Source organism: Pseudomonas sp. CH235 (assembly GCF_004368175.1).
GTDB classification, from domain to species: Bacteria; Pseudomonadota; Gammaproteobacteria; order Pseudomonadales; family Pseudomonadaceae; genus Aquipseudomonas; species Aquipseudomonas paraglycinae.
In genome coordinates, this window is record NZ_RRZJ01000013.1 from 1 (window position 1) to 115,343 (window position 115,343).

105 protein-coding genes (1 of these 105 running past the window's edge) are annotated in these 115,343 nt (G+C 61.3%); 82 read left to right on the forward strand and 23 right to left on the reverse strand.

Going from position 1 to position 115,343, the window contains the following annotated elements; translation table 11 throughout:
- Nucleotides 1-6,272 (forward strand): Ig-like domain-containing protein (locus tag EIY71_RS15440; RefSeq protein WP_256661093.1); only part of this gene is annotated, 6,272 nt, incomplete at its 5' end.
- A gap of 182 nt (nucleotides 6,273-6,454) precedes the next feature.
- Here EIY71_RS15440 and EIY71_RS15445 read toward each other — a convergent pair.
- From EIY71_RS15445 to EIY71_RS15460, 4 genes are all read right to left on the reverse strand, one after another.
- Nucleotides 6,455-6,832, reverse strand: coding sequence for a DUF6124 family protein (locus EIY71_RS15445; protein ID WP_134022216.1), 378 nt, complete (start codon nucleotides 6,830-6,832; stop codon nucleotides 6,455-6,457).
- Between the two features lie 448 nt (nucleotides 6,833-7,280).
- Nucleotides 7,281-10,274, reverse strand: a complete 2,994-nt coding sequence (locus EIY71_RS15450; protein ID WP_134022218.1) for a hypothetical protein — start codon at nucleotides 10,272-10,274, stop codon at nucleotides 7,281-7,283.
- Between the two features lie 149 nt (nucleotides 10,275-10,423).
- A complete protein-coding gene (locus EIY71_RS15455) occupies nucleotides 10,424-10,819 on the reverse strand; it encodes a YbaN family protein (protein ID WP_085747160.1) in 396 nt (131 codons plus the stop codon).
- A gap of 10 nt (nucleotides 10,820-10,829) precedes the next feature.
- Nucleotides 10,830-11,417 carry a YecA family protein gene (locus EIY71_RS15460; RefSeq protein ID WP_007958400.1) on the reverse strand — a complete coding sequence of 196 codons (588 nt, stop codon included), beginning with the start codon at nucleotides 11,415-11,417 and terminating at the stop codon, nucleotides 10,830-10,832.
- A gap of 277 nt (nucleotides 11,418-11,694) precedes the next feature.
- On the opposite strand from EIY71_RS15460, the gene recQ reads away from it, so the two are divergent.
- The 3 genes from recQ to EIY71_RS15475 all read left to right on the forward strand — a co-directional run bounded on the left by recQ (nucleotide 11,695) and on the right by EIY71_RS15475 (nucleotide 16,476).
- The gene (gene recQ, locus EIY71_RS15465) at nucleotides 11,695-13,824 is read left to right on the forward strand and encodes a DNA helicase RecQ (RefSeq protein WP_007958398.1); all 2,130 of its coding nucleotides are present in this window, start codon (nucleotides 11,695-11,697) and stop codon (nucleotides 13,822-13,824) included.
- 302 nt (nucleotides 13,825-14,126) lie between these two features.
- A complete protein-coding gene (locus EIY71_RS15470; protein WP_007958397.1) occupies nucleotides 14,127-14,561 on the forward strand; it encodes a MarR family transcriptional regulator in 435 nt (144 codons plus the stop codon).
- Nucleotides 14,562-14,688: 127 nt separating this feature from the next.
- Nucleotides 14,689-16,476, forward strand: a complete 1,788-nt coding sequence (locus EIY71_RS15475; RefSeq protein WP_134022220.1) for a FimV/HubP family polar landmark protein — start codon at nucleotides 14,689-14,691, stop codon at nucleotides 16,474-16,476.
- 6 nt (nucleotides 16,477-16,482) lie between these two features.
- Here EIY71_RS15475 and EIY71_RS15480 read toward each other — a convergent pair whose 3' ends face one another.
- On the reverse strand, nucleotides 16,483-18,672 hold the full coding sequence (locus EIY71_RS15480; protein WP_134022222.1) for a patatin-like phospholipase family protein: 2,190 nt from the start codon (nucleotides 18,670-18,672) through the stop codon (nucleotides 16,483-16,485).
- 71 nt (nucleotides 18,673-18,743) lie between these two features.
- Here EIY71_RS15480 and EIY71_RS15485 point away from each other — a divergent pair, with 71 nt between their 5' ends.
- Nucleotides 18,744-19,031 carry a SelT/SelW/SelH family protein gene (locus tag EIY71_RS15485; protein WP_085747156.1) on the forward strand — a complete coding sequence of 96 codons (288 nt, stop codon included), beginning with the start codon at nucleotides 18,744-18,746 and terminating at the stop codon, nucleotides 19,029-19,031.
- On the opposite strand, the gene EIY71_RS15490 is transcribed toward EIY71_RS15485, so the two are convergent.
- Both EIY71_RS15490 and EIY71_RS15495 read right to left on the reverse strand, forming a co-directional pair.
- Nucleotides 19,025-19,918: a DMT family transporter gene (locus EIY71_RS15490; RefSeq protein ID WP_134022224.1), complete on the reverse strand. Its 894-nt coding sequence runs from the start codon at nucleotides 19,916-19,918 to the stop codon at nucleotides 19,025-19,027. The genes EIY71_RS15485 and EIY71_RS15490 overlap by 7 nt on opposite strands.
- Before the next feature lie 72 nt (nucleotides 19,919-19,990).
- The gene (locus tag EIY71_RS15495; RefSeq protein WP_134022226.1) at nucleotides 19,991-20,755 is read right to left on the reverse strand and encodes an AraC family transcriptional regulator; all 765 of its coding nucleotides are present in this window, start codon (nucleotides 20,753-20,755) and stop codon (nucleotides 19,991-19,993) included.
- 132 nt (nucleotides 20,756-20,887) lie between these two features.
- Here EIY71_RS15495 and EIY71_RS15500 point away from each other — a divergent pair, with 132 nt between their 5' ends.
- Nucleotides 20,888-21,703: a UDP-2,3-diacylglucosamine diphosphatase gene (locus EIY71_RS15500; RefSeq protein WP_007958385.1), complete on the forward strand. Its 816-nt coding sequence runs from the start codon at nucleotides 20,888-20,890 to the stop codon at nucleotides 21,701-21,703.
- 14 nt (nucleotides 21,704-21,717) lie between these two features.
- On the opposite strand, the gene EIY71_RS15505 is transcribed toward EIY71_RS15500, so the two are convergent.
- Together EIY71_RS15505 and EIY71_RS15510 are read right to left on the reverse strand one after the other, a co-directional pair.
- On the reverse strand, nucleotides 21,718-22,308 hold the full coding sequence (locus EIY71_RS15505) for an HD domain-containing protein (RefSeq protein WP_085605701.1): 591 nt from the start codon (nucleotides 22,306-22,308) through the stop codon (nucleotides 21,718-21,720).
- Between the two features lie 23 nt (nucleotides 22,309-22,331).
- Nucleotides 22,332-22,643: a DUF962 domain-containing protein gene (locus EIY71_RS15510; RefSeq protein ID WP_085747153.1), complete on the reverse strand. Its 312-nt coding sequence runs from the start codon at nucleotides 22,641-22,643 to the stop codon at nucleotides 22,332-22,334.
- Between the two features lie 167 nt (nucleotides 22,644-22,810).
- Between EIY71_RS15510 and EIY71_RS15515 the strand changes: the two genes are divergently transcribed.
- Nucleotides 22,811-23,872, forward strand: coding sequence for an AraC family transcriptional regulator (locus EIY71_RS15515; protein ID WP_207252641.1), 1,062 nt, complete (start codon nucleotides 22,811-22,813; stop codon nucleotides 23,870-23,872).
- Here EIY71_RS15515 and EIY71_RS15520 read toward each other — a convergent pair.
- Nucleotides 23,829-25,283 carry a TrkH family potassium uptake protein gene (locus EIY71_RS15520; protein WP_064378585.1) on the reverse strand — a complete coding sequence of 485 codons (1,455 nt, stop codon included), beginning with the start codon at nucleotides 25,281-25,283 and terminating at the stop codon, nucleotides 23,829-23,831. The genes EIY71_RS15515 and EIY71_RS15520 overlap by 44 nt on opposite strands.
- A 121-nt stretch (nucleotides 25,284-25,404) precedes the next feature.
- Here EIY71_RS15520 and EIY71_RS15525 point away from each other — a divergent pair, with 121 nt between their 5' ends.
- The gene (locus tag EIY71_RS15525; protein WP_134022228.1) at nucleotides 25,405-25,971 is read left to right on the forward strand and encodes a nitroreductase family protein; all 567 of its coding nucleotides are present in this window, start codon (nucleotides 25,405-25,407) and stop codon (nucleotides 25,969-25,971) included.
- Nucleotides 25,972-26,259: 288 nt separating this feature from the next.
- Here EIY71_RS15525 and EIY71_RS15530 read toward each other — a convergent pair whose 3' ends face one another.
- From EIY71_RS15530 to EIY71_RS15555, 6 genes are all read right to left on the reverse strand, one after another.
- Nucleotides 26,260-27,600 (reverse strand): HAMP domain-containing sensor histidine kinase, encoded by a 1,341-nt coding sequence (locus EIY71_RS15530; RefSeq protein WP_134022230.1) that lies wholly within the window; start codon nucleotides 27,598-27,600, stop codon nucleotides 26,260-26,262.
- A gap of 67 nt (nucleotides 27,601-27,667) precedes the next feature.
- On the reverse strand, nucleotides 27,668-28,117 hold the full coding sequence (locus EIY71_RS15535; protein WP_085605711.1) for a Spy/CpxP family protein refolding chaperone: 450 nt from the start codon (nucleotides 28,115-28,117) through the stop codon (nucleotides 27,668-27,670).
- A gap of 136 nt (nucleotides 28,118-28,253) precedes the next feature.
- Entirely contained in the window at nucleotides 28,254-28,931 is a 678-nt protein-coding gene (locus EIY71_RS15540; RefSeq protein WP_007958370.1) for a response regulator transcription factor, read from the reverse strand.
- Nucleotides 28,932-28,938: 7 nt separating this feature from the next.
- Nucleotides 28,939-29,349: a translation initiation factor 2 gene (locus EIY71_RS15545; protein WP_085747147.1), complete on the reverse strand. Its 411-nt coding sequence runs from the start codon at nucleotides 29,347-29,349 to the stop codon at nucleotides 28,939-28,941.
- 120 nt (nucleotides 29,350-29,469) lie between these two features.
- The gene (locus tag EIY71_RS15550; RefSeq protein ID WP_134022232.1) at nucleotides 29,470-29,769 is read right to left on the reverse strand and encodes a YciI family protein; all 300 of its coding nucleotides are present in this window, start codon (nucleotides 29,767-29,769) and stop codon (nucleotides 29,470-29,472) included.
- 1 nt (nucleotide 29,770) lies between these two features.
- The gene (locus EIY71_RS15555) at nucleotides 29,771-30,367 is read right to left on the reverse strand and encodes a septation protein A (protein WP_007958367.1); all 597 of its coding nucleotides are present in this window, start codon (nucleotides 30,365-30,367) and stop codon (nucleotides 29,771-29,773) included.
- 87 nt (nucleotides 30,368-30,454) lie between these two features.
- Between EIY71_RS15555 and EIY71_RS15560 the strand changes: the two genes are divergently transcribed.
- From EIY71_RS15560 to arfB, 9 genes are all read left to right on the forward strand, one after another.
- Nucleotides 30,455-31,318: a PHP domain-containing protein gene (locus EIY71_RS15560; RefSeq protein ID WP_085747145.1), complete on the forward strand. Its 864-nt coding sequence runs from the start codon at nucleotides 30,455-30,457 to the stop codon at nucleotides 31,316-31,318.
- Nucleotides 31,319-31,331: 13 nt separating this feature from the next.
- The gene (locus EIY71_RS15565; RefSeq protein WP_102686021.1) at nucleotides 31,332-31,961 is read left to right on the forward strand and encodes an L-threonylcarbamoyladenylate synthase; all 630 of its coding nucleotides are present in this window, start codon (nucleotides 31,332-31,334) and stop codon (nucleotides 31,959-31,961) included.
- Nucleotides 31,962-32,081: 120 nt separating this feature from the next.
- Nucleotides 32,082-32,780 (forward strand): ScpA family protein, encoded by a 699-nt coding sequence (locus EIY71_RS15570; RefSeq protein WP_170844946.1) that lies wholly within the window; start codon nucleotides 32,082-32,084, stop codon nucleotides 32,778-32,780.
- Nucleotides 32,781-32,791: 11 nt separating this feature from the next.
- Entirely contained in the window at nucleotides 32,792-33,799 is a 1,008-nt protein-coding gene (gene scpB / locus EIY71_RS15575; RefSeq protein ID WP_134022234.1) for an SMC-Scp complex subunit ScpB, read from the forward strand.
- Between the two features lie 2 nt (nucleotides 33,800-33,801).
- Nucleotides 33,802-33,993: a DUF1289 domain-containing protein gene (locus tag EIY71_RS15580; protein WP_007958358.1), complete on the forward strand. Its 192-nt coding sequence runs from the start codon at nucleotides 33,802-33,804 to the stop codon at nucleotides 33,991-33,993.
- Nucleotides 33,994-34,146: 153 nt separating this feature from the next.
- On the forward strand, nucleotides 34,147-35,364 hold the full coding sequence (gene rluB, locus EIY71_RS15585) for a 23S rRNA pseudouridine(2605) synthase RluB (RefSeq protein ID WP_085747142.1): 1,218 nt from the start codon (nucleotides 34,147-34,149) through the stop codon (nucleotides 35,362-35,364).
- Between the two features lie 847 nt (nucleotides 35,365-36,211).
- Entirely contained in the window at nucleotides 36,212-37,627 is a 1,416-nt protein-coding gene (locus tag EIY71_RS15590; protein WP_129973378.1) for an amino acid permease, read from the forward strand.
- Nucleotides 37,628-37,735: 108 nt separating this feature from the next.
- Nucleotides 37,736-38,431 carry a pentapeptide repeat-containing protein gene (locus EIY71_RS15595; RefSeq protein ID WP_134022236.1) on the forward strand — a complete coding sequence of 232 codons (696 nt, stop codon included), beginning with the start codon at nucleotides 37,736-37,738 and terminating at the stop codon, nucleotides 38,429-38,431.
- Between the two features lie 21 nt (nucleotides 38,432-38,452).
- Nucleotides 38,453-38,866: an alternative ribosome rescue aminoacyl-tRNA hydrolase ArfB gene (arfB, locus tag EIY71_RS15600; RefSeq protein WP_085747139.1), complete on the forward strand. Its 414-nt coding sequence runs from the start codon at nucleotides 38,453-38,455 to the stop codon at nucleotides 38,864-38,866.
- On the opposite strand, the gene EIY71_RS15605 is transcribed toward arfB, so the two are convergent.
- From EIY71_RS15605 to phhA, 6 genes are all read right to left on the reverse strand, one after another.
- Complete coding sequence (locus tag EIY71_RS15605; protein ID WP_176240490.1) at nucleotides 38,863-40,050, reverse strand: MFS transporter; 1,188 nt, start codon at nucleotides 40,048-40,050, stop codon at nucleotides 38,863-38,865. The two genes, arfB and EIY71_RS15605, sit on opposite strands and share 4 nt — an antisense overlap.
- A 95-nt stretch (nucleotides 40,051-40,145) precedes the next feature.
- Nucleotides 40,146-40,325 carry a hypothetical protein gene (locus EIY71_RS15610; RefSeq protein ID WP_007958348.1) on the reverse strand — a complete coding sequence of 60 codons (180 nt, stop codon included), beginning with the start codon at nucleotides 40,323-40,325 and terminating at the stop codon, nucleotides 40,146-40,148.
- 73 nt (nucleotides 40,326-40,398) lie between these two features.
- Entirely contained in the window at nucleotides 40,399-40,530 is a 132-nt protein-coding gene (locus EIY71_RS28745) for a hypothetical protein (RefSeq protein WP_007958347.1), read from the reverse strand.
- Between the two features lie 240 nt (nucleotides 40,531-40,770).
- Nucleotides 40,771-41,964 (reverse strand): amino acid aminotransferase, encoded by a 1,194-nt coding sequence (locus EIY71_RS15615; protein WP_085683027.1) that lies wholly within the window; start codon nucleotides 41,962-41,964, stop codon nucleotides 40,771-40,773.
- Nucleotides 41,964-42,320 carry a 4a-hydroxytetrahydrobiopterin dehydratase gene (locus tag EIY71_RS15620; RefSeq protein ID WP_003222798.1) on the reverse strand — a complete coding sequence of 119 codons (357 nt, stop codon included), beginning with the start codon at nucleotides 42,318-42,320 and terminating at the stop codon, nucleotides 41,964-41,966. The genes EIY71_RS15615 and EIY71_RS15620 overlap by 1 nt, the downstream gene beginning before the upstream one ends.
- 110 nt (nucleotides 42,321-42,430) lie before the next feature.
- Nucleotides 42,431-43,222 (reverse strand): phenylalanine 4-monooxygenase, encoded by a 792-nt coding sequence (gene phhA / locus EIY71_RS15625; RefSeq protein WP_011333014.1) that lies wholly within the window; start codon nucleotides 43,220-43,222, stop codon nucleotides 42,431-42,433.
- Between the two features lie 280 nt (nucleotides 43,223-43,502).
- Between phhA and EIY71_RS15630 the strand changes: the two genes are divergently transcribed.
- The 53 genes from EIY71_RS15630 to flhB all read left to right on the forward strand — a co-directional run bounded on the left by EIY71_RS15630 (nucleotide 43,503) and on the right by flhB (nucleotide 101,543).
- A complete protein-coding gene (locus EIY71_RS15630; RefSeq protein ID WP_011333015.1) occupies nucleotides 43,503-45,065 on the forward strand; it encodes a sigma-54-dependent phenylalanine hydroxylase transcriptional regulator PhhR in 1,563 nt (520 codons plus the stop codon).
- 204 nt (nucleotides 45,066-45,269) lie between these two features.
- Nucleotides 45,270-46,010, forward strand: coding sequence for a flagellar basal body rod protein FlgF (locus EIY71_RS15635; RefSeq protein ID WP_007958343.1), 741 nt, complete (start codon nucleotides 45,270-45,272; stop codon nucleotides 46,008-46,010).
- A gap of 45 nt (nucleotides 46,011-46,055) precedes the next feature.
- Complete coding sequence (gene flgG / locus EIY71_RS15640; RefSeq protein ID WP_007958342.1) at nucleotides 46,056-46,841, forward strand: flagellar basal-body rod protein FlgG; 786 nt, start codon at nucleotides 46,056-46,058, stop codon at nucleotides 46,839-46,841.
- Between the two features lie 53 nt (nucleotides 46,842-46,894).
- Complete coding sequence (flgH, locus tag EIY71_RS15645; RefSeq protein ID WP_085605729.1) at nucleotides 46,895-47,590, forward strand: flagellar basal body L-ring protein FlgH; 696 nt, start codon at nucleotides 46,895-46,897, stop codon at nucleotides 47,588-47,590.
- 27 nt (nucleotides 47,591-47,617) lie between these two features.
- Nucleotides 47,618-48,706: a flagellar basal body P-ring protein FlgI gene (locus tag EIY71_RS15650; protein ID WP_039765528.1), complete on the forward strand. Its 1,089-nt coding sequence runs from the start codon at nucleotides 47,618-47,620 to the stop codon at nucleotides 48,704-48,706.
- An 11-nt stretch (nucleotides 48,707-48,717) separates the two neighbouring features.
- A complete protein-coding gene (flgJ, locus tag EIY71_RS15655) occupies nucleotides 48,718-50,010 on the forward strand; it encodes a flagellar assembly peptidoglycan hydrolase FlgJ (RefSeq protein WP_134022238.1) in 1,293 nt (430 codons plus the stop codon).
- A 21-nt stretch (nucleotides 50,011-50,031) separates the two neighbouring features.
- Nucleotides 50,032-52,077: a flagellar hook-associated protein FlgK gene (flgK, locus tag EIY71_RS15660; RefSeq protein ID WP_085747132.1), complete on the forward strand. Its 2,046-nt coding sequence runs from the start codon at nucleotides 50,032-50,034 to the stop codon at nucleotides 52,075-52,077.
- A gap of 13 nt (nucleotides 52,078-52,090) precedes the next feature.
- Complete coding sequence (locus tag EIY71_RS15665) at nucleotides 52,091-53,662, forward strand: flagellar hook-associated protein 3 (RefSeq protein ID WP_102717454.1); 1,572 nt, start codon at nucleotides 52,091-52,093, stop codon at nucleotides 53,660-53,662.
- 117 nt (nucleotides 53,663-53,779) lie between these two features.
- Nucleotides 53,780-57,373 carry a glycosyltransferase gene (locus EIY71_RS15670; RefSeq protein WP_134022240.1) on the forward strand — a complete coding sequence of 1,198 codons (3,594 nt, stop codon included), beginning with the start codon at nucleotides 53,780-53,782 and terminating at the stop codon, nucleotides 57,371-57,373.
- 218 nt (nucleotides 57,374-57,591) lie between these two features.
- Nucleotides 57,592-59,349, forward strand: coding sequence for a calcium-binding protein (locus EIY71_RS15675; RefSeq protein WP_134022242.1), 1,758 nt, complete (start codon nucleotides 57,592-57,594; stop codon nucleotides 59,347-59,349).
- Between the two features lie 244 nt (nucleotides 59,350-59,593).
- Nucleotides 59,594-60,367 carry a glucose-1-phosphate cytidylyltransferase gene (rfbF, locus tag EIY71_RS15680; protein ID WP_007958332.1) on the forward strand — a complete coding sequence of 258 codons (774 nt, stop codon included), beginning with the start codon at nucleotides 59,594-59,596 and terminating at the stop codon, nucleotides 60,365-60,367.
- Entirely contained in the window at nucleotides 60,349-61,431 is a 1,083-nt protein-coding gene (gene rfbG, locus EIY71_RS15685) for a CDP-glucose 4,6-dehydratase (RefSeq protein WP_134022244.1), read from the forward strand. The genes rfbF and rfbG overlap by 19 nt, the downstream gene beginning before the upstream one ends.
- Entirely contained in the window at nucleotides 61,428-61,988 is a 561-nt protein-coding gene (rfbC, locus tag EIY71_RS15690) for a dTDP-4-dehydrorhamnose 3,5-epimerase (protein WP_007958330.1), read from the forward strand. Before rfbG ends, rfbC begins: the two co-directional genes overlap by 4 nt.
- Nucleotides 61,985-63,211, forward strand: a complete 1,227-nt coding sequence (locus tag EIY71_RS15695; RefSeq protein WP_127797282.1) for a class I SAM-dependent methyltransferase — start codon at nucleotides 61,985-61,987, stop codon at nucleotides 63,209-63,211. Before rfbC ends, EIY71_RS15695 begins: the two co-directional genes overlap by 4 nt.
- Nucleotides 63,208-64,059, forward strand: coding sequence for an NAD(P)-dependent oxidoreductase (locus EIY71_RS15700; RefSeq protein ID WP_134022246.1), 852 nt, complete (start codon nucleotides 63,208-63,210; stop codon nucleotides 64,057-64,059). Before EIY71_RS15695 ends, EIY71_RS15700 begins: the two co-directional genes overlap by 4 nt.
- The gene (locus tag EIY71_RS15705; RefSeq protein ID WP_085747125.1) at nucleotides 64,056-65,129 is read left to right on the forward strand and encodes a class I SAM-dependent methyltransferase; all 1,074 of its coding nucleotides are present in this window, start codon (nucleotides 64,056-64,058) and stop codon (nucleotides 65,127-65,129) included. Before EIY71_RS15700 ends, EIY71_RS15705 begins: the two co-directional genes overlap by 4 nt.
- Nucleotides 65,130-65,146: 17 nt before the next feature.
- Entirely contained in the window at nucleotides 65,147-65,884 is a 738-nt protein-coding gene (locus EIY71_RS15710; protein ID WP_007958324.1) for a cephalosporin hydroxylase family protein, read from the forward strand.
- A gap of 55 nt (nucleotides 65,885-65,939) precedes the next feature.
- A complete protein-coding gene (locus tag EIY71_RS15715; RefSeq protein WP_134022248.1) occupies nucleotides 65,940-68,855 on the forward strand; it encodes a TIGR00180 family glycosyltransferase in 2,916 nt (971 codons plus the stop codon).
- Nucleotides 68,856-68,885: 30 nt separating this feature from the next.
- Nucleotides 68,886-69,887: a UDP-N-acetylglucosamine 4,6-dehydratase (inverting) gene (pseB, locus tag EIY71_RS15720; RefSeq protein WP_007958320.1), complete on the forward strand. Its 1,002-nt coding sequence runs from the start codon at nucleotides 68,886-68,888 to the stop codon at nucleotides 69,885-69,887.
- A complete protein-coding gene (gene pseC / locus EIY71_RS15725; protein ID WP_134022250.1) occupies nucleotides 69,884-71,041 on the forward strand; it encodes a UDP-4-amino-4,6-dideoxy-N-acetyl-beta-L-altrosamine transaminase in 1,158 nt (385 codons plus the stop codon). The genes pseB and pseC overlap by 4 nt, the downstream gene beginning before the upstream one ends.
- A 30-nt stretch (nucleotides 71,042-71,071) precedes the next feature.
- Nucleotides 71,072-71,692, forward strand: coding sequence for a pseudaminic acid biosynthesis-associated methylase (locus EIY71_RS15730; protein ID WP_102686037.1), 621 nt, complete (start codon nucleotides 71,072-71,074; stop codon nucleotides 71,690-71,692).
- On the forward strand, nucleotides 71,689-72,384 hold the full coding sequence (gene pseF, locus EIY71_RS15735; protein WP_134022251.1) for a pseudaminic acid cytidylyltransferase: 696 nt from the start codon (nucleotides 71,689-71,691) through the stop codon (nucleotides 72,382-72,384). Before EIY71_RS15730 ends, pseF begins: the two co-directional genes overlap by 4 nt.
- Nucleotides 72,381-73,883 (forward strand): UDP-2,4-diacetamido-2,4,6-trideoxy-beta-L-altropyranose hydrolase, encoded by a 1,503-nt coding sequence (pseG, locus tag EIY71_RS15740; RefSeq protein ID WP_134022253.1) that lies wholly within the window; start codon nucleotides 72,381-72,383, stop codon nucleotides 73,881-73,883. Before pseF ends, pseG begins: the two co-directional genes overlap by 4 nt.
- Nucleotides 73,880-74,932: a pseudaminic acid synthase gene (pseI, locus tag EIY71_RS15745; protein ID WP_134022255.1), complete on the forward strand. Its 1,053-nt coding sequence runs from the start codon at nucleotides 73,880-73,882 to the stop codon at nucleotides 74,930-74,932. Before pseG ends, pseI begins: the two co-directional genes overlap by 4 nt.
- Nucleotides 74,933-75,158: 226 nt before the next feature.
- Complete coding sequence (locus tag EIY71_RS15750) at nucleotides 75,159-76,085, forward strand: ketoacyl-ACP synthase III (RefSeq protein WP_085611535.1); 927 nt, start codon at nucleotides 75,159-75,161, stop codon at nucleotides 76,083-76,085.
- Nucleotides 76,086-76,171: 86 nt separating this feature from the next.
- On the forward strand, nucleotides 76,172-77,464 hold the full coding sequence (locus EIY71_RS15755; protein ID WP_134022257.1) for a motility associated factor glycosyltransferase family protein: 1,293 nt from the start codon (nucleotides 76,172-76,174) through the stop codon (nucleotides 77,462-77,464).
- Nucleotides 77,461-77,727 carry a hypothetical protein gene (locus tag EIY71_RS15760; RefSeq protein WP_085747116.1) on the forward strand — a complete coding sequence of 89 codons (267 nt, stop codon included), beginning with the start codon at nucleotides 77,461-77,463 and terminating at the stop codon, nucleotides 77,725-77,727. Before EIY71_RS15755 ends, EIY71_RS15760 begins: the two co-directional genes overlap by 4 nt.
- Before the next feature lie 243 nt (nucleotides 77,728-77,970).
- The gene (locus tag EIY71_RS15765) at nucleotides 77,971-78,822 is read left to right on the forward strand and encodes a flagellin domain-containing protein (protein ID WP_007920059.1); all 852 of its coding nucleotides are present in this window, start codon (nucleotides 77,971-77,973) and stop codon (nucleotides 78,820-78,822) included.
- Between the two features lie 71 nt (nucleotides 78,823-78,893).
- On the forward strand, nucleotides 78,894-79,250 hold the full coding sequence (locus EIY71_RS15770; protein WP_085605774.1) for a flagellar protein FlaG: 357 nt from the start codon (nucleotides 78,894-78,896) through the stop codon (nucleotides 79,248-79,250).
- An 80-nt stretch (nucleotides 79,251-79,330) separates the two neighbouring features.
- Nucleotides 79,331-80,773, forward strand: coding sequence for a flagellar filament capping protein FliD (gene fliD, locus EIY71_RS15775; RefSeq protein ID WP_085747114.1), 1,443 nt, complete (start codon nucleotides 79,331-79,333; stop codon nucleotides 80,771-80,773).
- A 129-nt stretch (nucleotides 80,774-80,902) separates the two neighbouring features.
- Nucleotides 80,903-81,301, forward strand: a complete 399-nt coding sequence (gene fliS, locus EIY71_RS15780; RefSeq protein ID WP_007958302.1) for a flagellar export chaperone FliS — start codon at nucleotides 80,903-80,905, stop codon at nucleotides 81,299-81,301.
- Between the two features lie 10 nt (nucleotides 81,302-81,311).
- A complete protein-coding gene (locus EIY71_RS15785; RefSeq protein ID WP_007958300.1) occupies nucleotides 81,312-81,608 on the forward strand; it encodes a hypothetical protein in 297 nt (98 codons plus the stop codon).
- Nucleotides 81,609-81,780: 172 nt separating this feature from the next.
- The gene (locus tag EIY71_RS15790) at nucleotides 81,781-83,256 is read left to right on the forward strand and encodes a sigma-54 dependent transcriptional regulator (RefSeq protein WP_003222863.1); all 1,476 of its coding nucleotides are present in this window, start codon (nucleotides 81,781-81,783) and stop codon (nucleotides 83,254-83,256) included.
- Between the two features lie 110 nt (nucleotides 83,257-83,366).
- Nucleotides 83,367-84,578 (forward strand): PAS domain-containing sensor histidine kinase, encoded by a 1,212-nt coding sequence (locus EIY71_RS15795; protein ID WP_085747113.1) that lies wholly within the window; start codon nucleotides 83,367-83,369, stop codon nucleotides 84,576-84,578.
- Between the two features lie 5 nt (nucleotides 84,579-84,583).
- Nucleotides 84,584-85,975 carry a sigma-54 dependent transcriptional regulator gene (locus EIY71_RS15800; protein ID WP_134022259.1) on the forward strand — a complete coding sequence of 464 codons (1,392 nt, stop codon included), beginning with the start codon at nucleotides 84,584-84,586 and terminating at the stop codon, nucleotides 85,973-85,975.
- 128 nt (nucleotides 85,976-86,103) lie between these two features.
- Nucleotides 86,104-86,433, forward strand: coding sequence for a flagellar hook-basal body complex protein FliE (fliE, locus tag EIY71_RS15805; protein WP_007958292.1), 330 nt, complete (start codon nucleotides 86,104-86,106; stop codon nucleotides 86,431-86,433).
- 15 nt (nucleotides 86,434-86,448) lie between these two features.
- Entirely contained in the window at nucleotides 86,449-88,236 is a 1,788-nt protein-coding gene (fliF, locus tag EIY71_RS15810; RefSeq protein ID WP_007958290.1) for a flagellar basal-body MS-ring/collar protein FliF, read from the forward strand.
- Complete coding sequence (fliG, locus tag EIY71_RS15815; RefSeq protein ID WP_007958288.1) at nucleotides 88,229-89,248, forward strand: flagellar motor switch protein FliG; 1,020 nt, start codon at nucleotides 88,229-88,231, stop codon at nucleotides 89,246-89,248. The genes fliF and fliG overlap by 8 nt, the downstream gene beginning before the upstream one ends.
- A gap of 4 nt (nucleotides 89,249-89,252) precedes the next feature.
- The gene (fliH, locus tag EIY71_RS15820; protein WP_102717468.1) at nucleotides 89,253-90,059 is read left to right on the forward strand and encodes a flagellar assembly protein FliH; all 807 of its coding nucleotides are present in this window, start codon (nucleotides 89,253-89,255) and stop codon (nucleotides 90,057-90,059) included.
- Nucleotides 90,049-91,407, forward strand: a complete 1,359-nt coding sequence (gene fliI / locus EIY71_RS15825) for a flagellar protein export ATPase FliI (RefSeq protein ID WP_085605786.1) — start codon at nucleotides 90,049-90,051, stop codon at nucleotides 91,405-91,407. The genes fliH and fliI overlap by 11 nt, the downstream gene beginning before the upstream one ends.
- Nucleotides 91,408-91,413: 6 nt before the next feature.
- Complete coding sequence (gene fliJ, locus EIY71_RS15830; RefSeq protein ID WP_007951935.1) at nucleotides 91,414-91,863, forward strand: flagellar export protein FliJ; 450 nt, start codon at nucleotides 91,414-91,416, stop codon at nucleotides 91,861-91,863.
- Between the two features lie 101 nt (nucleotides 91,864-91,964).
- Nucleotides 91,965-92,264: an STAS domain-containing protein gene (locus EIY71_RS15835; RefSeq protein WP_011333053.1), complete on the forward strand. Its 300-nt coding sequence runs from the start codon at nucleotides 91,965-91,967 to the stop codon at nucleotides 92,262-92,264.
- Between the two features lie 5 nt (nucleotides 92,265-92,269).
- Nucleotides 92,270-93,973, forward strand: coding sequence for a fused response regulator/phosphatase (locus EIY71_RS15840; protein ID WP_129974231.1), 1,704 nt, complete (start codon nucleotides 92,270-92,272; stop codon nucleotides 93,971-93,973).
- A gap of 30 nt (nucleotides 93,974-94,003) precedes the next feature.
- Nucleotides 94,004-94,351 (forward strand): Hpt domain-containing protein, encoded by a 348-nt coding sequence (locus EIY71_RS15845; RefSeq protein ID WP_085747108.1) that lies wholly within the window; start codon nucleotides 94,004-94,006, stop codon nucleotides 94,349-94,351.
- A gap of 105 nt (nucleotides 94,352-94,456) precedes the next feature.
- The gene (locus EIY71_RS15850; RefSeq protein ID WP_085747107.1) at nucleotides 94,457-95,818 is read left to right on the forward strand and encodes a flagellar hook-length control protein FliK; all 1,362 of its coding nucleotides are present in this window, start codon (nucleotides 94,457-94,459) and stop codon (nucleotides 95,816-95,818) included.
- Between the two features lie 312 nt (nucleotides 95,819-96,130).
- Nucleotides 96,131-96,634 (forward strand): flagellar basal body-associated protein FliL, encoded by a 504-nt coding sequence (fliL, locus tag EIY71_RS15855; protein WP_007951946.1) that lies wholly within the window; start codon nucleotides 96,131-96,133, stop codon nucleotides 96,632-96,634.
- Between the two features lie 9 nt (nucleotides 96,635-96,643).
- Nucleotides 96,644-97,612 carry a flagellar motor switch protein FliM gene (fliM, locus tag EIY71_RS15860; RefSeq protein WP_003222890.1) on the forward strand — a complete coding sequence of 323 codons (969 nt, stop codon included), beginning with the start codon at nucleotides 96,644-96,646 and terminating at the stop codon, nucleotides 97,610-97,612.
- A 57-nt stretch (nucleotides 97,613-97,669) separates the two neighbouring features.
- Nucleotides 97,670-98,128: a flagellar motor switch protein FliN gene (fliN, locus tag EIY71_RS15865; RefSeq protein ID WP_007951948.1), complete on the forward strand. Its 459-nt coding sequence runs from the start codon at nucleotides 97,670-97,672 to the stop codon at nucleotides 98,126-98,128.
- Nucleotides 98,129-98,587 carry a flagellar biosynthetic protein FliO gene (fliO, locus tag EIY71_RS15870; RefSeq protein WP_134022261.1) on the forward strand — a complete coding sequence of 153 codons (459 nt, stop codon included), beginning with the start codon at nucleotides 98,129-98,131 and terminating at the stop codon, nucleotides 98,585-98,587. It abuts the gene before it with no gap.
- A complete protein-coding gene (gene fliP, locus EIY71_RS15875; protein ID WP_039765605.1) occupies nucleotides 98,587-99,345 on the forward strand; it encodes a flagellar type III secretion system pore protein FliP in 759 nt (252 codons plus the stop codon). The genes fliO and fliP overlap by 1 nt, the downstream gene beginning before the upstream one ends.
- A complete protein-coding gene (gene fliQ / locus EIY71_RS15880) occupies nucleotides 99,342-99,611 on the forward strand; it encodes a flagellar biosynthesis protein FliQ (RefSeq protein WP_007951951.1) in 270 nt (89 codons plus the stop codon). Before fliP ends, fliQ begins: the two co-directional genes overlap by 4 nt.
- A gap of 3 nt (nucleotides 99,612-99,614) precedes the next feature.
- Nucleotides 99,615-100,400: a flagellar biosynthetic protein FliR gene (gene fliR, locus EIY71_RS15885; RefSeq protein ID WP_102717471.1), complete on the forward strand. Its 786-nt coding sequence runs from the start codon at nucleotides 99,615-99,617 to the stop codon at nucleotides 100,398-100,400.
- Between the two features lie 3 nt (nucleotides 100,401-100,403).
- Nucleotides 100,404-101,543 (forward strand): flagellar biosynthesis protein FlhB, encoded by a 1,140-nt coding sequence (gene flhB / locus EIY71_RS15890; RefSeq protein ID WP_134022263.1) that lies wholly within the window; start codon nucleotides 100,404-100,406, stop codon nucleotides 101,541-101,543.
- A 118-nt stretch (nucleotides 101,544-101,661) separates the two neighbouring features.
- On the opposite strand, the gene EIY71_RS15895 is transcribed toward flhB, so the two are convergent.
- Nucleotides 101,662-102,036, reverse strand: a complete 375-nt coding sequence (locus EIY71_RS15895; RefSeq protein ID WP_134022265.1) for a DUF6124 family protein — start codon at nucleotides 102,034-102,036, stop codon at nucleotides 101,662-101,664.
- 527 nt (nucleotides 102,037-102,563) lie between these two features.
- On the opposite strand from EIY71_RS15895, the gene flhA reads away from it, so the two are divergent.
- The 12 genes from flhA to EIY71_RS15955 form a co-directional block, all read left to right on the forward strand.
- Nucleotides 102,564-104,693 carry a flagellar biosynthesis protein FlhA gene (gene flhA, locus EIY71_RS15900; RefSeq protein WP_102686052.1) on the forward strand — a complete coding sequence of 710 codons (2,130 nt, stop codon included), beginning with the start codon at nucleotides 102,564-102,566 and terminating at the stop codon, nucleotides 104,691-104,693.
- Between the two features lie 11 nt (nucleotides 104,694-104,704).
- Entirely contained in the window at nucleotides 104,705-106,045 is a 1,341-nt protein-coding gene (gene flhF / locus EIY71_RS15905; protein WP_064594406.1) for a flagellar biosynthesis protein FlhF, read from the forward strand.
- Between the two features lie 113 nt (nucleotides 106,046-106,158).
- Complete coding sequence (gene fleN, locus EIY71_RS15910) at nucleotides 106,159-106,989, forward strand: flagellar synthesis regulator FleN (RefSeq protein WP_003222917.1); 831 nt, start codon at nucleotides 106,159-106,161, stop codon at nucleotides 106,987-106,989.
- Nucleotides 106,986-107,726 carry an RNA polymerase sigma factor FliA gene (gene fliA / locus EIY71_RS15915; RefSeq protein WP_011333070.1) on the forward strand — a complete coding sequence of 247 codons (741 nt, stop codon included), beginning with the start codon at nucleotides 106,986-106,988 and terminating at the stop codon, nucleotides 107,724-107,726. Before fleN ends, fliA begins: the two co-directional genes overlap by 4 nt.
- A 167-nt stretch (nucleotides 107,727-107,893) precedes the next feature.
- On the forward strand, nucleotides 107,894-108,265 hold the full coding sequence (locus tag EIY71_RS15920) for a chemotaxis response regulator CheY (protein ID WP_003183998.1): 372 nt from the start codon (nucleotides 107,894-107,896) through the stop codon (nucleotides 108,263-108,265).
- An 18-nt stretch (nucleotides 108,266-108,283) separates the two neighbouring features.
- Nucleotides 108,284-109,072 carry a protein phosphatase CheZ gene (locus EIY71_RS15925; protein WP_011333071.1) on the forward strand — a complete coding sequence of 263 codons (789 nt, stop codon included), beginning with the start codon at nucleotides 108,284-108,286 and terminating at the stop codon, nucleotides 109,070-109,072.
- A gap of 39 nt (nucleotides 109,073-109,111) precedes the next feature.
- Complete coding sequence (locus tag EIY71_RS15930) at nucleotides 109,112-111,382, forward strand: chemotaxis protein CheA (protein ID WP_134022267.1); 2,271 nt, start codon at nucleotides 109,112-109,114, stop codon at nucleotides 111,380-111,382.
- Nucleotides 111,383-111,431: 49 nt separating this feature from the next.
- Nucleotides 111,432-112,568, forward strand: a complete 1,137-nt coding sequence (locus tag EIY71_RS15935) for a chemotaxis response regulator protein-glutamate methylesterase (protein ID WP_085747100.1) — start codon at nucleotides 111,432-111,434, stop codon at nucleotides 112,566-112,568.
- Nucleotides 112,568-113,308, forward strand: coding sequence for a flagellar motor protein (locus EIY71_RS15940; RefSeq protein WP_064600715.1), 741 nt, complete (start codon nucleotides 112,568-112,570; stop codon nucleotides 113,306-113,308). Before EIY71_RS15935 ends, EIY71_RS15940 begins: the two co-directional genes overlap by 1 nt.
- Nucleotides 113,309-113,320: 12 nt before the next feature.
- Nucleotides 113,321-114,211: a flagellar motor protein MotD gene (gene motD / locus EIY71_RS15945; RefSeq protein WP_129973903.1), complete on the forward strand. Its 891-nt coding sequence runs from the start codon at nucleotides 113,321-113,323 to the stop codon at nucleotides 114,209-114,211.
- A 43-nt stretch (nucleotides 114,212-114,254) separates the two neighbouring features.
- Nucleotides 114,255-115,043: a ParA family protein gene (locus EIY71_RS15950; RefSeq protein WP_007959220.1), complete on the forward strand. Its 789-nt coding sequence runs from the start codon at nucleotides 114,255-114,257 to the stop codon at nucleotides 115,041-115,043.
- Between the two features lie 2 nt (nucleotides 115,044-115,045).
- Nucleotides 115,046-115,343 carry the 5' end (the start) of a CheW domain-containing protein gene (locus EIY71_RS15955; RefSeq protein ID WP_085747098.1) on the forward strand. 656 nt of this gene lie beyond the right edge of the window, so 298 of the gene's 954 nt are visible here — the first part of the coding sequence; it begins with the start codon at nucleotides 115,046-115,048; the stop codon falls past the right edge of the window.

Consider the following 115,343-nt stretch of genomic DNA (forward strand, 5'->3'; position numbering starts at 1 on the left):
CCAACGTGCTCAACGAGCAGTTCGCCGTGACCGTGGTCGATGACAACGGCACCACCGCCAATGCGACGCTGGACGTGAACATCGTCGACGACCTGCCAAAAGGCGTGGACGACAGCAACGCCGGCACTGCTTCGGAAACCAACCTCACATTGAGCGGCAACGTCCTGACCAACGACGTGCAAGGCGCCGACCGCGTACCAACCGGCCCGAATGCCGGCCCGATCACGGCGGGCACTTTCACCGGGACTTACGGCACCCTGGTGCTGAACGCCAACGGCACTTACACCTACACGCTCAATACCAGCGACGCCGATTTCAAAGCGCTGCACGGCGGCGGCAACGGCACTGAAACCTTCACCTACACCATCACCGATGCCGACGGCGATACCAGCACCGCGAACCTCGTGCTGCAGATTCATAACAACGACGACCCTGTGATCATCAACGGCCTCGACGTGAATGGCGGAGAACTCACCGTCTACGAGAAAAACCTCGGCGACGGCAGCAGCCCCGATGCGCCAGCCCTGACCCAAAGCGGCACCTTCACCATCACCGCGCTGGACGGCGTCACCACACTGACCATCGGCGGCATCGCTGTAGTCACCAATGGCGTGGCAGCAGGTTTCCCGCAATCTACCGTCACTCCCTTGGGCAGCACACTGACTATCACCGGCTTCAACGCTGCAACCGGCGTCGTCAGCTACAGCTACACCCTGGTCGACAACGAAGCGCACCCGACTGCCAATGGTGCCAACGTGCTCAACGAGCAATTCGCCGTGACCGTAGTCGACGACAACGGCACCACCGCCAACGCGACGCTGGACGTAAACATCGTCGACGACCTGCCAAAAGGCGTGGACGACAGCAACGCCGGCACCGCCTCGGAATCCAACCTCACCTTGAGTGGCAACGTCCTGACCAACGACGTGCAAGGCGCCGACCGCGTACCGACCGGCCCCAACGCCGGCCCGATCACCGCAGGCACCTTCACCGGGACTTACGGCACCCTGGCATTGAACGCCAACGGCACGTACACCTACACCCTCAACACCAACGATGCAGACTTCAAAAACCTGCACGGCGGCGGCAACGGCACTGAAACCTTCACCTACACCATCACCGATGCCGACGGCGATACCAGCACCGCCAACCTCGTGTTGAACATCCACAACAACGACGATCAGGTGTACCTCAACGGCCTCGACGTCAACGGTGGCGAACTCACCGTCTACGAGAAAAACCTCAGCGACGGCACCAGCCCCAACACCCCGGCACTGAGCCAGAGCGGCACCTTCACCGTCACCGCCCTCGACGGTCTGCAAACCCTGACCGTGGGCGGCATTGCCGTGATCACCAATGGTGTGGCAGCAGGCTTCCCGCAATCGACCGTCACCCCGCTGGGCAGCACGCTGACCATCACCGGTTACGACCCGGCCACGGGCGTGGTCAGCTACAGCTACACCCTGGTGGATAACGAAACCCATCCGACCGCCAACGGCGCCAACAGCATCACCGAGAACTTCAACGTGGTGGCGACCGACACCGATGGCAGCTCCGCCACCGGGCAGATCAACGTCAACATCATCGACGACCTGCCGACCGCCAAACCCGACGCGACGTCGGTGCAGGAGGGCGGCACCGTCAGCGGCAACGTGCTGGACAACGATATCGGCGGCGCCGACGGCCCGGCTGCCAGTGGCGCGGTAGTGGGCGTGCGCGCCGGTTCCGACACCTCGACCTCGGCCATCGGCGGCCTCAACAGCAACATCAACGGCACCTACGGCTACCTGACCCTCGACGCCAACGGCAACGCGGTCTATCACAGCAACCCGAATGCCGTGAGTGGCCCGGGTGCGGTGGATGTGTTCGTGTACACCGTGCGCGATTCCGACGGCGATGAAAGCACCACCACCATCACCATCGACGTCTACAACAGCAAACTGTGCGCGGTCAGCGACACCGATGTCACCGTCTACGAAAAAGCCCTCGATCTGACCAAGGACGGCCAGGATCTGGCTCCTGGCACGGTCACCGGCAGCGATCCGACCAGCACCGGGGAAACCGCGTCCGGCACGCTGGTCGGCTCGGTCACCGGCGCGGTCGGTGCGATCAGCTACGCGCTGGTCGGCAGTGCCACCGGCAACTACGGGCAGATCGTGCTCAACCCCAACGGCACGTACACCTACACCCTGACCTCACCGGCCAGTACCACCCCGCACGCCGACGACGGCGCCAACACCCTGACCGAAACCTTCACCTACCAGGCCACCGATTCGCTGGGCAACGTCGTCACCAGCACCCTCGTGGTCAGCATCGTCGATGACGTGCCGAAGGCGATCAACGACAGCAACGCCGGCACCGCGTCGGAAACCCAGTTGACCCTCAACGGCAACGTGCTGACCAACGACGTGCAAGGCGCCGACGTGGTGGCGACCGGGCCGAATGCCGGCCCGATCACTCCCGGCACCTTCACCGGCACTTACGGCACCCTGGTGCTGAACGCCAACGGCACGTACACCTACACGCTGAACACCAACGATGCAGACTTCAAAAACCTGCACGGCGGTGGCAACGGCACCGAGACCTTCACCTACACCCTGACCGATGCCGACGGCGATACCAGCACCGCCAACCTGGTGCTGAACATCCACAACAACGACGATCCGGTGGTCCTCAACGGCCTCGACGTGTATGGCGGCGAGCTGACTGTCTATGAGAAAAACCTCAGCGACGGCACCAGCCCCGATACCCCGGCACTGACCCAGAGCGGCACCTTCACCGTCACCGCGCTCGACGGTCTGCAAACCCTGACCGTGGGCGGCATCGCCGTGATGACCAACGGCGTCGCGGCCGGCTTCCCGCAGTCGACCGTCACCCCGCTGGGCAGCACGCTGACCATCACCGGTTACAACCCGGCAACCGGCGTGGTCAGTTACAGCTACACCCTGGTGGATAACGAAACCCACCCGAATGCCAACGGCGCCAACAGCATCACCGAGAACTTCAACGTGGTGGCGACGGACACCGATGGCAGCACTGCGACCGGGCAGATCAACGTCAACATCATCGATGACCTGCCGACCGCCAAGGCCGACACCGGCTCGGTGGCGGAGGGCGGCACGGTCAACATCAGCGTGCTGGGCAATGACGTCAGTGGCGCGGATGGCGCGGCGATCGTGGTCGGCGTGCGCGCCGGCGGCAATACCGCGACCTCGGCCATCGGCGGCCTCAACAGCAACATCAACGGTAACTACGGTTACCTGACTCTCGATGCGGCCGGCAACGCGGTCTATCACAGCAACCCGAACTCGGTGAGCCCGCCGGGCGCTACCGACACCTTCACTTACACCATCCGCGACAGTGACGGCGACGAAAGCACCACCACCATCACCGTCAACGTCGCTGACAGCAAACTCGTGGCCTCGACCGATCAGGACGTGACCGTCTACGAAAAAGCCCTCGACCTGACCAAGGACGGACAAGACCTGGCCCCCGGCACAGTCACCGGCAGCGACCCGGGCAGCACCGGCGAAACCGCGACCGGCACGCTGGTCGGTTCGGTCAGCGGCGGCAGCGGGGCGATCACCTATACCCTGGTCGGCAGCGCCACCGGGACTTACGGGCAGATCCAGCTCAACGCCGACGGCACCTACACCTACACCCTGACCTCGGCGCCGAAAACCACGCCGAACGCCAACGACGGGCCGAACACCCTGAGCGAAAGCTTCACCTACAAAGCCACCGATGCGCTGGGCAACAGCACCACCAGCACCATCGTGGTCAACATCGTCGACGACGTGCCAAAAGCGGTAGCGTCGGAGCGTTCGGTGGCGGCGGTGGAGATCGACTCCAACATCCTCATCGTCCTCGATATCTCCGGCAGCATGGCCGACGCTTCTGGCGTACCGGGTCTGTCGCGGTTGGAACTGGCGAAGCAGGCGATCAGCGCCTTGCTCGACAAGTACGACGATCTGGGCGATGTGAAAGTGCAGCTCGTCACCTTCAGCAGCAACGCCACCGACCGCACTTCGGTGTGGGTCGATGTCGCGACGGCCAAGACGATTCTGGCCGGCCTCAGCGCGGGCGGCGGCACCAACTACGATGCGGCCGTGGCGACCATGTACAACGCGTTCAACACCTCGGGCAAACTCACCGGGGCGCAGAACGTCGGCTACTTCTTCTCCGACGGCAAACCCAACGAAGGTGACATCGGCACCGCCGACGAAGCGACGCTCAAGGCGTTTCTCGATGCCAACAACATCAAGAACTACGCGATCGGCCTGGGCAGCGGCGTGAGCAACGCCAACCTCGATCCGCTGGCGTACGACGGCATCACGCACACCAACACCAACGCGGTGGTGGTCACCGACCTCAACCAGCTCAACTCGGTGCTGTCCGGCACCGTCGAAGGGGCGCCGGTCACCGGTTCGTTGATCGGCGAGGGCGGCACGTTCGGCGCCGATGGCGGGTTCATCAAATCCATCGTGGTCGACGGCACCACCTACACCTATGACCCGAAAGCCAACGGCGGTCAGGGTTCGCTGGTCGCCAGCGGCGGCGCCAACCACGGCACGTTCAACACGGTGAACAACACCCTGAGCATCGCCACCAATAACAGCGGCACCCTGGTGGTCAACCTCGACACCGGCGACTACAGCTACACCTCGCAGAAAACCACCGCCGTAGTGATCACCGAGAACATCGGCTTCACCCTCAGCGACAACGACGGCGACCTCGCCAGTTCGACCCTGACCGTGAAAGTGATCCCCAACGCGCCTCCGGTGGCGGCGGACGACCACATCATCACCAACGTGCTGTCGGGCAACATCGTGGTGCCGGGCGAACTGCTGCTGGCCAACGATACCGACCCGAATGGCGATACGCTCAACGCCACGCCAATCTCGTTCAACACCGGCTGGATCTCCAAATCGGCAGACTTCACCGGCACCGGCGCGATCAGCTTCACCGGCACCAACGCCAACACCGCCGCCAACCAGAACTTGGCCAACGTGCGTAACTCGTTCAGCGCCAACGCTGCGACCATGACCGCCGTGCTGGTGGTCAGCGGCTACCTCGGCGCGGTGACCAACACAAACGCCAACGATGAAGACCGCATCACCGTCAACCTGCGCCAGGGCGAAACCCTCAACCTGGACCACAACCTGGCGGCCGGTCACATCACCATGGAGTACTCGATCAACGGCGGCGCCTGGATCGCCCTCGCGGACGGCCAGACCCTGACCGCATCGTCCGACGGCGTCTACCAGATTCACATCACCAACATCAGCAACACCACGGGCAACAACGTCAACGCGGCGGAAAACTACCAGCTGACCATGACCCTCAACTACGCCGGGGCCCACGACATCACCCCGGATTACCACGGCACCTACACCGCCAACGACAACCACGGCGGCAGTGACACGGCGAACGTGACCATCAGCTATCAAGATGGCCACACCCTCACTGGCACCTCGGGCGATGACGTACTGGTGGCCGGCACCGGCGACAACATTATCAACGCCGGCGACGGCAACGATGTGTTGACCGCAGGCTCCGGCAACAACGAACTGCACGGTGGTGCCGGCAACGACTTGCTCTACAGCGGCCCGGGCAACGACCTGCTCGACGGCGGAACCGGCATCGACACCGCCAGCTATGCCCACGCCACCGCCGGGGTGACGGTCAACCTCGGCCTGCTCGGTGCGCAAAACACCGTCGGCGCGGGCACCGATACCCTGACCGGCATCGAAAACCTCGTCGGTTCGAACTTCAACGACACGCTCACCGGCGACAACAATAACAACGTGATCAACGGCGGCCTGGGCAACGACATCCTCAACGGCGGCGGGGGTGATGACCTGCTGATCGGCGGGATGGGCAACAACACCCTGACCGGTGGGCCGGGTGCCGACACCTTTCAGTGGCTCAAGGGCAACAGCGGTCACGACCTTGTCACCGACTTCACCCCCGGCACCGACAAGCTCGACCTGTCGCAACTGCTGCAAGGTGAAAACGGCACGTCGGCCTCACTGGATGACTACCTGCACTTCACCGTCACCGGCAGCGGCGCCTCGGTCATGACCAGCATCGACGTCAGCGCCATGGCCGGCGCCACGCCGAACCAGACCATCGACCTGGCCGGCGTCAACCTGGCCAGCCACTACGGTGTGACGCCGGGGGCGGGTGGTTTGATTGCCAGTGGGCATGACACGGCGACGATCATCAACGGAATGTTGAATGATCATTCGTTGAAGGTGGATACGGTGTAAGCCGGAGCTGAAACGACAAAACCCGCCGCCCCGAGTAATCGGGACGGCGGGTTTTGTCTTGGATTGATCGTTCCCACGCTCCGCGTGGGAATGCCTCAATGGACGCTCTGCGTCCGCTCTTTGGGACGCGGAGCGTCCCGGGCTGCATTCCCACGCAGAGCGTGGGAACGATCAGGCGGCGGTCAGGCTACAGCGGACGCCTCAGCCTTCAACTCCAGATTATCCAGTACCCGATTCACCGCCAGCTCACCCAGCATGATCAACTGCGCAATCCCCAACAACACATGCCGATGCGACCCATCCACCAACCCGGCAAAGTCATTGGCCATGACCTTAGCCGAAGTCAGGGTTTCGCAGGCGTCGGCCAGCAGCTCTTCGCTGTCGATGCCGGGGGCGATGAGGTAGCGGGTATTGGGTTTGAGCAGCGGCTTTCGGGGGAGGAGGGGATTGAGATAGTGATCGAGGGCGCGCTCGGCGGCTTCGTGGAATTTCTTGGAATCGAGGGTTTCGTAGGGGGAAGTCGAATCGACTTCCGGCGGGTTTGGCGTGGGTTTGATCATGGATAAAGCCTCTAGAGTAGTGGAGGCGCCACGCTTCGCTGCTAAACGAAGGAGGTGGCGGCCGTACGCGGGTTAGCAGACCAGGACTCTAGAACCCGGCGCACCGAAGTGCCCCACGCAAAGCCGCCATAACGTGAACGGACAGGCGTGAACCTGATCACGAACGAGCGGCATTGTGCGTCTAGAGTAGATCCGGGCTGCTAAACCCGATCGCTGCTTTTCAGCGACCGCCAAACAATAGAACCCGCCCCCAAGGCGCACAAGCCGGCGGATTCTGGCGGATGCGTAGGCAAAGGCGCAAGGTTGTGTGGCTTTGCGGACATAAGCTTCAACACTCTTCAACAGCGGTTTTCGAAGGCGTGGAAACGACAAAACCCGCGCTCCCGGATTACCGGAAACACGGCTTTGTAGGGGCGGGAACATGCACTCCCTTTTCTCTTTTCCTCGCTCAATACCGTCTCAGACACCATGGCCAATAACGAGCATTCACGTCAGTGGTACATACATGTCCGCCACCTCCATGTACATAATATCCGACGGTGCCTGCGGGGCACGCCGTGGTATCGCACATCCACGTAACCCATCCTGCTGACAGTGGCCAGTTATACCCATAAACCACGTACATGGAGGGCCAGGTAAGTGTCAAGGGAATCGAACCTGGAACACTATTCATCCAGTTCACGGCTTCATAATGCGTCATAGGTGCAGCATAAATATCCAATCTGTAAATATTGATTGAGTCCACATAGATCGCATGAGTGGTGAATTGGTCCTGAACATAAAGGTAGGCAGCCCCGCAGCGAAGGCCGATTACAACGCCATTGGCGTCAACGGAAACAACAGAGGGATTGCTTGAACTGAAGGTACGCTGGCCCACACCATATTGCGGGATTAGTTGTAGCCAGTTACGCGGCCATCTGGCACCAGTTTCCGGCCAACCGGTATAGACCCGATATCCGTCTAGAAGTCGGCGCGTCGTATCGATTTGCAGAGGTCGGCGAAGGATAACGTTGCGTGTCGGGGAGGAAAGGTTGTTGCCATATTTCGCTCGGGCAACAATCGAGTTGTAGGCGTCATAGTTGCTCACCGTCACTGAAGCACCGGGAGCGTTGCCAGCGCTATCGGTAGTGACGACTTTCTGCGGTGAACCGTTGACCAGGATTTCAATTTGCTCATTGACGCTACCACGACAGTGAATGGTCAGGGCCGTGGATATCGTTTCGGTGTTCTGAGGAACTTCCCCTTGAGGGGCTTGTACTGCTGTGATGACCGGTTGCAGTTCGACCAGCGATTCGACCTTGTACCTTTGCATCGGAAACAGCAGGGGCTTTTGACCCAGACCGAGAATGACCGAGAAAAAAATGTCCAGGTCGGTTTCGTCTTTCAGATCACGAAACCAGGCGAGTATCAATGCCGTTATCGAGCCCTGTTCGGTTCCGGTCACCTCTCCGTTGAGCGCTTGATAGCTCACTTTCGTGCCGTTTTTATGGGTGCCTTCAAACCTTAGAAACCTGGCTTGTCCCGGTGCCTGTCCCGGCCAAGGTGCCACTCGCAGCAAGTTGGCTGCCGTCAGTTTCTTCACCTCTACAATCCCTTGTACTCCGTCGATCGTCGGAGTGGGAAAGTCTTTGCTGTAGTTCGGGATGGGGGCCACCGAGATTTCCGTGGTTTGCGATGAAGCGACCCGTTCCCCTTTGAACCGTAGGTTCCAGTGCATCTCGAATGTCGTGCCGTGGTTTCTGATCAGGAAGTTACGATCCAGTTTCCAGGTGGCACGTTTGTCTTTGTCGAAGGGCTTGATTCCGAGATCTGGCGAGTTTGCTGGTGCATCTGTTTGTACCAGTCTCGCCCGATGTTCTGCCGTTGCGCCGGGGAATTCGGCTTCCACAGTAGCCTCGGCCCCGAGTGGATTCAGCGGCTGGGATTCCAACAGTTTTGGCGGCGTGAGAGCGGCGTCTTTGTAAAGACCAATTTTCAATTCACTCAGATCGGAAACAACCGTCGGCTTGCCCGGGTTGGTAATTGAGCATTGCAGTAACAGTTTGGAGTCGGGGAACTGGGCAAAGTATTTTGGCGCTACGTCAAAGACGATCTCACGTGTCGGATATTTGATCTTTTGCCGGAATACAAACAGTGTCGGGACACCTTCCTTATCCTCGGTCTGCCAGCTGAGCTCGGCTCTTGCGCCTTCTACAAGAGGCCAATAATCGGCACAGCGTACTTTCACCAAAGCAGCGTCCACGGGAATGACGTCTTCTTTCTGCGGTGTCGCGGTCGGTTCACCCAAAGGCTGGGCGACGCCAGAAACAGTGGCAAAGGCTGGCTTCGAATGTTGGGTGACGCCCCCCTTTATCAATTCGTAGCCGGCCTCGAAGTTGCCACCGATCAAGTTCTTAACTCGGTAGTTTTCCATCTCGAAAACTTCGGTCCTGCTGGCACGTTCGACTTTCCGACTATAGGTATGGCTGACGGCTTCGCCTGTCTTTGTAAAACCCTTGATTGATAAATTGATGATGTTACCGATTGCAAATATCCCGGTGACAAGAATCGTCAGGAAACTACCGTTCAGTTGATCGTGATGGACTACGTCTTTTTCATCGGCCAATTCAATGATTGGAGCCGGCACCAGTTTCTCTAAAGGCTTGAAGATAATGCTGAGCGCACGCGACCACCCGCTGAAGTTGTGAACCCGGTCGCGCACCATCCAGCGTGCGTGTAGCTTGTCGGTCGCAGGGATGGTTGCGAGTTCTTCAGGGGTTACGTCAATGTCGGTAGTGCCACCGGGTGTGGTGATGACAATCTCCCAGCGCAAGGGACCGAGCGTGACGGTCACAAGGTCACCTTTGTTTGAGTTGTAATACTTGGGCGCGGTCAGCGTCAGCCCTTCTTCAACCACCGTCTTGTCGATTATTGTTTCTGAACATTCAACCAGCCCCAGGCCCTGATTGTGTGGTTCGGCGTGGTCCGTGTCCTGTTCGCCCGGTTCGGGGTTCAGGAAACAGAGATCGGCTTTGGGCGACTCCTCTTCATTGCCACTCAGTCTGAAAATGTGAAACCAGCATTTTTCGTTCTTGGGTTCGAGAGGGGGGAAGTTGGAATACATATTATCAATCGGGATATAGAACGCGATGGGTTTCGCGTTTCCTTTGTCATCGAAATGCTCGTCTTTGACATTGATAGTTGTGACAATTTCATTCCCAATATGAAACTTACCCCTGTCGCCACTGGCCATGTTCAGATAGGGCAGCAGGTAAGCCAACAGGCCTCTGTAATCACTTTTCACCATGCTTATATTGATACCTTGTGCGCCATCATTCTGAAGCTTGTGGCCGATGACCAAGGGGGGATTTATTGCATTAACACGTATGCCGCCGGTATCAGGTGGAAATACAACCTCCTGCACGGGGGAATCAGGATCGGGCGTATTGACGGGACTGTTCATGAGTGGGCACCTTCGCAAGAGGGGGTGCCCGAATGTTTGAATGCCGGCACCGTTGCCGAAGGATTAGAGCGCTGACACGTTTAACTGCCTACTGTCAGATCTGACAGGGGAATGAGGGTTTTCGACGAGCGGTTGTCGGGTATGGCGCCTCAGAACTTGCGCAACGTCTTCTGCCGCAAGATATAAACCGTCACCAGCACCGCACTGGTCAGCATGAACCCGCGCGCCCATGGCAGAGGCACCAGGTAGCACGAGAACAGAATGCTCGCCCACATCAGCCCGATCGCGTAGACCTTGCCCTTGAGCGGAATGCCGTTGCCGTCGAGATAGTCGCGGATCCATGGCCCGAGCCGGGGATGCTCGACCAGCCATTGATAGAAACGCGGAGAGCTGCGGGCGAAGCAGGCGGCTGCCAGCAGCAGGAAGGGGGTAGTGGGGAGAACAGGCAGGAAAATCCCGATCACCCCCAGTGCCACGCTCAGCCAGCCGATGGCCAGCAGGATGTAGCGCAACATCAGGGGACGGTTGCCTATGGGGTTGTCCATAGGCCGGATCTTAGTGGTGACGTGGCTTGAGGATCGCCGGTTTTTCGTCGGGCGCCTGGCACAGCAGGTACAGCGCGGTCAGGGCTTCCGGGATCTGCACGATCATGTCGTCCATCAGGTTGGCATCCTTGGCGATGTCTTCGAACTCAGGCTGTTCGTCGAACAGGCCCGAACCGACCATGATCGGCAGGAGCATTTCGCTGACTTCTTCTTCGGCGGTTTCGAACCAGGCCGCTTCGCGCAGGAACACGCCTTCCATGAAGCCGATGCACCAGCCGCGCAGTTCGGAATCGTCCGGGTCGTCGCCCAGGTCCAGCTCGCATGGCAGCTCGAATTCTTCATCGGAGGCCAGTTGGCGGGCGATGTGGGCTTTCAGGCCGATCAGCGTGGCTTCGATCTCTTCACGCTGGGCTTCGCTGCTGTAATGCGGCTCTTCGGCGAACAGGGCGTCGATCCATTCACGATCCGGAACCACGTCGGCGCAGATCGACAGCGCCGTCAGGTAACCGTGAGCGGCCACGTAGTCCAGCGCCTCTTCATGCAGCTCGTCGGCGTCGAGGAAGACTTGCAGGCGGGTTAGTTGCTCGGCGAAGGACATTAAAGGGCTACCTTGGGGGAATAAACAATGCGGGAATTCTAGGCCTTCTTGAGCCCTCAAGCCAGCCGCACGGCAGATTTGCCTGCACAAGCTTCTTATCGGCGGTGCCCTTTGCCGGGGAGGGCTCGGGTATACTGCCGCGCTTTGCGATCCCTGCCGGTGTCGCGGCTGATTGTGTAGGGCGCGATGCAATGCGCGCTTACGTTTTGTTTAAAGCAGCCTCGGCTGTCTTGAACCAGCCTGTGCAGGGATGTTTCGGTGGATTTTTGGAGTTTTTATGCTCGAACAGGCTCAACGCGTCCTCAAGGACATCTTCGGCTACGACAGTTTCCGTGGCCGTCAGGGTGCAATCATTGAGCGCGTGGCCAGTGGCGGTGATGCCCTTGTCCTGATGCCGACCGGCGGCGGCAAGTCCCTGTGCTTCCAGGTGCCGGCGCTGCTGCGCGATGGCCTGGCGGTGGTGGTGTCGCCGCTGATCGCGCTGATGGACGATCAGGTCGCCACCCTCGAAGAGCTGGGCGTGGCAGCCGCCGCGTTGAACTCCACATTAAGCGCTGAACAACAGCGCGACCTCGCCAACCGGATCAAACGCGGCGAAGTGAAAATGCTCTATCTGGCGCCGGAGCGTCTGGTGCAGCCGCGCATGCTGTCGTTCCTGCAAGGCTTGAACATCGCGCTGTTCGCCATCGACGAAGCGCACTGCGTATCGCAATGGGGCCATGACTTCCGCCCGGAATACCTGCAACTGGGGCAGTTGGCGGAAATGTTCCCCGACGTGCCGCGCATCGCCCTGACCGCCACCGCCGACAAGCGCACCCGCGAAGAAATCGTCACTCGCCTGCATTTGCAGAATGCCGAGCGTTTCCTGTCGAGCTTCGACCGGCCGAACATCTTCTACCGCATCGTGCCCAAGGAGCAGCCGCGCAAGCAGTTGCTGGCGTTCCTCGCCGAGCGGCGCAGCGATGCCGGCATCGTTTACTGCCTGTCGCGCAAGAAGGTGGAAGAGGTGGCCGCGTTTCTCACCGAGCAGGGCTTCCCGGCGCTGCCGTATCACGCCGGTCTGCCCAACGATCTGCGCGCCTATCACCAGAAGCGCTTCCTCAACGAGGAAGGCCTGATCATGGTCGCCACCGTGGCGTTCGGCATGGGCATCGACAAACCCAACGTGCGTTTCGTCGCCCACCTCGACCTGCCGAAATCCCTCGAGGCCTATTACCAGGAAACCGGACGGGGCGGCCGTGATGGTCTGCCGGCGGACGCGTGGATGGCCTACGGTCTGCAAGACGTGGTGATGCTCAAGCAGATGCTGCAGAACTCCGAGGGCGACGAACGCCACAAGCGTCTGGAGCAGCACAAGCTCGACGCGATGCTCTCGCTCTGCGAAGAAACCCGCTGCCGCCGTCAGGCGCTGCTGGCGTACTTCGACGAAGACATGCCCGAGCCTTGCGGGCACTGCGACAACTGCACTGACGGCGTGCAGACCTGGGACGCCACCGAGCCTGCGCGCCAGGCGCTGTCGGCGATCTATCGCACCGGCCAGCGTTATGGCGTCGGCCATCTGGTGGACGTGCTGCTGGGCAAGGACAACGAAAAGGTCCGCAGCTTCGGCCATCAGCACCTGTCGGTGTACGGCGTCGGCAAGGCGCTGAGCGAGAGCGAATGGCGCTCGCTGTTCCGCCAGTTGGTTGCCCGCGGTCTGGCCGATGTCGATCACGAAGGTTACGGCGGGCTGCGCCTGAGCGACACCTGCCGGCCGCTGCTCAAGGGCGAAGTGAGCCTGGAGCTGCGCCGCGACCTCAAGCCGCAAGTCAGCGCCAAGAGCGGCAGCAAGAGCCCGGCCAGTCAACTGGTGCGCGGCGAAGAGCGCGAACAGTGGGAAGCATTGCGTGCCCTGCGGCGCAAACTGGCGGAAGAACACGGCGTGCCGCCGTATGTCATCTTCCCCGACTCGACCCTGCTGGAAATGCTCCGCAGCCAGCCGACCTCGCTGGCGGACATGGCCCGGGTCAGCGGCGTCGGCGCGCGCAAGCTGGAGCGTTACGGCGAGGCCTTCCTCGAAGTGCTCGGCGGCGAGGCCGAGGCGCCGAAAGTGGTGGCCGACGTGCGCCACGAACTGATCACCCTGGCCCGCGCCGGTATGACGCCGTTGCAGATCTCCGGCCAATTGCAGTGCTCGGAAAAGAACGTCTACACCATGCTCGCCGAAGCCATCGGCAAGCAGCAGCTGTCGCTGGAACAGGCGCTGGATTTGCCGGAAGACCTGATGGGGGAAGTCCAGGATGCGTTCCTCGACGGCGAAGGCGAGTTGCCGTCTGTCGCCGAAGTGGCCGAGCTGTTTGCCGGTCGCGTACCGGAAGGCGTGCTTTATTGCGTGCGGGCTGCGCTGCAATCTGAATTCGAGATGTAACTCGACCCTTTCCCCTCACCCCAGCCCTCTCCCCCAGGAGAGGGGGCCGACCGAGTTGTCTTGCGCTATACGTCGACCTGAAATACCGGGTCGATTGTGGATTCAACATAGAGCATTCAGGTCGGCGTATTTCCTGAATATTCCCCAATCGGTTCCCTCTCCCTCCGGGAGAGGGTTAGGGTGAGGGGCTTTTCAGATGTAACGATTCAGTACAAGTCCCCTCTTGCCTATAGGCAAATGTCATGCTTAGCTGACTAATAATTAGTTTTTCTCTATTTGTTCAGTCTAATCATGAGTGTTTTATGCCGTTAACCGATCAACACCGTTTTGGCATGCAATTGGCCCAGATGTCTCGTGGCTGGCGTGCCGAACTGGATCGCCGGCTGGCCGGTCTGGGCTTGTCCCAGGCACGCTGGCTGGTGCTGCTGCATCTGGCGCGTTTCGAAGAGGCGCCGACCCAGCGGGAGCTGGCGCAAAGCGTCGGCGTCGAAGGGCCGACCCTGGCCCGTCTGCTCGACAGCCTTGAAAGTCAGGGACTGGTGCAACGCCAGTCCGTGATGGAAGACCGCCGGGCGAAAAAAATCGTGCTGTGCTCACCGGCGCTGCCGCTGATCGAACAGATCGAAACCATCGCTACACAACTGCGCAAGGAATTGTTTGAAGGCGTCGACGAGGCGGATCTGAAGGTCTGCATGCGGGTTCACGGGCACATTCTGGCCAACCTGGAAAAGTCTTGAGGCATAACCGCGTGCCGTTTTTTTGAGAGATCGCGCTGGGCGGACTATAAGAACTACTGGGCAATATCGTGTTCGTACCGGATGTGCGAACGCATAGAAGTCGGTTTTGCTTATTTAAGGGATGCTCATGCTCGGAAGTCGGCACGTGGTACTGCGTTGCGCCAACTCGCTGTTGGTGGCCGGTGTTCTCACCTGGTCCACCGCGTCATTGGCGCTGGGGCTCGGTGACATCACCGTGCATTCAGCCCTCAATCAGCCGCTCAAGGCTGACATCGCCCTGGTGGATGTCGGGGGCGTCAGCGAAAACGAACTGACGGTTCGTCTGGCCTCGGCGGACGAGTTTGGCCGCGCCGGCATCGAGCGCGTGTTCTTTCTCAATGACCTCAAGTTCACCCCGATCCTGCGTGGCAATCGCAACATGATCCGGGTGACGTCCAGCAAACCGGTCAACGAACCCTTTCTGAATTTCCTGGTGCAGCTCGATCAGCCCAATGGCCACCTGCTGCGCGAATACACCGTGCTGATCGACCCGCCGGGCTCACCGGGAATTGTCCCGGCCACCGATGAGCCAACTGCGCGTGCGCAATCGTCGGAATTCCCGACCCCCGAGACTCCGTCTGCAACCACGCCGGCCAAACCTGCTGCGCCTGTTCAGCCACCGACACCGGTCGCCGACGCGCAGGCCGAGCAACTGGCGGCGAGCCTTGTGCAGAATCAGCAACTGCAAAAAACCATCGATGAATTGAACGTGAAGCTTCAGGCCCAGGAAGTGCTGATCGCTGACGGCAAGAAACAGCTCGGTGATTTGCAGGCCCGACTGATTGAAGTGCAACAAGCGCCGCCGGCACCTGTCGCACCCGTGGCACCTGCGCCTGCGCCGGTCATTGCCTCGGTCGAGTCTCAGGAGGATTCACTCAACTGGCCGCTGCTCGGCGGACTGCTGCTGGTACTGGGATTGCTGGTGGCAGGGCTGTATGTGCGTCGGCACCGCCAGCAAGCGCAAGTGGCTGAGGCGCCGACACCGTTCCTGCCGGTACGAAACGACCCCCCGGTCGACGACGCCGAACCGATGCAGCCGAGTTCCGTTCACAGTGCGGTCGAACATCGTGAGGAACACGCCAATGGCGATGTGCTGGAAGCGGTCGGCATTTATCTGGCCTACGGACGCATGGGCGAGGCTGCCGGTTTGTTGCGTGATGCGTTGCAGCGGGAACCGGAGCGCATCGACCTTGGCGTGCAGTTGCTTGAAGTGCTGGGGCGGCAGGGTGACACGCCGTCCTATGACGAGCAGGAAAGCCGTCTGCGCCAGCTCGGGGTCGAGGATCAGCGCTTGCAGGAGATTCGCGCCCGCTACCCGAAACTGGTCAGCGCGGCACCTCTGGTTGCGGCGGCCCCGGTGATCGCCGCGCTGCCGATCGAACCCACCACGCCTGAGGAGCCGTTAGCCGAAGACAATTTCGAACTGAACCTGGATCAGCTCTCGATGGCTTCCAGTTGGGATCTTGAGGAAATTCGCCCGACTGCTGCCGCACCTGAACAGGCGCCATCAACGCTGGGTTCCGATCTGCAGGTACTGCCACAGGATTTCGAGTTGCCGGAAACCCTGCCCGACGACGCCGAAACCGCCGAGCTGGAATGGATCGTCGAACCGGAAACGCAGCCGCTGGACGAGGACTTTCTCAACGAGTTTGGCGATCCCGGCACGACGCTCTCACTGGAGCCACTGGAGCTGCATGCCCCGGAGCTGGACCCCGAACCCTCGGACACCGCCAACGCCGGCAAACTCGAACAGGCCCAGACCTGCATCGACGACGGCGATATCGACAGCGCCATTGCCTTGCTCAACGAACTGCTCAAGGAAGCCGACGAACCCCTCAGGCAAACAGCGCGCACGTTGTTGGCGGGGATTCGCTGACCGTTGTCAGAAGGTCTGGCCGAGGTTCAGGTACACCGCCTGTTCATCCGCATCGTTCAGTCCATAGCTGAAGTTCAGCGGCCCCAGCGGCGTATCGAAGCCGATGAACACACTGGCGGCGTTGATATAGCCGCTGTCAAATACATTGTCGTTGTTCCAGGCCCGGCCGCGTTCCAGCGAGGCGCCGGCGTACAGCGGGAAGTCCAGCGGCAGGTACGAACGCGGGGTGAGGCGGCGGTAATACACCGCACGCATCAGACTGACGTTCTGCCCGGAGATCGCGTCTTCGCGGAAACCGGACAATTGCCGGGCGCCGCCGAGCAGGAAACTGGAGGTCACCACGTTGGCATCGTCCAGCGTGCGACCATAACGACCGCCGAGAATCAGCGTATCCGGGCCACTGCTCATGGCCTTGTCCAGTTTGAACTCCCACTGCCGGTAGCGCGTGTCGGAGCCCAGGCTCGGTTCGAACTGCACCAGCGTCAGGCCGATGTCTTCGCCTTCGTGGGGGTAGTAGACGTTGTCCAGCGAGTCGAAGGAATACTTCAGTGCATAGAACCCTTCGTTGAAGTTTTCGCTTGGCAGGTCCTGATCGCCGATCCGCACATCAGCCTTGCCCCAGGCCTCGCCAACCCCGAAGCGCACTTCGCCGCTGTTGCCGATCTGCCGGCCAAAGTTGAGGCCGAAGCCGTAGCGCTCGACGCGATACTGGGCGATCGGATCGTTGTCCAGAACCGAGTCGACGTTCTGTGCGGCAAACGAAGCATAAGGCGCCAGGAAGTAGCGAGAGCCCACGTCCAGCGGCTGATAGAACTCGCTGTACAGCTCTTGTTTATCGCCGATCTGCGCCCGGGTCAACCATTCCGCACCCAGTCGGTTGATGCCGTTCACGCGATAACTGGCGCCGAGGTTGAAGGCGCTGTCGCCACGCATGTCGTCTGACAGGCTGAGGCCGACCCGCAGATAATCGGTGCCGGTGCGTTTGCCGCGCGCGCTGATCACCAGCGTGTGATCCGCGCCCTTGTGCACCACGCGGTATTGCACCTGCTCGAAGTAATCGAGACCGTACAGGGTGCCCATGTCGGTTTGCAGGCGACCCAGATCCAGCGGTTCGCCGATGTGCTGGCGGATGTAGTAGCGGATCACGTCATCGCCGACTTTCGAGTCGTTCTCGACCTTGATCGCGGTGATGATCGGCGTGCGCTGACCCGGCGCGCGGGCGGCGTTGAGTTCAGCGTCCTGCGACTGCACGGGTTTGAGGCGGGCAAGGCGCACGTTCAGGGCCTGGGTCGCGCGGTAGCCGGCGTCGATCATCTCCTGGCCGCGACCGAAGTCGGTGGCGCCGAAACTCGCCAGTGGCGGCTGGACCAGCACGTCGTCGGGGTGCAGGGTCGCCAGTTGTTCTTCGGAGTTGCGCCGGGTCATCAGGGTGATCGACTGATTCAGCACATCGACAACGGTCACCAGTTGCTTGCGGTTGCGCAGCGGGGTGCCGATGTCGACCACGATGGCCACGTCGACGCCCATTTCACGGGCTACATCGAGGGGAATGTTGTCGGTCATGCCGCCATCCACCAGCAATCGGCCGTCGAGTTCGACCGGGGCGAACACCGCCGGGATCGACATGCTGGCGCGGATCACCTGGGGCAGGTGGCCCTTGCGGAACACCACTTTTTCGCCGTTGGCGATGTCGGTGGTCACGGCGCGGAACGGGATCGGCAGCTTGTCGAAATCCCGGGTGTCGCTGGTGTGGGCCAGCAGGCTTTCCAGCAGCAGCGCAAGGTTCTGGCCCTGAATCACGCCCAGTGGCAGGCCGAGGCTGCCGTCATCGCGAAAGCTCAGCTTCTGTTTCACCAGAAAGTCGCGGTCGTCCTGTTTGCGCCGGAACGGTACGTCTTCGCGGGGCGGGGCGTCGGACAGCGCCTGCTGCCAGTCGATGGTCAGGGCGAGTTTTTCCAGCTCGTCGATCTTGTAGCCCGAGGCGTACAGCCCGCCGACCACCGCGCCCATGCTGGTGCCGGCAATCGCATCGATCTTGATGCCTTGTTCTTCCAAGGCCTTGAGCACACCGATGTGCGCCAGCCCCCGGGCCGCACCGCCGGACAAAACAAGGCCGACTTTGGGGCGCGTTGCCTCACTGGCATGAACGAACAGCGGTAGGAAACCAAGCAACAGGCAGATCAGAAGACGACGCATCGTGAGTCTCGGGGCGAGCGATAAAGCCAGCTATTATAGCGGCGCCCTCTGGCTCAGGAGTTTCAGCGATCATGACCGTCACAAAACCGGAAATCGTCATTACCTATTGCACGCAATGCCAGTGGATGTTGCGCGCCGCATGGCTGGCGCAAGAGCTGCTCAGCACCTTCGGCGACGATTTAGGCAAAGTGTCACTGGTGCCGGGCACCGGCGGGATATTCCACATCACCTGCAACGACGTGCAGATCTGGGAACGCAAGGCCGACGGCGGTTTCCCGGAGGCCAAGGTGCTCAAGCAGCGGGTGCGCGACCAGATCGACCCTGACCGCGACCTCGGCCACAACGACCGTACTCAGTGAGAGGCTGCCTCGGCCGCGACGGTTTTCTTGTCGTTGCTGCCTGACATCCGGCTCGACACCACGATCGCAACAATGATCAGCGCGCCGCCGATCAGCATGCGCAAGGTCGGATCTTCATCGAACAGCAGCCATGCCACGGTAATCCCGTATACCGGCTCCATGGCGAACACCACCGCGGCGGTGCGCGCCTTGATTACCGCCAGGCTGGCGACGAACAGGCTGTGGGCGACGCCGGTGCAGAACACCCCGAGCAGACCGATCCACAACCAGTCGATGGCGCGCACTTCGCTCAGTTGCGGCACCGCCACCGGCAGCAGACACAGTGCCACCACCACGTTCTGACACAGTGCCGCCTGCACCGCCGGGATGCGCCCGGAGCTGGCGCGGTTGGTCAGGGACAACAGGGAAAACAGCAGGCCGGACAGGATCGCCCAGAGCAGGCCGGTGGTCGCGCCGCTGGCCAGATCGAATGCCGGCGTCACCAGCACCAGCCCGACACTGACCAGCGCCACCAGCACGATTTCGTTGGCGCGGATGCGTTCGCGGAAGATCAGTCCTTCGAGGATCACCGTGAAGGCCGGGAAACTGGCGAAACCCAGGGTCGCAATGGCGACGCCCGCGACCTTGACCGCAATGAAGAAACTTACCCAGTGCCCGGCCAGCAGCACGCCGCTCAGGGTCAGTCGCCGCCAGTCGACGGCCTGCAATTTCTGCCAGCCGCCCTGTTGGGCGAAGCGGGCGAAAAACGCCAGGGCCAGCACGGCAAACGCGGCGCGTCCGAACACGATGACGGCGGGCGTTGCGGCCGCGAGTTTGCCGAAAACACCGGTCAGGCCGAACATCAGTGCGCCGATATGCAAGGCGCCGAGGGCGGTACGGGGAGTCATTGCAGTCCTTTTTCCAAACACCATTACAGGCACACATTGAAACGTGTAACGGCCGAAAAGTCTGTCGGCAGGCTATCGACTTTTGTCGTCAGCCTCGCGTCGCAATTGTGTAGGAGAGGTACCAAATTCACGCAGGACGGCGGCCGAGAACGCACTTTGCGAGTTGTAGCCGACACGGCTGGCCACTTCACCGACAGGCAGCGTGGTGTTGCGCAACAGCGCTACAGCTTTGTGCAGACGGCGACTGCGAATGTAGTCCATCGGTGTCTGCCCGCATTCGGCGACGAACCGCGCATGCAGCCGGGCGCTGGACAATCCGGCGACACGCGCCAGATCCGCGACTTGCAGCGGATAGGCCGCGTACTGCTCGATGTGCGCGTCGAGTGCCGCGTAGGGCAGGCGGCGCGCGACGATTTCGGCGGGTGGCACGTGGATCAGGCTCGCCAGCAGCAACACCGCGCCCTGTTGCGCAATCAGCGGATCGTCAACCGGACTGTTCGCCAGCCAGCTGACCAATTGACCTTGCCCGGCATCCAGCGACAACCGCGCGGCGTTATCCAGCAGACGGCGGCTGGCATCGGCGTGATTACCCAACGAGCGCGTCAGCCATTGCTCGTCGGGCACATCCAGCACCAGACAGCGGCTGCCCTTGGGACTGCCGCACGCGTGATGCGCGCCGGCGGGGATCACCACGAAGCTCTGCTGCAATACCTGGCTGCCACGCCCTTCGACTTCGAAATCCAGCGCGCCGGACAGGCCGAACACCAGTTGCGCGTGGTCGTGGCTGTGGGCGATCAGGTCGTGGCTGTAATGGCGCAGGGTCAGGATCGGTTGCATGGCGGTCTCCGGGCGAGCCGCCAGTCTACACCGGCGCAGGGGCGACGCGTTTGTCACACGACTGACGCATACCTGTCATGGTCGATTAACCGGGCGCGCGCAGAGTGGCGAAAACATCGCAGAGGGTTGCCCATGACCAGCGCCGAGCTCGCCAGACCCAGCCGTAAACAACGGGTTCGCACCCTGTGGATCTCCGACGTGCACCTGGGCACGCGGGATTGCCAGGCCGAGCATCTGTCGCAATTTCTCAAGGGCTATCACGCCGACAAGATCTACCTGGTCGGCGACATCATCGACGGCTGGAAACTGCGCGGCGGCATGTACTGGCCGCAGGCGCACACCAACGTGATCCGCCGTTTGCTGACCATGAGCAAGCGCGGCACCGAGGTGATCTACGTCACCGGTAACCATGACGAATTTCTGCGCCGCTATTCAAAACTGATTCTGGGCAATATCCAGCTGGTCGACGAGGCGGTGCACGTCACCGCCGATGGCCGGCATCTGCTGGTGATTCACGGTGACCAGTTCGACGTGATCACCCGCTATCACCGCTGGCTCGCGTTCCTTGGCGATTCAGCCTACGAGTTCACCCTGACCCTCAACCGCTGGCTCAATCACTGGCGGGCGAAATACGGTTATGGCTACTGGTCGCTGTCGGCCTATCTCAAGCACAAGGTGAAGACGGCGGTCAGCTTCATCAGCGACTTCGAAGAAGCCATCGCCCATGAATGCGTGAAGCGCGAGTTGCACGGTGTGGTCTGCGGGCACATCCACCACGCCGAGATCCGCAAGGTCGGCGAGGTGGATTACCTCAACTGCGGCGACTGGGTGGAGTCATGCACGGCGCTGATCGAGCACTGGGACGGCACGATCGAGCTGTATCGCCTGGCCGATGCGCAGGCGCGGGAAGCGGAATTGAAAGCGGCGAAGGTGGCCGAGCTGGCCTGAGTTTTCAAGTCAACTCAGGCCGGGCTGTGCTCTTCCATCGCCGCTTTGTAGATCGAGTTCTTCGGCTGGGCGAACAGCCTTTCCATCATCGGCTCGAAGAAGCTCAGCGGCAGGGTGTCGTACTCGGGGTCGAACGCTGCCGCGTCATATTTGGCGCAGAACTCCGCGGTCGCCAGAAACTGCGGGTGGTCGCTGAATTGCTCGCGCAGGTGCCGATCCATGCCCAGGTGATGGAAGAAGTAGTAGCCCTGGAAGATCCCGTGCTTTTCCACCATCCACAGGTTCTCGGCGCTGACGAACGGCTTGAGGATGGCGGCGGCGATGTCCGGGTGATTGTAGGAACCGAGGGTGTCGCCGATGTCGTGGAGCAGGGCGCAGACCACGTATTCCTCGTCGCGGCCGTCGCGAAAGGCGCGGGTGGCGGTTTGCAGCGAGTGGGTCAGGCGATCCACCGGGAAACCGCCGAAATCGCCTTCGAGCAGTTTCAGGTGGGCCATGATCCGGCCCGGCAACTGACGGGCGTAGGCACTGAAATCCGCCGCAATGATCGCCCAGTCGTCCTGTGTGCCGTCCTTCATGTGGGTGAAACGGGCAGTGGCATTCATCGGCAGTCCTCTTGTCGGAATTTCTAGAACGGCACGCGGCCCAGGATCATGTCGCGGTACATGACGAAGTCGCCGAGCAGGCTGTAGAACGGGTGCTGGAAGGTGGCCGGGCGGTTTTTCTCGAAAAAGAAATGACCGACCCAGGCAAAGCTGTAGCCCGCCAGCGGCAACGCAAGTAAAAGCAGCCAGGCGCCCTTGGCGATGGTCAGGGCGAGAATGAAGATCACCAGCGTCGTGCCGATGAAATGCAGGCGACGGCAGGTGCTGTTGCCGTGCTCGCTGAGGTAATACGGATAGAACTCGGCGAAGCTGTTGAAATGCTTGATGGTTTCCACGACTGCGATCTCTGTGGTTATTGTTCTGATTGCAAGTTGTTCGGCGGGTAGCTTATTTGAGTCTAGAGTGATCAATGGCGTCGGCCAGTGACAATCGGCGCCACTTTACTATCCTTGGGAAATCGGCCGTAGTATGCGGCTCACCATGTCATCCAAGAAAAAACGCCATGAGCGAACGAACGACTTCTGCAAGCTGGGCGATGGGGATTGTCAAAGCACTGGAAATGGACGGCCTGGATTGCCGGGTTTTGTTCAGACAGCTGGGGCTCGACTACGCGGCGCTGGAGGACCCGGACGCACGCTTCCCGCAGGATTCCATGACCCGACTCTGGCAACGGGCGGTCGAGCTGTCCGGCAATCCGGCGATCGGCCTGAATATGGGCAAGGTGGTGCGGCCGGCTTCGTTTCATGTAGCGGGCTATGCGCTGATGTCCAGCAATACGCTGGCGGAAGGTTTTCAGCGACTGGTGCGTTATCAGCGGATCATCGCCGAAAGTGCCGACCTGAGTTTTCGCCTGCTCGACGAAGGTTATGCGCTGATTCTGACGGTACACGGCGATCATCTGCCGCCGACCCGGCAAAGTGCCGAAGCCTCGCTGGCCTGCGCGCTCGCGTTGTGCGGCTGGCTGACCGGACGCACGCTGCACCCGCGCAAAGTGCTGGTGCAGGGCGACCAGCCGGATGATCTTGAACCCTATAAACGAGCCTTTCATGCACCGCTGGTGTTCAACGCGCCGTATGACGCGCTGATCTTCGAGCGGGCCGACATGGAAGCGCCACTGCCCACCGCCAACGAGGCGATGGCGCTGCTGCATGACCGGTTTGCCGGGGAATATCTGGCGCGGTTTTCCGAAAGCCGCGTGACCCACAAGGCGCGTCAGGTGTTGTGCCGCCTGCTGCCGCAGGGCGAACCCAAACGCGATACGGTGGCGCAGACCCTGCACCTGTCCCAGCGCACCTTGCAACGACGCTTGCAGGAGGAGGGCACCAGTTTTCAGCAGTTGCTCGACGACACCCGCCGCGAACTCGCCGAGCAATATCTGGCGCAGCCGAGCATGACCTTGCTGGAGATTGCCTATCTGCTGGGCTTTGCCGACCCGAGCAATTTCTTCCGCGCCTTCCGCCGCTGGTTCGACACCACGCCCGGCGATTACCGGGCGCGGTTGCTCGAGGCGCCGAAGGCGATCAGTGACGCCAGAACGCCGGAATACACAGTACAAACACCGTAATGATCTCCAGTCGGCCGAGCAGCATGCCGAACGACAGAATCCACTTGGCCGCATCCGGCAGGCTGGCGAAGTTGCCGGCCGGGCCGATGGTCTCGCCCAGGCCCGGGCCGACGCCGGAGACGGTGCTGGCGGCACCGGTCAACGCCGTCATCCAGTCCACGCCCAACAGCGACAGCAGCAGGGCGATCACGCAGATGGTGATCGCGAAGAAGAACGAGAACGTCAGAATCGACCGGACGATCTCTTCGTCGAGGCGATGACCGTTGTACTTCTGCTTGATCACCGCGCGAGGGTGAATCAGCTGGTTAAGGTTGGCCTTGAGCAGGATGTAGGCGACCTGGAAACGGAAGATCTTGATCCCGCCCGCCGTCGAGCCGGAGCAGCCGCCGACGAAGCCCAGATAGAAGAACAGCATCAGCGAGAAGTTGCCCCACAGGCTGTAGTCGCCCAGCGCGAAACCGGTGGTGGTGACCACTGACGTCACGTTCAGCGCCACATGCCGCAGCGCGTCCAGCCAATGCAGGTTGGTGGTCCACCAGTACCAGGTGCCGAGCACCAGCCAGGTCGCCAGCAACATACCGAGCAAACCCTGCACCTGTTGATCCTTGATCAACGCCCGGCGGTTGCCGCGCAGCGTCGCCACGTACAGGGTGAACGGCAGGCTGCCGAGAATCATCACCACCACCGCGACCCAGTGCACCGCCGGTTGCGTCCACTTGGCCAGGGACTGGTCGGAGGTCGAGAACCCGCCGGTGGAAATCGCCGACATCGCGTGGTTGATCGCATCGAACGGGCTCATCCCGGCCCACCAGAACGCCAGGCTGCCGAGAATCGTGATGCCGACGTAGGCCGCCACGATCAGCCGCGCCACCATGTGCGAGCGGGGCATGACCTTTTCCGAGCGGTCCGAGGATTCGGTCTGGAACAGGCGCATGCCACCGATGCGCAGCAGCGGCAGGATCGCCACCGCCATGCCGATAAAGCCGATACCGCCGATCCAGTGCAGCAGCGAGCGCCACATCAGGATGCCGGGGGACATGTCGTCCAGATGGTTGAGCACGGTCGAGCCGGTGGCCGTGATGCCGGACATGCTTTCGAAGAACGAGTCGGTGTAACTGATGTGCTGTGTCAGCAGAAACGGCAGTGCAGCAAAGATGCACACCACCAGCCAGCTGCTGACGGTCAGCAGGTACATGTCCCGGGGGCGCAGGTGAATGTGCTCCGGGCGACCGGGAATCACCAGCGCCAGGCCGGCGAGGAAGGTGATCATGCTCGCCCAGAGGAACGACGGCAGATCGCCGGTGCGCTCGAAAATCACCAGGGTGGCCATGGGCACGACCATGGCGATGGCCAGGGTGATCAGGAAGATGCCGATGATGAAACCAATGATCCGTAAGGTCGGCAACGCCATGAAGTCCGCTCGGGCTGATGTGGGAAGGGCGCCATTCTACCTGCGGTGCAAGGCATGTAAACCGACGCGTCTGGATCACTTGCAGCTAGAATAGCCGGACATTTTTTTCAGGAGGTGGCCGATGCAGGCTCTCGACGCTTTGCTCAACCGTGTTTCCGTTCCACGACTGATCGATCCGGCCCCCACCGCCGAACAGCGCGAAGTGCTGTTCGCCGCCGCGACCCGCGCACCGGATCACGGCCATTTGCAGCCGTATCGCTTCCTGACCGTCGAAGGCACGGCGCGTGAGCAGATGGGCGAGTTGCTGGCCGAAGCTGCAAAAATGCAGGAAGGCGAAGTCACCGAAGCGATGATCGACAAGGCCCGCAACGGCCCGCTGCGGGCGCCGCTGGTGGTCGTGGTCATCGCCAAATTGCAGGAACACGTCAAATACCCGAAGGCCGAGCAGTTGCTGGCGGCGGGCTGTGCGGCGCACGGGATTCTGCTGGCCGCTTACGCGCAGGGGGTTGGCGCGGTGTGGCGCACGGGTGATCTGGCTTATTCGAAACATGTCGCCAAGGGTCTGGGCCTGACGGATGACGAAGAGGTGATTGCGTTCCTGTACCTTGGCACGCCGCAGAAAGAACCGCGGGTGGCCGAGAAGGTTGATCTGGCGGAGTTTGTCAGCGCGTGGCCGGGTAAGGCTTAAAGGGCCTTAAAAGCTTAAAAAGCGCCCTCACCCTAACCCTCTCCCGGGGGGAGAGGGGACTGATTGGGGGATGCTTCAGAGGTTCACCGACCTGGAAGAGCTTTGCCGAATCCGGAATTGACTCGGTTCACGTGCTTCGGCCGAATCCGGAATTGACTCGGTTCACGTGCTTGGCAGATCCATAATCGACTCGATTTTTCAGGTTGATGTATGACGCAAGACACCTCGGTCGGCTCCCTCTCCCTCCGGGAGAGGGCTGGGCGGGCGGCGTTCCGATGAGGGGGCTTTTCAGGGTTGCACCACAATCCCAGGCACCAGCGGCAACTCAAGACTGGCCACAAACCCGCCCTGCGGGTGATTGGCCAGCACCAGCGTCCCGCCATGCCGCTCCGCCGCCCGCCGGGCAATCGCCAGTCCCAGGCCATGCCCGGCAGCGGTCTGCCCCGGCGCCCGATAAAACGGTTCGCCCAACTGGCTTAGATGCTCGGCCTGCACCCCCGGCCCATGGTCACGCACGCTGACCACGATCCGCTCACCCTGACGTGACGCCTGCATTTCAATCGACTGCCCGACCGGGTTGAAGCGCTGGGCATTGCGCAGCAGGTTGTCCACGGCGCGCTCGATCATGGTCGGCCAGCCTGTCAGATTGAGTGCCGGCTCGGCCTCCAGGAGCACGGTCTGCTCTGGCGAGCCGAGTTGCGCGTCCTTTTGCAGGGTGGCGAGCAAGGCATTCAGATCCACGTCTTCGGCGCTGGCGTTGTCGGCATCGACCCGCGCCAGCACCAGAATTTCACTGATCAGCGCTTCCAGCCGATCACACTCGCGGGTCAGGCGAGGCCAGAGTTTTTCCCGTTCTTCCGGGCTGGCCCGTTCGGCCAGTGCCAGGGCGATGCGCAGGCGTGCCAGCGGCGAGCGCAATTCGTGGGAGACATCACGCAGCAACTGACGCTGACTGCCGATCAGGCTTTGCAGACGGGCACCCATGCGGTTGAAGTCATTGGCCAGCACACCGAATTCATCCCGACGGTTGGCCAGTTGCGCCAGGCTGTTCTGTTGATAGGTGGTCTGGCCGAGGTCATGCACTGCACCGCGCAGGCGACTGAGCGGGCGAGTGATGGAAAACGTCACCAGCAGGCTGAACAGGGTCAGCACCACCAACGCAATGCCCAGCGCACTCAATGGCCAGAGCAGGCTTTCGCGGTGCCAGGCGTCGAGTTCGGGGTGCGGGATGCGGTAGATGAAGAGGTAGGTGTCGCCGCTTTTGTCGCTGGTGAATTCGTCGGTCAGACGGCGCCATGGCAGGCGACGGTCATCGTTGTTCTGCCGCGCCTCGAAGGCGGCCGCGCGCCGGGGGAAGGTGCCGCGCACCACCGGGTCGCCGGTTTCGTTCAGCACTTGCACGTCGATGTGGTACTGGCGCTTGCGCTGTTCGAGGATGTCCTGGGCGGCGTTTTCGCCCTGGGCTTCGTAAGTCTGCGTCCATTCGGCAGCCAGAGTGTTGAGGCCCGGATGGCGGCTGAGGATCCACGCGTCCTGGTTGAGCATGTGCCCCAGCAGAATGGAAAGCCCTGCAACCAGAGCGATGGCCAGCCAGAAGCTGGCGAGGATACGCCAGAACAATGAACGCACAGAAAATCCTCAAACAAAGAAAACCCAACGGCGGTGAGCCGTTGGGTCGGGGCGTGACGCTAGAACATTATTGCGCCTTTTGCGGCTGTTGCGCTTTCCAGGCTTTGAACTCGGCCCATTCGGCGCGACGCTCGGCCTGTTTCTTCTGGATCTCGTCGAATTTCTTCTGTTGATCCGGTTTCAACACGGCGCGGACATCGGACTCGGCTTTCTTGTGGTTGGCCGCCATCTCGTCCTTCATGGCTTTCTGGTCGGCTGGCGAGAGTTTCTCCAGGTATTTGTCGACCGTCTGCTTACGCTCGTGCATCTGCTCGCCCATGATCTTGCGGATCTGCTCGCGCTGTTCGCGGGACAGGTCCAGCTGGCTGTACGGGCCTTTGCCGTGCATGCCGTGCATCTGACCGCCATGGCGCGGGCCGTCCAGCGGGCCACCCATCGGGCCGCCATCCTGTGGCATGGCCATGGCGACGGTCGGCAGGGCAGCGGCAAACATCAGAGCGATAAGAGTCTTGCGCATGGTGAATCTCCTTTGTCTCGTTCCCGGTACGTTCCGGATGAGTACAGATTACGGAGATCAAGGTCAGCGGCGGTCAGCGCTGTGTAAAGCTTGGGTAAACACGTTTTCGCGCCGACCTGACAAAACTGACAGACGATCAGAGGCTGTAGTAGTAGCCACGGCTGCGCAGGGCAACGATGCGCGGGCGACCGTCGGGGTGCGGGCCGATCTTTTTGCGCAGGTTGCTGACGTGCATGTCCAGGCTGCGGTCGTACAGGGTCAGCTTGCGGCCGAGGGCGATCTGCGCCAGTTCCTGTTTGTCCAGCGGCTCGCCCGGTTGCTTGAGCAGGGCTTCGAGCAGGCGACTTTCGGACACGGTGAGGGTGAATTCCTTTTCGTCGATACTGACCACGCCGCGCACCGGGCTGAAGCTCAGGTCGCCCAGCTCGAGCTGGGTCGACACTGCGGCCGGATGACTGCGGCGCAGCACGGCGCGCAGGCGGGCGGTCAGTTCGCGCGGATCGCAGGGTTTGGCCAGGTAATCGTCGGCGCCCAGTTCCAGGCCGAGGATCCGGTCCAGCGGCTCGCCCCGGGCCGAGAGCATCAACACCGGCAGGTCGGCGTGATCGCTGCGCAATTGCTTGAGCAGTTCCAGACCGCTGCCGTCGGGCAGCATCACGTCCAGCACCACGGCCGCCGGCGCGGTTTCGGCCAGCGCCTTGCGGGCGCTCTGACCATCGTGGCAGGCCCGGACCTGAAAGCCTTCCTGGCTCAGCCAGCTACTCAGGAGTTCGCACAACTCCTGGTCATCATCAATCAGTAACAGCTCGCTCATGACTCACTCAATTTAGCCATTGCCGACGTTTTCGGCTTGCTCCACTGGCAAAGATACCGCAGAGCAGCGCCAATAGCGCTACCCCGGCCCCGGTGACGAACCATTGCTGCTGTTCGGTCAGCAGGCGCGGCAGCGGGCTGGCCTGGGCTTCCTTGAGTTGCAGCTTCAGACGCTGGTTCTCTTGGCGCAGCCGGGCGAGCTGGGCGCTTTCGCGGGTGTTGTCGGCATTTTGCAGTTGTTTGCTCAGTTCTTCCCGTTGCTGCTCGCTGGCCTTCAGGCGCTGCTGCAACTCGGTGATCTGGCTGCCGGCGCTCAACGAAAGCGGTGTGGAGCTGCCGCCTTCGGTGCTTTCTTCACCATGGGCGGGCGCCACGATCGACAACGTGACCAACATCAGACACAACGGACCCTTGCGCATCGCGACTCCTGTTTCCAAATGGATATTGGGCAGGTTGTCGGCCGGCAAACGAGAATAATGAGCGATTGAGAACGCGATGAACCGACAAGGTTCATCGCGTGGGGGGATCAGCGGGGGAGGTTACGGCAGGACTTGCTTGAACGGCTTGACGATCACGTTGGCGTAAACGCCGGCGGCGATGTACGGGTCGGCATCGGCCCAGGCTTGCGCCGCGCTCAGGGAATCGAATTCGGCAACGATCAGGCTGCCGCTGAAACCTGCTGCGCCCGGATCATTGCTGTCGACCGCCGGGTGCGGGCCGGCCAGCACCATGCGGCCTTCGCCCTTGAGCACTTGCAGGCGTTCAAGGTGTGCCGGGCGCGCAGCGAGGCGGGCTTCCAGGGAGTTGGCGACGTCGGTGGCAATGATGGCGTAGAGCATGTCAGTCCTCGGTTTTTGGCGTTGTGGTATCGGCGTCGTGCAGGTGACGGGACAGGTAGATGCCTTGAGCGACCAGGAACAGCACGGTCAAGCCCAGGCTGCCGAACACCTTGAAGTCCACCCAGTAGTCCTGGAAGGTGAAGGCGACGAACAGGTTGGCGGCACCGCAGAACAGGAAGAAACCGATCCAGGCGATGTTCAAACGGGTCCAGACCGGATCCGGCAGGGTCAACGCGTGGCCCATGATGCGCTTGATCAGCAGGCGGTCACCGATGAAATGGCTGCCGATGAAGGCCAGGGCGAACAGCCAGTTGACCACCGGGGCTTTCCATTTCAGGAAGGTTTCGCTGTGAAAGGCCAGGGTCAGGCTGCCGAACACGAGGCAGGCGACCAGCGTCAGCCACTGGCTCTTCTCCAGCTTGCGCTGCTTGATGAAGATCGCGCCGTACACCACCAGGGAGCTGATGATCAGCACGGCGGTTGCACTGTAAATGCCGCCTACCGTCAGTTCATGGCCGGCAACGTCGACGGTGCGTGGATCGAGTTTGTAGACGATGAAGAACAGCAGAAGCGGGATGAAATCGATGAATTGTTTCACAGTGAGAGCCAGAAGCTGGATGTGGCGGCATAATAACAAACATATGGGCGCGCGATAGCGCCAGCTGATTTGAGGTTACACATCCCCGTGAATGTTGATTTGCACTGCCACAGCACGGCCTCCGACGGCGCCCTGGCGCCTGCGGCACTGGTTGCGCGTGCGTTCGAGAACGGCGTGCGAGTCCTGGCCCTGACCGATCACGACACCCTAGAAGGCCTCGCCGAAGCGCGCACGGCCGCCGAGGCGCTGGGCATGCAACTGGTCAACGGCGTCGAGTTGTCCTGCACCTGGGGCGGGGCGACCATTCACGTACTCGGCTACGGTTTCGACGTCAACGCCGCGCCGCTGGTCGAGGCGATTGCCCAGTTGCACGACGGCCGCTGGCTGCGGTCTGAGGAAATAAGCCGCAAGCTCGCCCTCAAGGGCATGCCGAATGCGCTCGACGGCGCGCGGCAGATCCAGCAGGAACTGGGCGACAGCGGTAACGCGCCGGCCCGCCCGCATTTCGCCGACTGGATGGTGCGTGAAGGTTTTGTAAAGGATCGCGCCGAGGCGTTTCGCAAATGGCTCGGCGCCGGCAAGCTTGGGGACGTCAAGCAGCATTGGCCGACCCTCGAAGACACCGTCGGCACGCTGCGAGCCGCCGGCGCCTGGGTCAGCCTGGCGCATCCGTGGCACTACGATTTCACCCGCAGCAAGCGCCGAAAGCTGATTGCCGACTATATTCAAGCAGGCGGGCATGCGATCGAAGTGGTCAACGGTCATCAGCCTGCGGAACAGGTGGGCAGCCTGGCAATCCTTGCCCGTGAGTTCGGTCTGCTGGTCAGCGCCGGCAGTGATTTCCATGGCCCTGGTGGCTGGTCCGAGATCGGCCAGTACCGGCCGGTGCCGGAGGACCTTCCACCCCTGTGGTGTCGGTTCAAACATGACACAGTTATTGCCGCCGTCTGAACAGGTAGAGAATGTGAGTCAATTTTTCCAGATTCATCCGGAAAATCCGCAAGCGCGCCTGATCAAACAGGCGGTCGAGATCATCCGCAAGGGCGGAGTGGTGGTCTATCCCACGGACTCCTCCTACGCAATCGGCTGCCAGATCGGCGACAAGAACGGCATCGAGCGCGTTCGACGCCTGCGTCAGCTTGACGAAAAGCACAACTTCGCACTGATCTGCAGCGACCTTTCGCAACTGGGCAATTACGCCAAGATCGACACCGGGACGTTTCGAATCCTCAAAGCCCACTTGCCAGGGCCGTACACCTTCATCCTCAACGCCACCCGCGAAGTGCCGCGCCTGCTGCTGCATCCGAAGAAACGCACCATCGGTCTGCGGGTGCCGAGCCATCCGATCGCGCTGGCGCTGCTGGCGGAACTGGGAGAGCCGTTGATGAGCGTGACCCTGATCATGCCGGGCGATGAAGACCCGTTGAGCGATCCGTACGAAATGCGCCAGTTGCTCGAGCATCAGGTCGACCTGATCATCGACGGCGGTTCCGGCGGTATCAAGGCCTCCACCGTGATCGACCTCACGGGCGATGATCCGGAAGTGATCCGCGTCGGTTGCGGCGATCCTGCCCCATTCATGGTCGAGGCCTGAATGTCCGCAGTGGAAACCGTTGATCCCCAGGCCGGTGCCCAGCAGGAACTGCCGTTTGCCATGGTCTATGGCCAGGCCGTCACGGAAATGCCGCTGGACCTGTACATCCCGCCCGACGCGCTGGAAGTCTTCCTCGAAGCCTTCGAAGGCCCGCTCGATCTGCTGCTGTACCTGATCCGCAAACAGAACATCAACATCCTCGACATCCCGGTGGCGGAAATCACCCGCCAGTACATGGGTTATGTCGAGCTTATGCAGTCGGTGCGTCTGGAACTGGCCGCCGAATACCTGGTGATGGCCGCGATGCTGGCCGAGATCAAGTCGCGGATGCTGTTGCCCCGGGCCGAAACCGTCGAGGACGAAGAGGACGACCCGCGCGCCGAGCTGATTCGTCGCCTGCAGGAGTACGAACGGTTCAAGGCTGCCGCCGAAGGCATCGATGGCCTGAGCCGGGTCGGTCGCGACGTGATCGTGCCCAAGCTCGACGCCCCGGAAGCCCGCGCGCGCAAACTCTTGCCCGACGTGGCGCTGGAAGAAATCCTGATGTCCATGGCCGAGGTGCTGCGCCGGGGCGACATGTTCGAAAGCCATCAGGTCAGCCGCGAGGCGCTGTCCACCCGCGAGCGCATGAGCGATGTGCTGGAGCGGCTCAAGGGCGGCGGGTTTGTGCCGTTCGTCGAGCTGTTCACCGCCGAGGAGGGCAAGCTCGGGGTGGTGGTGACCTTCATGGCGATCCTTGAACTGGTCAAGGAATCCCTGATCGAGCTGGTGCAGAATGAGCCGTTCGCCGCGATCCACGTGCGAGCCCGAGCCGAATAACGAGTCCCGATATGAACCTGACTGAACCCCGCGAGCTGGCGTCCCTGCTTGAAGCCTTTCTGTTGGCCTCGGGAAAGCCGCAATCCCTCGAGCGCCTTTATGAACTGTTCGAAGAAGGCGAGCGCCCGGAACCGCCGGTCTTCAAGAAAGCCCTGACCCTGCTCGGCAAATCCTGCGAAGGCCGGGCGTTCGAGCTCAAGGAAGTCGCGTCGGGCTATCGCCTGCAAATCCGCGAGAAGTTCGCGCCGTGGGTCGGCCGGTTGTGGGAAGAACGTCCGCAACGTTATTCCCGAGCATTGCTGGAAACCATGGCGCTGATCGCCTATCGCCAGCCGATCACCCGGGGCGAGATCGAGGATGTGCGGGGCGTGGCGGTCAACACCAACATCGTCAAGACGCTGATGGAGCGTGAGTGGATCCGCATCGTCGGTTACCGCGACGTGCCGGGCAAACCCGCGATGTTCGCCACCACCAAGGCGTTTCTCGACCACTTCAATCTGAAGAACCTTGACGACCTGCCGCCGCTGGCCGAGTTGCGCGAAATCGAGGCGGATCCGGTGCTCGACTTCGACGACGCTCCGGTGCCGCCGGGCTTGCAGGAGCTGGCCGACGCCAGTGCCGAGCCGGAAGAGCCGAAGGAAGAAACCAGTTTCCACACCCTTCTGCTGGAACTGGACAGCATGGAGGAGGGGATCAAGACCGACTTTGACGACTTGCTGCGTGACGGGGCGGGCGGTGAATCGATGCCGACCGGGGTTGAGTTCGATCCGGTCGAGCCGCCGGTTGAGGATGAGTTCGAAACTGAATTTGAGCATGAGCCTGAATTCGAGCCCGAGCCTGAGCAGGAAGACGATGTGCTCGGCGTGGCCGAAGCCCGGGAAAAACTGCTGGCCGCCGTCGCCCGGCTGGAACAGCCCGCACCGGAACCCGCCGCCGAGGAAGAGTTGAGCGAAGAAGAGGCCGAGGCCCGCGCCCTGGCCGAAGCCATCGAAGCCGAACGCCGCGAGTTCGAGGATTGAGCATGAGCTCGACCAAGGACCCGTGCATCAGCGTCTGCAAGTTCAGCGACGACATCTGTCTGGGCTGCGGCCGCAGCAAGCGCGAGATCCGGGCCTGGAAGAAACTCGACAAGGACGACAAGCGCACCGTACTGGCTGAAGCCGCGTTGCGTCTGATCAAGCTCGGGGCCACCGGTCGGCGGAAAAAGAAATAACCTTGCCCTGATCGACTAGTCTCTGATGCGCGCGCGGCCACATCCGCGTATGATTCGCGACCCTTCGGCGATCCCTTCGCCCGAAAACCCAGATTTCAACGCTTCAGCGGCTCATTCAGCGCCGCTGAACAGACCACACCGGGAGGTGCCCAGATGAGTGACATCAATCAGAAAGACGACCAGGAAATCGGCCCAGCAGGCGAAAAGCTGCAGAAAGTCCTCGCCCGTATCGGCGTCGGCTCGCGCCGTGACGTCGAATCCTGGATCGCTGCCGGCCGGATCAAGGTCAATGGCAAAGACGCCACCCTCGGTCTGCGTGTCGACATGCACGACGCCATCACCATTGATGGCAAAGTCATCAAGCGCGAAGAAGCCGCCGAGTCGGTGCGCCGCGTGATCATGTACAACAAACCCGATGGCGAGATCTGCACCCGTGACGACCCGGAAGGCCGTCCGACCGTGTTCGACAAGCTGCCGCGTCCGAAAGAAGGCCGCTGGATCAACATCGGTCGTCTCGACATCAACACCACCGGTCTGCTGATGTTCACCACCGACGGTGAGCTGGCCAACCGCCTGATGCACCCGTCCTACGAGATGGACCGTGAGTACGCGGTGCGTGTGCGTGGCGAAGTCGATGACGAGATGATCGAGCGCCTGAAGGCCGGCGTTGTGCTGGAAGACGGCCCGGCGCGTTTCACCGACATTCAACAGGCACCGGGCGGCGAAGGCTTCAACCACTGGTATCACTGCGTGGTGATGGAAGGCCGTAACCGTGAAGTGCGTCGCCTGTGGGAATCCCAGGGCCTGGTGGTCAGCCGCCTGAAGCGCGTGCGTTTCGGCCCGGTTTTCCTCAACTCCGACCTGCCGATGGGCCGCTGGCGTGAAATGAGCCAGTACGAAGTCGACGTGCTGAGCGCCGAAGTCGGCCTGACCCCGGTGGCCATGCCGCAACTGAATGCCAAGAGCAAAGACAAGCTCGACCGGATGCAGCGCAAATCGTCGCGTCCGATGGCCCGTACCGAACGCGTGCGCACCCTGCGTCCGGCCAACGGTGCACCGATTGGCGCCGGTCCACGTCCGGTCCGCGAGCCGCAGATCGAAGGCGAGCGTCCAGGCCGCAAGCCGGCAGCGCGTCCGGATGGCGAGCGCGGTCCACGCACTCCGCGTCCGGCCAATGGCCGTACCGAGCGGGGCGAAGGTCGCGGTACGCCGGTGGCGGATCGTCCAGCCGACACCAAGCGTCCGGCCAAGCCGGCGCCGAAGCGTCCAGGCATCAAGCTGGCTGACGATGACAAGCCGTCGGGCAAGCGCCGTGGCGCACCGGCCGGTTCCGGCCAGCGTCCGGGTTTCGGTCGCAAGAAGCCGGAATAAAGCAGTTGTAAGCTTCGAGCGGCAAGCCTCAAGCTGAAAACAGAAACGCCAACCTTAGGGTTGGCGTTTTTTTTGGACTTTTTATTTCTTTTTTTCAGGCGTGTTTTTCTTGTTTTAAAACAAAAAACTTAACGCCTTTCAAATAGTTAGTCAGCTAACGTCAATCGCTGCTCCGGGCTTCGATGGGTCTGGCGTGGAAACTTTACGTTACGCACTGTCAGTGAATATTTACGAAAAGGCCGTCGCAGACCCGTAAATCGGGTGTTTTTATCAGACTGTAAGGAAAATCTGCCGGAGCCAGTCCCGCCGGGCCTTGCGCGGCGCTCTGGCGCGCTTGTTTCAGCGTCGTTTGGAAGGTGAGATGCGCTGCATGCCTGTCGTGCAGGTGCATAACAAGAAGGAGGCGCAATGAACGCCGATATCCATTTTCACTTCTCCACGTGGGGCGGATTTTCCATCGTCCACGCCGATGGCCTGCAAAGGCCTGACTCAATTTTTGCAGCCGCCCGGGCCTCCCGGGGTGGACACATGCAATCCCGGCAACCGACACGCTGATCCGGCGAGGTCTGGCAGCAGGGGGTTAGCGGTGTACAATGCGCCGCGTTTTAACTGTGACCCTCTGCGTAATCGCGCAAACCTCAAGGTTTATCCGCCTTGTTCACTCCGCCGCGTCACAAGCGTGTCGGGTTCGATTTCGTCACAGATAAAAACAAACAGGTGACGCATGACCGTTGTAAAAAAGCTGAATTCCTGGTGCCTGCGCTGGGGTTTGATCAAGGTTGGCTGAAATCGCAACCTTGCAGCAACGTCTACTGAACATCATCAAACCTTGCGTGAGACCTTTTTCATGAGTGGACAAAACTCGCAATCAGGCGAGCTGAAACGCGGCCTGAAAAATCGCCATATTCAACTGATCGCCCTCGGTGGCGCGATCGGTACCGGATTGTTCCTCGGCTCGGCCGGGGTGCTGAAATCCGCCGGCCCGTCGATGATCCTCGGCTATGCCATCTGCGGCTTCATCGCCTTCATGATCATGCGCCAGCTCGGCGAAATGATCGTCGAAGAGCCGGTGGCCGGCTCCTTCAGCCACTTTGCGCACAAATACTGGGGCGGTTTTGCCGGTTTCCTGTCGGGCTGGAACTGCTGGATCCTGTACATCCTGGTGGGCATGTCGGAGCTGACTGCGGTCGGCAAGTACATCCACTACTGGGCGCCGGAGATCCCGAGCTGGGTCACTGCTGCCGCGTTCTTCGTGCTGATCAATGCGATCAACCTGGCTAACGTCAAAGTCTTCGGTGAAGCCGAATTCTGGTTCGCGATCATCAAGGTCGTGGCGATCGTCGGCATGATCGCCCTGGGCAGTTATCTGCTGGTCAGCGGCCATGGCGGCGAGCAGGCGGCCGTTAGCAACCTGTGGTCCCACGGTGGCTTCTTCCCGAACGGCGTCAGCGGTCTGGTAATGGCCATGGCGATCATCATGTTCTCCTTCGGCGGTCTGGAAATGCTCGGTTTCACCGCAGCCGAAGCCGACAAGCCGAAAACCGTGATCCCGAAAGCGATCAACCAGGTGATCTACCGGATCCTGATTTTCTACATCGGCGCGCTGGTGATCCTGTTGTCGCTGACCCCGTGGGACAGCCTGCTGGAAACCCTCAACGCTTCGGGCGATTCCTACAGCGGCAGCCCGTTCGTGCAGGTGTTCTCGATGCTCGGCAGCAACACCGCCGCGCACATCCTCAACTTCGTGGTCCTGACCGCGGCATTGTCGGTGTACAACAGCGGCACCTACTGCAACAGCCGCATGCTGCTGGGCATGGCCGAGCAGGGTGATGCGCCGAAAGCGCTGGCGAAGATCGACAAGCGCGGCGTGCCGGTGCGTTCGATCCTGGCGTCGGCGGCCGTGACCCTGGTGGCGGTGCTGCTCAACTACCTGATCCCGCAACACGCGCTGGAACTGCTGATGTCGCTGGTGGTTGCAACGCTGGTGATCAACTGGGCGATGATCAGCTTCTCGCACTTCAAGTTCCGCCAGCACATGAACAAGACCAATCAGAAGCCGCTGTTCAAGGCGCTGTGGTACCCGTACGGCAACTACATCTGCCTGGCGTTCGTCCTGTTCATCCTCGGCGTGATGCTGCTGATCCCGGGCATTCAGATCTCGGTGTACGCGATCCCGGTGTGGGTGGTGTTCATGTGGGTCTGCTACGTGATCAAGAACAAGCGCAGCGATCAACGCGCGGTGCTTGGGGCCGCGGCCAAGTAGGCAACGGACGACAACAAAATAGCCGGCTTCCGCCGGCTTTTTTGTGCCCGGTCCTACGCGAAGTGACGATAGACTGCCGGCGCCAATTGAATCGCGAAGGAGTCGGGCATGGATCAGGTGCAAACGCACTACGAGGTCGAAGGAGACGCGCTGACGCGTGATGATGTGCAGGCGTTGATCGCGTCCCAGCGCTTGCCGCTGCGGTTTATCGGGGTGGATTTCACCGATGTCGATCTGTCGCGACTGACGCTGGATCGCGCCGATTTCCAGCGCTGCATTCTGCTGCGCACGCAATTTCTCGGTGCCCGCCTCGAAGCGACTCAATGGAAGGGCTGCCGGGGTGCCCACGCGGTGTTCGAAGCGGCGCAGTTGCTGGAGGCCTCGTTCAGCAGTTGCGATTTGAACAACACACGCTGGCAGCGGGCGAAACTGGCGCAGGTCGCTTTCACCGGCTGCAAGCTGACCGGTGCCAACTTCAGTCACACCTCCAGCCTGGGTCTGTCGTTCAGTGAGACCCGACTCAACAGCGCATTTCTGGCCGGCATGTCGTTCGCCCGCACGACGTTGAACGGTCTGGATTTCTCCGATGCGGACTTGAGCGATGCCGACTTTCGCAAGGCCGAGTTCATCGAGTGCAGCCTGGCTCACGCACGGATCAATGGCGCCAGGTTTACCGATGCCGACCTGCGCGGTGCTGATTTGAGCGGCTTTCGGCTCAACGATGCCAAACTGTTCAAAGGGGCGGTGATTTCCCGGGCCCAGGCATCGATGCTGTTGTCCGAACTGGGGTTGTCTGTCGCTTAGCGACTTGAAGGTAGAGTTTCCATGCTGGTGATTTCCAACAATGTGCATCTGCCGGACGCAGAGATCGAACTGACGTACATCCGCGCCCAGGGCGCCGGAGGGCAGAACGTCAACAAGGTCTCCAGCGCCGTGCATCTGCGCTTCGACATTCCGGCCTCGTCCTTGCCCGAGTTCTACAAGGAGCGGCTGCTGACGCTGCGTGACAGTCGCATTACCGGCGATGGCGTGCTGATCATCAAGGCTCAGCAGTTCCGTACGCAGGAACAGAACCGCGCCGATGCGCTGGAGCGTCTGACCGAGCTGATTCTCAGCGCCACCAAGGTCGAGAAGAAGCGCCGGCCGACCAAGCCGACGCTGGGTTCAAAGAAGCGTCGGCTCGAATCGAAAACCAAGCGCGGCAGCATCAAGGCCGGGCGCGGCAAGGTGGATTTCTAGTCTTCGCGGTACTTCGCCGTGTGGCGGTACAGATAGACGCTCAATGCCAGACCGCTCAGCGCGGCGAGGGCGGCGAACAGGAATATCGAGGCAAAACCGAAGCCCGCTGCAATCGCACCCGCCAGCGGCCCAGTGACGCCCAGCGACAAGTCTATGAACAACGAATAGGCCCCGACTGCCGCGCCTCGGCTGGAGGCCGGCACCAGGTTCACGGCTTCCACGCCCAGCGCCGGGAACACCAGCGAGAAACCGAAACCGCTCAATGCCGCACCGGCCAATGCCCAATGCGCGTCCGGCGCCAGCCACAGCAACAGCAGACCCAGGGTTTCCACCGACAGGCAGGCAATCGCCACACGAAAGCCGCCGAGGCGGTTGATCAAGTTGCCGAACAGCAGCCGCGCACCGATGAAGCTGGCGCCGAACAGGCTCAGGCACAGCACCGCGTTATCCCAGTGCTGCGTGGCGTAATACAGAGTGATAAAGGTGGCGATAGTGCCGAAACCGATCGAGCCCAGCGCCAGTCCGCAGCCGTGCGGGAAGACGCGCCCGAGCACGTGCATGAACGGCAGACGCTCGCCGGCCACGATCGGCGCGGCGGTTTTCGGCCAGGCCAGCAACAGCCCCAGCGTGGCCAGCAACAGAATGCTCACGCCCATGCTCCACAAGCCAAAACGGCTGACCAGCCACACCCCCAGCGGCGCACCGACCGCCAGCGCACCGTAACTGGCGATGCCGTTCCACGAGATGACTTTGGCGGTGTTGGCGGCGCCGACGCGGCCGATGCCCCAACCGATCGAGCCTGAGCCGACCAGGCTTTCAGCGCTGCCCAGCACCAGACGGCCGACGAACAGGCTGATCAGGCTCAGCAGCGGCAGGTGGGGCGTCCACGCCGAAATCAGCATGAACACACCGCTCAAGCCACACCCGGCCAGACCAATCATCACCGCACGTTTACTGCCCTGGTTGTCGATGATCTTGCCGGCATACGGGCGACTGAGCAGCGTGGCGAGGTATTGCACGCTGATTACCAGCCCGGCGATGACCGCGCCGAAGCCCAGGTCGCTGTGCACGTAGCCCGGCAGCACCGCCAGCGGAATGCCGATATTCAGATAACCGATGAAGGTGAACAGGACGATGGAAACGACTTGCAGCGTGACCGCCAAGGGGCGCTGGGGTTCTGGCATAGAGGACGACATGAATTACGATCCACGGGAAGAGCAGAATAGATAGGCTGCTCATGATACCGATGCGGACGCGTCTGGGGCGGGGAAAAGTAAAACTATTTGGCCGGGGCGACCAATTGCGTGGTGACCAGTGCGGCCAGCGCGTTTTCTTCGCTGCCGAAACGGGCGAGCAGGGCGGCCTGTTTCTCGGGCGAGAGACGGCTCCAGATCTCGATCATCTTCTCGGTGGCACCGATCAGGATCTCGGCCTGTTGTTCATCGAATTCTTTGGACATGGCGGCTCAGGTTTCAGGCAGTGTGGAAAGCGCATGTTAGCGCTTTCCACACGGTCTGTACGGCGGGTGTTGCTTACTCTTCGCTGTCGGCCGGACGGCTCTCGGCGGCTTCTTTCGGCTCGGGCTGTTGGGCACCGGCTTGTTGCGTGGTCGTCTGCTCAGTTTCGTGCAGGCTTGGGAAGGGGAGATTCGGAATCTCGTGCATGGTTGCGCTCCTCGCTAAGTCTGTTGATAGATCTGGTAGATCCGCGCTTTCAGAAAGCCTGCGAAGGATACAGCAGGAAAAGTGACAAACAGATTTTTAAATCCATTTGTTTCGACGGGCGGGATTGTCTAGACAAGTGCGACAGGGTGACGCAGGGCAAATGTGGGAGCGAGCCTGCTCGCGATGAGTGCGCCTGATCGTTCCCACGCGGAGCGTGGGAACGATCAAGACAAGGGGGAGTTATTTGCAGACGTTGGCGATCGCTTCTGCCAGCAAGTCGAGACGCGTCGCATCAATCCCGGCAACGTTGGCCCGGCCCGAGCTGACCATGTACACGCTGTGATGCTCGCGCAGGTTTTTCACCTGTTCCGGCGACAGACCGGTGTAGGAAAACATCCCGCGTTGCACGCCGATGTGTGCGAAACGCTCGCGCAGGCCGTGCGGTTCCAGCGCTTCCACCAGACCGCTGCGCAATTGGGCGATGCGCAGGCGCATGGCTTCCACTTCGTCGGCCCAGCGGCGTTTCAGCTCCGGGTCGGCGAGGATCGTGGCGACGACAGCCGCGCCGTGATCCGGTGGCGTCGACCACAGGTTGCGGGCGATGTGCGCCAGCTGGCTGCGGATGTCGATCAGCTTGTCAGCGGTTTTCGCGCTCACAATCAACGCACCGGTGCGGTCGCGATATAAACCGAAGTTCTTCGAGCAGGAGCTGGTGATCAGTAGCTCGGGCAACTCGGCGGCGAACAGTCGGGTCGACCACGCATCCTGCTCCAGACCGTCGCCGAAGCCCTGGTAGGCAAAGTCGATCAGCGGCAGCAGATCGCGGCGACGGACCACCTCCAGCACCCGCTGCCAGTCGTCGTGGCTCAGGTCGAAACCGGTCGGGTTGTGGCAGCACGCGTGCAGCAGCACCACATCGCCTTTCGGCACTTCATTGAGCACGGCGAGCATCGCATCGACGTCGAGGCGGTTGTCGCTGCCGACGTACGGGTAATGGCTGATCTTGACCCCGGCGGCCGCGAAAATCGTTTCGTGGATCGGCCAGGTCGGGTTGCTCAGCCATACGCCTTTGCCCGGCAGGCATTGCGCGATGAAATCCGCTGCCAGGCGCAGGGCGCCCGTGCCACCCGGGGTCTGGGTGGCGCCGGCGCGTTGCTCGGCGATCAGTGCCGAATCGGCACCGAGCACCAGCTCGTTGATGACCTTGCCGAACAGCGGATTGCCGTGGCCACCGATGTAGGTCTTGGTGTCCTGGCTCTCGACCAGACGCGCCTCGGCGATTTTCACCGCCTCGGGGATTGGCGTCAGGCCCTGGGCATCCTTGTAGACGCCCACGCCGAGGTCGAACTTGCGCGGGTTGGAGTCCTGCGCGTAGGCCTCCATCAGGCCGAGGATCGGGTCGCCGGGCACCCGGCCGATGGCGTCGAAGTGCATTACTTGCGTCCTTCTGCGGTCTTGGCCACTTCGTCAGTGCGCGCGGCCATGATGAAGTCGTTGCGGTGCAGACCCTTGATCGAGTGGCTCCACCAGGTCACGGTGACTTTGCCCCACTCGGTCAGCAGACCCGGGTGGTGACCTTCGGCCTCGGAGATCTCGCCGACGGCGTTGGTGAAGGCCAGCGCGTGCTTGAAATTCTTGAACAGGAAGACTTTTTCCAGTTGCATGATGCTGTCGCGTACTTCGATGTTCCAGTCAGGGATCTGCTTGATCAGGATCGGCAGTTCTTCATCGCTGACTTGTGGGGCATCGGCACGGCAGGCTTCGCAATGGGCTTGGTTCAAAGTGGACATGGTGGACTTCCTGAAATCTGAAGGTGTTTTTTTATATTGGCGGTCAGTGTCGCCACGCTAAACCAAAGTGGCGACGACGGACAGACTCACTTGTAAGCAAAAGTCGCGGGTCACGCGGCTTTTGGTTTTGGCGGAAACTTCGGTGCGTGCAGACCCAGCTGCATGCCTTGCTTGACCATGGCCATGATGTCTTCGTGGGCCAGGTCGAACAGGCGCTTGAGGTTCGGCAGGACGAAATACAGCGGTTGCAGGATGTCGATGCGGTAGGGCGTGCGCATCGCTTCCAGCGGATCGAAGGCCTGATGCTCTGGCTCGTCCGACAGCGAATAAACAGTTTCTTTCGGCGAAGACAGGATGCCGCCGCCGTAGATGCGTTTGCCTTGCGGGGTGTCGACCAGGCCGAACTCGATGGTCATCCAGTACAGACGCGCCAGATAAACGCGCTCTTCCTTGGTCGCTTGCAGGCCGAGTTTGCCGTAGGTGTGGGTGAATTCGGCGAACCACGGGTTGGTCAGCAGCGGGCAGTGGCCAAAGATCTCGTGGAAAATGTCGGGTTCTTGCAGGTAGTCCAGTTCTTCACGGGTGCGGATGAACGTGGCCACCGGAAACTGCTTGCTGGCGAGCAATTCGAAAAAGGTCTGGAAGGGGATCAGCGCCGGAACGCGGGCAACCTGCCAACCGGTAGTCTCGCCGAGCACCTTGTTGATCTCGCCCAGTTGCGGAATGCGGTCGTGGGGCAGACCGAGTTTTTCGATACCGTCCAGGTATTCCTGGCACGCGCGACCCTCGATCACTTTCAACTGGCGGGTGATCAGCGTGTTCCACACCGCGTGTTCTTCGGCGGGGTAGTCGATAAAACCTTGCGCATCGGGCTCGCGGGCCACGTATTGCGTCTGCTTCATACTGCTCTCCTGCGAGGGGAATTTCGTTCTTGTTATGTCCTGCGATGAACTGAGAAATACCCCGGAACGTTCGTTGTTGCAGCAGGTTGAAGACTGGTGGAGTAGGAAAAGTCTCTTTAATTCGTAAAATTTTCGTTACGCTTCGTGCGATAAGTCGTGTTTGCGGTGACTGTCGGGTTTGAAAAGGCCGATGGCTGTCACATAATCTTGACGACTATCTTGCACGACGCGCAGAAAATTCCGGCGTCAGACCACCTCTTCACCTGTTTCGGGCCTTTATATGCGTATCAAAGTCCACTGCCAGAATCGCATCGGCATCCTGCGCGACATTCTCAATCTGCTGGTGGAGTACGGGATCAACGTCGCCCGTGGCGAGGTGGGCGGTGAGCATGGCAACGCGATCTATCTGCATTGCCCGAACCTGATCAACATTCAGTTCCAGGCATTGCGACCCAAGTTCGAGGCGATTGCCGGGGTGTTCGGCGTCAAGCGTGTAGGGCTGATGCCCAGCGAGCGGCGGCATATGGAGTTGAATGCGTTGCTCGGCGCGCTGGAATTTCCGGTGCTGTCGATCGACATGGGCGGCTCCATCGTCGCGGCCAACCGTGCGGCGGCGCAGTTGCTCGGGGTACGGGTGGACGAGGTGCCGGGGATTCCGTTGTCGCGTTACGCCGAGGATTTCGATCTGCCGGAACTGGTGCGCGCCAACAAATCGCGAATCAACGGCATGCGGGTCAAGGTCAAGGGCGACATCTTTCTTGCCGACATCGCGCCGCTGCAATCGGAACACGACGACAGCGAGGCCATGGCCGGTGCCGTGCTGACCTTGCACCGTGCGGACCGCGTCGGCGAGCGCATCTATAACGTGCGCAAACAAGAGTTGCGTGGCTTCGACAGCATCTTCCAGAGCTCGAAAGTGATGGCGGCGGTGGTGCGTGAAGCACGGCGCATGGCACCGCTGGATGCACCGCTATTGATTGAAGGCGAAACCGGCACCGGCAAAGAATTGCTGGCACGGGCCTGCCATTTGGCGAGTCCGCGCGGACAATCGCCGTTGATGGCGCTCAACTGCGCAGGGCTGCCTGAGTCGATGGCCGAGACCGAACTGTTCGGCTACGGCCCCGGTGCCTTTGAAGGCGCGCGCGCCGAAGGCAAGCTCGGGCTGCTGGAGCTGACGGCGGGCGGCACGTTGTTTCTCGATGGCGTCGGCGAAATGAGCCCGCGCTTGCAGGTGAAATTGCTGCGCTTTCTGCAGGACGGCTGCTTCCGGCGGGTGGGCAGTGATGAAGAGGTTTACCTGGATGTGCGGGTGATCTGCGCAACCCAGGTCGACTTGTCGGAGTTGTGCGCACGAGGCGAGTTTCGCCAGGATCTGTATCACCGCTTGAACGTGCTGTCGCTGCACATCCCGCCACTGCGCGAATGCCTCGACGGTTTGACGCCGCTGGTGGAGCACTTCCTCGATCAGGCCAGTCGGCAGATCGGTTGCCCGCTGCCGAAACTGGCACCGGCGGCGATGGACCGGCTCAGTCACTACCATTGGCCGGGCAACGTGCGGCAGCTCGAGAACGTGCTGTTCCAGGCGGTTTCGCTGTGCGACGGCGGCACAGTCAAGGCCGAGCACATTCGCCTGCCGGATTACGGCGTGCGTCAGCCGCTTGGCGATTTCTCCCTCGAAGGCGGGCTGGACGAGATTGTCGGGCGCTTCGAGAAAGCGGTACTGGAGCGACTGTATTCAGAGCATCCGAGCAGCCGGCAACTGGGCAAGCGGCTCGGGGTTTCGCACACCACGATTGCCAACAAGCTGCGTGAGTATGAAGTCGGCAAGGACGCGTCCGAGTGATCACGGCCGGATCGGGTGTTTGCCGCCAAGCGGCATGACACCGCCGGTTTTTCGACTTCGATACATTTCCCTCATCCTCGCAAAATCCCTCAAGTCCTTTGTTTACCGGGCCCTCAGCCGCCAGAAAAAAGTTGGTCTGCAAATTGCTTATGGCTCAGCAGTACAGCGGTGGGCGGCAAACGTCCGGCATGCAGAGGAAAGAGTGTGGACAAGTACCTTTATGTGGCAATGACCGGCGCCAGCCAGAACGCACTGGCGCAAAAGGCTCATGCCAACAACCTGGCGAACATCTCCACCAATGGTTTTCAGCGCGACCTGGAGCAGGCGCGTTCGATGCCGGTGTTCGGTGACAGCTTTCCGGCGCGTGCGTTTGCCATGAGCGAACGGCCCGCCACCGACTTCACGCCGGGCTCGCTGGTGCAGACCGGCCGTGACCTCGACGTCGCCGTGTCGGGCAACGGCTGGATCGCCGTGCAGAACCCTAATGGCGGTGAAAGCTACGTGCGCACCGGCAGCCTCAACATCGATGCCCTCGGCGTGTTGCGTGCCGGCAACGGCATGCCGGTCATGGGCAATGGCGGGCCGATCGCCGTGCCGCCGGAGCAGCAGGTGGAAGTCGGTGAAGACGGCACCATCAGCATCCGTGCGATGGGCGAGGGGCCGCGCGTCATGGCCGAAGTCGACCGGATCAAGCTGGTCAACCCGGACATCAAGAACATGAACAAGGGCCTGGACGGTTCGATTTACACCAAGGACGGCCAGCCTGCGCCGGCCGATGCCAACGTCAAACTGGTGTCGGGTTTCCTGGAGTCGAGCAACGTCAATGCCGTTGAAGAGATGACGTCGGTGCTGGCCCTGGCCAAGCAGTTCGAACTGCACGTCAAGATGATGAATACCGCCAAAGACGACGACCAGGCCATGGCTCGGGTCTTGCAGATCAGCTAATTATCAGAACGTCGCGCCGTAAAACAGGCGCACGAGGAGAATCGAATGCTTCCGGCTCTATGGGTTGCCAAAACCGGTCTGTCCGCCCAGGACACCAACCTGACCACCATTTCCAACAACCTGGCGAACGTGTCGACCACGGGTTTCAAACGTGACCGCGCCGAGTTCCAGGACCTGCTGTACCAGATCAAGCGTCAGCCAGGCGCCCAGTCGACCCAGGACAGCGAACTGCCGTCAGGTCTGCAAGTGGGTACCGGTGTGCGCATTGTCGGCACCCAGAAAAACTTCACCGCCGGCAGCCTGCAAACCACCGAGCAGCCGCTGGACATGGCCATCGACGGTCGCGGTTTCTTCCAGATCCTGCAGCCGGACGGCACCACGTCCTACACCCGTGACGGTACTTTCCACCTCGACTCCAACGGCCAGATCGTCAACGCCAGCGGTTTCGCCCTGGAGCCGGCGATTGTCATTCCGAACAACGCCCAGACCTTCACCGTAGGTCGTGACGGCACCGTGTCGATCACCGTTGCCGGCAACGCCGCGTCGCAAGTGATCGGCAACCTGCAAACCGCCGACTTCATCAACCCGGCCGGTCTGCAAGCGGTGGGCAACAACCTGTTCCTGGAAACCGCCGCTTCCGGTGCACCGCAAGTCGGTACTCCGGGCCTGAACGGTTTCGGCACCACCCTGCAGAACACCCTGGAAACCTCCAACGTCAGCACCGTGGAAGAGATGGTCAACATGATCACCACCCAGCGCGCGTACGAGATGAACTCCAAGGTGATCTCCACCGCCGACCAGATGCTCTCGTTCGTAACGCAGAATCTGTAATCAAGTCTATGAGGCGGCCATGAGGTCGCCTGCAACACCGTGAGGTAAGGGTCATGAAGCGCTTTGTATCTGTTGTGGCATTGAGTGGGGTCGTCTCGCTCGCGGGCTGCGTCGCTCCGACGCCCAAGCCCAATGATCCTTACTACGCCCCGGTGTTGCCGCGCACACCGTTGCCGTCGGCCGCCAACAACGGCTCGATCTATCAGGCCGGTTTCGAGCAGAACCTGTACAGCGACCGCAAGGCGTTCCGGGTCGGTGACATCATCACCATCACCCTGAACGAGAGGACCCAGGCCAGCAAGAACGCCAACTCGCAGGTGGCCAAGAACAGCAAGACCGGCATCGGTCTGACGTCGCTGTTCGGCAGCAGTGCGACCACCAACAACCCGATCGGCAGCAATGACCTGAGCCTGAGCGCCAGCTACGAAGGCGACCGCGCGACCAAGGGTGACAGCAAGGCCGCCCAGGGCAACACCCTGACCGGCTCGATCACCGTGACCGTCGCCGACGTGCTGCCCAACGGCATCATCGCCGTGCGTGGCGAGAAGTGGATGACCCTCAACACCGGCGACGAGCTGGTGCGGATCGCCGGTCTCGTGCGGGCCGATGACATCGCCACCGATAACACCGTGTCCTCGACCCGGGTCGCCGATGCGCGCATCACCTACTCGGGCACCGGTTCGTTCGCCGATGCGAGTCAGCCAGGCTGGTTCGACCGTTTCTTCCTCAGCCCGCTGTTCCCTTTCTAGGTGGCTACGTTGAATTTCAGAAGTCTCATGGTGGCCGCGTTCCTGTTGTCGGCGGCCTTCAATGCACAAGCCGAACGGTTGAAGGACATCGCCAGCATTTCCGGCGTGCGTTCCAACCAGTTGATCGGCTATGGCCTGGTGGTCGGTCTTAACGGCACTGGCGACCAGACCACGCAGACCCCGTTCACCCTGCAGACCTTCAACAACATGCTCTCGCAGTTCGGCATCAAGGTGCCGCCGGGATCGGGCAACGTGCAGCTGAAAAACGTTGCGGCGGTATCGGTGAGTGCCGATCTGCCGGCGTTCGCCAAGCCGGGTCAGCAGGTCGATATCACCGTGTCGTCCATCGGTAACTCCAAGAGCCTGCGCGGCGGCACTCTGTTGCTGACCCCGCTCAAGGGTATCGACGGCAACGTCTACGCCATCGCTCAGGGCAACCTGGTGGTTGGCGGTTTCGACGCTGAAGGCCGTGACGGTTCGAAGATCACCGTCAACGTTCCGTCGGCCGGTCGCATCCCTGGCGGTGCGTCGGTCGAGCGTTCGGTGCCGAGCGGTTTCAACCAGGGCAACAGCCTGACGCTGAACCTCAACCGTTCCGACTTCACCACCGCCAAGCGCATCGTCGACAAGATCAACGACATGCTCGGCCCTGGCGTTGCCCAGGCCATCGACGGCGGTTCGATCCGTGTGACCGCACCGCTCGATCCGAGCCAGCGCGTCGACTACCTGTCGATCCTGGAAAACCTCGAAGTCGATCCGGGTCAGGCGGTGGCGAAGGTCATCATCAACTCGCGTACCGGCACCATCGTCATTGGCCAGAACGTGAAGGTGTCGCCGGCCGCCGTGACTCACGGCAGCTTGACTGTGACCATCACCGAAGACCCGATCGTCAGCCAGCCGGGCCCGCTGTCCAACGGCCAGACCGCCGTGGTACCGCGCTCGCGGGTGAATGCCGAACAGGAAGCCAAGCCGATGTTCAAGTTCGGCCCGGGCACCACTCTCGACGAGATCGTCCGGGCGGTGAACCAGGTCGGCGCAGCGCCGGGTGACCTGATGGCCATCCTCGAAGCACTGAAGCAGGCCGGCGCGTTGCAAGCCGACCTGATCGTGATCTGAGGACGGCGACCATGGATATGCGCAAAAGCGGTCTGGTCAGCAGCAGCGATTCGGGTTCGTACTCCGACCTCAATCGTCTGAACCAGCTGAAGGTCGGCGACAAGAACAGCGACGGCAACATGCGCAAGGTTGCGCAGGAATTCGAATCGCTGTTCCTCGGTGAAATGCTCAAGTCGATGCGTTCGGCCACCGAAGCGCTGGGCCAGGACAACCCGCTCAACACGCCGGCCGCCAAGCAGTATCAGGAAATGTACGACCAGCAACTGGCGGTTTCCATGTCCCGCGAGGGCGGTGGTATCGGTCTGGCCGACGTGCTGATCAAGCAGATGTCGAAGAACAAACCGATGGCGCCGGGCGAGGCTGCGGCCGCATCCGCCGCCAAGCAGGAAGAAGCCAAAGCCAAGGCCGCTGCCGTAGCCACGCCGATTGCCGCCGGCACCGTGGCCACCAATGGCCCGTTGTCGCGACTCAACGGCGAGCGTCCACTGTGGGCGTCGCGTTCGGTGCATGCGCCGAACACCGAACTGACCCATCGCAATGACATGGAAATGATCAACCAGCGTCGTCTGGCGTTGCCGCCGAAACTGGCGGATCGCTTGCTCGCCGGTCTGGTGCCGTCGGCCACGCCGGCAGCGGCCACTCAACTGCCGCAACGCGCCACGACCGCCGCTGTCACCGGTTCCGGCCCGCTGTACAACGGCGACTGGCTGGACCGTGCCGAGGCAGACAAGGCTTCCGGCGGGCAGATGCAGATTTACGGCCGAGCCATGGCGCAGATCCCGCTGGCACCCGCCAAGCGCGCGTTCAGCAATGCCGACCAGTTCGTCAACACCATGCTGCCGATGGCCCAGGAAGCCGCCGCCCGCATTGGCGTCGATCCGCGTTATCTGGTGGCTCAGGCTGCACTGGAAACCGGCTGGGGCAAATCGGTCATGCGCGCCCAGGACGGCAGCAGCAGTCACAACCTGTTCGGTATCAAGGCGAGCAGCAACTGGAAGGGCGATTCGGCCCGGGCGATCACCAGCGAGTTCCGCAACGGGCAGATGGTCAAGGAGACGGCCGAGTTCCGTTCCTACGCCTCGTACAAAGACAGCTTCCACGATCTGGTGACTTTGCTGCAGAGCAATAATCGCTATCAAGATGTGCTGAAGTCGGCCGATAACCCAGAACAGTTTGTACGCGAATTGCAGAAGGCCGGTTACGCGACCGACCCGAACTACGCGACGAAGATTTCGCAGATTGCCAGGCAGATGACGGTCAATCAGAACTACGCTGCGGCCGGCGTTCCAACAACGCCCTTATAAACACAAGGTAAGGTTTGAATCATGAGTTTGCTCAATATCGGGATGTCGGGGTTGAACGCGAGTTCTTCCTCTCTGGCTGTGACAGGTAACAACATTGCCAACGTCGACACCGCCGGTTATTCACGCCAGCAAACCGTGCAGGGCACCAAGTCCTCGATTCAGTACGGTAACGTGTTCATCGGTACCGGTACGACCCTCGCCGACGTGCGTCGGGTGTACAACTCCTACCTCGAATCGCAGCTGCACACCGCCACCTCGCTGAGCAGCGAAGCGGCCGCCTATGGCGCGCAGGCGACAGCGCTGGACGGTTCGCTGTCCGACACCAACACCGGCCTGACCGGCGTGTTGCAGAAGTTCTTCACCTCGATGCAAGGCGTATCGACCTCTGCCACCGACGACACTTCCCGTCAGTCGGTGCTGACCGGCGCGCAAGCCCTGACCAGCCGCTTCAACGCACTGGCCAAGCAGCTCAACGACCAGAACACCACGCTCAACGGCAACCTTGGCGACATGGCGGCCCAGGTCAACAAACTGGCCACCTCGATTGCCAATCTCAACCAGAAGATCGGCGAGATTTCCACCAGCGGCGGCCAGCCGAACGATCTGCTCGACACCCGTAACGAAGCCGTGCGCCAGCTCTCCCAGCTGGTCGGCGCGCAGGTCGTCGAGCGCGGCACCAGCTTCGACGTCTACGTCGGCAGCGGTCAGCCGCTGGTTGTCGGTAACACCACCAACACCCTGAGCACTGTGCCGAGCAAGGATGACCCGTCGCGCATGGGCATCCAGATGGATCGCGGTTCGAGCACCATCGACATCACTTCGGTGATCAGCGGTGGCGAAATCGGCGGTCTGCTGAGCTATCGCAAGGAAGTGCTCGACCCGTCGCTCAACGAGCTGGGCCGTGTAGCGCTGGTGATCGCTGACCAGGTCAACCGTCAGCAAGCCCAGGGCATCGACAAGAACGGTGACTTCGGCGCAGCGATTTTCAACAACATCAACAGTGCCGCGCTGATCAGTCAGCGCAGCATTGCCCAGGCGGGCAACAGCGCGGGTTCGGGCAACCTTGACGTGACCATCAAGGACACCGGCAAGCTGACCACCAACGATTACCAGGTCACTTTCACCAGCGCGACCAACTACACGGTCAAGCGCTCGGACGGCACCGACATGGGTTCGTTCAGCACCACGACCACGCCGCCTCCGGTCATCGACGGCTTCACCCTGGCCCTCAATGGCGGTGCCCTGAGCGCCGGTGACACCTTCAAGGTGACCCCGACCCGTGGCGCGGCCTCGAGCATCCAGACCGTGCTCACCGACCCGAAGAAAATTGCGGCGGCGGCACCGTTGACCGGCGTGGCCAGCACCAATAATTCCGGCACCTACACTCAGCCGACGCTGACCGACACCATCGATATCTACAACCCGACCTCCCAGGCCGAGTTGCAGAACGCGCTCAAGTATTCGACCCCGGTCAAACTGGTGTTCGGTGCGGTCGCCAGCGGCAGCCAGTCGTACAACATGGTCGACGCCAAGGGCAACACCATCGGCACCGGGACCATCGTGCCGGGGCAGGCCAACACCCTGAACCTGAAGATCGGCATGGTCGACTCCACCGGCGCACCGGTGATGGATACCAGCGTCACGCCGAACGTGCAGAAAACCTTCACCGTGCAGACCACCGTGGGCGCGACGCCGAAAGCCGGCGAAACCTTCACCATGAGCCTGACCGGCGCGGCGTCTTCGGACAACCGCAACGCCCAGGCACTGGTTGGTCTGCAGACCAAGCAGACCGTGGACACCGGCTCGGGCAGCAAGGGCATCAGCCTGACCGACGCCTACAACAAGCTGGTGACCAACGTCGGTACCAAGGCCGCTCAAGGCAAGTCCGACATCGAGGCCACCACCGCCATTCTGGATCAGGCGCAGGGCGCGCGTGATTCGCTGTCTCAGGTCAACCTGGACGAAGAGACCGGCAACCTGGTCAAGTATCAGCAGTACTACACAGCGTCTTCGCAGATCATCAAAGCTGCGCAGGAAACCTTCGCCACGCTGATCAACAGTCTTTAAGGAGTCGTAATTCATGCGCATTTCCACCGCTCAGTATTACGCGACGCAAGCTGCTCAATATCAGCGCAACTACAGCAAGGCTGTCGCGACCGCGAACGAAGCCAGCAGCCTGCAGCGCATCAACACCGCCGCCGACGATCCGATCGGCGCCGGTCGCTTGCTCAAGCTCGGTCAGCAGGCCGCGATGCTTGATCAGTACAAAGGCAACATCGACACCACCAAGAGCGCGCTGACCGTTCAGGAATCCACACTGAACTCCATCACCACTGCTTTGCAGCGCGCGAAGGAAATCGGTCTGGCCGCCAACAACGGCATCGCCACCGATAAGGACCGCCAGGCTTACGCCGCCGAACTGAGCCAGATCCAGCAACAAGTGCTGGGCCTGATGAACTCCAAGGATGCCAACGGCAATTACCTGTTCTCCGGCTCGAAGACCGATACCGCGCCGTACTCGCAGAACGCCGATGGCACCTACACCTACAACGGTGACCAGACCCAGATCAACCTGGGCATTGGTGACGGCCTGTCGGTAGCCACCAACACCACCGGTTGGGATGCGTTCCAGCAGACCATCAACACCAGCCGCACCCAGACCACAATGACGGCTCCGGCCGTCGATGACGGTCGCGTGGTGCTGACCAACGGTACGGTCGGCACCGCCGCCACCTACAACGCCAAGTTTACGGCCGGTCAGCCTTACACCGTGGACTTCATCAGCAGCACTCAGCTCAAGATCACCGATGCCCTGGGCAACGACGTGACTTCCGAGGCCAGCCAGAACGGTCTGATCAGCAACAGCAACGGCGCCAACCAGACGGTCAGCTTCCGTGGCGTCGACATGAAGTTGAACATCAACCTCAAGGCTGGCGATACCAACCCGGACGCGGTCATTGCCGGTCATAGCTTCCAGCTGTCGGCTTCGCCGGACTCGTTCACCGCTTCGCGCAGCCCGGGCAACCCGTCGACCGCGGTCATCACCGGTTCCAGCGTGACCAACCAGGCAGCCTACGACGCGGCTTTCCCGTCGGGTGGCGGCGCAGTCCTGAAGTTCACCAGCGCCACCGCGTTCGACCTGTACGCGGCGCCTGTCACTGCCGACAGCAAGCCGATCTCGTCGGGTACCGTGGCCGGCGGCAACGCCACGGCAGCGGGCGTGACTTTCGCCCTCGGTGGTACGCCGGCGGCCGGTGACCAGTTCTCGATCCAGTCCAACAACCACCAGACCCAGAACGTGCTCGACACCCTGGGCCAGATGGTCACGGCGCTGAACACCCCGATCGACGGTGATCCGGTGGCCAAGCAGAAATTCCAGGGTGCCATGGAAGCCGGTCTCGGCAACATCGATAGCGCCGCCAATCAGATCGGCAGCGCGGTGACGTCCATCGGTGCCCGTGGGTTGTCGCTGGATGACCAGAACACCACTAACGAGAGCCTGCAGCTGGCAAACTCCACCACTCAGGGCACGATCCGTGATTCGGATCCGGCCGAAGTGATGACCCGCCTGACCTTGCAGCAGACCATGCTGCAGGCCTCGCAACTGGCGTTCAGCAAAATCTCTCAGTTGGGTCTGTTCAACAAGATCTGAAGCCTGAGCGGGCGCGCAAGCGCCCGCTTGCTCTGACCGCTCTGTATCAATCGTCTTTTTTTGCGGTTTCAAAGGGCTCGCTGTTCCGGGCGGGTTCCCGCCGCTTGCGAGTCCGCCGTGAATTCACTCCCCCTTGTCAGCCTCGTCATCCCTGCCTTCAATCCGCGTTTTTTCGAACGGGCCTTGAACAGTGCCGTGAGCCAGAATTACGGCAATCTCGAAATCATTGTGTGCGATGACAATCGCGGCAACGAGATCCAGGACATCACAGCGTCAGTGAGCGAGCAGACAGGCGTGGCCGTACGCTACGTGCGCAATCCACGGACGCTGGGGCTGGTCGACAACCTCAAGGTCTGTCTTGAGCAGGCACAGGGCGAATTCATCAAGTTCCTGTGCGATGACGATCTGCTCTATTCGGCTTGCATCGAGCAGCAGGTCCACGAAATGCGGCATGCCGAAGTCAGCCTGGTGGTGGCTCAGCGGCTGCTCTGGGATGCCAACGACATCATTCTGCCGGCGCGTATTGAAAACACCCCGTTGTCGCCAGTCAGTGCACTGCTCAAGGGCGACGATGTCCTGGGCATCTTTGAAAAATTCCCGGTCAACGTTCTCGGTGGATTCAGCAGTGCGCTGATGCGCCGCGCCGACGTTGTCGAGCTTTTGCCGGCGTTGACCGAGGAGGGTGCCTGCTTCGTCGCGACGCTGGATTTTGCCCTGTATGTCTGTCTGCTGCGGCGTGGCAATCTGGCGGTTTCCAATAACGTACTCAGCGCCGAACGTCTTTACCCGGAGCGTTTGAGTGCGCAACAACCGATGAAGGATGCGGCAGAAGTCGAGCGCGAATGGATTTCGCAAATGCTCAAGGCGCGCAGTGGTGAGTCGGCGCCTGCGCCGGGGTGGGTGCGCTATGTGCCGCTGACCCGTGTCGAAGAGTCGCCCCGGGTGTGGCAAGAGCTGCCCCTGAGCCGAACCCTTGGCTCCAAACAGAGCCGTCAGGAGTGGGGCGTAGGCGTCAACAGCTTCAGCTTCGGCGAACTCTACGCGCAGTGGCTGGCATGCCGGGTGCTCACCGAACAGCAGCGCCACTGGTTGCCGGAAACGCTTGCCAGCTGGCCGCAGCAGCCGCGGATTGTGCCGATCATCATTGACCGGCAGGGCAGTCGCGATGGTCTGGAGCGCACACTGGAGGCGCTCGCTGCCCAGGATTACCCGCCGGAACTGATCCTGGTGCTGTCCGTTTCGTGTCACGAGGCGACCCTCGACGGGCGCGTGTTTCACATGCCGTTGCAGGATGACGGACTGGAACAGATCAACACACTGCTGCCGCAGCTCGAAGGCGCCGACTGGTTCTATCTATTGCAGCCAGGTGATTGCCTCGTTGCGCCGGCGTTGTTGGTCATGGCCGACCGGATCGCGCACAGCCAGACCCTGACCTGTCTTTACAGCGACGAGGGTAGCCTGCGCACCGGCGAATCGGCGGAGCCTGCGTTCAAGCCGGACTTCAATCTGGATCTCATGCGCAGTTATCCCTACGTCGGGCGCGCCCTGGCGTTCAAGCGCGAGCGCTTTCTGGCGCTCGGCGGCTTTGCACCGGCGTTTGCCGAGCTGGCCCCCCATGATGTGCTGTGGCGGATGGTCGAGAGCGACGGCCTGAACGTTGTGGGACACATTGCTGAAGTGCTGCTGGAGTCCAAATTCGATCTTTCCCAATGGCTCACCGAACCGGGGGTCGTGGCGCAAAGTCCACGAATTCTCGAAGCGCATCTGCAACGGCTGGGGATTGTCCATGAAATCCGTCGTGGTGGCAGCGAGCTGCTGAATCGCGTGGATTATCACCACGCCCGACGCCCGCTGGTGTCGGTGGTCATTGTCACTCAGGACCAGACTGCTGCCGTGCAGCGCTGTGTGGAAACGCTGCTGGAAAAGACCGCTTATACCGAGTACGAATTGCTGTTGGTCGACAACGGCAGCGAAAGCGCTGAAGCGAGGGTATGGCTGGACGGCATGGCGCAACTGGGCAGCGACCGGATCCGCGTGCTGAGCTATCCGCAACAGGGCAATGCCGCCGCTGTGCACAACTTTGTGATCAGCCAGGCGCGTGGCGAGTATGTGTTGCTGCTCAACGCCTTTGCGGTGATTACCCAGGCCGACTGGCTCGATGAACTGCTCAACCATGCGCAGCGCCCGGAAGTCGGGGTGGTCGGTGCCAAGCTGTTCAATCCCGACGGCGGGGTGCTGCATGCTGGCCTGATTCTCGGTTTGAACGGGCCGGTCGGGCTGCCGTTCTATGGCCAGCCCATGCAGTCGGACGGGTACATGTTCCGCCTGCAGGCGGTCCATAACCTGAGTGCTGTCGGCGGCGATTGCCTGATGATTCGCAAGTCGGTTTTCGACGCTGCGGGCGGGCTCGACGAGCAGGACCTGAAGCAGTCGCTGAATGTCGTGGATCTGTGCTTGCGGGTTGGCCGCGAAGGCTACCTGGTGGTGATGAGTCCCCATGCCGTGCTGGCGGTGGGCGCGCGCCCAAGCGCTGCGGCGACGGCGGAAGACGAAGCGCTGCTCGCCGAGGAAAGGGACACGTTCTACCAGCGCTGGTTGCCGACCATTGCACGCGACCCGGCCTACAACACCAATCTGACGCTGCAGGGTGTGGGTGCCACCAACTTCAGTCTGGAACCTGGCTTGCGTACTGGGTGGAGTGCCTTTTCCAGGGCGCAGTTGCCGAATGTGCTGGTGGTGCCGATCAACGCCTCTGCCATCGGGCACTACCGCATGAGTCAGCCGATGATTGAGCTGCAGGCGGCCAACCGGGTCGAGGGGCGCATTTGCTACGGCTTGCCGTCGATCATCGATATCGAGCGTCAGTCGCCCGATGTGATCGTGTTGCAAGGGCGCTATTCGGAACACGCCATCGATGAAATCCCTCCGCTGAAAAAGTATTTCAATGCGCGGCGCATCTTCGAGCTCGATGACTATGTCATCGACGTTCCCCATCGCAATGCGCATATCCGCAACATGCCGAGCAAGCAGGACATGGAGCGTATGGTGCGACGCGCCATTGGTCTGTGTGATCGAGTGGTCGTGTCGACCCAGCCATTGGCTAACGCGCTGTCGGACATGCATCACGACATTCGTGTCGTACCGAACATGCTGTCCAAGGACTTGTGGAGTCACTTGCGCAGTCAGCGCCGTACCTCGAAAAAACCGCGGGTCGGTTGGGGTGGCGGCACCAGTCACCACGGCGATCTGGCCGTCATCGCCGATGTGGTGCGCGAGCTGGCCGACGAAGTCGACTGGGTATTCTTCGGCATGTGCCCGGACGATCTGCTTCCGTACATGCATGAATTCCACGGTGTGATCGATCTGGAAATCTATCCGGCGAAACTGGCCAGCCTGAACCTTGACCTGGCCCTGGCGCCGCTGGAATTCCACGTATTCAACGACTGCAAGAGCAACCTGCGGCTGTTGGAATACGGTGCCTGCGGTTATCCGGTGATCTGCACGGACACCGAAGCGTATCGCGGTTATCTGCCGTGCACCCGGATCAAGACCAACAGCACGGACGAGTGGCTGCAGGCGATCCGCATGCACCTGGCCGACCCGGATGCCAGCTACCGAATGGGTGACGAGTTGCGCGAGGTCGTCCTGCGTGACTACGTGCTGCGCGGCGATAACCTGCGGTATTGGGAATATGGCTGGCTGGCGGACTGAGCCGCGCTCGACAACCGAAAAAAGGCGACCTGAAGGTCGCTTTTTTTTCGGCCGTGAAATGCGTATTTACATTAAATGCCGACGAATGTGTGCGCGGATTAAAGCTTTGGTTTTTCCCTGTCGATATCAACGTATTCCGCGATTTATCAGTGTGCTGTGGCGGGGTGTGATCGCCACGCACGCAGGGACAGATTCATAACAAGGCAAGGAAGAAGCAAATGGCAGTCGTAAATGGAACGAGTGAAGCGGATGTCCTGATTGGCACCCAGGACAATGACGAACTCTATGGAATGGAGTCGGATGATCAACTGTTGGCCAGCGGGGGATCGGACGTGCTGGACGGCGGTGAAGGGTTTGATACGGCGACCTATTACGGCATGAGTTCGGGAGTTGGTGTCGAGGTTCGCACTGGCGCTGTTGCGGTCACAGGGGCCGATGGCAAGGTCGACACGCTGGTGTCGGTGGAGAAGGTGGTCGGCAGTTTCTACAACGACACCTTTACCGCTTCCGTGGGTGGCGTGACGCTGGACGGCAGTGTGGGTGATGACGTGTACAACGTCACCGCTGAAGGCGTGACCCTGATTGAAGAAAACAACGGTGGCTACGACGAACTGCGCACCAGCCTGAACACCGTCAAGATGGACCCGTTCATCGAGAAGCTCACTTTCACCGGTACCGGCGATTTCAAGGGTTACGGCAATGCCAGTGACAACGAGATCATCGGCGGCGCAGGTAACGACTGGCTGTGGGGTGGCGCCGGCGCTGATCACTTCGTGGGTGGCGAAGGCTTCGATACTGTCAGCTATTCCGACAGCCTCGAGGGTGTGAGAGTCCAGGATTTCGAGAACTACGATGCATTGACCATCGCTGCTGGCGACACCTTCACCGGCATCGAGGCGATTCAGGGATCGAATTTCGATGACGTGGTGTATCTGCTCGATAACGCCATGATCGTGGATGGCGCCGATGGCTACGATACCGTGAGCTACCGCCACTCCTTTGATGGCGTCAGTATCGGCATTGGTCAGCAAGCAGGTGCGGATGTCACGTTGCTGAACGTCGAGAAAGTCATCGGTACTTCGTTCGATGACCGATTCACCGCCAACGTCGCGGGCGTGACGCTGGAAGGCGGAAGAGGCGACGATGTGTACATCATCAACAGCGCCGGTGTGAGCATCGTCGAGACGGACCTCTTTGGTGGTACCGACCACGTGTACACCAGCCTGTCGTCGATGCACATGGATCCGTTCATTGAAAAAATGACGTATACCGGCACCGCAGACTTCACGGGCTACGGTAATGACGGGGACAACGTCATCGTGTCGGGCGCCGGCAATGACGTCCTGTACGGTGGCGCGGGTGCCGATCGCTTCGAAGGCGGAGCCGGTGTCGACACCGTCAGCTACGAAGACAGCACTGAGGGTTTGAGCGTCTCCCTCGGCTGGGGCCCGCAGAGCGGTATCGCCCTCTACGACACGTACATCGACATCGAAAACCTGCGTGGCAGCCATTTCAATGACGTGCTGCAAGGTGATTGGGGCGACAACATTCTGGAAGGCGGAGCTGGCGACGATTTCATTCAGGGTGGCGGGGGGGCGGACATTCTTTATGGTGGCCTGGCATCTGGTCTGGATGGCGAGGCGCCGCAGAACGATACGCTGATTGGTGGCGATGGCGATGACACCTATGTGGTGAATGCCCCCGGCCTGGTATCCATTCAGGATATGGCCAACAGCTACAACGACACCCTGATCATGAACACCATTGCCAACCTCAGTCAGTTGAACGTCACGCGTGTCGGCGACGATGCCTACCTGCACGGTGCCAATGACGGGAGCAGCGGTGTGCCGGCCAATGGCGTGAAGCTGGTGGACTGGTATGTGGGTGGGTACAACAACATCGAGCATCTGCAGACCGCTGACGGCCAGGTCTATGACCTGCCGGCCATGATCGATGGGTTCGCGATGTTTGGCTGATCCGCCCGATTGATTGAAGTAGCTTGATGAAGGGATGATTCCGGCAACGGACTCATCCCTTTTTCATGTCCGGATGTCCCGCCGACGCAGGGCTGGCGGAGCTGGCGCGTTTCCTGCAAGTCCCCCTCAAATCGCCATAAAACGAGCGCTCGCGGTCATTCACCTGCGCCCGGACTGGCAAAGGTTCAGCCGCAAAGGCCTGCAACAGCGAGGCCAAGCCCTGTGACGTAGAAGAGGGGAGACGATGAAGGCAGTTATTTTGGCGGGTGGCCTCGGCACGCGCATCAGTGAAGAGTCGCACCTCAAGCCCAAGCCAATGATCGAGATCGGCGGCAAGCCAATTCTCTGGCACATCATGAAGCAGTATTCCGCCCACGGAATCCACGACTTCGTGATCTGCCTCGGCTACAAGGGCTACGCGATCAAGGACTTCTTCGCCAACTACTTCCTGCACACCTCCGACGTCACGTTCGACATGCGCAACAACCGCATGGACGTTCACCAGAACTACAGCGAGCCGTGGAGCGTCACCCTGATCGACACCGGCGAGGAAACCATGACCGGTGGCCGTCTGCTGCGTGCCGGCCGTTACCTCAAGGATGAAGAGGCGTTCTGCTTCACCTACGGCGACGGCGTCTCCGACATCAACATTGCGCAGCTGGTCGACTACCACAAGGGCCACGGCCGTCTGGCGACCGTCACCGCCGTGCAGCCGCCGGGCCGCTACGGCGCCCTCGAGCGCCATGGCGATCAGGTCCTCGGCTTCACCGAAAAACCGCGCGGCGACGGCGGCTGGATCAATGGCGGCTTCTTCGTGCTGTCGCCAAAAGTGCTGTCGTATATCGCTGGCGACGAAACCACCTGGGAAGCGGAGCCATTGGCTCGCCTGGCCCAGGACGAACAACTGAAAGCCTTCGAGCACGAAGGCTTCTGGCATCCGATGGACACCCTGCGCGACAAGAACCATCTCGAAGCACTGTGGCAGAGCGGGGAGGCCCCATGGAAGCAATGGGCCTGAGTCCTGAGTTCTGGCGCGGCAAGCGGGTTCTGGTCACCGGGCACACCGGTTTCAAGGGCAGCTGGCTGACCCTGTGGCTGCAAAGCCTCGGTGCGCAAGTCAGCGGTTTTTCCCTCGACCCGTCGACCGAGCCGAGCCTGTTCGAACTGGCGCGCGTGAGCGAAGGCATCAACGATCAGCGCGGCGATCTGCGTGACCTCGGCGCCTTGCTCGAGATCATCGCCGACAGCGAGCCGGAGATCGTCCTGCATCTGGCGGCCCAGCCGCTGGTGCGTGAGGGTTATCGTGATCCGCTCGGCACTTATTCGAGCAACGTCATGGGCACCCTCAACCTGCTCGAAGCGATTCGCCAGGTCGGTTGCGTGCGGGCCTGCGTGCTGGTGACCACCGACAAGGTCTACGCCAACAAGGAATGGCTGTGGCCGTACCGCGAGGACGAAGCCCTCGGTGGCCATGACCCTTACAGCAGCAGCAAGGCGTGCTGCGAGTTGCTGGCGCAGTCTTATGCGGCATCGTTCTTCCCGGCCGAGAAGTACGCCGAGCACGGTCTGGCCCTGGCCACCGCGCGGGCCGGCAATGTGTTGGGCGGCGGCGACTTCGCCCCTGAACGGTTGATTCCCGACGTGCTCAAGGCGTGGACGGCAGACGAGCCGGTGACCTTGCGTTACCCGCAAGCCGTGCGCCCGTGGCAGCACGCGCTGGAGCCGCTGGCCGGCTACCTGCAATTGGCCGCCGGCCTCTATGAAGACGGCCCGGAATATGCTGGCGCGTGGAACTTCGGCCCGGGTGAGGCGGACATGTGCAGCGTCGGCGAAGTGGTCGAACTGCTCGCCAACCGCTGGCCTCAGGCCCGTGGCCTGCGCCTCGAAAAGAGTGACCTGCACGAAGCCGGTCTGCTGCGCCTGGACAGCAGCCGCGCCCGTCAGGTGCTGGGCTGGCAACCGCGCTGGACGTTGCAGCAATGCCTGACCCAGACCCTCGACTGGCATCTGGCGTGGCAGAACGGCGACGACATGCGCACCGTGACCCTCGGCCAACTGAATCTTTACCGGGGCGCGCTGTGAGCGAGTTTTCCTTGAAACCGTTGCCGCTGGCCGGGTTGTTCAGCGTCCAGCACAAACGCTTCGAAGATCAGCGCGGGCACTTCGCCCGACTGTTCTGCGAAGGCAGTCTGAAGGCGTTCGGCAGTGAATTTCACATCCGCCAGATCAACCATTCCTGCACACGCGAGAAGGGCAGCGTGCGCGGTCTGCATTACCAGAACGCCAATGCGCCGGAAGCCAAGCTGATCACCTGCCTGCGCGGTGAAGTGTGGGACGTGGCGGTGGACCTGCGCCCGGACTCGGAAACCTTCCTGCACTGGCACGCCGAGCACCTGAAGGCCGGTGACGGACGCAGCCTGCTGATTCCGGCCGGTTTCGCTCACGGTTTCCAGACCCTCACCGAAGACGCCGAACTGCTTTACCTGCACAGCGCCGATTACGCGCCGGAGCACGAGGGCGGCCTGTCGGTGAACGATCCACGGCTGGCGATTGCCTGGCCGTTGCCTGTCAATAATTTGTCAGCGCGTGATTCCAGCCATCCCGCGCTCGATCAACACTTTGCTGGAGTGCGTCTATGAACTGCCGTGGGTGCGCCGCACCGCTGAGCCTGCCGCTGATCGACCTCGGCACCTCGCCACCGTCCAACGCCTATGTGCATGCCGATCGGCTGGAGCAGGCCGAACAATGGGTGCCGCTGAAGGTCGCCGTGTGCCAGCAATGCTGGCTGGTCCAGACCGAGGATTACACCTCCGCCGACAGCCTGTTCGATGCCGAGTACGCCTACTTCAGTTCGTTCTCCAGCACCTGGCTGGCGCATGCCGAGCGTTACGTGGCCGAGATGGTCGAGCGCTTCGGCCTGACCGCCGACAGCCGCGTGGTGGAGGTCGCTGCCAACGACGGTTACCTGCTGCAGTACGTGGCCGGTCGCGGCATTCAGTGCCTGGGCGTCGAGCCGACCCGTAGCACCGCGCAGGCGGCACGGGAAAAAGGCCTGGAGATCCGTGAACTGTTCTTCGGTCGCGACACCGCCGCACAGCTGAAAAGCGAAGGCTGGGCCGCCGACCTGATGGCTGCCAACAACGTGCTCGCTCACGTGCCGGACATCAATGATTTCCTCGGCGGTTTCGCCACGCTGCTCAAGCCGACCGGCGTCGCCACCTTCGAATTCCCGCAACTGCTGACGCTGATGGCCGGCGCGCAGTTCGACACGCTTTATCACGAACACTATTCCTACCTGTCCCTGACTGCCGTGCAGACGCTGTGTGAACGCAACGGTCTGGAAGTGTTCGACGTCAGCCAGCTGACCACCCATGGCGGATCGCTGCGGGTGTTCGTCCAGCGCAAGGACGGCGAACGCCGCGCCGTGCAGCCGGCCGTGCAACAGCAGTTGCAGGCCGAGCTCGACGCCGGGGTGAAAACCGCCGAGTACTACGCGACGCTGGCGCCTGCCGCCGAACGCATCAAGCATGATCTGCTGCGTTTTCTGTTGCAGGCCAAGGCCGACGGCAAGCGTGTGGTCGGTTACGGCGCTGCTGCCAAGGGCAACACCTTGCTCAACTACGCCGGGGTCAAACCGGATCTGCTGGCCTGGGTCGCCGATGCCAACCCGCACAAGCAGGGCAAGTTTCTGCCGGGCAGCCGCATCCCGATTGTCGCGCCGGCGCAGATCGATATCGAGAAGCCGGATTACGTGCTGGTGCTGCCGTGGAACCTGCTGCACGAAGTCAGTCAGCAACTGGCCCAGGTGCGTCAGTGGGACGGTCGCTTCGTGATCGCCGTGCCTGAGTTGAGCGTGCTGTGAAGGTTTTGGTCACTGGCGCTACCGGCTTCGTCGGTCGCCATCTGGTCGCAGCGTTGCTGGCCCGTGGCTGCACGGTGCGGGCGGTTGCGCGCGACGCGCAGAAAGCCGCGGACATGCCTTGGATCAAGGACGTCGAGTTCGTGAGCGCGGATATTCACGCGGCGGATCTGGATATCGGCGCGCTGACCGAGGGTGTCGATGCACTCGCGCACCTGGCCTGGCCGGGGTTGCCGAACTATCGGGCGTTGTTCCATTTCGAGCACAACCTGATGGCCGACTATCGCTTCATCAAAGGCGCGGTAGAGGCGGGCGTGAAGCTGGTGCTGGTGACCGGCACCTGTTTCGAGTACGGCATGCAGAGCGGCCCGTTGAGCGAACAGAACGACGCGCAGCCGGCCAATCCTTACGGTCTGGCCAAACACACGCTGCACCTGTTTTTGCAACATCTGCAGCAGGAGCATCCGTTCACCCTGCAATGGGCACGGCTGTTCTACCTGCACGGCGCCGGGCAGAACCCCAACAGTCTGTTGGCCGCGCTGGACCGGGCGATCGATGCCGGCGATGCGACGTTCAACATGTCGGCGGGTGAGCAGCTGCGCGATTTTCTGCCGATTGAAACCGCTGCCGCTCATCTCGCCGCGATCCTGCACAAGCGCGATTTCGACGGCACGATCAACTGCGCCAGCGGCCAGCCGGTTTCGGTGCGGGCGCTGGTCGAACAGCGCGTGCAAGAGCGCGGCGCGACCATTGGCCTGAACCTCGGCCACTATCCGTATCCGACCCACGAGCCGCTGGCGTTCTGGGCGGTGACCGAGCGCTTGCAACAGTTATTGGGAGAGCCGCAATGAGGCACGAGTTGTATCGGGTCACCGACCTGCCGGTGCTGCAGAACCGCACCTTTGCCGATCCCGAATCGGCGAAGGCCTCGGCCCGCGCCGACATGTTGCTGGTGCAGGATGAGCGCAGCGGTCTGATCTTCAATGCGGCGTTCGACGCCGACAAGCTCAGCTACGACGCCGACTACCAGAACGAGCAGGCGCATTCCGGCCAGTTCCAGAAGCACTTGAGCGATGTCGAAGGCATCATTGCCCGGCACTTCAAGGGGCAGGAACTGATCGAAGTCGGCTGCGGAAAAGGCTATTTCCTCGAGTTGCTCAAAGGTTTGGGCTACCGCATCACCGGCATCGACCCGGCCTACGAAGGCGAGAACGCCGACGTGATCAAGGCCCCGTTCACCCGAGGCCTGGGCCTGGAGGCGGACGCCATCGTGCTGCGTCATGTGCTGGAGCACATTCAAGATCCGCTGGGTTTTCTGGCGGTGATCGCCGAAGCCAATCAGGGTGGCGGGCAGATCTACATCGAAGTGCCGTGCTTCGACTGGATCCTCGAACACCGCGCCTGGTTCGATCTGTTCTACGAGCACGTCAATTACTTCCGCCTCGATGATCTGCGCCGGATGTTCGGCACCGTGCACGAGGCCGGTCACCTGTTTGGTGGCCAATACCTGTACATCGTCGCTGACCTCGCCACGTTGCGCCTGACCCCGGAACAACCGGTGCCACGCCTGGCCTTGCCGGACGATTTCACCGCCAGCCTCGAGCGCGCGGTGCAGATCATCCAGGGCGCGCCCGAGCAGGGTTCGGCGATCTGGGGCGCCTCGTCCAAAGGCGTGATCTATTCGCTGTTCCTGCAACGCGCCGGCGTGGCGGTGGATCGCGTGGTGGATATCAACCCGGCCAAGCAGGGGCGTTACCTGCCCCTGAGTGGCGCCCGGGTGTCCTCGCCGCAAGAGGCGATGGACGCCTTGCCCGAGGGCGCCAACCTGTTTGTGATGAATTCCAATTACCTCGAAGAGATCAAGCGGATGACCGGTGGACGTTACGTCTATCACGCCGTCGACAGCGCTTCGTTCCAGTGACCCTTGAGATTTTGAAAATGACCGACAACAGCATCAACAAAGCCTTCGAAGCCGAATGCCGCGAGCAGATCGCCCAGCAGGGTGACGACCAGAAACTGACGGGCCTGGCCCGTGATTTCTTCAACGAATCGGCCAAGCATAAGTACAGCTACCACTTCTCGTGGATGGGCCGTCCGATCATCCAGCTGCCGCAAGACATGATGGCCATGCAGGAAATCATCTGGCAGGTGAAGCCGGATCTGGTCATCGAGTGCGGCATCGCCCACGGTGGTTCGATCATCTACTACGCCTCCCTGCTGGAACTGCAAGGTCACGGTGAAGTGCTGGGCATCGATCTGGACATTCGTCCGCACAACCGCGAAGCCATCGAAAGCCACCCGATGAGCAAACGCATCAAGATGATCGAAGGTTCGAGCATCGACCCGGCCATCGCTGCCCAGGTGCGCGCGGCGGCTGAAGGCAAGAAAGTCATTCTGGTGCTCGATTCCAACCACACCCACGACCACGTGCTCGAAGAGCTGCGCCTCTACGCGCCACTGGTTTCGGTCGACAGCTACTGCGTGGTGATGGACACCGTGGTTGAAGACATGCCGGCCGATTTCTTCCCGGATCGTCCATGGGGCCCGGGCGACAACCCGAAGACTGCCGTGTGGAAATACCTGGAAGAGAACAAGGATTTCGAGATCGATGTGCAGCTGCAGAACAAGCTGCTGATCACCGTGGCGCCGGACGGCTATCTGCGTCGCGTTCGTTAATTCGCAACATCACCAAAGCGTTGTCTCGGCGAGTCGCCGGTTGTGGAGAGAAGTTATGCAAGGCAAGTTCGGTTCTGAATTGACGCTACCGCTCAACGAGCTGTTGACCGTGGTGCTGATTACGCACAATCGTCCGGCGTTCCTGCGTCGGGCGGTGAAGTATTACAGCAGCTTGCCCTGCAAAATCATGGTGCTGGACTCCACGATCGAGCGGCCCGAGGGGGATTTTTCCGCCGTTGATTATCACCACGTGCCGCAGTTTGCCTACTGGGGCATGCAGGCCAAGCTGGCTTACGGTGTCGAGCGACTGACCACGCCGTACATGGTGCTGGCAGCCGATGACGACTTCATCCTGCACGATTCGCTGGCCGAGTCCGTGAGCTTCCTGCACGCGAACCAGGACTATGGCATGTGCCACGGCTATTGCCTGATGTACCTGACGCTGACCAACGGCGTGAACTACTACCGTCGGGACAAGAAGGTTCAGGAAGACTACGCGTCGGAGCGGGCTCAGGATCGGGTTATCGATTACATGAGTCAGTACATCCCGCCGTTCTATGCGGTGACGCGTACCGACCTGATGAAAACCTGGCATTCGGCATTGCCGGCCGGCACCAATTTTCAATGGCAGGAAATCGGCCACGTGTATTTCCTGCTGGCCAGTGCCAAGGCACGGATTCTGCCGATTCCCTATGTGGTCCGCGAGATCAACTACGGCGTCTCCGAGCACAACACCGATGTGTTCCATTCGCTGACCTACGTCGATAGCAAATCGGTCGCCGAGCGAGAGGCCTTTGCCGAGTTCCTCACCTCGTTGCCTTGCGCTATCGAAGGGCTGGACGCCACGCAGGCCAAAGCGTTTGCGCTGGAAAGTTTCGACGCGATGGCCGAGAGCCTGCGCAGCGGTCGTGCACTGACCGCGGAACTGATTTTCGAATCGGTCTGGAGTCAGGAAAAGAAGGTGCCGGATCGTCGTTTCGGGCCGCTGCAGTACGTCGAAATGCCGTTCTACAACCAGGCGTTTTTCGACCGTCTGGAACAGTTCGAATTCATGCTTCACGCCATGCCGGCCGGTCGCATTCAGCTGGAAGGGCTGGAGGGCGTATGGACGCGTCAGGCGCACTTGCTGCAGGCGCGCAATAACGACACGGCAGAAAGCGTGACTGACCGGTTGTGGCAGGCGCACGACCTCAATGCGTTCAACCAGACGGTCGTCAAACGCCTGTCGACGCAACTGCAGGCGTCGGATGAGGACGAAGCGGCGCATGCCATGAACGACTGGATCGCTCGCCTCGAGGCGTTTGCGGACGATGACCAGCAGGCCATGTTCGACAAAACGAAGTCCGGTCGCCTGCTCAAGTGGCTGGCTGCCCGCGAGCCGTCCGCCGAACAATCGCAGGCGATTGCCCGTCACCTGGCGGTCAACGGCGGCGGCCCGCAGTTCGGTATTTTCCTGCTGGACCTGGATAACGACATCGACAAGTTGCAGGTCTCGCTCGACAGCCTGCTTGAGGGCCACTGCAAAGCGTTCAGGATTGTCGTGTTCACCACCGGTGAAGCGCCGAGCGCGACCACCGCGCAGAACACCCTGCACTTTGTCCGCGTGACCCAGAGCAACTTTGTCGACAAGCTCAATCAGAGTGCCCAGCAGTCGCCTTGCGACTGGCTGCTGCTGGCACAGGCCGGCGATCAGTTCACCGCCAGCGGCTTGTTGCGCGCCAGCCTGGAACTGATGGACGCGGCCCAGATACGTGCAGTCGCCACCGACGAGATCCAGCGCCAGGAGAGCGGCGCGCTGGTTGACGTGTTCCGCCCGGGTATCAATCTTGATCTGCTGCAAAGCGTGCCGTCGCTGATGGCGCGTCACTGGCTGGTTCGTCGCGACGTCCTGCTGGATGCGGGTGGCTATCAGGCCGACTTCAACAAGGCGCTGGAACTGGACTTACTGCTGCGCATCATCGAGCAGGGTGGTCTGGACGGTCTGGCACACCTTGACGAACCCTTGCTGATCACTCAGGCAGTGGCCCCGGAAGAGAATGCCCACGAGCGTCAGGCCTTGCTGCGCCATCTGGGTAATCGTGGCTACAAGGCCAAGGTCAACTCGACCCTGCCGGGTACCTGGCAGATTGATTATCGTCATGCCGAGCAGCCGCTGGTGTCGATCGTTGTGCCGGTCATCGATGATGTGCGTGCGTTGCAGCGCTGCCTGGAAAGCGTGGTGCTCAAGACCCGCTACAGCCGCTTTGAGGTCCTGGTGGCGGCCAATCCGAATACGTCCGCCGAGGTCAACGATTGGCTGGGCTCCCTGCAGCACGCCAAGGTGCGCGTGCTGCGTGCCGATCAGCCGTTGTGTGACTCAGCGCTGTGCAACGCCGCCAGCGAGCAGGCGCAAGGCGATTATCTGGTGCTGTTGGCGGCGGACAGTGAGGTGGTCAACCCGAACTGGATCGACTTGCTGCTCAACCACGCACTGCGGCCGGAGGTGGGCATCGTCGGTGGCAAACTGGTGAGCCGCGACGGCAAGGTTGCTCAGGCCGGCTTGATCCTCGGTCTCAACGATGGCGTCGGTTCGCCGTTCATCGGCGAGAAGCACAGCGCCGAGGGTTACATGCAGCGCCTGGCCGTCGAGCAGAATTACTCGGCCGTGTCCAAGGTCTGCCTGATGATCGGCAAAGAGCTGTTCAATGCGCTGGGCGGTCTCGATGAAGTGACGTTCGCTGACGGCTTCAGCGATGTCGACCTGTGCCTGAAGGCGGGTCAGGCCGGCTATCTCAATGTGTGGACGCCACTGGTGCAGGTGCTGCACACCGGCGAGCTGCCGCAGGCACCGCAAGCCCTGGCGGCCTTGCGTGAAAAATGGAGCACGGCCTTTGCGCAGGATCCGGCCTACAACGCCAACCTGGCGCTGAACGGCAAAGGCTTTACCCTGGGCGAAAATACCTCGATCAACTGGGCACAGTTGCTCGCTTGAGCCTGCCGGGCAGGGAACAGGAATCAGAACATGTTCAACGGTAAGTCGATTTTCATCTCCGGCGGCACCGGCTCGTTCGGGCGCAAGTTTATCGCGCGCCTGCTCGAGCAATACCAGCCCAAGCGCGTGGTGGTGTTCTCCCGGGATGAGCTCAAGCAATACGAAATGCAGCAGACGTTCAACGCGCCGTGCATGCGTTACTTCCTCGGTGACGTGCGCGACGCCGATCGTCTGCGCCAGGCCATGCGTGGCATCGATTACGTGGTGCATGCCGCGGCGTTGAAGCAGGTGCCGGCGGCGGAATACAACCCGACCGAATGCATCCGCACCAACGTCAACGGCGCGGAAAACATCATCGCCGCTGCCATCGACAACGGCGTGAAGAAAGTCGTCGCGCTGTCCACCGACAAGGCCGCGAGCCCGATCAACCTGTACGGTGCCACCAAGTTGCTGTCGGACAAGTTGTTCGTCGCGGCCAACAATATCGCCGGCGAACAGCAGACGCGTTTTGCCGTGGTGCGCTACGGCAACGTGGCTGGTTCGCGCGGGTCAGTGGTGCCGTTCTTCAGCAAGCTCATCGCCGACGGCGCGACAGAGCTGCCGATCACCGATGAGCGCATGACCCGGTTCTGGATCACCCTCGATCACGGCGTGCAATTCGTGCTCGACAGCTTTGCGCGGATGCACGGCGGCGAAGTGTTCGTGCCGAAGATCCCGTCGATTCGCGTGGTCGATCTCGCGCGTGGCATGGCCGAGCATCTGCCGCACAAGAACGTCGGCATCCGTCCGGGCGAGAAACTGCACGAGCTGATGGTGCCGCTGGACGATGCGCGGATGACCCTGGAATTTGCCGATCACTACACCATCCAGCCGTCGATTCGCTTCACCAGCGTCGATGTGGATTTTGCCGAGGACAAACTCGGTGAGCGTGGCGTACCGGTTGGCGAAGACTTCGAGTACCGCTCCGACACCAACCCGCACTTCCTCTCGGTGGGGCAGATCGCCGAGCTGCACGCGAAGCTCTCGGTATGATTCCCTACGGTCGGCAAAGCCTCGACCAGGCGGACATCGACGCGGTCGTCGAGGTGTTGCAGTCCGACTGGTTGACCCAGGGCCCGACTATCGAGCGCTTCGAGCAGGCGATGGCCGAGCGTTGTCAGGCCGACTTCGCCGTGGCGGTGTGCAACGCCACGGCGGCGCTGCACATTGCCTGTCTCGCGGCGGGGCTCGGCGCGGGCGACCGCTTGTGGACCACGCCGAACACCTTTCTCGCGTCGGCCAATTGCGGCCGTTACTGCGGCGCCGACGTTGATTTCGTGGACATCGATCCGCTGACCTGGAACCTCGACGCTGAAGTTCTGGCGAGCAAACTCGATGCTGCCGAACGCGACGGCACGCTGCCCAAAGTGCTGGTGGCGGTGGCGTTCTCCGGGCAGAGCTGCGACATGCGGCGAATTGCCGAACTGGCCGAGCGCTACAACTTCATGGTGATCGAAGACGCTTCCCATGCGGTCGGCGCAAGCTATGCCGGGCGTCCGGTGGGCTGCGGTGAATTTGCCGCGATGACCGTGTTCAGCTTCCACCCGGTGAAGATCATCACCAGTGGCGAAGGCGGCATGGTGCTGACCAATCGCCCGGAAATGGCCGAGCGCCTGCAACGCCTGCGCAGCCACGGCATGACCCGCGATCCGCAGCAGATGACCGAGCCCAGCCACGGCCCGTGGTACTACCAGCAGGTCGAGCTGGGGTTCAATTACCGGATCACCGATCTGCAAGCCGCGCTGGGCCTGTCGCAATTGAGCAAGCTGGACGAATTCATTGCCCGTCGACGGGAGCTGGCCGCGCGTTACGACCGCTTGCTGGCGTACTTGCCGGTGACTGTGCCGAGCCTCCAGCCGGAGGCCGAATCGGCCTGGCATCTTTATGTGGTGCGTTTGCAGACCGAGCGCATCAGCCTCAGTCACCGTCAGGTGTTCGAAGGCTTGCGTGCCGCCGGCATCGGCGTGAACCTGCACTACATTCCGGTGCATCTGCAGCCGTACTATCGTGACCTGGGTTTTGCCGAAGGTGACTTCCCCGAAGCCGAGCGTTATTACGCCGAAGCGATCAGCCTGCCGCTGTTTCCGTTGCTGAGCGATCAGCAGCAGGACTATGTGGTCGAGCAATTGCGTCGGTTGACTGAATGATTGCCGCTGCGGCGGTGGATGGAAACGGTAATGCGTGATCTGAGCGAGCAGGAACAATTCTGGCAAGGCGAATTCGGCAACCAGTACGTCGATCGCAACGTCGGCCAGCCACTGGTGGCGGCCAATCTGGCGTTGTTCGCCAAGGCGCTGACCCGGGCCGGACGGATCGACAATTTGCTGGAACTGGGCACCAACGCCGGCAACAACTTGCAGGCGTTGCGTCAGTTACTGCCCAGGTGCGAGCTGTTCGGCGTCGAAATCAATGCCAGCGCCTGTGCCCAGGCCCAGGCGCTGGAGATTGCGAACATCTGGCACGGTTCGCTGTTCGACTTTCCCCGCGAGCGCCAATACGACCTGACCCTGAGCAAAGGCGTGCTGATCCATCTGGCGCCGGAACTACTGGCGACGGCGTATGCGCAGTTGTATGCGTTGAGTTCGCGCTACATCCTGATCGCCGAGTACTACAATCCGTCGCCGGTGGAAGTGTCCTATCGCGGCAACAGTGGAAAACTGTTCAAACGCGATTTTGCCGGGGAAATGCTTGACCGTTATCCTGATCTGCAACTGCTGGATTACGGCTTCGGGTATCGCCGCGACCCGCAATTCCCGGTCGACGACATCACTTGGTTCCTGCTGGAAAAACGTCCTTGAACAACGTCGCAATCATCCCGGCCCGTGGGGGCAGCAAGCGCATCCCGCGCAAGAATCTCAAGCCGTTCGACGGTGTGCCGATGATTGTCCGTTCGATACGCACGGCCCTCGATTCAGGGTTGTTCGAGCAGGTGATGGTCAGCACCGACGACGCAGAGATCGCGGACGTGGCGCGTGCCAACGGTGCTCAGGTGCCGTTCATGCGTCCGGCGGAGCTGGCCGATGATTTCACCGGCACCGCGGCGGTGATCGCGCATGCCTTGCAGCAACTGCCGGCCTTCGATTATGCCTGCTGTGTGTACGCCACGGCGCCGCTGTTGCAGGCGCGGTTTCTGCGTCAGGGCCTGGAGTTGCTGGCGCAGCATCCGGACAAGTCCTTTGCTTTTTCAGTCACTGATTTCGGCTTTCCGGTGCAGCGCGCCCTGACCCTGGACGGGAAGGGCGCGCTGACGGCGTTGTACCCCGAGTTTCGCAATACCCGTTCGCAGGATCTGCCGGCTGCCTTTCAGGATGCCGGCCAGTTCTATTGGGGCCGCAGCGAGGCGTGGCTGGCTGGCGAAGTGCTGTATTCGCCGGCCAGTCTGCCGGTGATCCTGCCCCGGCATCTGGTGCAGGACATCGATACCGTCGAAGACTGGAAGCGTGCCGAATACCTTTACGCCGCCCTCAAGGCTGGTGGAGAGCTGCAATGAGAGTGCTGATCCGCGCCGACGCCTCGCCGACCATCGGCAGCGGCCACATCGCGCGATGCCTGACACTGGCGCGAGTGCTGCGCACGCAAGGCAGTCATGTCGCGTTCGCCTGTCGTCGTTTGCCGGGGCATCGGCTCGATGCGTTGCAGAGCGAAGGTTTCGAGACCTTCGCGTTGCCGGAGCGCTACGCCGGTGAAGACCCGGAGCAGGCCATCGAATCGATGCTGCCGTGGCAGGCGGATATCGATGCACTGGCGGCGCAGCTGGAAGGGCAGCCCGGGTTTGACTGGGTCATCGCCGACCATTACGGCCTCGACCATCACTGGCAGACCGCGGCCCGTCGCTTCGCGCCACGGATCGCCGCCGTCGACGATCTGGCGACCCGGCGCTACAGCGTGGATCTGCTGCTCAATCAGAACCTCTCGGGCCTCAGCGAAAACTATCAGCCATTGCTGCCGACCGGGTGCCGAACGCTGCTCGGCCCGCGCTTCGCCATGCTGCGCGAAGAATTCAGTGGCCCGGCCATCGAGATCAAACCGGTGGCGCGCCGGGTGCTGGTGAATTTCGGCGGCTTTGATGCGGCACGCCAGACTCATCACGCAATGCTGGCGCTGGCGGATTTTTCCGAGCTGGAAGTGGATTTCGTCGCCGGCGCCGACAACCCGGCCTGGGCAGAGATGCAGGCGTTGGCCGAAACGCGGCCGCACTGGCGGCTGCACAGTTTTGTCAGCGATTTTCATCGGCGCATGACCGAGGCCGACCTGTTTATCGGTGCCGGCGGCGGCACCAGTTGGGAACGCGCGGCCCTGGGCCTGCCGACGATTTGCATTGCGGTGTCGAACAACCAGCAGGCCAACGGCGAGGTGATGGCGGCGGCCGGCGCGCATGTGTTCATGGGCGCGCGGGAGCAGGTCGGCGTCGAGCAACTGCGCGATGCCATCGGCTTTGTCGTGGGCAATTTTTATCTGCGCCAGAGCCTGTCCGAGCGTTCGCGGCATCTGGTCGACGGGCGCGGTGCGCTGCGGGTGGCGGCGGCACTGGCCGGTGCGGTGCTCAAGTTGCGTCTGGCGACGCCGGATGACGCGCAGTTGCTGTTCGAGGGGCGCAATGCAGAGGCGGTGCGCCGCTGGTCACTGGACAGCGGGGCGATTGACTGGACGCAACATTTGAACTGGCTAGGCGCGAGTCTGCGCAATCCTCAGCGGTTGCTGCTGGTGGCCGAGGCGGATGACGGCCCGGTCGGTGTCCTGCGCTACGATTTGCGCGGCTTCGAGGCAGAGGTTTCGCTGTATCTGCTCGAAGGGCGTTTCGGTCTCGGCTGGGGCAGGGCGCTGCTGGCGCAGGGTGAAGTCTTCGTGGCTGGGCACTGGCCGCAGATGAACGCCATTACCGCCCAGGTATTGCCGGCCAATCAGCCCTCGATGAATGTTTTTCGTGACGCCGGGTTTACCCAGAGTGCCTGCGCGTTCACCAAGGTTTTGAAGGAATTCCGTCAATGAGCAGTTTCAATATTGGCAACCGCCGGATCGGTGCCGATGCGCCGCCGTTCATCATCGCGGAAATGAGCGGCAACCATAACCAGTCGCTGGACGTCGCCTTGCAGATTGTCGAAGCGGCGGCCAAGGCCGGTGCCCATGCCTTGAAGCTGCAAACCTACACCGCCGAAACCATGACCCTGGATCTGGCGGAAGGCGAGTTCTTCATCAAGGACCCGAACAGTCTGTGGGCCGGTACCTCGCTCTATGACCTGTATGAAAAGGCCCACACGCCCTGGGAATGGCATGCGCCGATCTTCGCCCGGGCCAAGGAATTGGGCATGCTCGCGTTTTCGACGCCGTTCGACGACAGCGCCGTGGATTTCCTCGAAAGCCTCGATGTGCCGGCCTACAAGATCGCCAGTTTCGAAAACACCGATCTGCCGTTGATTCGCCGTGTCGCAGCGACTGGCAAACCGCTGATCATTTCCACCGGCATGGCCAGCATCGCCGAACTCGACGAAACCGTGCGCGCCGCCCGTGAGGCCGGCTGCAAGGATCTGGTGCTGCTCAAGTGCACCAGCACCTACCCGGCGACGCCGACCAACAGCAACGTGCGCACGATCCCGCATCTGCGTGAGTTGTTCGGTTGTGAGGTTGGGCTGTCAGACCATTCGATGGGTGTTGGCGTATCGGTGGCGGCGGTGGCGCTGGGTGCGACCGTGGTGGAAAAACACTTCACCCTCGACCGTGCGGCCGGTGGCGTGGACGCCAGTTTCTCGCTGGAACCGGCGGAACTGGCCAGTCTGGTGGTCGAGACCGAGCGCGCCTGGCAGGCCATGGGGCAGGTGCATTACGGGGTGACCGAGGCTGAGCAAAAGTCGCTGGTTTACCGCCGGTCGCTGTATGTCACGGCCGATATGGCGGCCGGTGAACTCTTCACTGTGGCTAATGTGCGCGCCATTCGTCCCGGTCTCGGCTTGCCGCCCAAGCACGCCGAAGCCGTCCTCGGGCGCCGTGCGCGCCAGCCGATCAAACGCGGTACGCCGCTGGACTGGTCATTGGTCGAATGACCCGATCTGTCACCGATTCGGCAAAATAGCGTGACCTGCGAGTCATAACGCGCATCTTCACTGTATTGTAATGACCGGGGAGATGGCGCCTGGCCCGTTTTCGGTTCCAGTGATAGCCCTTTGCGCTCCCCGTGGCTGCCCGTTGTGGCGGCCGTTTTCTGTTTGTCGGCGCCCCTCGAATCCTTGCGAGCGGTGGTATTGGGCTGTTTATTATTGGGAAGCCGTAATGATTGGCATAAAAAGCATTGCGAGCTACGTTCCTGTAGCCGGCGTGGACAATTACGCACAAGGTGCAAAATTCGAGAAGGATGAAGAATTCATCCTCGGCAAGATCGGTTCGGCCTTCCTCCCACGCAAAGACGCGGAACAGGAAACCTCCGATCTGTGCGTTGAAGCGGCCAATGCGCTGTTTGCCAACAACCCTGAACTGAAACGTGAATCCATCGATGCGCTGATCGTCGTCACCCAGAACGGTGACGAGGAAGGCCTGCCGCACACCGCGGCCATCGTCCAGGACAAACTCGGCCTGCCGACCAATGTCGCGGCGTTCGATATTTCCCTGGGCTGCTCCGGTTACGTCTACGGCATCTATGCGATCAAAGGCTTCATGGAAGCCGCCGGCCTGAAGAACGGCCTGCTGATCACAGCCGACCCGTATTCGAAGATCGTTGACCCGGAAGATCGCAACACCACCATGCTGTTCGGCGATGCTGCTACCGCCACCTGGATGGGTGAAGATCCGGTCTGGGCGCTGGGCAAGGCCAAGTTCGGCACCGACGGTTCCGGCGCACCGCACCTGAAAGTCACCGATGGTGTGTTTTTCATGAACGGCCGCCAAGTGTTCAACTTCGCGCTGCTCAAGGTGCCGGCGCACCTGCATGAACTGCTCGACGATTCCGGCCTGAAGGCCGATGACATCGATGCCTTCTGCATCCACCAGGGCAGTGCGGCGATTGTCGACGCCGTGGCGCGGCGCTTCGAAGGCGAGCCGGAGAAGTTCATCAAGGACATGGTCGAGACCGGCAACACCGTGTCGTCCAGTGTGCCGCTTCTGCTGGAAAAACACGTGATGGATTCCGACTGGAACCGCATCGCGATCAGTGGTTTCGGTGTCGGTCTGTCGTGGGGTTCGGCGATTATTTATCGTCCTTGAATCCGCTAAGAACGACGGATACAAAAATAGCGTTCAAGGGTTAACCTTGAACGCTATTTTTTTGCCTGAAGGGAGCGCGAGGCGCCATGAGTGAGTTTTTCCAGGCCAATGCTGAAGTCGTCGAGCGACGCTGGCCGGCGCTGTTCGCACGATTGCTGAACGAAGACAGTTCGGCGATTGAGGCCGAACTGACGCAAGGGCTGGGCTCGACGCTGAGCATTGGCGGCATTCAGCTCACCAGCCGGCATGATCGTGTCCGCGAGGCGCAGATTCAGGCCGCCAGCCTACCGGCGGACAAGCCGCAACTGCATGTCTACGGCACCGGCCTCGGGGATTTGCCCGCGGTGCTGCTGGAGCGCGCCGGGCTTGAGCGCTTGTATGTGCACATCCTCAATGGCGCGCTGTTTGCCCTGGTGCTGCAACTGCTCGATCAGCGTGAGTGGCTGCAGGAGCCGCGAGTTGAATTGCTCTACGCCGGCGACCTGCCCGACATCTGCACGCCATTCTTTGCATTGCCTGCCGAAATGCTGCTGGCCGATGACTTCAACGCGAAGATTCGTGATCGACTGGTCAGCGAAGTGCACTTGAGCTTCAACAACCGTGAGTTCGATCCGCAGTCACCGTTCATTCAACAGCGTCTGCAGGACTGCTTGCCGGTATTGCTTGCCGACGATGATGTGGCGGCGCTGTTCGGCACCTGCACCGGTCGGGAGATCTATGTGATCGGCACCGGGCCGACGCTGGAACAGCATTTCGAACGTCTGGCCGCGATCCGCGAGCGGGCCGAGCGTCCGTTGTTCATTTGCGTCGATACCGCCTACCGGCCGCTGCGCGAGCACGGGATCGTGCCCGACTATGTGGTGAGCATCGATCAGCGCATCAGCTTCCGGCATTTGCCTTTCGAGGACTCCGACGGCATCCCGCTGGTGTACCTGCCCATGAGTGATCCCGAGGTGCTGAGGGCCTGGAAGGGCAAGCGTTACGGCGGCTACTCGGCCAGTCCGGTCTATGCGGCATTGCGTGAACAGCACCCGAGGGCGCTGCTGCATGTGGGTGGCAGTGTGATTCACCCGGCCGTGGACCTGGCGGTGAAGATGGGCGCTGCACGCATCACGCTGTTCGGTGCCGATTTTGCTTTCCCGATGAACAAGACCCATGCCGGCTGGAATGACGGTGACCTGGGGCCGTCGGTGAATCAGGCGCGGCACTGGGTGCGTGACGGGTATGGCCAGCGCGTCAGTACCCAGCTCAATTTTCGCGGTTATCTGTGCGTGCTGGAGCGATACATCGCCAGTCAGCCGCAGGTGGCATTTTTCAACAGCAGCCGGGCGGGTGCGCAGATTGCCGGAACAGCGTTCAATCAGGAGTTTGTGCAATGACTGCACTGCAAAGCTGGGTAGACGAATGCCATCAGTGCGCCGGGTTGTTCCGCCTGGGACGTGATGTCGAGGCGGCGTTGACCATGGTCGATGTGTTCGAGGGCGCGCAGCAGTCATTGCTGTCGGCCGGCACGCAGACGCAGCAAGTCTGGGCGCAATTGCTCGCACAAATGCTCGAGTGCCAGGAGCGTCAGGACTGGCTGGGACTTGCCGATTTCATGGAGTACGAGTTGATTCAATTGCTGGAAGAATCGTCCGCCTGAAGAGGAGCGAAGGCGCTGGCCCGCCGGTTTGCGCCACGGACGGTTTTATGACGTCATTTTTTCGAAGGTGAAGTGCTGCTAAGTCTTTGTTTTCTAGGGGGTGGCAGGGTGATGGCAAATTTTTTCAAAAAAGCCCTCAAGCAACCTGCAAACCCGACGATAACTATTACGAAGGTTCTCTAGGCCATACCCGGCGGTTGCCAGGGCCGGAAGCCGCAGTACCCAACCAACGAGGAATTCGTCATGGCTTTAACAGTAAACACCAACACCACGTCGTTGAACGTTCAGAAAAACCTGAACCGCGCTTCCGACGCTCTGTCGACTTCGATGCAGCGCCTGTCTTCCGGCCTGAAAATCAACAGCGCTAAAGACGACGCCGCTGGCCTGCAGATCTCCAACCGTATGTCTTCCCAGATCCGCGGTAACACCCAGGCAATCCAGAACGCCAACGACGGTATCTCCGTTGCCCAGACCGCTGAAGGCGCTCTGCAAGCTACTACCGACATTCTGCAGCGTATGCGTGAACTGGCTGTTAAAGCACGTAACGGTACCAACGGCACTGCTGACCAGACCGCTACCAACGCTGAATTCGCTCAGATGTCCGACGAGATCACCCGTATCTCGGCTTCGACCAACCTGAACGGCAAAAACCTGCTGGACGGTTCGGCTGGTACTGTAACCCTGCAAGTGGGTGCAAACACCGGTTCGGCTAACCACATCGACCTGGTACTGAGCTCCAAGTTCGACGCCGTCAGCCTGTCGGTTGGTAGCGGTACTCTGTCCCTGACCGGTGCTACCGTAACTGGCGCTTCGCAGAACATCGACAACGCGATCACTGCAATCGACGCCGCTATCGCTGCAATCGGTGCAACTCGTGCCAGCCTGGGTGCTTCGCAAAACCGTCTGACCAGCACCATCCAGAACTTGCAGAACATCACCGAGAACACCACTGCTGCACAAGGTCGCGTACAAGATACCGACTTCGCCGCAGAGACTGCTAACCTGACCAAGCAGCAAACCCTGCAACAGGCTTCGACCTCTGTTCTGGCTCAAGCCAACCAACTGCCTTCCGCTGTACTGAAGCTGCTTCAGTAATTTCGGAATGAGTTTTAGCGGGGGAGTGCGCTTGCGTGCTCTCTCGCTTTTTACGTTATGAGGTGATGAGCATGGACATGAGCGTCAAGCTTAACGTGTCTTATCCGGCTCCCAAACCAGCCAATACCGTTACCGACAAGCCGTCGGAAACCAAGCCTCAGACCGTTGATGCTGTTCCTGCCTCGAAAAAGAGCCAGGAAGCAGATGAAACCAAGCTGAAGCTGGCGGTGCAGGAGATCGAGAAGTTCGTTCAGTCGATCAAGCGCAATCTGGAATTTTCGATCGACGAGCATTCCGGCAAGGTCATCGTCAAGGTGATCGCAAGCGAGACGGGCGAGGTCGTACGACAGATCCCCTCCGCAGAAGCCCTGAAGCTGGCAGACAGCCTCGCCAACGCAAGTCACGTGTTGTTCGACGCCAAAGTCTGATAGCTGGCATGAATAGTGTTTGAAGTTCTTTAGGCGCAGGTATTGGTCAAAAGACTGGCAACAACCCAAGGGAGATGCACATGGCAAGTCCAATTTTACCGGGTTCGGGCCTGGGTTCCGGCCTGGACATCGGTGCGATCGTTACTGCGCTGGTCAACGCTGACAAATCGCCGAAGCAGACGCAGATCGATAACCAGACCAAAACCAACACGCTGAAAATTTCCGGTGTGGGTGCTCTGAAGAGCGCGCTGACCACCTTTCAGGCGGCATTGGCCACTCTGGGCAGCAAGACCAATCCCGCATTCGCCGGCTACACGGCGACATCGAGCGTGCCTGGAACGCTGACTGTAACTTCCGATAACACTGCGGTTTCGGGCTCTTACAGCGTTGTCGTGAAAGAACTGGCTACCGGTTCGAAGGTCGCCTCTGCAGCCTTTGCCGGCGGTGCATCCAGTGCCATTCCGAGTGGTACCCTGAAAATCAGTCAGAATGGCACTGATTACAATGTCACCATCCCGGCCAATGCCACCTTGCAGAGCACGCGTGATGCGATCAACAAGGCCCAGGGCAGCAATGGTATTTCCGCCAACATCGTGACCGACGCCACTGGCGCCTCTCGTCTGGTGATTGGTTCGAACAAGACCGGTGCGGGTTCCGATCTCTCTGTCAGCGGTATCGCCGGCCTGGAAATCGATGGCACCAAGGTCATGTCGGCTACGCCGGCGGCAGGTGATTCCGGTTCCGTGGGCGCGCTCGCCAAGGATGCGTCCCTGACCATCGATGGCCTGGCAGTCACCAGCAAGAGCAATACGGTTACCGGTGCGATCAGCGGCATGACCCTGAATCTGGTCGCTGCCAGCGCGACGCCGTCCACGGTTACCGTTGATACCAATACCAAAGGGCTGCAGACGTCGCTTCAGCAGTTCGTCGATGCCTACAATTCGCTCAAGACCACCGTTGACAGCCTGTCCAAGGCCACGCCGGATGAAGACGGCAAGCTGACCGTGCAGGCGGCGTTCACTGGCGATTCCTTGCCGCGTTCGTTGATCGCGAGCATTCGCGCCGAGTTTACCGGCGCGGGCGCGGGTGGCTCGATGGCCTATCTGTCGGAAGTGGGCATCATGACCGACTCCATTACCGGTAACCTGAAGCTCGACACCACTGCCTTCAACAAGGCCATGGCGGCTCCGGGGGCAACGGGTCAGGTACAGCAGTTGTTCAGTGGTACCAATGACACCAACGGTCTGCTGGCGCGCATGAGCAAGGCGGTTGACCCGTATCTCAAGACATCGGCCGACGGCAAGACTCAAGGTCTGCTGGATCAGCGACTGACGATCCTGAATGCCAATAGCCGGACGATTACCGATCAGCAAAAAGCCCTGGATGTCCGTGTGGCCAACCTGACCAAGACGTTGACTGCCAAGTACAACGCCATGGACTTGCTGGTAGGGCAGATGAAGGCGACGGCGAGCAACATTACGTCGTTCTTCAGCTCGCTGAACGCTCAGCAATCCGCGAAGTAACATGCAAAAACGACAAAAACCCGGCTACGCTTTCGAGCGTGCGCCGGGTTTTTGTCTTATGGTCTAAAGTTTTTCGACTCGCTGGCGATACACTGTTCATACGAGTCATTGTGGCAAATGAGGTAGAACATGAATCCGATGTTAGCCCTTCGGCAATACCAGAAAGTAGGTGCGCACGCTCAGACCTCTGAAGCGAGCCCTCATCGCCTGGTGCAAATGCTGATGGAAGGCGGTCTGGACCGTATCGCCCAGGCCAAAGGTGCGATCGAGCGCAAGGACATTCCTGCCAAGTGCACGTCGATCAGCAAGGCCATCGGCATCGTCAGCGGGCTGCGTGAAGGACTGGATCTGGAAAATTCCGCGGATACGCTGGCTGATCTGGACGGTCTTTACATCTACATGATGAAGCGTCTCGCCGAGGCGAACATCAGTAGCGATCCGCGTATTCTTGATGAGGTTGCCGGCTTGCTGAGCACCGTCAAAGAAGGCTGGGATGCGATCGCGCCTGCGCCCGCTCCGCAGTTCTGAGGAGATCACCATGAGTCTTGTATTGCAGCGAATCGAAGAAACCCGGGCAGCGTTGGTCGGAGCACTGGCCGAGCGCAACTGGGAGGCCATCGGTCAACTGGATCTCGATTGCCGTTCCTGCATGGAAGATGTCTTGAGTGAGGCTTCGGTGGACGAGGTCGCATTGCGCGACAACCTCGAGGAGTTGCTGCATGTCTACAAGCAGCTGCTTGAAGTCGCCATGGGTGAGCGTCAGGCGATAGTCGACGAGATGTCGCAGATCACCCAAGCGCAGAACGCGGCAAAGGTTTACCATCTGTTTGGTTAATTAACCCCCAGTTAATCCAGACATGTGCGCCATAAATTTGACTGTGCACGGTTTTTTGACTTAACTAGTGGCTGTTTTCAGATTTCAGGCGTCTACAGGCACAAGGTGTCCTGCAAGCGTCTCGCTTGCCCCTCATTTTGGGCATTGAGTTGACTAGGGAAGTTGCTATTGCATGTGGCGTGAAACCAAAATTCTGCTGATCGATGACGATAGCGTCCGCCGCCGCGACCTGGCGGTGATCTTAAATTTTCTTGGCGAAGAAAATTTACCCTGCGGAAGCCATGACTGGCAGCAGGCAGTCGGCTCTTTGTCGTCTAGTCGTGAGGTCATTTGCGTACTGATCGGGACGGTCAATGCTCCTGGTGCGCTTTTGGGCTTGCTAAAGACACTCTCAACCTGGGATGAGTTCCTTCCGGTTTTGCTGATGGGCGATAATTCTTCGGTGGACCTGCCCGAAGACCAACGCCGCCGGGTACTTTCGACCCTCGAAATGCCGCCGAGCTACAGCAAGCTGCTGGACTCCCTGCACCGTGCCCAGGTCTATCGCGAGATGTACGACCAGGCCCGAGAGCGCGGCCGCCATCGCGAACCCAACCTGTTCCGCAGCCTCGTCGGCACCAGCCGCGCGATCCAGCACGTGCGTCAGATGATGCAGCAAGTGGCCGACACCGACGCCAGCGTGTTGATCCTCGGCGAGTCCGGGACCGGCAAGGAAGTGGTTGCGCGCAACCTGCATTACCATTCCAAGCGTCGTGACGCGCCATTCGTACCGGTCAACTGCGGGGCGATCCCGGCCGAGTTGCTGGAAAGCGAACTGTTCGGTCACGAGAAGGGCGCCTTCACCGGCGCGATCACCAGCCGTGCCGGCCGCTTCGAGCTGGCCAACGGCGGTACGCTGTTCCTCGACGAAATCGGCGACATGCCGCTGCCGATGCAGGTCAAGCTGCTGCGCGTGCTGCAGGAACGTACCTTCGAGCGCGTGGGCAGCAACAAGACTCAAAGCGTCGACGTGCGCATCATCGCCGCGACCCACAAGAATCTCGAAAGCATGATCGAGATCGGCACCTTCCGCGAAGACCTCTACTATCGCCTGAACGTGTTCCCGATCGAGATGGCGCCGCTGCGTGAGCGCGTCGAAGACATTCCGTTGCTGATGAACGAGCTGATCTCGCGCATGGAGCACGAGAAGCGCGGTTCGATCCGCTTCAACTCCGCCGCCATCATGTCCCTTTGCCGCCACGGCTGGCCGGGCAACGTCCGCGAGCTGGCCAACCTGGTGGAGCGCATGGCGATCATGCATCCGTACGGGGTGATCGGCGTGGTCGAGTTGCCGAAGAAATTCCGCTACGTCGACGACGAAGACGAGCAAATGGTCGACAGCCTGCGCAGCGACCTGGAAGAGCGCGTGGCGATCAACGGCCACACGCCGGACTTCACCGCCAACGCCATGCTGCCGCCGGAAGGTCTCGACCTGAAGGACTACCTCGGTGGTCTGGAGCAGGGCTTGATCCAGCAGGCGCTGGACGACGCCAATGGCATCGTTGCCCGCGCCGCCGAACGCCTGCGCATTCGCCGCACCACGCTGGTGGAGAAGATGCGCAAGTACGGCATGAGCCGTCGTGAAGGTGATGAACAGGCGGATGATTGACGCCTGTTTTTCAACTGCTTCATTTATAAGCGGTTTTTTTTAGGCACGGGTATTGCTACGTCCCTCGCAACGTTCCGTTTAACTGACGGTCAGCCAAGCGAGAGAGCACAATGCCCCAAGCCTCCCAGATGTCTTCTGTTCCCGAGTCCTCGGGGCAACTGCCGTCCGTAGAGCAGGCGAGCCGCCAGGGGCTTGAGCAGGCATTCGCCCTGTTCAACCAGATGTCGAGCCAGTTGACCGACTCCTACAGCATGCTCGAAGCCCGGGTCACCGAGCTCAAGGGCGAGTTGGCCGTAGTCAGCGCCCAGCGCATGCAGGAACTGGCGGAAAAAGAACGCCTGGCCAACCGTCTGCAAAACCTCCTCGATCTGTTGCCCGGCGGCGTCATCGTCATCGACGGTCACGGCATCGTGTGCGAGGCCAATCCGGCCGCCATCGATCTGCTGGGCCTGCCTCTGGAAGGCGAGCTGTGGCGCCATGTCATCGCCCGTTGCTTCGCGCCTCGTGAAGATGACGGCCACGAAATTTCCTTGAAGAACGGTCGACGCCTGTCGATTGCCACCCGCTCGCTGGATGCCGAGCCGGGGCAGTTGGTACTGCTCAACGACCTGACTGAAACCCGTCACTTGCAGGATCAGCTTGCGCGCCACGAGCGACTGTCTTCCCTGGGTCGGATGGTCGCTTCGCTGGCTCATCAAATTCGTACGCCGTTGTCCGCCGCCTTGCTGTACGCCAGTCATTTGACCGAGCAGGAACTGCCGGTCGCCACCCAGCAGCGCTTCGCCGGTCGCCTCAAAGAGCGTCTGCACGAGCTCGAGCATCAGGTGCGCGACATGCTGGTGTTCGCTCGCGGAGAATTGCCGCTGACTGATCGCATCACGCCCAATACCTTGATGCAATCGTTGCAGGCCGCGGCGCTGACCCATGTGCAGGATCTGCCGATCCGCTGGCAATGCGACAGCCATGCCGGCGAGTTGCTGTGCAATCGCGACACGCTGGTCGGGGCGCTGCTCAATCTGATTGAAAACGCGATTCAGGCGAGTGCCGGTGAGGTGCGTCTGAAGGTGCATTGCTATACCCGCGACAACACTCTGCGTTTGTGTGTCAGTGACAGCGGCAGCGGTATCGATGCGACAGTGCTGGCGCGGCTGGGCGAGCCGTTTTTCACCACCAAAGTCACCGGGACCGGCCTGGGCCTGACCGTGGTCAAGGCCGTGGCGCGTGCGCATAAGGGAGAATTGCGGCTGCGTTCGCGGGTCGGGCGCGGTACGTGCGCGCAGGTCATCCTGCCGTTGTTTTCTGCTGTACAGGGAGCTGAGTGAAGGTCATGGGCATCAAGGTTCTGCTGGTCGAGGATGACCGCTCGTTGCGCGAAGCGCTGGCCGATACGCTGTTGCTGGCCGGTCACGACTATCACGCGGTGGGTTCGGCCGAAGAGGCGCTGAACGCCGTCGAGCGCGAAGCGTTCAGTCTGGTGGTCAGCGACGTCAACATGCCGGGCATGGATGGTCATCAATTGCTCGGCCTGCTGCGCGCGCGACAACCGCAATTGCCGGTGCTACTGATGACCGCCCATGGCGCGGTCGAGCGCGCGGTCGATGCGATGCGTCAAGGCGCGGCGGATTATCTGGTCAAGCCGTTCGAGCCCAAGGCTCTGCTGGATCTGGTGGCGCGTCACGCCTTGGGCAGCCTTGGCGTGAGTGATACCGAAGGCCCGGTCGCGGTCGAGCCCGCCAGCGCTCAATTGCTGGATCTGGCAGCGCGGGTCGCGCGCAGTGATTCCACCGTGCTGATTTCCGGCGAGTCCGGCACCGGCAAGGAAGTGCTGGCGCGCTACATCCACCAGCAATCCCATCGCGCCAGTCAGCCGTTCATTGCGATCAACTGTGCGGCGATCCCCGACAACATGCTCGAAGCCACCCTGTTCGGTCACGAAAAAGGCTCGTTCACCGGCGCCATCGCGGCCCAGGCCGGCAAGTTCGAACAGGCGGACGGCGGCACCATTCTGCTCGACGAAATTTCCGAAATGCCTCTGGGCCTGCAAGCCAAGCTGCTGCGGGTGTTGCAGGAGCGGGAAGTGGAGCGGGTCGGCGCCCGCAAGCCGATCACTCTGGATATCCGCGTGGTAGCGACCACCAACCGTGATCTGGCCGGCGAAGTCGCGGCGGGGCGATTCCGTGAAGACCTCTATTATCGTCTGTCGGTATTTCCGCTGGCCTGGCGTCCGTTGCGCGAGCGCACCGCCGATATCCTGCCGCTGGCCGAGCGTCTGTTGGCCAAACACGTCAATAAAATGAAGCACGCGATGGCGAAGTTCTCGCCCGAGGCGCAAGCGTGCCTGATCGGTTATCCGTGGCCGGGCAACGTGCGCGAGCTGGATAATGCGGTCCAGCGGGCCTTGATTCTGCAGCAGGGCGGGTTGATCCAGCCGCAGGATTTCTGTCTCTCCGGGCCTGCGCTGTTCGCCCCGTTGCCGTCGGTTGTGCCGGTTGCGCCGGTCATTCGTGAAGTCGAAATCGAGGCGGATTCGGCCGGTGCGCTGGGCGATGACCTGCGTCGCCGCGAGTTCCAGATGATCATCGACACCCTGCGTACCGAACGCGGTCGACGCAAGGAAGCCGCCGAAAAACTCGGCATCAGCCCGCGCACCCTGCGTTACAAACTGGCGCAAATGCGCGATGCGGGCATGGATGTCGAAGGCTACCTGTTCGCCACCTGACGGGTGGCGCAAACGTTTGAAACGGCTTTTCTGAAAGCGGTGCCCATGAGCTGGCACCGTTGTTGCTAACACCTGAGTACCCGCCGAGTGAGTGTCAAAAAATTGCGGGCCGCCCAAGAGAGTAGACCATGAGCCAAGGTATTGAATTTAATCGGTTGATGATGGACATGAAGGCCATGCAAATGGACGCCATGTCGAAGCCGAAATCGATTGCCGCTGCCCCTGAAGTGGCAGGCAGCAGCTTTTCCGACATGCTCGGTCAGGCCATCAACAAAGTCAGTGATACCCAGCAGGCGTCGACTCAGTTGGCCAACGCATTTGAAATCGGCAAGAGCGGCGTCGATCTGACGGACGTGATGATTGCCTCGCAAAAAGCCAGCGTGTCGTTCCAGGCTCTGACCCAGGTGCGCAACAAGCTGGTTCAGGCTTATCAAGACATCATGCAGATGCCGGTTTAAGGACGAGATTGAGTCATGGCAGAAGCAGTCGCCGATAACGTTCCGGCCAAGGCCACCCCGATAGACGGCAAACCGCCGCTGTTCGGCCTGTCCTTCCTGGAAAACCTCTCCGAGATGACCGTGCTGCGTCAGGTGGGCCTGTTGGTCGGCCTGGCCGCGAGCGTGGCGATTGGCTTTGCCGTGGTGCTGTGGTCGCAGCAACCGGACTACCGGCCTCTGTACGGCAGCCTTGCCGGCATGGACGCCAAGCAGGTCATGGACACCCTGGCCTCCGCCGACATTCCCTACACCGTCGAACCGAATTCCGGCGCCTTGCTGGTCAAGGCCGATGACCTGTCCCGTGCGCGGCTCAAGCTCGCGGCCGCTGGTGTCACTCCCAGCGACGGCAACATCGGTTTTGAAATCCTCGACAAGGAACAGGGTCTGGGCACCAGCCAGTTCATGGAAGCGACCCGTTATCGTCGCGGCCTCGAAGGCGAACTGGCCCGCACCATTTCCAGCCTGAACAACGTCAAGGGCGCGCGCGTTCACCTGGCGATCCCGAAAAGCTCGGTGTTCGTGCGTGACGAGCGCAAGCCAAGCGCTTCGGTACTGGTCGAGCTGTATTCCGGTCGTTCGCTGGAGCCAGGCCAGGTCGTTGCCATTATCAACCTGGTGGCAACCTCCGTTCCCGAGCTGAGCAAATCGCAGATCACCGTCGTCGACCAGAAGGGCAACCTGCTGTCGGATCAGGCGGAAAATTCCGAAATGACCATGGCCGGCAAGCAGTTCGACTACAGCCGCCGCATGGAAAGCATGCTCACCCAGCGCGTGCACAACATTCTGCAACCGGTACTGGGCAACGATCGCTACAAGGCTGAAGTTTCGGCCGACGTCGATTTCAGTGCCGTCGAGTCGACTGCCGAGCAGTTCAACCCGGATCAACCGGCTCTGCGCAGCGAGCAGTCGGTCAACGAACAACGCACCGCCAGCAATGGCCCGCAAGGTGTGCCGGGTGCCCTGAGCAACCAGCCGCCGTCGCCGGCCTCGGCACCGCAGACCACCGGTGGCGCAGCCGCGCCGGCGAGCATGGTGCAGCCAGGTCAGCCACTGGTTGATGCCAACGGTCAGCAGATCATGGACCCGGCCACCGGCCAGCCGATGCTCGCGCCGTACCCGGCGGACAAGCGTCAACAATCCACCAAGAACTTCGAACTCGACCGTTCCATCAGCCACACCAAACAGCAGCAGGGTCGCCTGAATCGCCTGTCGGTGTCGGTAGTGGTGGACGATCAGGTCAAGATCAACCCGGCCAACGGCGAAACGACTCGCGCGCCGTGGAGCGCCGACGAATTGGCGCGCTTCACTCGTCTGGTACAGGACGCTGTCGGCTTCGACGCCAGCCGTGGCGACAGCGTCAGCGTGATCAACATGCCGTTCTCCGCCGAGCGCGGCGAAGTGATCGCCGACATTCCGTTCTACTCCCAGCCATGGTTCTGGGACATCGTCAAACAAGTGCTGGGCGTGTTGTTCATCCTGGTGCTGGTGTTCGGCGTGCTGCGTCCGGTGCTCAACAACATCACCGGTGGCGGCAAAAGCAAGGAGCTGGCCGGTCTGGGCGGCGACATGGAACTCGGTGGCATGGGCGGTCTGGATGGTGAACTGTCCAACGATCGCGTCAGCCTCGGCGGCCCGACCAGCATCCTGCTGCCGAGCCCGAGCGAGGGTTATGACGCTCAGTTGAACGCAATCAAGAGTCTGGTGGCAGAAGACCCGGGTCGTGTGGCCCAGGTCGTGAAAGAGTGGATTAACGCAGATGAGTGATAACCGAGCCGCCGTCGCCAAACTGTCCCGGGTCGATAAAGCCGCGATTCTGCTGCTGTCCCTGGGTTCGACCGATGCCGCACAAGTGCTGCGCCACATGGGCCCCAAAGAGGTCCAGCGAGTCGGCGTGGCCATGGCCCAGATGGGCAACGTCCACCGTGAGCAGGTCGAGCAGGTCATGAGCGAGTTCGTCGACATCGTCGGCGATCAGACCAGCCTGGGCGTCGGCTCCGACGACTACGTGCGCAAAATGCTCACCCAGGCCCTGGGTGAAGACAAGGCCAACGGCCTGATCGACCGCATTCTGCTGGGTGGCAACACCAGTGGCCTCGACAGCCTGAAATGGATGGAGCCGCGCGCCGTTGCCGACGTGATCCGTTACGAGCACCCGCAGATCCAGGCGATCGTGGTCGCGTACCTCGATCCGGATCAGGCCGGTGAAGTGCTGGGCAACTTCGACCACAAGGTGCGTCTGGACATCATCCTGCGCGTCTCGTCGTTGAACACCGTGCAGCCGGCCGCGCTGAAAGAATTGAACCAGATCCTCGAGAAGCAGTTCTCCGGCAACTCGAACGCCTCGCGCACCACCCTGGGTGGCATCAAGCGGGCGGCGGACATCATGAACTTCCTCGACAGCTCGATCGAAGGCCAGCTCATGGACTCGATCCGCGAAGTCGACGAAGACCTGTCCGGTCAGATCGAAGACCTCATGTTCGTGTTCAACAACCTGGCCGATGTCGACGACCGCGGGATCCAGGCGCTGTTGCGCGAAGTGTCTTCCGATGTGCTGGTGCTGGCCCTCAAGGGTTCGGACGAAGGCGTCAAGGAGAAGATCTTCAAGAACATGTCCAAGCGTGCCGCCGAACTGCTGCGCGACGACCTCGAGGCCAAGGGCCCGGTGCGCGTCAGCGACGTGGAGACCGCGCAGAAGGAAATCCTCACCATCGCCCGCCGTATGGCCGAAGCCGGAGAAATCGTGCTCGGTGGCAAGGGCGGCGAGGAAATGATCTAAGCCCATGGACAAGCATGACGACGATGTGACGGACCTGATCCGTGCCCGGGACGTCCGTGGTTTCGAATCTTGGGCGTTGCCCAGCTTCGACCCGCCGAAACCTGAGCCCGAGCCGGAACCGGAGCCTGAACCGCCGGAAATGGAAGAGGTGCCGCTGGAGGAAGTCCAGCCACTGACTCTGGAAGAGCTCGAAAGCATCCGTCAGGAGGCCTACAACGAAGGCTTCGCCATAGGCGAAAAGGAAGGCTTTCACAGCGCCACCCTCAAGGTGCGCCAGGAAGCCGAAGTGGTCCTGACGGCCAAGGTCAACAGCCTTGAGCAGCTGATGGGCCACCTGTTCGAGCCCATCGCCGAGCAAGACACCCAGATCGAAAAGTCACTGGTCGACCTCGTGCAGCACATCGCCAAGCAGGTGATTCAGCGCGAACTGGCCATCGACTCGACGCAGATCGAACACGTCATGCGCGACGCCCTCAAGCTGCTGCCGCTGGGCGTGGGCAATGTGCGGCTGTACGTCAATCCACAGGATTTCGAACAGGTCAAAGCCCTGCGCGAACGTCATGAAGAAACCTGGCGTATCGTCGAAGACGAAACCCTGCTGCCGGGCGGTTGCCGGGTCGAGACCGACCACAGCCGGATCGACGCCAGCATCGAAACCCGCGTCAGCCAGGTCATGGCCAAGCTGTTCGACCAGTTGCACGAACAGGCCCTGCACCCGGCCGCGCCGGACCTGAGTCTGGATCTGCCGGAGTCGCCAAAACCGGCACCGGTCGCAGATGAGCCGCTCGCGGACGCCCCCGATGCGCCTTGAACGCACCAGTTTCGCCAAGCGCCTGAGCACCTACGCTGAGGCCACCGAAATCGCCGGTGCGCCGATCCTCGAAGGGCGCCTGCTGCGCATGGTCGGCCTGACACTCGAAGCCGAAGGCTTGCGCGCCGCCATGGGCACCCGCTGCATGGTGATCAACGACGACACCTATCACCCGTCCCAGGTCGAAGCCGAAGTCATGGGCTTCTCCGGCAGCAAGGTGTTCCTGATGCCGGTCGGCAGTGTGGCTGGCATTGCCCCGGGCGCCCGCGTGGTGCCGCTGGCCGACACCGGTCGCCTGCCGATGGGCATGAGCATGCTCGGTCGCGTGCTCGACGGCGCCGGACGTGCGCTGGACGGCAAGGGCGGCATGAAGGCCGAAGACTGGGTGCCGATGGACGGCCCGACGATCAACCCGCTCAACCGTGACCCGATCAGCGTGCCGCTGGACGTCGGCATCCGTTGCATCAACGGTTTGTTGACGGTCGGTCGCGGCCAGCGTCTGGGTCTGTTCGCCGGTACCGGTGTCGGTAAATCGGTGCTGCTGGGCATGATGACCCGCTTCACCGAGGCCGACATCATTGTCGTCGGCCTGATCGGTGAGCGGGGTCGAGAAGTTAAGGAATTCATCGAACACATCCTCGGTGAAGAAGGCCTCAAGCGTTCCGTGGTGGTGGCGTCGCCGGCGGACGATGCGCCGCTGATGCGTCTGCGCGCGGCGATGTACTGCACGCGGATCGCCGAGTATTTCCGCGACAAGGGCAAGAACGTCCTGTTGCTGATGGATTCCCTGACCCGTTTCGCCCAGGCCCAGCGGGAAATCGCCCTGGCCATCGGCGAGCCGCCGGCGACCAAGGGGTATCCGCCGTCGGTTTTTGCCAAATTGCCGAAACTGGTGGAGCGCGCCGGTAATGCGGAGAAGGGCGGGGGTTCGATCACCGCGTTCTACACCGTATTGTCCGAAGGAGATGACCAGCAGGACCCGATCGCCGACTCGGCGCGTGGTGTGCTCGACGGCCACATCGTGCTGTCGCGACGCCTGGCCGAAGAGGGCCATTACCCGGCCATCGATATTGAAGCCTCGATCAGCCGGGTAATGCCCGCGGTGGTGTCGCCGGAGCACATGCAGCGCGCGCAATACTTCAAGCAGCTGTGGTCGCGCTATCAACAGAGCCGCGACCTGATCAGCGTCGGCGCCTATGTCGCGGGCGGTGACCGCGAGACTGACCTTGCCATCAATCTGCAGCCGCAACTGGTCAGATACCTGCGTCAGGGTCTCAACGACAACATCAGCCTGGGTGAAAGCGAAGCGTATCTCGGCACGATTTTCGCCCCGGCGGCCGGCGGGTAACCGGTCATGGCCCTGAGTCGAGCCGCGCGTCTGGCGCCGGTGGTGGACATGGCCGAGAAGGCCGAGAAAACCGCCGTGCAACGCCTGGGTTACTTTCAGGGGCAGGTGAAGGTGGCCGAGAGCAAGCTCGCCGACCTGCATGCCTTTCGTCTGGATTACTCCGAGCAGTGGATCGTACGCGGCAGCACCGGCGTGTCCGGGCAGTGGCTGCTCGGTTTTCAGGGCTTTCTGGCGCAACTCGACACCGCCGTCGATCAGCAGCGCCAGAGTCTGCAATGGCACCAGAACAATCTGGACAAGGCCCGCGATGCCTGGCAGCAGGCATTCGCCCGGGTCGAAGGTCTGCGCAAGCTTGTACAACGTTATCTGGATGAAGCGCAGCGCGCCGAAGACAAGCGCGAACAGAAGCTGCTGGACGAGTTGTCCCAGCGTTTGCCGCGCCACGAGGCGTTTTGACGGGCAGATCTCGCACAGATCCCGACGCCATCGCGCCTTGCCCATGGCCCCTCCAAGTGCTAAACCTTGTACAAGTTCGTCAATGACAAGGAAGCCAGTACATGTCAGTCGTTACAGAAGTGTCTGCGGACAAGAAAAAACTGACGATTTCGGTCAAGGGGCGATTCGATTTCGCCAAGCATCAGGAATTTCGCCAATCCTACGAAAAAGAGCAGCCCGAATCTGTGATTGTCGACCTCAAGGAGGCGACCTATCTCGACAGTTCGGCACTCGGCATGCTGCTTCTGCTGCGTGATCATGTCGGCGGGGACGACTCGGAAATCCGCGTGGTCAACAGCAGTTCCGACGTGAAGAAAATCCTCGCCATCTCCAACTTCGACAAGCTGTTCGACATCAGTTGACGGCCATGCAGCCGCAAGAGCCGCTGACGATCCTGATCGCCGAAGACAGCGCCGCTGACCGGCTGTTGTTGTCGACCATCGTCCGTCGTCAGGGGCATGAAGTGCTGACGGCTACCAATGGGGCCGAAGCGGTCGAGGTGTTTTCCAGCCAGCAGCCGCATTTGGTGCTGATGGATGCCATGATGCCGGTCATGGACGGCTTCGAGGCCGCGCGGCAGATCAAGGTGCTGGCCGGTGAAAACCTGGTGCCGATCATCTTCCTCACGTCGCTGACGGAAAGTGAAGCGCTGGCCCGCTGCCTTGAGGCTGGCGGTGACGACTTTCTGGCGAAGCCCTACAACCAGGTGATTCTCGCCGCCAAAATCAAGGCGATGGATCGCTTGCGCCGCTTGCAGGCCACGGTTCTTCAGCAACGCGACCTGATCGCCAAGCATCACGACTATCTGCTCAACGAGCAGCGGGTCGCCAAGGCTGTATTCGACAAGGTCGCGCATTCCGGTTGCCTGAGCGCGCCGAATATCCGTTACCTGCAATCACCCTATGCGCTGTTCAATGGCGACCTGCTGTTGGCGGCGTACACCCCGGCCGGCGACATGCATGTGTTGCTCGGTGACTTCACCGGTCACGGCTTGCCGGCGGCGGTCGGCGCCATGCCGCTGGCCGAGGTGTTCTATGGCATGACCGCCAAGGGTTACGGTCTGGCCGAGACCCTTAGGGAAATGAACGCCAAGCTCAAACGCATCCTGCCGGTGGACATGTTCTGTTGCGCGACGCTGTTGTGCCTGAGCTTTCAGCGGCGCTCGGTGGAAGTCTGGAACGGCGGCATGCCCGACGGTTATCTGCATTGCCTGGCTACCGGGGAGCGTAAGCCGCTGGCGGCTCGGCATCTGCCGCTGGGCGTGCTCAGCCCGCAGACCTTCGATGACCGCACCGAGGTTCACTCGATGGCGGTGGGTGATCGGGTGTTTCTGCTCTCCGACGGGGTCATCGACACCTGTGATGCCAACGATCAGTTGTTCGGTGTCGAGCGCTTGCACCAGGTGTTCGCCGCCAATCGCCAGCCGGATCGGCTGTTCGAGGACATCGAGCAGGCCTTGCAGGACTTTCGCGGTGAGGCCCGGGACGATGTGAGCATGGTCGAGGTCAGTCTGCTGGAGATGGCGCAGGTCAATCCGTCGGCGCCGGTTTATTCCGACAGTGGCCAGTCCTGTCCGCTGGACTGGTCGGTGAGCTTCGAATTTCGCGGTGCCACGCTCAAACGCTTCAATCCGCTGCCTTATCTGTTGCAGTTGCTACTGGAAGTGCATGGCTTGCGGGCGCAGAGTGGCGCACTGTACAGCGTGCTGGCCGAGCTTTATTCCAACGCGCTGGAGCATGGCGTGCTGGGCCTGGATTCGAGCCTCAAGCGCGATGCATCGGGTTTCGCCCGTTATTATGAGCAGCGCAATGCGCGCCTCGAGGCCTTGCAGGACGGTTACGTGCGCGTGCATTTGCAGGTGCGGCCGGAAGGTGAGGGCGGTTGTCTGGTGGTGCGGGTCGAAGACAGCGGCCAGGGATTCGATGTCTCGCGCGTGATGGAGCGGCCGCTCGACGGTGTCCGTCTGTCGGGGCGCGGAGTCAGTCTGATCCGGCAATTGGCGCGTAATGCCAGCTGGTCCGACGATGGTCGCAGTGCTCGCGTGGAGTTTTTCTGGGAGGCTCTGGCATAATCCGCGCATTCTTGATCAAGGAGTGAACAAGTGGCTGATACACATGTGGACCACGAAGCGCTAAGCGTGCTGCGGGAAGTGATGGAAGACAGCTATCCGGAACTGCTGGATACCTTTCTCGCCGATTCCGAAAATCGCCTGCGGGAGTTGCAGCAGACTGCCGATGCCGACGCATTGTCTTCCGTTGCGCACAGCTTCAAGGGCAGCAGCAGCAACATGGGTGCGACCCGTCTTGCGGTGCTGTGCCAGGAGCTGGAACAGCATGCCAAAGACAAAAGCCCTTCTGAAATCATCAAACTGGTCGCCGACATCCATAGCGAATTCGCCGATGTGCGGCCCGTTTATGTCGCCGAGCGGCAGCGCTCGCTGACCCACTGATCCTGCCGTCGGGCGGTTTTGCCGGAATTCTGACGAAACTGGCCCGGCACTTGCAGTCATCTATCCCAACTGTACCTACGATCCCAGTGCAGCGGAGACCGTGCCATGCCTGCAAGCCCCAACATTCTTCTTCAGACCGCCGCCCAGGCCAAGGCGCAAGCTGCCTCGTCCAAATCATCGGCAGTGGCCGCAGAGCCCGGGGACAAGGCCTCCAGCTTCGCTCAGGTGTTCGCCGATCAAGGCCCGAACAAGCCCTCGGTGAGCGTCGACAATTCGGCAAAGCCTGCCCGTGACAAGGTGGCTGACAACAGCGGCAAGAAAGACCTCGGCAAGGATCAGTCTGCCGCCCCGGAGCCGGCGGTTGCCGATAGCGGCAAAGCCTTGCCCGCCGACAAATCGGCGACGGCGGCAACGGACGACAAGACCGCTACTGATGATGAGACTGCCGATACCGCAACGACTCCTGTTGTCGACACAGCACCGGTGGATCCGGCACTGGTGGCGGCGGTAGAACCTGTCGTTACCGCACCGGTAGCCGCCACCCCTGTCGTCGATACCGCTGCGAAACCGGAAACCGATCAACCTGCCGTGGCGGCATTGCCGGGTATGGTCAAGGATCCGGCGCCGGCCACTGATCCTGCTTTCGACCCCGAGGCGGATCCGCTGGATTCGCTGCCTGCCGTGCGCATGGCCATGGAGCAGAGTGGTCACATTTCCGCTTCCAGTCAGTCCCAGCCCAAGGCCACCCCGGCCCAGACTCAGGCTGACGGCGAATTGACCTCGGCGCAGACCTTCGCTGCCGGCATGGCCAGCATGCTCGATGTGCAGGCTGACAAGGACAGCACCAGTCAGGGCGGTGAGAAGGCGTTCAGCGGCCTGATCGATGACGGCCTGAAAGACCTGAAGACCGCCACAAGCGACACTCGTGTCGATGATTTCGCCAACCGTCTGGCGGCGCTGACCCAGGCTGCCACGCCGAAAACCGCCAACGCGGTGCCGGTGAACCAGCCGATTGCCATGCACCAGAACGGCTGGACCGAAGAAGTGGTCAACCGGGTCATGTACCTGTCGAGCAACAACCTGAAGGCGGCTGACATCCAGTTGCAACCGGCCGAGCTCGGACGTCTGGATATCCGGGTGAACATGGTCCCGGACCAGCAGACCCAGGTGACCTTCATGAGCGCGCATCCGAGCGTGCGTGAAGCCCTCGACGGTCAGATGCACCGCCTGCGGGACATGTTCAATCAGCAAGGCATGGGGCAGGTCGACGTCAACGTGTCCGACCAGAATCGTGGCTGGCAGGGCCAAGGCCAGGAACAGGCGCAGCAGGGGCAGAGTGGTCGCACCAGCGCTGCCGGCGGTCGCCTGGATTCGGCTGAAGAAGAGTTGACCCCGACGGCTGTCGCTGAAGCCGCGGCCACCGCCACTCACGTGATCGGCTCCAGCGCCGTCGACTACTACGCCTGATCAAATCAAAAGCCCCTCACCCTAGCCCTCCCGAAACGTCGGACCGCCCGGAGGGAGAGGGAACTGATTGGGGGATGCCCGGATGCTCGCTAACCTGATTGTTTTGAGCTGAATCCAAATCGACTCGATGCTTCAGGTCGACATATCACGAAAAGACAACTCGATCGGCCCCCTCTCCCTCCGGGAGAGGGCTGGGGTGAGGGTTGCTTTTGACTTTAGTGTTGTCACCACGACTCCCGACACTTCTGGCATAACACTTGCTCTTGCCTTGCCGTGCGACTGTGAAAACCCGATTAGTGACGGATTATTGGCATGGCGAAGAGCGAAGCTGCAGCAGTAAAAGACCCCGCAACCAAAGGCAAACTCAAGATGATCATTGCGATCGTGCTCGGGTTGCTGCTGGCCATCGGCGCATCTGTGGGGGCGACCTGGTTCTTCATGCACAGTGCCCAGAGCAAGCCCGAGGCGGCGGCCGAAGCGGCCCCGGTCGGCAAGCAACCGGCGATTTTCGAGCCGATGGCGCCGGCCTTCGTGGCCAACTACAACCAGAACGGCCGTCAGCGCTACATGCAGGTGAGCATCACCATGCTGGCGCGCAATCAGGCGGATCTGGAAGCGCTCAAAGTGCACATGCCGGTGATCCGCAACAACCTGGTGATGCTCTTCTCCGGTCAGGATTTCGCCACGCTGGCGACCCCGGTCGGTCAAGAGATGTTGCGCCAGAAGGCCACAGCCAGCGTCCAGGAAGTGGCGCAGAAAGAGCTGGGCAAAGTGGTGATCGAACAGTTGCTTTTCACTAATTTCGTACTGCAGTAGGAACACGACATGGCCGTGCAGGATCTGCTGTCCCAGGATGAAATCGACGCGCTGTTGCATGGTGTCGACGATGGTCTGGTACAGACCGATAACGCTGCCGAACCCGGCAGTGTCAAAAGCTACGACCTGACCAGCCAGGATCGCATCGTCCGTGGACGCATGCCGACTCTGGAAATGATCAACGAGCGTTTTGCCCGCTACACCCGCATCAGCATGTTCAACATGCTGCGCCGCTCGGCGGACGTTGCCGTCGGTGGCGTACAGGTGATGAAGTTCGGCGAATACGTGCACTCGCTGTACGTGCCGACCAGCCTCAACCTGGTCAAGATCAAACCCCTGCGCGGCACCGCGCTGTTCATCCTCGACGCCAAACTGGTGTTCAAACTGGTGGACAACTTCTTCGGCGGCGATGGCCGTCACGCCAAGATCGAAGGGCGTGAATTCACCCCGACCGAACTGCGCGTGGTGCGCATGGTGCTGGAGCAGGCGTTCGTCGATTTGAAAGAAGCCTGGCAGGCGATCATGGAAGTCAACTTCGAGTACATCAACTCGGAAGTGAACCCGGCCATGGCCAACATCGTCGGCCCGAGCGAAGCGATCGTGGTTTCCACGTTCCACATCGAACTCGACGGCGGTGGCGGCGATCTGCACGTGACCATGCCGTACTCGATGATCGAGCCGGTGCGCGAAATGCTCGATGCCGGTTTCCAGTCGGACCTCGACGACCAGGACGAGCGCTGGGTCAACGCCCTGCGCCAGGACGTGCTCGACGTCGACGTGCCGATCGGTGCCACCGTGGCTCGCCGCCAGTTGAAACTGCGCGACATCCTGCACATGCAGCCGGGTGACGTGATTCCGGTCGAGATGCCGGAAGACATGATCATGCGCGCCAACGGCGTGCCGGCCTTCAAGGTCAAGATGGGCTCGCACAAAGGCAACCTTGCGTTGCAGGTTATCGAGCCGATCGAGCGCCGCTGAAGCGGCGCCCTCACTCCCTGATTCTTTTACCGGTTTTTTGCCCGCCGAGGACAAATGATGAACGACGATATGAACACCCAGGACGATCAGGCACTGGCCGATGAATGGGCTGCCGCCCTGGAAGAAACCGGTGAAGCCGGGCAGGCCGACATCGACGCGCTGCTGGCCGCCGATGCAGGTGCTTCGAGCTCCAACCGTCTGCCGATGGAAGAGTTCGGCAGCGTGCCGAAGAACAACGATCCGGTGACCCTCGACGGTCCGAACCTCGACGTGATTCTCGACATCCCGGTGTCGATCTCGATGGAAGTGGGCAGCACCGACATCAACATCCGCAACCTGCTGCAACTCAACCAGGGTTCGGTGATCGAGCTTGATCGTCTGGCCGGCGAGCCGCTGGATGTGCTGGTCAACGGCACCCTGATCGCTCACGGTGAAGTGGTTGTGGTCAACGAAAAGTTCGGCATCCGTCTGACTGACGTGATCAGCCCGAGCGAACGCATCAAGAAGCTGCGCTGAGTGAAAAAGGTTCTGGGGGCTTTGTTCGGTCTGGCGCTGGCCTTGCCGTTCAGCGTGCTGGCGGCCGAGCCGGTGGCGGCAAATGCGGCCACTGCTGCGCCGGCCGTCAACAGCGGCGTGGCCGGACAGCTGACGCAACTGGTGCTGGGTTTGTTGCTGGTGCTGGGGTTGATCTTCTTCCTCGCCTGGCTGTTGCGCCGGGTGCAGCAGGCAGGTCCCGCCGGCAAGGGCCAGGTGATCGAGCTGATAGGCTCCCGCGCGCTCGGGCCGCGTGACCGTCTGATGCTGGTGCAGGTCGGCAACGAGCAGATTCTGCTCGGTCTCAGCCCCGGAACCATCACTGCGTTGCACGTGCTCAAAGAGCCGGTCGAGGTGCCGAGCACCGCCGACAAAGCGACTCCGGAATTTGCCCAGCATCTGTTGAAGATCCTCGGCAAGGATCAGAAGGATAAGAAGTAATGGGTGCGTTGCGCATCGTCTTGACCCTGGCCTTGATGTTGGCCGCGCCGCTGGCATTCGCCGCCGATCCGTTGTCGATCCCGGCGATCACTCTGGGTACCAACGCCGAGGGCGCGCAGGAGTACTCGGTCAGCCTGCAGATCCTGCTGATCATGACGGCGCTGAGCTTCATTCCGGCCGCCGTCATCCTGATGACCAGTTTCACCCGGATCATCATCGTCTTCTCGATCCTGCGTCAGGCCCTGGGCTTGCAGCAGACACCGTCGAACCAGATCCTCACCGGCATGGCACTGTTCCTGACGCTGTTCATCATGGCACCAGTGTTCGACCGCGTGAACAACGATGCCTTGCAGCCGTACCTCGCGGAAAAGCTGACGGCCCAGCAGGCGGTGGAAAAGGCTCAGGTGCCGATCAAGGACTTCATGCTCGCCCAGACCCGCTCCAGCGATCTGGAGCTGTTCATGCGCCTGTCCAAGCGCACCGACATCGCCACTCCGGATGCTGCGCCGCTGACGATTCTGGTGCCGGCGTTCGTGACGTCTGAACTGAAGACCGCGTTCCAGATCGGCTTCATGATCTTCATCCCGTTCCTGATCATCGACCTGGTGGTCGCGAGCGTGCTGATGGCGATGGGTATGATGATGCTGTCGCCGCTGATCATTTCCCTGCCGTTCAAAATCATGCTGTTCGTGCTGGTGGATGGCTGGGCGCTGATCATCGGCACCTTGGCCAGCAGTTTCGGAGGTGTATCGCCATGACGCCAGAAGTAGCGGTCGACATCTTTCGCGAGGCCCTGTGGCTGACCACCATGATGGTGGCGATCCTGGTGGTGCCGAGCCTGCTGGTGGGCCTGCTGGTGTCGATGTTCCAGGCCGCCACCCAGATCAACGAACAGACCCTGAGCTTCCTGCCGCGTCTGCTGGTGATGCTGGTAACGCTGATCGTCGCCGGCCCGTGGCTGGTGCAGACGTTCATGGAATACATCACTCAGCTGTACAAAAACATTCCGATGGTCATCGGCTAAGCCATGCAATCGCTGCTTCAGTTGACCGATACCCAGATCAGTACCTGGGTGGCGTCGTTCATGCTGCCGATGTTTCGCGTCGCCTCGATGTTGATGGTGATGCCGGTCTTCGGAACCACGCTGGTGCCCCGGCGGATCCGTCTGTATTTCGCCTTCGCGATCACCGTGGTGATCACGCCCAACCTGCCGCCGATGCCGGCGGTCAGTCCTCTGGACCTCAGCGGCCTGCTGCTGATCGCCGAGCAGATTCTCGTTGGCGCGGTGCTGGGTTTCTCCTTGCAGTTGTTCTTTCAGGCCTTTGTGGTGGCGGGGCAGATCGTCGCGATCCAGATGGGCATGGGCTTCGCGTCGATGATCGACCCTACCAACGGCGTGTCGGTGGCGGTGATCGGGCAGTTCTTCACGATGCTGGTGACCTTGCTGTTCCTGTCGATGAACGGGCACCTGGTGGTCTTCGAAGTGCTCACCGAAAGCTTCACCACGCTGCCGGTCGGCGGCGGGTTGATGACCACGCATTACTGGGAGCTGGCGGGCAAACTCGGCTGGGTACTGGGTGCCGCGTTGTTGCTGGTGCTGCCGGCGGTCACTGCGCTGCTGGTGGTCAACATCGCCTTTGGCGTGATGACCCGGGCCGCGCCGCAGCTCAACATTTTCTCCATCGGCTTTCCGCTGACCCTGGTGCTCGGCCTGTTCATCGTCTGGGTCGGGTTGGCGGACATTCTCAATCAGTATCAACCGCTGGCTACTGAGGCCCTGCAGTTTTTACGCGAACTGGCAAAGGCGCGCTGAGTCATGGCTGAGAGCGAAAGCGGTCAGGACAAAACAGAAGACCCCACGGAGAAGCGCAAAAAGGACTCCCGGGAAAAGGGTGAGATTGCGCGCTCCAAGGAGCTCAACACCCTGGCGATCATGCTCGCCGGCTCTGCCGCGCTGCTGATTTTTGGCGGGATGCTGGCGCAGGAATTGATGGACCTGATGCGCCAGAACTTCACGCTGTCGCGGGAAGTGATCATGGACGAGCGCTCCATGGCGACGTTTCTGATGAGCTCCGGATTGCAGGCATTGCTGGCGATTCAGCCGATCATGATCACCCTGTTGCTGGCGGCTTTCCTCGGGCCGATCGCGCTGGGCGGCTGGCTGTTCGCCGCCGGTTCGCTGGCCCCCAAGTTCAGCCGGATGAACCCGGCGGCAGGCCTCAAGCGGATGTTCTCGATGAAGGCCGTGGTCGAGCTGCTCAAGGCGCTGGCCAAGTTCCTCATCACGCTGGGTGTGGCGCTGGTGGTGCTCAATGCGGACATCGATGACCTGCTGCGCATCGCCCACGAGCCGCTGGATCGGGCGATCATTCACAGCTTGCAACTGGTGGGCTGGAGCTCTCTGTGGTTAGCCTGCGGTTTGATCATCATCGCGGCCGTCGATGTACCCGTGCAGATCTGGGAGAGCATCAAGAAGCTCAAGATGACCAAGCAGGAAGTGCGCGACGAGCACAAGGACCAGGAAGGTCGGCCGGAGGTCAAACAACGGATTCGCCAGGTCCAGCGCGAGATGTCGCAGCGGCGGATGATGGCGGCGATTCCGGATGCCGACGTGGTCATCACCAACCCGACCCACTACGCCGTGGCGCTCAAGTACGACGCCGAGAAGGGCGGGGCGCCGATGCTGCTGGCCAAGGGCAGCGACTTCCTGGCGCTGAAGATTCGCGAAATTGCCGTGGCCAACAACGTCATGCTCCTCGAATCGCCAGCGCTGGCGCGTTCGATCTATTACTCCACGGAGCTGGAAGAAGAAATCCCCGGCGGCCTGTACCTGGCGGTCGCTCAGGTTTTGGCTTACGTCTACCAGATCCGCCAGCACCGCGCGGGCAAGGGCAAGTTCCCGGAACCGCTCAAGGACGACCTGCCGATCCCGCCGGATCTGCGGCGCGATTCCTGATCGTGATCAAACAAAAAAACCGCCATCCGGTTGAATCCGGTGGCGGTTTTTTTATGCCTGATGACCTGTGTTGCCTGCTCGCGAAGGCGTCAGCCGCCACGACACCTCTCTCAAGCCTTTACGCGGAAGTCTGCGTCGACGGTATTTCCAGATTATCCAGCACCCGATTCACTGCCAGTTCCCCGAGCATGATCAGTTGCGCAATACCCACCAATGTCCTGCGCTGGGAGGCGGGCATGAGGTGGGTGAAGTCATTGACGATGGTTCTGGCGGAAGCCAGCGTTTCGCAGGCATCGGCCAGCAGCTCTTCGTTTTTGAAGTCCGCGGTGACGGCGTACATTCTGCGGGTCTTGCGCGGTGGTGGCGTGGAGCCGGGCGGGCAGAGATAGTGATCAAGAGCGCGGTCGGCGGCTTCGTGAAGCTTTCTGGAATCGGCGGATTCGTAGGGCGAGGCGGGGTCGGTTACGGGTGGGTTGGGTGTTGGTTTGATCATGGTGAAGCTCCTGAGGTTATGGAGCCACTTTCCCCTGTCGCTAAACAAGTGAAGGTGGCAGCTGTACGCAGGTTAGCGAACCGGTCTCAGGCACCCCGGTAGACCCAAAGGTCTCCCGCATACAGCCGCCATAACGTAATTGCGGACGAAGAGTCCCACAACGAAGCCATGAACGCTGATGCGCTGAGAAAGTTCGAGTCGCTAAACCCGATCGCTGATTCGTCAGCGACCGATCCACAATAGAACCCGACCCCACAGCGCACAAGCCGGCGGATTCTGGCGTAGCCGTAGGCAACGACGCAAGGATTCGTAGCCTGTAAGGCGTGTCTGAAGGTGTCTTTTAAACACCTGAGTTTAAAAGGCGCTTTTTGCTGAACTCTTGCGAAGGAAACATCCCGCCCAGCAGAAAAACCACGCCCAAACCCCTCTGTTTCAATCATCGGCAAAAGTTGGAAGGCTTCTTGCAGTAGCCGCCGTGCGCCCGCTCTGGGCGTCAAAAGTTTGCTTTAAAGGAACGGGGAAAACCGGTGGATCGCTCTCAGTTATTCAACACTGCTCGCTCGAATGTTGCCGACCTCAGTCGAGGCAATCTGGGTGTGCCGCTGTTGCTGCTGGTCATGCTGGCGATGATGATGTTGCCGGTGCCGCCGTTCCTGCTCGACGTGTTCTTCACCTTCAACATTGCCCTGTCGATCGTCGTGCTGCTGGTCTGCGTGTACGCCTTGCGGCCGCTGGATTTCGCGGTGTTCCCGACGATCCTGCTGGTGGCGACGCTGCTGCGGCTGGCGCTGAACGTGGCGTCGACGCGGGTGGTGATGCTCCACGGTCAGGACGGCCACGCCGCCGCCGGTAAGGTGATCCAGGCTTTCGGTGAGGTGGTGATCGGCGGTAACTACGTGGTCGGTATCGTGGTCTTCGCGATCCTGATGATCATCAACTTCGTCGTGGTAACCAAGGGGGCCGGCCGGATCTCCGAAGTGAGCGCGCGTTTCACCCTCGATGCGATGCCCGGCAAGCAAATGGCGATCGACGCCGACCTCAACGCCGGTCTGATCGATCAGGCCCAGGCCAAGGCCCGTCGTTCTGAAGTTGCCCAAGAGGCAGAGTTCTACGGTTCGATGGACGGTGCCAGCAAGTTCGTACGCGGTGACGCCATCGCCGGTCTGCTGATTCTGTTCATCAACCTGATCGGCGGCATGGCTGTCGGTATCTTCCAGCACAACATGACTTTCGCTGACGCCGGCAAGGTTTACGCCTTGCTGACCATCGGTGACGGTTTAGTGGCGCAATTGCCATCACTGTTGTTATCTACAGCTGCAGCGATCATGGTGACCCGTGCTTCCGGCTCGGAAGACATGGGCAAGCAGATCAATCGCCAGATGTTCGCCTCGCCCAAAGCGCTGGCGGTGGCTGCCGGTCTGATGGCGGTCATGGGCCTGGTGCCGGGCATGCCGCACTTCTCGTTCCTGACCATGGCTGCGCTGGCTGCCGGTGGCGCTTACCTGTTCTGGAAGAAGCAGAACGTGGCCAAGGTCATCGCGCTGGAAGAGGTCAAGCGTCAACAGGAACTGCTGCCGTCGCCAGCCCGCGCCATGGAAACCAAGGAGCTGGGCTGGGACGACGTGACCCCGATCGACATGATCGGCCTGGAAGTCGGCTACCGCCTGATTCCGCTGGTGGACCGCAACCAGGGCGGGCAATTGCTGGCGCGGATCAAGGGCGTGCGCAAGAAACTCTCGCAGGATCTGGGCTTCCTGATGCCGACCGTGCACATCCGCGACAACCTCGACCTGGCGCCGAGCGCCTATCGCCTGACCCTGATGGGCGTGATCCTGGCCGAGGCCGAGATCTACCCGGATCGCGAACTGGCGATCAACCCGGGGCAGGTCTACGGCACGCTCAACGGCATTACCGCCAAAGATCCGGCTTTCGGCCTGGAGGCGGTGTGGATCGAGGTCAGCCAGCGTGCCCAGGCGCAATCGCTCGGTTACACCGTGGTCGATGCCAGCACCGTGGTTGCGACCCACTTGAACCAGATTCTGTACAAGCACTCCAGCGAGCTGATCGGCCACGAAGAAGTGCAGCAATTGATGCAATTGCTGGCCAAGAGCTCGCCGAAACTGGCCGAAGAGCTGGTGCCCGGCGTGGTCACGCTGTCGCAACTGCTCAAGGTGTTGCAGGCGTTGCTGGCCGAGCACGTGCCGGTGCGCGATATCCGCAGCATTGCCGAAGCCATCGCCAACAATGCCGCCAAGAGTCAAGATACCGCCGCTTTGGTGGCCGCTGTGCGGGTCGGCGTATCCCGCGCCATCGTCCAAAGCATTGTAGGGACTGAGTCGGAGCTGCCAGTTATCACGCTGGAGCCAAGGTTGGAACAAATATTGCTCAATAGTCTGCAGAAGGCAGGACAAGGCTCGGAAGAGGGCGTTCTGCTGGAGCCGAGCATGGCCGAGAAGCTGCAGCGTTCGCTGATCGAAGCGGCGCAGCGCCAGGAAATGCAAGGTCAGCCGGTGATCCTGTTGGTAGCAGGCCCGGTACGCGCGATGCTCTCGCGCTTTGGTCGCCTGGCAGTTCCCGGACTGCATGTGCTGGCCTACCAGGAAATTCCGGACAACAAGCAAGTGACCATCGTTGCGACAGTAGGGCCCAACGGCTGAGGTAGTGGTTTATGCAAGTTAAGCGTTTTTTCGCCGCCGATATGCGTCAGGCCATGAAGCTGGTTCGTGATGAGCTGGGCGCTGATGCCGCCATCATTGGCAACCGCCGCATTGCCGGCGGCGTCGAGCTGACGGCGGCGCTCGATTACAAACTGTCGGCGCTGGCCCCGCGTGTTCCGAACATGGAACTCGAGGATGAGCTGCGCAAGACCCAGTCGCGCATCGTCACCGCCCAGGCCGAGCTGAGCCTGCGTGGCGAAGCCGACGGCAACACCAATCGCCAGTTGTTCGCCGGGCTGCCGTTGACGGCCGGCCTGCCGCTGACCGCTGCCGAGCCGCTGACTGAGCCCACTTACGAGGCGCCGGCCCGCCCAGCCCCGGCGCCTGCACCGGCCGCCGCTGGCGTCGACCCGCGTGCACTGGATTCGATGCGTTTCGAACTCAACAGCCTGCGCGAACTGATGGAAGTGCAACTCGGCACCCTGGCCTGGAACCAGCTGCAAGGCAGCCGTCCGGCTCAGGCCAATCTGTACCGTCGTCTGCAACGCATCGGTTTGTCCGGCCCGCTGTCCCGGGATCTGCTGTCGATGATCACCGAGATCGACGAGCCTCGTCAGGCCTGGCGCATGCTGCTGGCGCACCTTGCGCGGATGATAGCCGTACCGGAAGTCGAGCCGCTGGAAGAGGGCGGGGTGATTGCCATGGTCGGCCCGGCCGGCATGGGCAAGACCACCACCCTGGCCAAGCTGGCCGCCCGCTACGTGCTCAAGTACGGCGCGCAGAACATCGCGCTGGTGAGCATGGACAGTTTCCGTATCGGCGCGCAGGAGCAGCTCAAGACGCTGGGCCGCATCCTCAATGTGTCGGTGACCCATGTCGATCCGGGCCAGTCCCTGGTGCAGGCGCTGGATCCACTGCTGCGCAAACGCGTGGTGCTGATCGATACCGCCGGCCTGCAAGCCAGCGATCCGGCCCTGCGCATGCAGCTGGAAAGTCTGGCCGGTCGTGGCATTCGCTCAAAAAATTATCTGGTCCTGGCAACCACCAGCCAGAAACAGGTTCTAACCGCCGCTTATCACAGTTACAAGCGTTGCGGGCTGGCCGGCTGCATCCTGACTAAACTGGATGAGACGGCAAGCCTTGGCGAAGTGCTGAGCCTGGCGATCAGTCACGAACTGCCGGTCGCCTACCTGACCGATGGGCCGCGTATTCCGGATGATCTGCATCTGCCGCGCCGTCATCAACTGGTCAGCCGCGCCGTCAGCGTGCAAATGCAGGAAGAACCCAGCGAAGAAGCCATGGCTGACATGTTCGCTGATATCTACCACAGTCCGACCAAGCAGGTTGGCTGAGGTAATGAACCGTTTTTGTACCTACATCGATGGTCTGCCATGCATTGTTCCGGTTGTGAACGCGCAGCCAGTAATGTGGCCTCCGTCTATGCAAGACAAGGTAAAGAAATAACATGGGCAGCATGCATCCCGTACAGGTGATCGCGGTGACCGGCGGCAAAGGTGGCGTCGGCAAGACTAATGTGTCAGTGAACTTGTCCCTGGCGCTGGCAGAGCTTGGCCGTCGGGTCATGCTGCTGGACGCCGACCTGGGGCTGGCGAACGTCGACGTTCTGCTGGGCCTCACACCCAAACGCACCCTGGCCGACGTGATCGAAGGCCGCTGCGAGCTGCGCGACGTGCTGTTGCAAGGCCCCGGCGGGATCCGCATCGTGCCGGCCGCTTCCGGCACCCAGAGCATGGTTCACCTGAGCCCGGCCCAGCATGCCGGCCTGATTCAGGCGTTCAGCGACATCGGCGACAATCTCGACGTACTGGTGATCGACACCGCTGCGGGCATTGGTGACTCGGTAGTCAGTTTCGTGCGCGCAGCGCAAGAAGTGTTGCTGGTGGTCTGCGACGAGCCGACCTCGATCACCGACGCCTACGCGCTGATCAAACTGCTGAACCGCGATTACGGCATGAATCGCTTCCGCGTCCTGGCCAACATGGCCCAGAGCCCGCAGGAAGGTCGCAACCTGTTCGCCAAGTTGACCAAGGTCACGGATCGCTTCCTCGACGTCGCCCTACAATACGTCGGCGCGGTGCCCTACGACGAAAGCGTGCGCAAGGCGGTGCAGAAGCAGCGTGCGGTCTATGAAGCCTTCCCGCGTTCCAAGTGCGCACTGGCGTTCAAGGCGATCGCACAGAAGGTCGACACCTGGCCGCTGCCCGCCAACCCGCGCGGCCACCTCGAATTTTTCGTCGAGCGCCTCGTGCAGCAAACGGCAGGACCTGTGCTATGACCGCCAGCGGTATGAATTTCTACAAGAAGTCGGCGCGTGACGCGCAGTACGAGCTGATCGAGCGTTACGCGCCACTGGTCAAACGCATCGCCTACCACTTGCTGGCGCGATTGCCGGCCAGTGTGCAGGTCGAAGACCTGATCCAGGCCGGGATGATCGGCCTGCTCGAAGTCTCGACCAAATACGACGCCAGCAAGGGCGCCAGTTTTGAAACGTACGCGGGCATCCGGATCCGCGGTGCGATGCTCGATGAAGTCCGTAAGGGGGACTGGGCGCCACGCTCGGTTCACCGCAATACCCGTATGGTCAGCGACGCAATTCGCTCGATTGAAGCTAAAACCGGCCGTGACGCTAAAGATCACGAAGTTGCGGCCGAACTCCAATTGAGTCTCGACGATTACTACGGGATTTTGAACGACACCCTGGGCAGCCGGCTGTTCAGTTTCGACGACCTGTTGCAGGACGGCGAACACGAAGGGCTGCACGAGGATGGCGCCAGTGCTCATCTGGAGCCGTCGCGCGATCTGGAAGACGAACGTTTCCAGGCCGCGCTGGCGGACGCGATTGCCAATTTGCCGGAGCGTGAGCGACTGGTGTTGGCGCTGTACTACGACGAAGAGCTGAACCTCAAGGAGATCGGTGAAGTCCTTGGCGTCAGTGAATCGCGGGTCAGCCAGTTACACAGCCAGTGCGCGGCCCGCTTGCGGGGGCGTTTGGGGGAGTGGCGAGCGCGCTGAAGGCAGTGTGGGGACACTGCGAACGAGGCTGGTGCGGTGGTGAACGGCACCGGTCTTGCTCTGTTGTGCTCCAGACAGTCATCGAGTGTTTTGCCGGATTGATTGAAATGGCGCGTCCAGGTGCTGGGCGCGTTTAAGACTGCTTGGAGGTCGAATTGAACAAAGACATGAAAATCCTCATCGTTGATGACTTCTCAACGATGCGGCGGATCATCAAGAACCTGTTGCGTGATCTCGGGTTCACCAACACCGTTGAAGCCGACGATGGCACCACTGCCATTCCGGTGCTCAACAGCGGCAGCATCGACTTTCTGGTGACCGACTGGAACATGCCCGGCATGACCGGTATCGACCTGCTGCGCCACGTGCGCGCCGATGAAAAGCTCAAGCACCTGCCGGTGCTGATGGTGACCGCTGAAGCCAAGCGCGAGCAGATCATCGAAGCGGCCCAGGCCGGCGTTAACGGCTACGTGGTCAAACCTTTCACGGCCCAGGCGTTGAAAGAAAAAATCGAGAAGATTTTCGAACGCATCGGCTGATGAACGCGCGGGGGAGCTATGGAGCATAACGAATCTTCACAGGGCGATTTTGAGTCGACCCTGAAAAAACACGCGGTCGAACTGGTCGAGAGCCTTGAAAAAGGCAAGTTCGGCGACGCTGTGCAACTGATCCATGAGCTCAATCAGACCCGTGACCGTGGCCTGTACCAGGAAGTGGGCAAGCTCACGCGTGAACTGCACAGTGCGATCGTCAATTTCCAGATCGATCCGCACATGCCGCAGGCTGAGGAAGTGTCGCAAATCACCGACGCTACCGAGCGCCTGGGCTACGTGGTCAAACTGACCGAAGCTGCTGCCAACCGCACCATGGATCTGGTGGAAAGCGCGACCCCTGTGGTCAATGGCCTGGCTGACGAAGCCCAGGCCTTGAGCGCCGATTGGGGCCGCTTCATGCGCCGTGAGGTCGGGGCTGAAGAGTTCCGTGAACTGGCGCGCCGGGTCGACGGTTTTCTGGCACGCAGCAGCGCGGACAACCGCGCGGTGTCGAGCAATCTGAACGACATTCTGCTCGCCCAGGATTACCAGGACCTCACAGGTCAAGTGATCAAGCGCGTGACCCAATTGGTCACCGAAGTCGAAAGCAACCTGCTCAAGCTCGTGCTCATGGCCAGCCAGGTGGACCGCTTTGCGGGCATCGAACATGACCGTGCGGCGATGCTTGCTGAAAAAGATCCACAAAAACATCTCTCGCAGGGTGAAGGTCCGCAGATTCATGCCGATAAACGAGAAGACGTTGTGTCCGGTCAGGACGATGTGGACGATTTGCTATCCAGCCTTGGATTTTGAGTTTTTTTGGGTTTTTAGACCTGTAGGAGCACCCCATTAATGAGCTTCGGCGCCGATGAAGAGATCCTTCAGGATTTCCTGGTTGAGGCCGGCGAGATTCTTGAGCAACTGTCCGAACAACTGGTCGAGCTGGAAAGCCGCCCGGATGACGCAGATCTGCTCAACGCAATTTTTCGCGGTTTCCACACTGTAAAAGGGGGCGCCGGCTTCCTTCAGCTCAACGAGCTGGTGGAGTGCTGTCACATCGCCGAAAACGTGTTCGACATCCTGCGCAAGGGTGAACGACGCGTCGATGCAGAACTGATGGACGTGGTGCTCGAAGCGCTGGACGCGGTGAACAGCATGTTCAGCGAAGTCCGCGATCGCAGCCCGATCACCGCCGCCACCCCGGAACTGCTGGCCGCCCTGGCGCGTCTGGCCGAACCGCAATCGGCGGATGAAGCCCCGGCTTCGCCGGTTGCCGAGATGATCGAAGAACTGGTCGTCGAAGGCGATTCGGGCGACATCACCGATAACGAATTTGAACAGTTGCTGGACTCGCTGAACGCCGTCAAGGCCGAAGCCGAAGCCCCGGCGGCTGCCGCTGCGCCGGCTTCCAGCGAAGCGGCCAGCGATGAAATCACCGACGCCGAGTTCGAGTCGCTGCTCGACCAGTTGCATGGCAAGGGCCAGTTCGCGGCCGACGCCGTGGCACCGGCGGCCGCTGCACCGGCTGCTCCGGCGGCGGGCGACAGCTCGGACATCACCGACGACGAATTCGAGGCCTTGCTCGATCAGTTGCACGGCAAGGGCAACTTTGCCGTTGATGCGCTGGAGTCGGCGATTGCTTCCGTTCCTGCAACGGCTGCTCCGGCAGCGGCTGCGGCCGGTAGCGATCTGATCAGCGACCACGAGTTCGAATCGCTGCTCGACGATCTGCATGGCAAAGGCAAGTTCACTGACGTCGCCACCGGTGCGGTCGTGACTGCCGGCAATGCTTCGGCGGTTGCAACGCCTGCTGCGAAGGCCCCGGCCGCTGCGGCAAAACCTGCTGCGAAAGCGCCTGAGCCGAAAGCCGAACCGGCCAAGCTAGCCGCCGCTGCTGCACCGGCTCCGGCCCGTGCACCGGCGACGCCGCCACCGGAAAAACCGGCGAGCGAAGCCGAGACCACCGTACGTGTGGACACTGCGCGTCTCGACGAAATCATGAACATGGTCGGCGAGCTGGTACTGGTTCGTAACCGTCTGGTGCGCCTGGGCCTGAACAGCGGCGACGAGTCGATGCAGAAGGCCGTGTCGAACCTCGACGTGGTCACCGCCGACTTGCAGACCGCCGTCATGAAGACCCGGATGCAGCCGATCAAGAAAGTCTTCGGCCGTTTCCCGCGTCTGGTTCGCGACCTGGCACGCCAGCTCAAGAAAGAGATCAACCTGGAACTGGTGGGCGAAGAGACCGACCTCGACAAGAACCTCGTCGAGGCCCTGGCCGACCCGCTGGTCCACTTGGTGCGCAACGCGGTCGACCACGGCATCGAGTCGCCGGAAGAACGTGAAGCGTCGGGCAAGGCCCGTGGCGGCAAGGTGATCCTGGCGGCCGAGCAGGAAGGTGACCACATCCTGCTGTCGATCTCCGACGACGGCAAGGGCATGGACCCGAACGTCCTGCGCGCCATCGCCGTGAAACGCGGTGTGATGGACAAGGATGCCGCCGATCGCCTGAGCGACACCGAGTGCTACAACCTGATCTTCGCCCCGGGTTTCTCGACCAAGACCGAGATCTCCGACGTGTCCGGCCGCGGTGTCGGCATGGACGTGGTGAAGACCAAGATTTCCCAGCTCAACGGTTCGATCAACATCTACTCGACCAAGGGCCAGGGCTCGAAGATCGTCATCAAGGTGCCGCTGACGCTGGCGATCATGCCGACCCTGATGGTGATGCTCGGCAATCAGGCGTTCGCGTTCCCGCTGGTGAACGTCAACGAAATCTTCCACCTCGACCTGTCGACCACCAACGTGGTGGACGGCCAGGAAGTGGTGATCGTGCGGGACAAGGCGCTGCCATTGTTCTACCTCAAGCGCTGGCTGGTCAGCTCCGCCGCTCACGAAGAGCAGCGCGAAGGCCATGTGGTGATCCTTTCGGTGGGCACCCAGCGGATCGGCTTCGTCGTCGATCAACTGGTCGGTCAGGAAGAAGTGGTCATCAAGCCATTGGGCAAGATGCTCCAGGGAACTCCGGGCATGTCCGGCGCCACCATCACCGGTGACGGCCGCATTGCACTGATTCTCGATGTTCCGAGCATGCTCAAGCGTTACGCCGCACGGCGTATTTGAATCCGGGGCGGCGGGGCGACAACGTCCCGCCGCACCTAATGGAGTGTTTATGGCAGTCAAAGTCCTGGTGGTGGACGATTCGGGTTTTTTCCGCCGCCGCGTCTCGGAAATTCTTTCAGCGGATCCGAGCATCCAGGTTGTCGGCACGGCAACCAACGGTAAAGAGGCGATCGATCAGGCCCTGGCCCTCAAGCCGGACGTGATCACCATGGACTACGAGATGCCGATGATGGATGGCATCACGGCCGTGCGGCACATCATGCAGCGCTGCCCGACCCCGGTGTTGATGTTCTCCTCGCTGACGCACGAAGGCGCCCGGGTCACCCTGGATGCGCTGGATGCCGGCGCGGTGGATTTCCTGCCGAAGAATTTCGAAGACATCTCCCGCAATCCGGAGAAGGTCAAGCAACTGCTGTGCGAGAAGGTTCACAGCATCTCGCGCAGTAACCGTCGTTTCAGTGCCTACAGTGCGCCAGCGCCTGCCGCTACACCTGCACCTGCGCCGACTCCGGCAGCAGCGCCGTCGAGCTTTGGCAGCCACAGTGCTCCGGCCCGTCCGGCACCTGCGCCTGCACCGACTCGCGCGCCAGCGGCCAGCGCTTCGTCGCCGGCCCCGAAACGCAAAAACTACAAGCTTGTGGCGATTGGTACATCGACCGGCGGCCCGGTAGCGCTGCAACGGGTTCTGACCCAGTTGCCGGCCAACTTCCCGGCACCGATCGTGCTGATCCAGCACATGCCGGCAGCCTTCACCAAGGCCTTCGCCGAACGTCTGGACAAGCTGTGCCGCATCAGCGTCAAGGAAGCCGAGGATGGCGACATCCTGCGTCCGGGCCTGGCGCTGCTGGCGCCGGGTGGCAAGCAGATGATGATCGATGGCCGTGGCGCGGTGAAAATCCTGCCGGGCGACGAGCGTCTGAACTACAAGCCGTGCGTGGACATCACCTTCGGTTCTGCAGCCAAATCCTACAGTGACAAAGTTCTGGCGGTGGTACTGACCGGCATGGGCGCCGACGGCCGTGAAGGCGCACGCCTGCTCAAGCAGGGTGGCAGCACGGTCTGGGCTCAGGACGAAGCCAGTTGCGTGATCTACGGCATGCCGATGGCCATCGTCAAAGCTGACCTCGCCGACGCGGTGTACAGCCTGGACGATATCGGCAAGCACATCGTCGAGGCATGCGTCTGATGGATGTTCTAAGCCTTATCGGGATCATCATGGCGTTCGTCGCCATCATCGGCGGCAACTACCTGGAAGGTGGTCACCTCGGCGCGCTGGCCAACGGCCCGGCGGCGCTGATCGTGCTCGGTGGCACCGTCGGTGCCGCGCTGCTGCAATCGCCGATGAGCGCGTTCAAGCGCGCCATGCAGATTCTGGCGTGGATCTTTTTCCCGCCGCGTGTGGATCTGGCCGGCGGTATCGACCGCGTGGTCAACTGGAGCCTCACCGCCCGCAAGGAAGGCCTGCTGGGCCTGGAAGGCGTGGCGGATGCCGAGCCTGATGCCTACTCGCGCAAAGGCCTGCAACTGCTGGTCGACGGCGCCGAGCCGGAAGCGATCCGCAGCATCCTCGAAGTGGATTTCTACACCCAGGAAGCCCGCGATGTCGAAGCGGCCAAAGTGTTTGAAAGCATGGGCGGCTACGCGCCGACCATCGGCATCATCGGTGCGGTGATGGGCCTGATCCACGTGATGGGCAACCTGGCCGATCCGTCGCAACTGGGCAACGGTATCGCGGTCGCGTTCGTCGCTACCATCTACGGTGTAGCCAGTGCCAACCTGATCCTGTTGCCGGTGGCCGCCAAGCTCAAGTCAATCGCGTTGCGACAGTCGCGTTATCGCGAAATGTTGTTGGAAGGGATCTTGTCGATCGCTGAAGGTGAAAACCCACGCTCCATCGAGTTGAAGCTTCAGGGCTTCATGGATTAAGGGACTAACCTCATGGCACGTCGTCGCCAGCATCAAGAGCACGTAAACCATGAACGTTGGCTGGTTTCCTACGCCGACTTCATTACCTTGCTCTTTGCCTTCTTCGTGGTGATGTACTCCATCTCGTCGATCAACGAAGGCAAGTACAAGATCATCTCCGAAGCGCTGATCGGGGTCTTCACCGACTCCGACCGCGCGCTCAAGCCGATCCCGATCGGTGAAGAACGACCGAAGACCGTGACCCCGGCCAAGCCGCTGGTCAAGGACGCCGAACAGGTTGACGCCGGCATCGCCGGGGCCAGCGATCCGCTGAAAAGCATCGCCGATGACATCAGCGCCGCGTTCGGTGACCTGATCTCCTCGAACCAGATGACCGTGCGCGGCAACGAGCTGTGGGTCGAGATCGAACTCAACTCCAGCCTGTTGTTCGGCAGCGGTGATGCGATGCCCAGCGATATCGCGTTCAACATCATCGACAAGGTCGCAGCGATTCTCAAACCGTTCGACAACCCGATCCACGTCGAAGGCTTCACCGACGATCAACCGATCCGCACGGCGCAGTACCCGACCAACTGGGAACTGTCCTCGGCGCGTTCGGCGAGCATCGTGCGCATGCTGGCGATGCAGGGTGTCAACCCTGGCCGCATGGCGTCGGTGGGCTACGGCGAATTCCAGCCGGTGGCCAACAACGCCACCGCCGAAGGCCGGGCGAAGAACCGTCGTGTGGTGCTGGTGGTGTCGCGCAATCTTGATGTGCGCCGCAGCCTGACCGGCACCGGAACCGCCCATGCGCAACCGGATGCCGCGTTGAAGCGTGCTGGCACACAAACTGCACCGACCCCGGTCAAGACGCCGGGACGCGAGAGTGCCGTCAATTCTCCGTCGCCCGCATTAATACGCTGAACCATGTCTCGGCCGAGTATACCGGCCGGGAGGAACGATCTGAATGAGAGTCTGGGCAGTCGCCAATCAAAAGGGTGGTGTTGGTAAAACCACTTCTTCCATCGCTTTAGCCGGTTTGCTGGCAGAGGCGGGCAAGCGCGTGGTCGTGGTCGATCTCGACCCGCACGGCTCGATGACCAGCTATTTCGGTTACGACCCCGACAGCCTGGAACACAGCAACTACGACCTGTTTCTGCACAAGGGCAGCGTGCCGCAAGGCCTGCCGGGCCAGCTGCTGCTGTCGACCAGCGATGAACGCATTTCCCTGTTGCCGTCGAGCACCGCGCTGGCCACCCTCGAGCGCCAGTCGCCGGGGCAGAGTGGCCTGGGTCTGGTGATCGCCAAGAGTCTGGCGCAGCTGTGGCAGGACTTCGATTACGCGATCATCGACAGCCCGCCGTTGCTCGGCGTGTTGATGGTCAACGCCCTGGCCGCGAGCCAGCAACTGGTGATCCCGGTGCAGACCGAGCACCTGGCCGTCAAAGGCCTGGAGCGTATGGTCAATACCCTGGCGATGATCAACCGCTCGCGCAAACAGGCGCTGCCGTTCAGCATCGTGCCGACCCTGTTCGACCGCCGCACTCAGGCGTCGATGGGCACCTTGCGCGTGCTGCGTGACAAATTCCCCGACGAGATATGGCAGGGTTACATCCCGGTCGATACCCGTCTGCGCGACGCCAGTCGTGCCGGTGTCACCCCTTCGCAGTTCGACGGCAAGAGCCGTGGCGTGCTGGCTTACCGCGCGCTGCTCAAGCATCTGCTGGCGCAGCAACTCGTTCCGCAGGTGGCTTGAGCATGAATCGGCCGATCAAGCTGACGTCGAAGCCGCAACTGGCGCTGCAGTCCTATCTGGACGGCTTGCTGCAGGAAGTGCCGGACGAGGTCGAGCAGCAAATCGCAGCCCCGGTCGAGGTGGTCGAGACCGCCGCGGCGCTCGATGAATTCCAGGCCGCCGTGCTTGAAGAGCAGGCCCGGGATGCGCAAAAAGCCGCCCGGCCGATCGCCCCCGTTGCAGCGCCTGCCGCTGTGGTAGCGAAGGCGCCTGCGACGTTGATCAAAGAGCCTGAGCCGGTGCGCGTGGTATCGACCCTGG

Excerpts from the sequence above, each read along its gene's own strand:
- EIY71_RS15445 (WP_134022216.1), bottom strand. The coding sequence starts at position 6,832 with ATGATCAAACCCACGCCAAACCCGCCGGAAGTCGATTCGACTTCCCCC.
- EIY71_RS15450 (WP_134022218.1), bottom strand. The coding sequence starts at position 10,274 with ATGAACAGTCCCGTCAATACGCCCGATCCTGATTCCCCCGTGCAGGAG.
- EIY71_RS15455 (WP_085747160.1), bottom strand. The coding sequence starts at position 10,819 with ATGGACAACCCCATAGGCAACCGTCCCCTGATGTTGCGCTACATCCTG.
- EIY71_RS15460 (WP_007958400.1), bottom strand. The coding sequence starts at position 11,417 with ATGTCCTTCGCCGAGCAACTAACCCGCCTGCAAGTCTTCCTCGACGCC.
- recQ (WP_007958398.1), top strand. The coding sequence starts at position 11,695 with ATGCTCGAACAGGCTCAACGCGTCCTCAAGGACATCTTCGGCTACGAC.
- EIY71_RS15470 (WP_007958397.1), top strand. The coding sequence starts at position 14,127 with ATGCCGTTAACCGATCAACACCGTTTTGGCATGCAATTGGCCCAGATG.
- EIY71_RS15475 (WP_134022220.1), top strand. The coding sequence starts at position 14,689 with ATGCTCGGAAGTCGGCACGTGGTACTGCGTTGCGCCAACTCGCTGTTG.
- EIY71_RS15480 (WP_134022222.1), bottom strand. The coding sequence starts at position 18,672 with ATGCGTCGTCTTCTGATCTGCCTGTTGCTTGGTTTCCTACCGCTGTTC.
- EIY71_RS15485 (WP_085747156.1), top strand. The coding sequence starts at position 18,744 with ATGACCGTCACAAAACCGGAAATCGTCATTACCTATTGCACGCAATGC.
- EIY71_RS15490 (WP_134022224.1), bottom strand. The coding sequence starts at position 19,918 with ATGACTCCCCGTACCGCCCTCGGCGCCTTGCATATCGGCGCACTGATG.
- EIY71_RS15495 (WP_134022226.1), bottom strand. The coding sequence starts at position 20,755 with ATGCAACCGATCCTGACCCTGCGCCATTACAGCCACGACCTGATCGCC.
- EIY71_RS15500 (WP_007958385.1), top strand. The coding sequence starts at position 20,888 with ATGACCAGCGCCGAGCTCGCCAGACCCAGCCGTAAACAACGGGTTCGC.
- EIY71_RS15505 (WP_085605701.1), bottom strand. The coding sequence starts at position 22,308 with ATGAATGCCACTGCCCGTTTCACCCACATGAAGGACGGCACACAGGAC.
- EIY71_RS15515 (WP_207252641.1), top strand. The coding sequence starts at position 22,811 with ATGAGCGAACGAACGACTTCTGCAAGCTGGGCGATGGGGATTGTCAAA.
- EIY71_RS15520 (WP_064378585.1), bottom strand. The coding sequence starts at position 25,283 with ATGGCGTTGCCGACCTTACGGATCATTGGTTTCATCATCGGCATCTTC.
- EIY71_RS15525 (WP_134022228.1), top strand. The coding sequence starts at position 25,405 with ATGCAGGCTCTCGACGCTTTGCTCAACCGTGTTTCCGTTCCACGACTG.
- EIY71_RS15535 (WP_085605711.1), bottom strand. The coding sequence starts at position 28,117 with ATGCGCAAGACTCTTATCGCTCTGATGTTTGCCGCTGCCCTGCCGACC.
- EIY71_RS15540 (WP_007958370.1), bottom strand. The coding sequence starts at position 28,931 with ATGAGCGAGCTGTTACTGATTGATGATGACCAGGAGTTGTGCGAACTC.
- EIY71_RS15545 (WP_085747147.1), bottom strand. The coding sequence starts at position 29,349 with ATGCGCAAGGGTCCGTTGTGTCTGATGTTGGTCACGTTGTCGATCGTG.
- EIY71_RS15550 (WP_134022232.1), bottom strand. The coding sequence starts at position 29,769 with ATGCTCTACGCCATCATTGCCACCGACGTCGCCAACTCCCTGGAAGCC.
- scpB (WP_134022234.1), top strand. The coding sequence starts at position 32,792 with ATGAACCTGACTGAACCCCGCGAGCTGGCGTCCCTGCTTGAAGCCTTT.
- EIY71_RS15580 (WP_007958358.1), top strand. The coding sequence starts at position 33,802 with ATGAGCTCGACCAAGGACCCGTGCATCAGCGTCTGCAAGTTCAGCGAC.
- rluB (WP_085747142.1), top strand. The coding sequence starts at position 34,147 with ATGAGTGACATCAATCAGAAAGACGACCAGGAAATCGGCCCAGCAGGC.
- EIY71_RS15590 (WP_129973378.1), top strand. The coding sequence starts at position 36,212 with ATGAGTGGACAAAACTCGCAATCAGGCGAGCTGAAACGCGGCCTGAAA.
- EIY71_RS15595 (WP_134022236.1), top strand. The coding sequence starts at position 37,736 with ATGGATCAGGTGCAAACGCACTACGAGGTCGAAGGAGACGCGCTGACG.
- arfB (WP_085747139.1), top strand. The coding sequence starts at position 38,453 with ATGCTGGTGATTTCCAACAATGTGCATCTGCCGGACGCAGAGATCGAA.
- EIY71_RS15605 (WP_176240490.1), bottom strand. The coding sequence starts at position 40,050 with ATGCCAGAACCCCAGCGCCCCTTGGCGGTCACGCTGCAAGTCGTTTCC.
- EIY71_RS15610 (WP_007958348.1), bottom strand. The coding sequence starts at position 40,325 with ATGTCCAAAGAATTCGATGAACAACAGGCCGAGATCCTGATCGGTGCC.
- EIY71_RS28745 (WP_007958347.1), bottom strand. The coding sequence starts at position 40,530 with ATGCACGAGATTCCGAATCTCCCCTTCCCAAGCCTGCACGAAACTGAG.
- EIY71_RS15615 (WP_085683027.1), bottom strand. The coding sequence starts at position 41,964 with ATGCACTTCGACGCCATCGGCCGGGTGCCCGGCGACCCGATCCTCGGC.
- EIY71_RS15620 (WP_003222798.1), bottom strand. The coding sequence starts at position 42,320 with ATGTCCACTTTGAACCAAGCCCATTGCGAAGCCTGCCGTGCCGATGCC.
- phhA (WP_011333014.1), bottom strand. The coding sequence starts at position 43,222 with ATGAAGCAGACGCAATACGTGGCCCGCGAGCCCGATGCGCAAGGTTTT.
- EIY71_RS15630 (WP_011333015.1), top strand. The coding sequence starts at position 43,503 with ATGCGTATCAAAGTCCACTGCCAGAATCGCATCGGCATCCTGCGCGAC.
- flgG (WP_007958342.1), top strand. The coding sequence starts at position 46,056 with ATGCTTCCGGCTCTATGGGTTGCCAAAACCGGTCTGTCCGCCCAGGAC.
- flgH (WP_085605729.1), top strand. The coding sequence starts at position 46,895 with ATGAAGCGCTTTGTATCTGTTGTGGCATTGAGTGGGGTCGTCTCGCTC.
- EIY71_RS15650 (WP_039765528.1), top strand. The coding sequence starts at position 47,618 with ATGGTGGCCGCGTTCCTGTTGTCGGCGGCCTTCAATGCACAAGCCGAA.
- flgJ (WP_134022238.1), top strand. The coding sequence starts at position 48,718 with ATGGATATGCGCAAAAGCGGTCTGGTCAGCAGCAGCGATTCGGGTTCG.
- flgK (WP_085747132.1), top strand. The coding sequence starts at position 50,032 with ATGAGTTTGCTCAATATCGGGATGTCGGGGTTGAACGCGAGTTCTTCC.
- EIY71_RS15665 (WP_102717454.1), top strand. The coding sequence starts at position 52,091 with ATGCGCATTTCCACCGCTCAGTATTACGCGACGCAAGCTGCTCAATAT.
- EIY71_RS15675 (WP_134022242.1), top strand. The coding sequence starts at position 57,592 with ATGGCAGTCGTAAATGGAACGAGTGAAGCGGATGTCCTGATTGGCACC.
- rfbF (WP_007958332.1), top strand. The coding sequence starts at position 59,594 with ATGAAGGCAGTTATTTTGGCGGGTGGCCTCGGCACGCGCATCAGTGAA.
- rfbG (WP_134022244.1), top strand. The coding sequence starts at position 60,349 with ATGGAAGCAATGGGCCTGAGTCCTGAGTTCTGGCGCGGCAAGCGGGTT.
- EIY71_RS15695 (WP_127797282.1), top strand. The coding sequence starts at position 61,985 with ATGAACTGCCGTGGGTGCGCCGCACCGCTGAGCCTGCCGCTGATCGAC.
- EIY71_RS15705 (WP_085747125.1), top strand. The coding sequence starts at position 64,056 with ATGAGGCACGAGTTGTATCGGGTCACCGACCTGCCGGTGCTGCAGAAC.
- EIY71_RS15710 (WP_007958324.1), top strand. The coding sequence starts at position 65,147 with ATGACCGACAACAGCATCAACAAAGCCTTCGAAGCCGAATGCCGCGAG.
- EIY71_RS15715 (WP_134022248.1), top strand. The coding sequence starts at position 65,940 with ATGCAAGGCAAGTTCGGTTCTGAATTGACGCTACCGCTCAACGAGCTG.
- pseB (WP_007958320.1), top strand. The coding sequence starts at position 68,886 with ATGTTCAACGGTAAGTCGATTTTCATCTCCGGCGGCACCGGCTCGTTC.
- pseC (WP_134022250.1), top strand. The coding sequence starts at position 69,884 with ATGATTCCCTACGGTCGGCAAAGCCTCGACCAGGCGGACATCGACGCG.
- EIY71_RS15730 (WP_102686037.1), top strand. The coding sequence starts at position 71,072 with ATGCGTGATCTGAGCGAGCAGGAACAATTCTGGCAAGGCGAATTCGGC.
- pseG (WP_134022253.1), top strand. The coding sequence starts at position 72,381 with ATGAGAGTGCTGATCCGCGCCGACGCCTCGCCGACCATCGGCAGCGGC.
- pseI (WP_134022255.1), top strand. The coding sequence starts at position 73,880 with ATGAGCAGTTTCAATATTGGCAACCGCCGGATCGGTGCCGATGCGCCG.
- EIY71_RS15750 (WP_085611535.1), top strand. The coding sequence starts at position 75,159 with ATGATTGGCATAAAAAGCATTGCGAGCTACGTTCCTGTAGCCGGCGTG.
- EIY71_RS15755 (WP_134022257.1), top strand. The coding sequence starts at position 76,172 with ATGAGTGAGTTTTTCCAGGCCAATGCTGAAGTCGTCGAGCGACGCTGG.
- EIY71_RS15760 (WP_085747116.1), top strand. The coding sequence starts at position 77,461 with ATGACTGCACTGCAAAGCTGGGTAGACGAATGCCATCAGTGCGCCGGG.
- EIY71_RS15765 (WP_007920059.1), top strand. The coding sequence starts at position 77,971 with ATGGCTTTAACAGTAAACACCAACACCACGTCGTTGAACGTTCAGAAA.
- EIY71_RS15770 (WP_085605774.1), top strand. The coding sequence starts at position 78,894 with ATGGACATGAGCGTCAAGCTTAACGTGTCTTATCCGGCTCCCAAACCA.
- fliD (WP_085747114.1), top strand. The coding sequence starts at position 79,331 with ATGGCAAGTCCAATTTTACCGGGTTCGGGCCTGGGTTCCGGCCTGGAC.
- fliS (WP_007958302.1), top strand. The coding sequence starts at position 80,903 with ATGAATCCGATGTTAGCCCTTCGGCAATACCAGAAAGTAGGTGCGCAC.
- EIY71_RS15785 (WP_007958300.1), top strand. The coding sequence starts at position 81,312 with ATGAGTCTTGTATTGCAGCGAATCGAAGAAACCCGGGCAGCGTTGGTC.
- EIY71_RS15790 (WP_003222863.1), top strand. The coding sequence starts at position 81,781 with ATGTGGCGTGAAACCAAAATTCTGCTGATCGATGACGATAGCGTCCGC.
- EIY71_RS15795 (WP_085747113.1), top strand. The coding sequence starts at position 83,367 with ATGCCCCAAGCCTCCCAGATGTCTTCTGTTCCCGAGTCCTCGGGGCAA.
- EIY71_RS15800 (WP_134022259.1), top strand. The coding sequence starts at position 84,584 with ATGGGCATCAAGGTTCTGCTGGTCGAGGATGACCGCTCGTTGCGCGAA.
- fliE (WP_007958292.1), top strand. The coding sequence starts at position 86,104 with ATGAGCCAAGGTATTGAATTTAATCGGTTGATGATGGACATGAAGGCC.
- fliF (WP_007958290.1), top strand. The coding sequence starts at position 86,449 with ATGGCAGAAGCAGTCGCCGATAACGTTCCGGCCAAGGCCACCCCGATA.
- fliG (WP_007958288.1), top strand. The coding sequence starts at position 88,229 with ATGAGTGATAACCGAGCCGCCGTCGCCAAACTGTCCCGGGTCGATAAA.
- fliH (WP_102717468.1), top strand. The coding sequence starts at position 89,253 with ATGGACAAGCATGACGACGATGTGACGGACCTGATCCGTGCCCGGGAC.
- fliI (WP_085605786.1), top strand. The coding sequence starts at position 90,049 with ATGCGCCTTGAACGCACCAGTTTCGCCAAGCGCCTGAGCACCTACGCT.
- fliJ (WP_007951935.1), top strand. The coding sequence starts at position 91,414 with ATGGCCCTGAGTCGAGCCGCGCGTCTGGCGCCGGTGGTGGACATGGCC.
- EIY71_RS15835 (WP_011333053.1), top strand. The coding sequence starts at position 91,965 with ATGTCAGTCGTTACAGAAGTGTCTGCGGACAAGAAAAAACTGACGATT.
- EIY71_RS15840 (WP_129974231.1), top strand. The coding sequence starts at position 92,270 with ATGCAGCCGCAAGAGCCGCTGACGATCCTGATCGCCGAAGACAGCGCC.
- EIY71_RS15850 (WP_085747107.1), top strand. The coding sequence starts at position 94,457 with ATGCCTGCAAGCCCCAACATTCTTCTTCAGACCGCCGCCCAGGCCAAG.
- fliL (WP_007951946.1), top strand. The coding sequence starts at position 96,131 with ATGGCGAAGAGCGAAGCTGCAGCAGTAAAAGACCCCGCAACCAAAGGC.
- fliM (WP_003222890.1), top strand. The coding sequence starts at position 96,644 with ATGGCCGTGCAGGATCTGCTGTCCCAGGATGAAATCGACGCGCTGTTG.
- fliN (WP_007951948.1), top strand. The coding sequence starts at position 97,670 with ATGAACGACGATATGAACACCCAGGACGATCAGGCACTGGCCGATGAA.
- fliP (WP_039765605.1), top strand. The coding sequence starts at position 98,587 with ATGGGTGCGTTGCGCATCGTCTTGACCCTGGCCTTGATGTTGGCCGCG.
- fliQ (WP_007951951.1), top strand. The coding sequence starts at position 99,342 with ATGACGCCAGAAGTAGCGGTCGACATCTTTCGCGAGGCCCTGTGGCTG.
- fliR (WP_102717471.1), top strand. The coding sequence starts at position 99,615 with ATGCAATCGCTGCTTCAGTTGACCGATACCCAGATCAGTACCTGGGTG.
- flhB (WP_134022263.1), top strand. The coding sequence starts at position 100,404 with ATGGCTGAGAGCGAAAGCGGTCAGGACAAAACAGAAGACCCCACGGAG.
- EIY71_RS15895 (WP_134022265.1), bottom strand. The coding sequence starts at position 102,036 with ATGATCAAACCAACACCCAACCCACCCGTAACCGACCCCGCCTCGCCC.
- flhF (WP_064594406.1), top strand. The coding sequence starts at position 104,705 with ATGCAAGTTAAGCGTTTTTTCGCCGCCGATATGCGTCAGGCCATGAAG.
- fleN (WP_003222917.1), top strand. The coding sequence starts at position 106,159 with ATGGGCAGCATGCATCCCGTACAGGTGATCGCGGTGACCGGCGGCAAA.
- fliA (WP_011333070.1), top strand. The coding sequence starts at position 106,986 with ATGACCGCCAGCGGTATGAATTTCTACAAGAAGTCGGCGCGTGACGCG.
- EIY71_RS15920 (WP_003183998.1), top strand. The coding sequence starts at position 107,894 with ATGAAAATCCTCATCGTTGATGACTTCTCAACGATGCGGCGGATCATC.
- EIY71_RS15925 (WP_011333071.1), top strand. The coding sequence starts at position 108,284 with ATGGAGCATAACGAATCTTCACAGGGCGATTTTGAGTCGACCCTGAAA.
- EIY71_RS15930 (WP_134022267.1), top strand. The coding sequence starts at position 109,112 with ATGAGCTTCGGCGCCGATGAAGAGATCCTTCAGGATTTCCTGGTTGAG.
- EIY71_RS15935 (WP_085747100.1), top strand. The coding sequence starts at position 111,432 with ATGGCAGTCAAAGTCCTGGTGGTGGACGATTCGGGTTTTTTCCGCCGC.
- EIY71_RS15940 (WP_064600715.1), top strand. The coding sequence starts at position 112,568 with ATGGATGTTCTAAGCCTTATCGGGATCATCATGGCGTTCGTCGCCATC.
- motD (WP_129973903.1), top strand. The coding sequence starts at position 113,321 with ATGGCACGTCGTCGCCAGCATCAAGAGCACGTAAACCATGAACGTTGG.
- EIY71_RS15950 (WP_007959220.1), top strand. The coding sequence starts at position 114,255 with ATGAGAGTCTGGGCAGTCGCCAATCAAAAGGGTGGTGTTGGTAAAACC.